Origin of the sequence: Pedobacter sp. Leaf176 (assembly GCF_001424305.1) — a bacterium.
GTDB lineage: Bacteria > Bacteroidota > Bacteroidia > Sphingobacteriales > Sphingobacteriaceae > Pedobacter.
In genome coordinates this window covers 1-115,343 of sequence record NZ_LMPD01000002.1, presented here as the reverse complement: position 1 = coordinate 115,343, position 115,343 = coordinate 1, and the positions used below count along the sequence as shown (strand labels likewise).

76 protein-coding genes, 1 pseudogene and 1 riboswitch (1 of these 78 running past the window's edge) are annotated in these 115,343 nt (G+C 40.4%); of the genes and pseudogenes, 62 read left to right on the top strand and 15 right to left on the bottom strand.

Going from position 1 to position 115,343, the window contains the following annotated elements; all coding sequences use genetic code 11:
* From ASF92_RS05995 to ASF92_RS05985, 3 genes are all read left to right on the top strand, one after another.
* On the top strand, window positions 1–512 hold the end of the coding sequence (locus tag ASF92_RS05995) for a Gfo/Idh/MocA family protein (protein ID WP_056089409.1). 574 nt of this gene lie to the left of the window's left edge; only the last 512 of its 1,086 coding nucleotides appear in the window; its start codon lies off the left edge, out of view; its stop codon occupies window positions 510–512.
* Window positions 513–730: 218 nt separating this feature from the next.
* Window positions 731–2,320, top strand: coding sequence for a sodium/solute symporter (locus ASF92_RS05990; protein ID WP_056089407.1), 1,590 nt, complete (start codon window positions 731–733; stop codon window positions 2,318–2,320).
* A 55-nt stretch (window positions 2,321–2,375) separates the two neighbouring features.
* The gene (locus ASF92_RS05985; RefSeq protein ID WP_056089404.1) at window positions 2,376–4,541 is read left to right on the top strand and encodes an amylo-alpha-1,6-glucosidase; all 2,166 of its coding nucleotides are present in this window, start codon (window positions 2,376–2,378) and stop codon (window positions 4,539–4,541) included.
* Window positions 4,542–4,603: 62 nt separating this feature from the next.
* Here ASF92_RS05985 and ASF92_RS05980 read toward each other — a convergent pair whose 3' ends face one another.
* Window positions 4,604–5,377: an IclR family transcriptional regulator gene (locus ASF92_RS05980; RefSeq protein WP_056089401.1), complete on the bottom strand. Its 774-nt coding sequence runs from the start codon at window positions 5,375–5,377 to the stop codon at window positions 4,604–4,606.
* Between the two features lie 273 nt (window positions 5,378–5,650).
* Between ASF92_RS05980 and ASF92_RS05975 the strand changes: the two genes are divergently transcribed.
* From ASF92_RS05975 to ASF92_RS05895, 17 genes are all read left to right on the top strand, one after another.
* A complete protein-coding gene (locus tag ASF92_RS05975; RefSeq protein WP_056089398.1) occupies window positions 5,651–8,410 on the top strand; it encodes a family 78 glycoside hydrolase catalytic domain in 2,760 nt (919 codons plus the stop codon).
* On the top strand, window positions 8,407–9,513 hold the full coding sequence (locus ASF92_RS05970; protein WP_056089395.1) for a hypothetical protein: 1,107 nt from the start codon (window positions 8,407–8,409) through the stop codon (window positions 9,511–9,513). The genes ASF92_RS05975 and ASF92_RS05970 overlap by 4 nt, the downstream gene beginning before the upstream one ends.
* A 7-nt stretch (window positions 9,514–9,520) precedes the next feature.
* Window positions 9,521–12,046, top strand: a complete 2,526-nt coding sequence (gene galB / locus ASF92_RS05965) for a beta-galactosidase GalB (protein WP_231729751.1) — start codon at window positions 9,521–9,523, stop codon at window positions 12,044–12,046.
* Window positions 12,043–15,405 carry a glycoside hydrolase family 2 TIM barrel-domain containing protein gene (locus tag ASF92_RS05960; protein ID WP_231729750.1) on the top strand — a complete coding sequence of 1,121 codons (3,363 nt, stop codon included), beginning with the start codon at window positions 12,043–12,045 and terminating at the stop codon, window positions 15,403–15,405. Before galB ends, ASF92_RS05960 begins: the two co-directional genes overlap by 4 nt.
* Window positions 15,406–15,523: 118 nt before the next feature.
* Entirely contained in the window at window positions 15,524–16,684 is a 1,161-nt protein-coding gene (locus tag ASF92_RS05955) for an ABC transporter substrate-binding protein (RefSeq protein ID WP_082489472.1), read from the top strand.
* The gene (locus ASF92_RS05950) at window positions 16,681–17,841 is read left to right on the top strand and encodes a CaiB/BaiF CoA-transferase family protein (protein WP_056089391.1); all 1,161 of its coding nucleotides are present in this window, start codon (window positions 16,681–16,683) and stop codon (window positions 17,839–17,841) included. Before ASF92_RS05955 ends, ASF92_RS05950 begins: the two co-directional genes overlap by 4 nt.
* Window positions 17,842–18,043: 202 nt before the next feature.
* A complete protein-coding gene (locus ASF92_RS05945) occupies window positions 18,044–19,207 on the top strand; it encodes a CaiB/BaiF CoA-transferase family protein (protein WP_056089388.1) in 1,164 nt (387 codons plus the stop codon).
* 4 nt (window positions 19,208–19,211) lie between these two features.
* Window positions 19,212–20,438, top strand: coding sequence for an extracellular solute-binding protein (locus ASF92_RS05940; protein WP_056091007.1), 1,227 nt, complete (start codon window positions 19,212–19,214; stop codon window positions 20,436–20,438).
* Window positions 20,435–21,502, top strand: a complete 1,068-nt coding sequence (locus tag ASF92_RS05935; protein WP_056089385.1) for a Gfo/Idh/MocA family protein — start codon at window positions 20,435–20,437, stop codon at window positions 21,500–21,502. Before ASF92_RS05940 ends, ASF92_RS05935 begins: the two co-directional genes overlap by 4 nt.
* 124 nt (window positions 21,503–21,626) lie before the next feature.
* The gene (locus ASF92_RS05930; protein WP_056091006.1) at window positions 21,627–22,067 is read left to right on the top strand and encodes a MaoC/PaaZ C-terminal domain-containing protein; all 441 of its coding nucleotides are present in this window, start codon (window positions 21,627–21,629) and stop codon (window positions 22,065–22,067) included.
* Between the two features lie 155 nt (window positions 22,068–22,222).
* Window positions 22,223–23,515 (top strand): L-fucose:H+ symporter permease, encoded by a 1,293-nt coding sequence (fucP, locus tag ASF92_RS05925; RefSeq protein WP_056089382.1) that lies wholly within the window; start codon window positions 22,223–22,225, stop codon window positions 23,513–23,515.
* A 147-nt stretch (window positions 23,516–23,662) separates the two neighbouring features.
* The gene (locus tag ASF92_RS05920) at window positions 23,663–27,109 is read left to right on the top strand and encodes a glycosyl hydrolase (protein WP_056089379.1); all 3,447 of its coding nucleotides are present in this window, start codon (window positions 23,663–23,665) and stop codon (window positions 27,107–27,109) included.
* Window positions 27,106–29,295 (top strand): glycoside hydrolase family 127 protein, encoded by a 2,190-nt coding sequence (locus ASF92_RS05915; RefSeq protein WP_231729749.1) that lies wholly within the window; start codon window positions 27,106–27,108, stop codon window positions 29,293–29,295. Before ASF92_RS05920 ends, ASF92_RS05915 begins: the two co-directional genes overlap by 4 nt.
* Window positions 29,296–29,310: 15 nt before the next feature.
* Window positions 29,311–30,738: a sialate O-acetylesterase gene (locus tag ASF92_RS05910; protein WP_056089376.1), complete on the top strand. Its 1,428-nt coding sequence runs from the start codon at window positions 29,311–29,313 to the stop codon at window positions 30,736–30,738.
* Between the two features lie 91 nt (window positions 30,739–30,829).
* Window positions 30,830–33,220 carry a DUF5703 domain-containing protein gene (locus ASF92_RS05905; RefSeq protein WP_231729748.1) on the top strand — a complete coding sequence of 797 codons (2,391 nt, stop codon included), beginning with the start codon at window positions 30,830–30,832 and terminating at the stop codon, window positions 33,218–33,220.
* 87 nt (window positions 33,221–33,307) lie between these two features.
* On the top strand, window positions 33,308–34,096 hold the full coding sequence (locus ASF92_RS05900) for an SDR family oxidoreductase (protein ID WP_056089373.1): 789 nt from the start codon (window positions 33,308–33,310) through the stop codon (window positions 34,094–34,096).
* A gap of 118 nt (window positions 34,097–34,214) precedes the next feature.
* Window positions 34,215–35,231, top strand: coding sequence for a zinc-binding alcohol dehydrogenase family protein (locus ASF92_RS05895; protein ID WP_056089370.1), 1,017 nt, complete (start codon window positions 34,215–34,217; stop codon window positions 35,229–35,231).
* 533 nt (window positions 35,232–35,764) lie between these two features.
* Here ASF92_RS05895 and ASF92_RS05890 read toward each other — a convergent pair.
* The 5 genes from ASF92_RS05890 to ASF92_RS05870 all read right to left on the bottom strand — a co-directional run bounded on the left by ASF92_RS05890 (window position 35,765) and on the right by ASF92_RS05870 (window position 42,801).
* Complete coding sequence (locus tag ASF92_RS05890; protein WP_056089367.1) at window positions 35,765–37,465, bottom strand: sodium/solute symporter; 1,701 nt, start codon at window positions 37,463–37,465, stop codon at window positions 35,765–35,767.
* A gap of 30 nt (window positions 37,466–37,495) precedes the next feature.
* On the bottom strand, window positions 37,496–38,986 hold the full coding sequence (gene araA / locus ASF92_RS05885) for an L-arabinose isomerase (RefSeq protein WP_056089365.1): 1,491 nt from the start codon (window positions 38,984–38,986) through the stop codon (window positions 37,496–37,498).
* 158 nt (window positions 38,987–39,144) lie between these two features.
* Window positions 39,145–39,846 carry an L-ribulose-5-phosphate 4-epimerase gene (locus ASF92_RS05880; RefSeq protein WP_056089362.1) on the bottom strand — a complete coding sequence of 234 codons (702 nt, stop codon included), beginning with the start codon at window positions 39,844–39,846 and terminating at the stop codon, window positions 39,145–39,147.
* Window positions 39,843–41,543 (bottom strand): ribulokinase, encoded by a 1,701-nt coding sequence (locus ASF92_RS05875; protein ID WP_056089360.1) that lies wholly within the window; start codon window positions 41,541–41,543, stop codon window positions 39,843–39,845. The genes ASF92_RS05880 and ASF92_RS05875 overlap by 4 nt, the downstream gene beginning before the upstream one ends.
* 226 nt (window positions 41,544–41,769) lie before the next feature.
* A complete protein-coding gene (locus ASF92_RS05870) occupies window positions 41,770–42,801 on the bottom strand; it encodes a GntR family transcriptional regulator (RefSeq protein WP_056090997.1) in 1,032 nt (343 codons plus the stop codon).
* 117 nt (window positions 42,802–42,918) lie between these two features.
* Between ASF92_RS05870 and rhaT the strand changes: the two genes are divergently transcribed.
* From rhaT to ASF92_RS05845, 5 genes are all read left to right on the top strand, one after another.
* A complete protein-coding gene (gene rhaT, locus ASF92_RS05865; RefSeq protein WP_056089356.1) occupies window positions 42,919–44,010 on the top strand; it encodes an L-rhamnose/proton symporter RhaT in 1,092 nt (363 codons plus the stop codon).
* A 25-nt stretch (window positions 44,011–44,035) separates the two neighbouring features.
* Complete coding sequence (locus ASF92_RS05860; protein WP_056089353.1) at window positions 44,036–46,156, top strand: bifunctional rhamnulose-1-phosphate aldolase/short-chain dehydrogenase; 2,121 nt, start codon at window positions 44,036–44,038, stop codon at window positions 46,154–46,156.
* A 150-nt stretch (window positions 46,157–46,306) separates the two neighbouring features.
* Entirely contained in the window at window positions 46,307–47,590 is a 1,284-nt protein-coding gene (locus tag ASF92_RS05855; RefSeq protein WP_056089351.1) for a hypothetical protein, read from the top strand.
* Between the two features lie 14 nt (window positions 47,591–47,604).
* Entirely contained in the window at window positions 47,605–48,990 is a 1,386-nt protein-coding gene (locus ASF92_RS05850; RefSeq protein WP_056089348.1) for an FGGY-family carbohydrate kinase, read from the top strand.
* Window positions 48,991–49,003: 13 nt separating this feature from the next.
* Window positions 49,004–50,149 carry an alpha-hydroxy acid oxidase gene (locus ASF92_RS05845; RefSeq protein ID WP_056089345.1) on the top strand — a complete coding sequence of 382 codons (1,146 nt, stop codon included), beginning with the start codon at window positions 49,004–49,006 and terminating at the stop codon, window positions 50,147–50,149.
* A 134-nt stretch (window positions 50,150–50,283) separates the two neighbouring features.
* On the opposite strand, the gene ASF92_RS05840 is transcribed toward ASF92_RS05845, so the two are convergent.
* Entirely contained in the window at window positions 50,284–51,561 is a 1,278-nt protein-coding gene (locus ASF92_RS05840; protein ID WP_056089341.1) for a peroxiredoxin, read from the bottom strand.
* A 137-nt stretch (window positions 51,562–51,698) separates the two neighbouring features.
* A riboswitch (SAM riboswitch) is annotated at window positions 51,699–51,806 on the top strand.
* A gap of 319 nt (window positions 51,807–52,125) precedes the next feature.
* Here ASF92_RS05840 and ASF92_RS05835 point away from each other — a divergent pair.
* Together ASF92_RS05835 and ASF92_RS05830 are read left to right on the top strand one after the other, a co-directional pair.
* A complete protein-coding gene (locus tag ASF92_RS05835) occupies window positions 52,126–55,293 on the top strand; it encodes a SusC/RagA family TonB-linked outer membrane protein (protein ID WP_056089338.1) in 3,168 nt (1,055 codons plus the stop codon).
* An 11-nt stretch (window positions 55,294–55,304) separates the two neighbouring features.
* Window positions 55,305–56,738, top strand: coding sequence for a SusD/RagB family nutrient-binding outer membrane lipoprotein (locus ASF92_RS05830; RefSeq protein ID WP_056089334.1), 1,434 nt, complete (start codon window positions 55,305–55,307; stop codon window positions 56,736–56,738).
* Window positions 56,739–58,661: 1,923 nt separating this feature from the next.
* On the opposite strand, the gene ASF92_RS05820 is transcribed toward ASF92_RS05830, so the two are convergent.
* The 4 genes from ASF92_RS05820 to ASF92_RS05810 all read right to left on the bottom strand — a co-directional run bounded on the left by ASF92_RS05820 (window position 58,662) and on the right by ASF92_RS05810 (window position 63,215).
* Window positions 58,662–60,746 (bottom strand): AAA family ATPase, encoded by a 2,085-nt coding sequence (locus ASF92_RS05820; protein ID WP_056089329.1) that lies wholly within the window; start codon window positions 60,744–60,746, stop codon window positions 58,662–58,664.
* 96 nt (window positions 60,747–60,842) lie between these two features.
* Complete coding sequence (locus ASF92_RS05815; RefSeq protein WP_056089326.1) at window positions 60,843–61,616, bottom strand: HAD-IIA family hydrolase; 774 nt, start codon at window positions 61,614–61,616, stop codon at window positions 60,843–60,845.
* A 106-nt stretch (window positions 61,617–61,722) separates the two neighbouring features.
* Window positions 61,723–61,890, bottom strand: a complete 168-nt coding sequence (locus ASF92_RS20975) for a hypothetical protein (RefSeq protein WP_157263746.1) — start codon at window positions 61,888–61,890, stop codon at window positions 61,723–61,725.
* Window positions 61,891–62,138: 248 nt separating this feature from the next.
* Complete coding sequence (locus ASF92_RS05810; protein WP_056089323.1) at window positions 62,139–63,215, bottom strand: acyl-CoA desaturase; 1,077 nt, start codon at window positions 63,213–63,215, stop codon at window positions 62,139–62,141.
* Window positions 63,216–63,497: 282 nt separating this feature from the next.
* Here ASF92_RS05810 and ASF92_RS05805 point away from each other — a divergent pair, with 282 nt between their 5' ends.
* The 3 genes from ASF92_RS05805 to ASF92_RS05795 are packed head-to-tail and all read left to right on the top strand — an operon-like array spanning window position 63,498 to window position 67,692.
* Entirely contained in the window at window positions 63,498–65,003 is a 1,506-nt protein-coding gene (locus ASF92_RS05805) for an ankyrin repeat domain-containing protein (RefSeq protein WP_056090995.1), read from the top strand.
* A gap of 2 nt (window positions 65,004–65,005) precedes the next feature.
* Window positions 65,006–65,491 carry a DUF2271 domain-containing protein gene (locus ASF92_RS05800; protein ID WP_056089320.1) on the top strand — a complete coding sequence of 162 codons (486 nt, stop codon included), beginning with the start codon at window positions 65,006–65,008 and terminating at the stop codon, window positions 65,489–65,491.
* Between the two features lie 14 nt (window positions 65,492–65,505).
* Window positions 65,506–67,692, top strand: a complete 2,187-nt coding sequence (locus ASF92_RS05795) for a PepSY domain-containing protein (RefSeq protein WP_056089317.1) — start codon at window positions 65,506–65,508, stop codon at window positions 67,690–67,692.
* Between the two features lie 783 nt (window positions 67,693–68,475).
* Here ASF92_RS05795 and ASF92_RS05780 read toward each other — a convergent pair.
* From ASF92_RS05780 to ASF92_RS05765, 3 genes are all read right to left on the bottom strand, one after another.
* Window positions 68,476–69,407, bottom strand: a 932-nt coding sequence (locus tag ASF92_RS05780; RefSeq protein ID WP_157263780.1) for an FAD:protein FMN transferase, incomplete at its 3' end; no start/stop codon positions are given.
* A 3,244-nt stretch (window positions 69,408–72,651) separates the two neighbouring features.
* Window positions 72,652–74,196 (bottom strand): FAD-dependent oxidoreductase, encoded by a 1,545-nt coding sequence (locus tag ASF92_RS05770; RefSeq protein WP_056089303.1) that lies wholly within the window; start codon window positions 74,194–74,196, stop codon window positions 72,652–72,654.
* Between the two features lie 35 nt (window positions 74,197–74,231).
* A complete protein-coding gene (locus tag ASF92_RS05765; RefSeq protein WP_082489470.1) occupies window positions 74,232–74,870 on the bottom strand; it encodes a ferritin-like domain-containing protein in 639 nt (212 codons plus the stop codon).
* A gap of 207 nt (window positions 74,871–75,077) precedes the next feature.
* Here ASF92_RS05765 and ASF92_RS05760 point away from each other — a divergent pair, with 207 nt between their 5' ends.
* The 23 genes from ASF92_RS05760 (at window position 75,078) to ASF92_RS05650 (ending at window position 101,065) form a co-directional block, all read left to right on the top strand.
* Window positions 75,078–75,512, top strand: coding sequence for a hypothetical protein (locus ASF92_RS05760; protein ID WP_056090992.1), 435 nt, complete (start codon window positions 75,078–75,080; stop codon window positions 75,510–75,512).
* A gap of 115 nt (window positions 75,513–75,627) precedes the next feature.
* On the top strand, window positions 75,628–75,816 hold the full coding sequence (locus ASF92_RS05755) for a hypothetical protein (protein ID WP_056089300.1): 189 nt from the start codon (window positions 75,628–75,630) through the stop codon (window positions 75,814–75,816).
* A 2-nt stretch (window positions 75,817–75,818) separates the two neighbouring features.
* Complete coding sequence (locus tag ASF92_RS05750) at window positions 75,819–76,307, top strand: DUF421 domain-containing protein (protein ID WP_056089298.1); 489 nt, start codon at window positions 75,819–75,821, stop codon at window positions 76,305–76,307.
* Between the two features lie 1,348 nt (window positions 76,308–77,655).
* Window positions 77,656–78,504 carry a LytTR family DNA-binding domain-containing protein gene (locus ASF92_RS05745; RefSeq protein WP_056089294.1) on the top strand — a complete coding sequence of 283 codons (849 nt, stop codon included), beginning with the start codon at window positions 77,656–77,658 and terminating at the stop codon, window positions 78,502–78,504.
* Window positions 78,505–78,508: 4 nt separating this feature from the next.
* Window positions 78,509–79,447 carry a hypothetical protein gene (locus ASF92_RS05740; protein ID WP_056089291.1) on the top strand — a complete coding sequence of 313 codons (939 nt, stop codon included), beginning with the start codon at window positions 78,509–78,511 and terminating at the stop codon, window positions 79,445–79,447.
* A 1-nt stretch (window position 79,448) separates the two neighbouring features.
* On the top strand, window positions 79,449–79,949 hold the full coding sequence (locus ASF92_RS05735) for a hypothetical protein (RefSeq protein WP_056089288.1): 501 nt from the start codon (window positions 79,449–79,451) through the stop codon (window positions 79,947–79,949).
* Window positions 79,950–79,951: 2 nt separating this feature from the next.
* The gene (locus ASF92_RS05730) at window positions 79,952–80,593 is read left to right on the top strand and encodes a toxin-antitoxin system YwqK family antitoxin (RefSeq protein WP_056089286.1); all 642 of its coding nucleotides are present in this window, start codon (window positions 79,952–79,954) and stop codon (window positions 80,591–80,593) included.
* Between the two features lie 6 nt (window positions 80,594–80,599).
* Window positions 80,600–81,553 (top strand): hypothetical protein, encoded by a 954-nt coding sequence (locus ASF92_RS05725; RefSeq protein WP_157263744.1) that lies wholly within the window; start codon window positions 80,600–80,602, stop codon window positions 81,551–81,553.
* A gap of 2 nt (window positions 81,554–81,555) precedes the next feature.
* Entirely contained in the window at window positions 81,556–82,497 is a 942-nt protein-coding gene (locus ASF92_RS05720) for a hypothetical protein (protein ID WP_157263742.1), read from the top strand.
* Window positions 82,498–82,502: 5 nt separating this feature from the next.
* A complete protein-coding gene (locus ASF92_RS05715; RefSeq protein WP_056089278.1) occupies window positions 82,503–83,186 on the top strand; it encodes a hypothetical protein in 684 nt (227 codons plus the stop codon).
* A complete protein-coding gene (locus tag ASF92_RS05710; RefSeq protein ID WP_056089276.1) occupies window positions 83,183–84,337 on the top strand; it encodes a hypothetical protein in 1,155 nt (384 codons plus the stop codon). The genes ASF92_RS05715 and ASF92_RS05710 overlap by 4 nt, the downstream gene beginning before the upstream one ends.
* 4 nt (window positions 84,338–84,341) lie before the next feature.
* Window positions 84,342–85,250, top strand: a complete 909-nt coding sequence (locus ASF92_RS05705; protein WP_056089273.1) for a hypothetical protein — start codon at window positions 84,342–84,344, stop codon at window positions 85,248–85,250.
* Window positions 85,251–85,255: 5 nt separating this feature from the next.
* Window positions 85,256–85,939, top strand: a complete 684-nt coding sequence (locus tag ASF92_RS21185) for a hypothetical protein (RefSeq protein WP_197413242.1) — start codon at window positions 85,256–85,258, stop codon at window positions 85,937–85,939.
* Between the two features lie 180 nt (window positions 85,940–86,119).
* Window positions 86,120–87,052, top strand: a complete 933-nt coding sequence (locus ASF92_RS05695) for a hypothetical protein (protein ID WP_056089267.1) — start codon at window positions 86,120–86,122, stop codon at window positions 87,050–87,052.
* 143 nt (window positions 87,053–87,195) lie between these two features.
* Window positions 87,196–88,389: a hypothetical protein gene (locus tag ASF92_RS05690; protein ID WP_056089265.1), complete on the top strand. Its 1,194-nt coding sequence runs from the start codon at window positions 87,196–87,198 to the stop codon at window positions 88,387–88,389.
* A gap of 53 nt (window positions 88,390–88,442) precedes the next feature.
* Entirely contained in the window at window positions 88,443–89,279 is an 837-nt protein-coding gene (locus ASF92_RS05685; protein ID WP_056089262.1) for a hypothetical protein, read from the top strand.
* Between the two features lie 127 nt (window positions 89,280–89,406).
* Complete coding sequence (locus tag ASF92_RS05680) at window positions 89,407–90,261, top strand: hypothetical protein (RefSeq protein ID WP_056089260.1); 855 nt, start codon at window positions 89,407–89,409, stop codon at window positions 90,259–90,261.
* A gap of 6 nt (window positions 90,262–90,267) precedes the next feature.
* Window positions 90,268–91,500 (top strand): hypothetical protein, encoded by a 1,233-nt coding sequence (locus ASF92_RS05675; RefSeq protein WP_157263740.1) that lies wholly within the window; start codon window positions 90,268–90,270, stop codon window positions 91,498–91,500.
* Window positions 91,488–91,853: a type II secretion system protein gene (locus ASF92_RS05670; RefSeq protein WP_056089255.1), complete on the top strand. Its 366-nt coding sequence runs from the start codon at window positions 91,488–91,490 to the stop codon at window positions 91,851–91,853. The genes ASF92_RS05675 and ASF92_RS05670 overlap by 13 nt, the downstream gene beginning before the upstream one ends.
* On the top strand, window positions 91,837–92,310 hold the full coding sequence (locus tag ASF92_RS05665; RefSeq protein WP_056089253.1) for a hypothetical protein: 474 nt from the start codon (window positions 91,837–91,839) through the stop codon (window positions 92,308–92,310). The genes ASF92_RS05670 and ASF92_RS05665 overlap by 17 nt, the downstream gene beginning before the upstream one ends.
* Window positions 92,311–92,313: 3 nt before the next feature.
* Window positions 92,314–93,453 (top strand): type II secretion system F family protein, encoded by a 1,140-nt coding sequence (locus ASF92_RS05660; protein ID WP_056089250.1) that lies wholly within the window; start codon window positions 92,314–92,316, stop codon window positions 93,451–93,453.
* 766 nt (window positions 93,454–94,219) lie between these two features.
* Entirely contained in the window at window positions 94,220–97,663 is a 3,444-nt protein-coding gene (locus tag ASF92_RS05655; protein WP_157263738.1) for a hypothetical protein, read from the top strand.
* Window positions 97,664–97,669: 6 nt separating this feature from the next.
* A complete protein-coding gene (locus tag ASF92_RS05650; protein WP_056089244.1) occupies window positions 97,670–101,065 on the top strand; it encodes a DUF6443 domain-containing protein in 3,396 nt (1,131 codons plus the stop codon).
* Window positions 101,066–101,611: 546 nt separating this feature from the next.
* On the opposite strand, the gene ASF92_RS21585 is transcribed toward ASF92_RS05650, so the two are convergent.
* Window positions 101,612–101,860 carry a helix-turn-helix transcriptional regulator gene (locus tag ASF92_RS21585; RefSeq protein ID WP_082489469.1) on the bottom strand — a complete coding sequence of 83 codons (249 nt, stop codon included), beginning with the start codon at window positions 101,858–101,860 and terminating at the stop codon, window positions 101,612–101,614.
* A gap of 533 nt (window positions 101,861–102,393) precedes the next feature.
* Between ASF92_RS21585 and ASF92_RS05640 the strand changes: the two genes are divergently transcribed.
* The 9 genes and pseudogenes from ASF92_RS05640 to ASF92_RS21360 form a co-directional block, all read left to right on the top strand.
* On the top strand, window positions 102,394–102,810 hold the full coding sequence (locus tag ASF92_RS05640; RefSeq protein ID WP_056089238.1) for a type IV pilin protein: 417 nt from the start codon (window positions 102,394–102,396) through the stop codon (window positions 102,808–102,810).
* 1 nt (window position 102,811) lies between these two features.
* Window positions 102,812–103,333: a hypothetical protein gene (locus ASF92_RS05635; protein ID WP_056089235.1), complete on the top strand. Its 522-nt coding sequence runs from the start codon at window positions 102,812–102,814 to the stop codon at window positions 103,331–103,333.
* 3 nt (window positions 103,334–103,336) lie between these two features.
* Entirely contained in the window at window positions 103,337–104,761 is a 1,425-nt protein-coding gene (locus ASF92_RS05630; protein WP_056089234.1) for a GspE/PulE family protein, read from the top strand.
* Window positions 104,762–106,720: a type II secretion system protein GspD gene (locus ASF92_RS05625; RefSeq protein ID WP_056089230.1), complete on the top strand. Its 1,959-nt coding sequence runs from the start codon at window positions 104,762–104,764 to the stop codon at window positions 106,718–106,720.
* A gap of 1 nt (window position 106,721) precedes the next feature.
* Complete coding sequence (locus ASF92_RS05620) at window positions 106,722–107,918, top strand: PilN domain-containing protein (RefSeq protein WP_056089228.1); 1,197 nt, start codon at window positions 106,722–106,724, stop codon at window positions 107,916–107,918.
* Entirely contained in the window at window positions 107,919–108,458 is a 540-nt protein-coding gene (locus ASF92_RS05615) for a hypothetical protein (RefSeq protein WP_056089225.1), read from the top strand. It abuts the gene before it with no gap.
* A 25-nt stretch (window positions 108,459–108,483) separates the two neighbouring features.
* Window positions 108,484–111,966 carry a hypothetical protein gene (locus ASF92_RS05610; RefSeq protein WP_056089222.1) on the top strand — a complete coding sequence of 1,161 codons (3,483 nt, stop codon included), beginning with the start codon at window positions 108,484–108,486 and terminating at the stop codon, window positions 111,964–111,966.
* Window positions 111,967–112,092: 126 nt separating this feature from the next.
* Window positions 112,093–114,563: pseudogene (locus tag ASF92_RS21580) on the top strand (DUF6443 domain-containing protein); the annotation flags it as partial.
* Window position 114,564: 1 nt separating this feature from the next.
* Window positions 114,565–115,343 (top strand): RHS repeat domain-containing protein (locus ASF92_RS21360; protein ID WP_369817084.1); only part of this gene is annotated, 779 nt, incomplete at both ends.

Genomic DNA, 115,343 nt, shown 5'->3' with positions numbered 1-115,343 from the left:
TAATGGGTTATGGCATGTTGAGCAGCAACGGCCTTAAAGCCGGATTGAGAAATGTTGATACCATGCATTTTATATTCAAGGCAAAAGATGGCCGTATTGCACGGGTAAGCGGTGCATATACTGGGCCTACACAACCGGCAAGTCGCGATAGTGGAATGAGTTGCATTCTCCGCGGAACAGAAGGAGCAAGCCAGGCCGATTACCACGAATTACGCTATTCTGTCACCACCAAAACCGGTGAAGAAAAAATCATTACCTGGGGTGATGCTACATTGAAGCATTATTTCCGTTTCGAGGGGCAAAGTCATCATGCAGGCGAATATCAGAATTATCTCGATTATTTTGCAGACAGTATTAATAACAAATTCACAGCCTATCCGGATTTAAAAGAGGGAATTGGAACTGTTGCCTTATTGCAGGCGATGGATAAATCCATGGAAATTGGTTTGCCTGTTAAGATTGATGAAATCTTAAAAGCTAACAATATGACAAGAGAATCGATTGGCTTGTAGTATTTGCCATGGAGACAAAGAAAACACGGAATGGATTTGAAATAAGAAAGTAGTCAAGATGGTCGTCATTGGGAGGTACGAAGCAATCCTAAAACCAATCGGACTGCCACCTTATTATGATCCCTTCCTACATTAACCATGAAAGCCTAACTAAGAAACAAGCTCCGTGAATTCCTTGATTCCGTGGCAAAAGATAACCAAACTAACCAAATAAATTAATGGGAAATATTGTAGAACGTTTAACCAATTTAGATTACTTTATCGTCGCCGCTTACCTCGTAATTTTAATTATTATCGGGTACAGGGCAAGTTTCTCGAAGAAGAAAAACGAAGATGAAAACCTGTTCCTGGCCAACAAATCACTTAATTGGTCGAGCATTGGTTTCAATATGTGGGGAACGAATGTTGGTCCATCCATGTTGGTTGCGTTTGCAAGTATTGGTTATTCTACCGGCATTGTGGCGGTTAATTTCGAGTGGTATGCCTTTATCTTCTTATTCTTGCTTGCCATTGTATTTGCCCCAAAATATCTGGCGGCTAAAGTGAGTACCATGCCCGAATTTATGGGCAACCGTTACGGCGATTCAACACAAAATATACTTGCGTGGTATGCCCTGATTAAAATTTTAATTTCATGGCTATCATTGGGTTTGTTTGCAGGTGGTGTTTTGGTGAGGCAGATCTTGGGCGTTCCGATGTGGCAATCGGTTACCGTTTTAGTGGCTTTTGCTGGCCTGTTCGCATTTTTCGGCGGACTTAAAGCTATCGCTAAAGTCAACGTTTTTCAAATGATTTTACTGATCTGCGTTTCATTCGCACTTACCTATTTAGGCCTGGAAAAGGTTGGAGGAATAAGTGCACTATATCAAAAAACACCAAAAAACTTCTGGAACCTCGTTCAGCCTGGAAGCGATCCGCAATATCCGTGGTATGCCATTCTGCTGGGTTATCCGGTTTCTGCTGTAGCTTTCTTCTGCACCGATCAATCGATGGTTCAATCGGTGCTTGGAGCCAAGAATTTAGAACAGGGGCAGTTGGGCGTCAGTTTTATTGGATGGCTTAAGATACTCTCTTTGCCACTTTTCATTGTGACCGGGATTTTGTGTTACGTCTTATATCCCAATCTGGGCAACGCAGATATGGCATACATGACGATGGTTACCAATTTGTTTCCTCCTGGAATGAACGGCCTGGTAATCGTGGTATTAATTGCAGTGCTGGTGGGTACGATCGGATCTTGCCTTAATTCTTTAAGTACTGTTTTCACCATGGATGTGTATGTGAAAAAAATTAACCCCAATGCAACGACAAAAGAAATTATCAAAACCGGCAGGTTGACGGTTGTTGCAGGTTGTGTTTTCGCCATCCTGGTTGCATTAGCAATAGATAATATTCAGGGCTTGAAATTGTTCGATGTTTTTCAGGCCGTTTTAGGTTTCATTGCTCCACCATTGTCTGTCGTGTTTTTATCAACGGTATTTTGGAAAAGAACCACTAGAAAAGCTGTTAATTTCACACTTTCAATTGGGTCAATCATAAGTTTAGGTATAGGCGTTTGTTACCTGTGGATCTTGCCATCGTCTGAATATACATTCTGGCCACATTATCTGGTTTTGTCCTTCCTGATTTTTGCCTTGCTGATGATTTTGTCGATTGTTATTTCTCTTGCAGATCGTTCACCATCTGTTTACATCGTAAATGAATCACATAAGGCAAATATCGAAAAGCCAAGTCGAAGGGTGTGGATATCCTTTGGTGCATTGGCCATTGTCATGGTCATACTTTATATTTTCTTTAACGGACATTAAAAGAAGTCTGAGGTCCGATGATAACAACAACTAATAACACGCAAAAATACATGTTATGAAAACCTTTAAAAAAATAATTATTGTGGGATTTTTGAGCTGTTTTATTATGCCAGCTTTAGCCCAAAAAGCCTCATGGATTTGGTATCCGGGTGATTTTGATATCTACATGAGCAATGTGATGCAGAACCGTAGAACCGAGCGGGGATCGTTTTTTCCAGTCTTTTGGAAAATGGATAGCCACTATGTTCTGGTAGATTTTCATAAAGAATTTAATCTTTCTCAACCAGAAGAAGTTAAGCTTTTTGTAGAAGGAACTTATAATGTGAAGATTGATGGTCAGGCCATTTCCGGTTTCCCTAAAACGATCCAAATCCCGGCAGGGAAGCATAAATTAAGCCTTAAAGTTTACAATCAGGCACATGTTCCGGCGATTTTTGTGCAGGGTAAAACAATTGGCTCAGACGACACATGGCTTTCAACTTTTGAGGATAAAGAATGGATTGATCAAAGCGGAAAGGTTTCAGACAAATCCGGAACGACATTCGTTTCGGCAGGTTCATGGAATTTGAATGATCCCAATCAGTTGCCATCGCAATTTAAATTGCCGGTTAAACCAATGGCCGCAGTTTCGCGAAAGAAAAACGATGGCGGCGAATTGCTCGATTTCGGTCGGGAAACATTTGGTTTCATAAAAGTACACGGGTTGAAAGGCAAGGGCCGTTTAAGTTTATACTATGGCGAATCGCCTGAAGAGGCTTCATCAGAAGAAAAATGCGAAACCTTAGATTATTTAGATATTGATCTCGCCCAAAAGAAAGATTCGGTAATGCCGCTTTCGAAAGCTTTTAGATATGTAAATCGTCAAAGCAGTGGAAATGTAACAGTTGATTCCATCTCCATGCTTTACGAATATGCGCCATTAACCGAAAGAGGAAGTTTTAAATCATCTGATGCCGAACTAAATAAAATTTACGATGTAGCTAAATACACCTTTCACTTAAATACCCGTGAATTTTTTATCGATGGCATTAAACGCGACCGTTGGGTTTGGAGTGGTGATGCTTACCAGAGTTATTTGATGAATTATTATTCGTTTTTTGATGCACCAACTGTAAAAAAAACCTTATGGGCACAACGAGGAAAAGATCCGGTTACGGCCCATATCAATACCATAATGGATTACTCTTTCTATTGGTTTTTAGGGATTTATGATTACTACAAGTTTACAGGCGATCAAAAATTTGTACAGGATATTTATCCTCGTATGCAGTCTTTAATGACCTATATTGATGGAAGAAAAAATAAAGATGGTTTGTTGGAATGGATGCCGGGTGATTGGATTTTTATCGATTGGGCAGATAAACTGAGCAAAGATGGTGAAGTCAGTTTCGAGCAGTTACTGTATGCCCGAAGCTTAGAAACCATGGCTTTGTGCGCCAAACTTGCAAATGATACTGAAGGTGCTGCAAAATACGACAAACAAGCAAAAGAGTTAAAAGCCAAAATATTCGATTTGTATTGGAACCAAAATAAAAACGCGTTGGTTCACAGTAGGATAGATGGTAAGCAAACGGATAATGTAACGCGTTACGCCAATATGTTCGGAATTTTTTTTGATTATTTTACCCCTGAACAAAAGTTAGCCGTGAAAAAAGATGTGCTTTTGAACAATGAAGTCGCAAAGATTACAACGCCTTACATGCGTTTCTATGAGTTGGAGGCATTATGTGCTATGGGCGAACAACCTTATGTTTTAAAAGAAATGAAAAACTATTGGGGTGGAATGTTAAAACTCGGCGCAACATCTTTCTGGGAAGAATATAATCCAGATAAAAAAGGAGCAGCGCATTTAGAAATGTATGGCAGGCCATTTGGAAAAAGCCTTTGCCATGCCTGGGGTGCGAGTCCGATTTACTTGTTGGGTAAATATTATTTAGGTGTAGAGCCAACTGCGCCAGGTTATGAAACCTATACCATTACGCCAAATTTGGGTGGCTTAGAATGGATGGAGGGAAAGGTACCGACTGCTAATGGCGATGTCTCCTTGTACTGCAGTAAAAAAGAAATTAAAATTTCGTCTGCCGTGGGAACAGGAAAATTAAGAATAGGTAGCAAAACCATGCCTGTGGTAAAAGGTGCAGAAGTTAAGGAAGTTTCGAAAGGCGTTTATGAAATAACGATTGAGAAAGGCAGAGATTACAATTTGAAATATTCGGGATAACTTACTGTGTTCGGTCGTTATTTGCTTCCCTGCGGCAGGCAAGCAACGACAATAAGAACAGTTTATACCCCAATTCTTTGCTCAATCTTTTTAACACACTTATTAGCTTCCGCAAGAATGGTATCATTTCCAATCGCCCTATCGTTATTCAAAGCATTTAACATCGAAATGGTTAAACAGGCAATGATACCGTTATTGCCTCCAATTCCGATAGGAACGGAAATGTCGGTTACACCGGAAACGGAATCGCTGTTTTTGAAATACGATCCCTTTTTTTGAATATCTTTTAAAGAGTTAATAAAATCTTCCTGTTGTGGCTTTGAATATTTTTTAAAAACTGCATTATTTTTTAAGGTTACATTGCGTTCACCTTCGGGCATATAAGCCAATAAAACCTTTCCTGATGCCGTTAAAGGTAACGGAAACAAATTTCCCTCTTCAATTGATAACGCAATTGGGCCTGGGCTTTTGGCATGGATAATCACCATAACCTGGTTCATATATAAGATACTCAGGTGGCAAGATTGGCGAATGGTATTGGCCAATTCTTCTAATGGAAATTGAGCTGCTTTGCGCAACTCGTCCATCGGCGAATGCCTGTGCGAAAGGTAAAACAGCTTTAACGAAAGTCTGTACTTTCCAGAAACTTCATCACGTAAAATATAACCACGACTCTCCAAACTCATTAACATCCGGTAAATTTCATTCGGCGTTTTTTCAATGCCAACCGCAATTTCCGTTTGGGATAAGGGAATAGATTGTGCTGATAAATATTCCAATATATCAAGTCCTTTATCTAAGGCAGGTGCTTGATATTTCAATTCCTTTTCGTGCATGCGGGTTTAAATTTGGTCGTAGCTTATTTTAGAATTTCAAACATACAAAATGCTTTTCATTTTACCATTTAGAAAGATTGGATATCAATCTAAAGCATTAAAAGTTTTCATATTTAAAAAAAATATTTATATTTGAATTAAGCGGTAAATATTTGCTTTGGTCATAAATTTTAGCTTTATGGTTGAAGAAAAGAGTAGATTCTTTCAATTGCTATTGTCGCTGATAACCAATTATAAATCTAAATAAAATACCATAAAGGTGTAAATTATTTAATGAGCAAAATATTAGTCTTTTTCTGGCTTTCTTTATTCAGTTTTCCAATTTTTGCACTGGACATTAAGGTTGCTTATTTAAGTTGCGGGTACCGGATTAACCCAATCGGGATCGATTTTGTTTCTCCGAATTTGAGTTGGAAATTACTGTCATCAAAGCACAATGTAATGCAAACTGCCTACCAGTTATTGGTTTCAAGCAGTTTGGTTAATCTGAATAAAAATATCGGCGACGTTTGGGATACAAAAAAAGTGAATTCTGGTCAGTCGATTCAAATACAATATAAAGGTGCTAAACTTATATCAACAAAGACTTATTATTGGAAAGTTCGTGTTTGGGATAGTTTCGGAAATCAATCTGCCTGGAGCGCTAATGCTTTTTGGCAAATGGGTTTGCTTAACCCGGAAGATTGGTTCGGTGCAAAATGGATTGCTTTCGAAAAGCTTGTGGACTCGAACGTGAACACGCTTCCAACGGATGGCAAAAAGGATAAATACTATGCAAACAACATTTTGCCAATGTTTCGTAAAGATTTTTCTGTTGCTAAAGCCATCAAAAAAGCAACGGCTTTTATTTCGGGCTTAGGTCATTTCGAAATGACTCTAAACGGCAATAAAGTTGGCGTTGACTTTTTAGCGCCCGGCTGGACAAAATATGATAAAGAGGCTTTGTATGTTTCGTATAACATTACCAAACAGCTTCGAAAAGGGAATAATGCGATTGGCGTAATGCTTGGAAATGGTTTTTATTATGTTCCTCCAGTTAAAGAACGGTATAGAAAATTAAAGGTTGCATACGGTTATCCGAAAATGATTTGCCGTGTTTTGGTTGAATACACCGACGGTACTTCTGCAAATATCATCAGCAACCAGAGTTGGAAAACGGCTCCCTCACCAGTTACATTTTCAAGTATTTATGGCGGTGAAGATTACAATGCAAATCTCGAACAAAAGGGATGGGATTTAGCCGGATTCGATGACCGGCAATGGAAATCGGCTTTGTTGGTTGATGGACCGAAATTAAATGCACAAAAGGAAGAGCATGTAAAAGTGTTCGATAGTTTTACAGCACAAAATAGTACAGCTGTTGCTAATGGCGAATGGGTCTACGATATGGGTCAAAATTCATCAGCTATTATCGAGTTGAAAGTCCGAGGCAAAAAGGGAGATACCGTTCGAATTACGCCAGCCGAATTAATAAAAGCTGACGGCTCGGTAACGCAGAAAAATATCGGCGGACCATCTTACTTTACTTACGTTTTGAAAGGAGATGGTATAGAAGTCTGGCGGCCAAAGTTTTTTTATACTGGTTTTCGATACCTTCAGGTGAAAGGCGCGGTTCCAACAGGAAATGAAAATGCGCAAAACAAAGCGATAATCGAAAATTTAAAGGCTTTGCACATTCGAAATGCAGCGGAACCAGTTGGCAAATTCGCTTCGTCGAATGAGTTGTTCAATAAAACTTTTAAGCTAATTGACTGGTCTATAAGAAGTAATATGGTTAGTGTTTTTACGGATTGTCCACATCGGGAAAAGCTGGGTTGGTTAGAGCAATTGCATTTAATGGGCAATTCTGTTGGCTACAATTATGACGCTGCACCCTTATTCAAAAAAGCTTTGCAGGACATGAAAAATTCGCAGTTGCCAAACGGCTTAATTCCTGAAATTGCACCAGAATATGTGAAATTTGAATGGGGTGGTGATATGTTTCGCGACTCGCCTGAATGGGGAAGCAGTGGTATTTTGTTGCCATGGTATTTGTATCAATGGTATGGCGATAAGCAGGCGTTGAAGGAATATTATCCGATGATGCAGCGATACATTAATTATTTAGCTACCAAAGCAGACAATCATATTTTGTCTCAAGGTTTAGGCGATTGGTATGATTTGGGGCCGCAATCGCCAGGCGTTTCTCAATTAACACCAATGGGTGTTACAGGAACTGCCATTTACCATTACGACTTGAAAATTTTAGAAAAAATGGCAACGATTTTGGGTAAAAAAGCAGATGCTTCAAGTTATTCAAAATTGGCAGTCAAAGTAAGAAAAGCTTTTAATGATAAATTTTTCGACCCTAAAACCAAGCAATATGCAACGGGTTCGCAAGCTGCTAATGCCATGGCAGTTTATATGGGTTTGGTTGAGGATAAGGATAGAAATGAGGTTGTCGATAATTTGGTTAAGGATATCCGAGATCGGAAAAACAGTTTAACTGCCGGCGACATTGGCTACCGTTATGTTTTACGTGTTTTGGAAGATGCTGGAAAATCAGATGTGATTTTTGATATGAACAGCCGATCTGACGTACCGGGTTACGGAATGCAAATTGCCAAAGGCGCAACCGCTTTAACCGAATCATGGGCGGCACTTCCAACGGTTTCAAATAATCATTTTATGCTTGGGCACTTAATGGAATGGCTTTACAGTGGGGTTGGCGGTATTCGTCAGGCGGAAAATTCAGTTGCTTTTAAGCACGTTGTGATTGAGCCGGAAATAGTTGGCAACTTAACTTCTGCAAATGTAAGCTACTATTCGCCATACGGTGAAATTTCATCTGCCTGGAGAAAAACAGATAAAGAATTTACGCTGGAAGTTAAGGTTCCGGTAAATACAAAAGCAACGGTTTACTTTCCGGCTTTGCCAGAAACAGCTATTGCTGAAGAATACAATGCAACATTTACAGACGCCGGTGTTGAGAACGGGAAAACCAAAGTTTCCATTGGTTCGGGTTATTATAAATTTAATTTAAAGTACAAATGAGAACGATAGGTTTAATCCTTTTACTTTTTGTTTGGGCTATAAAATCGAATGCTCAAAACCTAAATCCGGTTTCGCCTGATGAAATGGAAAAAATTTATAAGGAAGTAAAAACGCCATATAAATATGGCTTGGTTATGGTTCCTGAAGATACAGAACACAAAATGGATTGTCCGACCATATTTAGAAAAGGCAAATACTGGTACATGACTTACCTGATTTTTAGCGGTCGTGGTTACGAAACCTGTTTATCACGAAGTAAGGATTTAATACACTGGGAGAATCAAGGCAAGCTGATGTCGTTCGGAGATACAGGCTTGTGGGATGATAATCAAAAAGCGGGTTACAATGCGTTGTTGGATCTGAAATGGGGTGGAAGCTATGGCGTAAATCAATTTGATGGTAGGTATTGGATGTCGTATTTTGGTGGAAAAGAGAGGGGATATGAGGTAGAACCACTCTCAATAGGAATGGCTTACACAACAAAACATCCATCTGTTGTGCAGGAATGGAATCGCTTGGATAATCCCGTTTTAACTTCCGCTGATGCCGATGTACGTTGGTGGGAAAATCGTAATAAGCTTTTTAAAAGTACAGTAATAGAAGATAAGAAAAGATTAACAGGCCATCGCTTTGTGATGTATTACAATGCTGTCGGCGATTCTTTAGCCAACAATAAAAAAACACGTTGGTACGAGCGAATCGGTATGGCAGTTTCGGATAATATGGTTCATTGGACGCGTTTCAATAAAAATCCTGTGGTGCATCATCCTGCCGGAATTACGGGCGATGCGGTAATCCAAAAAATTGGTGATAACTACGTGATGTTCTATTTTGGTGCTTTCTGGCAAGATAGAAAAGGTTCGTTTAATCGTTTTGCTGTGTCGAAAGATTTAGTAAACTGGACCGATTGGACTGGAGATAATTTGATTGAATCATCGGAGAGATATGATGAGTTGTATGCTCATAAATCTTTTGTGCTAAAATATAAAGGCGTGGTTTACCATTTTTATTGTGCGGTAAACAAACAAGACCAACGCGGAATTGCTGTTGCAACCTCAAAAGATTTAGGCAAAAGTAAAGTAAACTTTGTAAGTGGAAATTAGAATGAAGATGTTGAACAATTTTAGGGTTTTGGTTTTCCTGATAGCGGCGTTGTCAGTGTTTAATCATGATAAGGCAATCGGTTCAGTCATTTCTACTGAAGCGAAGCGGAATGGAAAAACCTTTGTACTTGATTTTGCTGGACAAAAGGATTTCTCCGCTGCGGTCAAAATGACGACTCGCCCAGTAAAACCAACTCCTGTCCCTCGAACCAGAACAAATTTCAATAAAAACTGGAAATTCTTTTTAGGTGACGAACCTGGGGCGAAATCTCCAGCATACAGCGATTTAAAATGGAGAAGACTCACCTTGCCACACGATTGGAGCATTGAAGGGAAATTCGACGAAAAAAATCCCGCGAAACCAGAAGGCGGTGGACTTCCAACTGGAATTGGTTGGTATAGAAAAGAATTTACAGCGCCAGCTGACTTTCAAAACCGATTAATCAGCATCGAATTCGACGGGGTGTATAAGAATAGTGAAGTCTGGATTAATGGTAAATACTTAGGCAAAAGACCTTATGGCTATTCATCATTTTCTTATGAAATAGGCAAATTTTTAAAATCCGGTAAAAACGTCATCGCTGTCAAAGTTGATAATTCAGCACAACCAGATTCCCGCTGGTATTCAGGATCCGGGATATATAGAAATGTGTGGTTAACCTCGACAGCAAAAGTTTCGGTTTCTAACTGGGGAACTTTTGTAACTGCAGATCAATCTGGCAAAGTTAAAATTCAGACGCAGGTTCAGAATAAAACCTTAAAAACACAAACCGTTGCAGTAACGAATACCATTTCTAATGCCGAAGGAAAAGTAATTTCTGCTACTGTACAGCAAGCGCTAAAAATTGATACGTCAGGTTCATTAATCAACGGAATTTTCGAGGTTAAAAATCCCATTTTGTGGTCTGTGAAAAATCCATATCAATATAAACTGGTTACACAAATTGCCCGGAATGGAAAAATAATTGATAAATATGAAACCAGATTCGGCATCCGATCTTTCAATTTTGATGCTGACAAAGGCTTTTCTTTAAACGGCAAACCGATGAAGTTATTAGGCGTTTGCCTGCACCACGATTTAGGTGCCTTAGGTGCGGCGATAAATACGCGAGCAATGGAACGTCAGTTGGAAATTATGAAAGCGATGGGCGTTAATGCCATTCGAACTGCGCATAATCCACCAGCACCAGAGTTTTTAGATTTATGCGATAAAATGGGTTTCCTGGTGATGGATGAGGCCTTTGATATGTGGGCCAAAAAGAAAACCAAAAACGATTACCATTTAAATTTTCGAGAATGGCATAAATGCGATTTGGAGGATATGATAAAACGCGACCGTAATCACCCATCTATTATTCTTTGGAGCATTGGAAATGAAATTCGCGAGCAATTTGACAGTACAGGCATTGCGATTACCAAAGAGCTGGTATCTATTGTTAAAAATTTAGACACTTCTCGTCCGGTAATTTCAGCACTAACAGAAACGGATGCGAAAAAGAACTTTATTTATCAAGCCAATGCACTTGATGTTTACGGACTAAATTACAATCATAAACTTTATAAAGATTTTCCTAAAAACTATCCTGGAGTAAAATTTCTGGCTACAGAAACGACATCTGCTTTAGAAACCCGGGGTTTTTACGATACAGCAGATACCATTCGCCGTTGGCCTAAAGATGGAAAAACTAAATTTACCGAAGGCAATAAGGAATGGTCTGCGTCATCATACGATAATGTTTCGGCCTATTGGGGTTCTACTCATGAAGAAACGTGGAAGGAGGCAAAAAAATACGATCACGTTTCCGGTTTATTCGTATGGACAGGTTTTGATTACCTAGGAGAACCGTTGCCTTATCCATGGCCGGCCAGAAGTTCCTATTTCGGCATTGTGGATTTAGCCGGTTTTCCGAAAGATTCTTATTATATGTACCAAAGTGAATGGACAGACAAACCTGTTCTGCATATCTTACCGCACTGGAATTGGGAAAATGGAAAACCAGTTGAGGTTTGGACATATTACAATCAAGCTGACGAAGTTGAGCTGTACCTCAACGGGAAATCTCTGGGAAAAAAATCAAAACAAAATGATGATTTGCACGTGCTTTGGAAGGTAAATTTCGAACCAGGTACGCTTAAAGCGATTTCCAGAAAAAACGGTAAGGAAGTTTTAGTTCGTGAAGTAAAAACTGCAGGAGCTCCGGCAAAAATTGAGCTGATTGCCGATAGAAAAAATATAAATGCTGATGGTAAAGACTTGTCATTTGTCACTGTTCGCATTTTGGATGTAGCTGGAAATTTGGTTCCGAACGCCGATAATTTGATAGATTTTAAAATAGAAGGTGTAGGATTTATTGCAGGGGTTGATAACGGTTTTCAGGCCAGTTTAGAGCCTTTTAAAGCGAGCTACCGCAAAGCCTTTCATGGTTTGTGCTTAGCCATTATTCAATCTACAGAAAAGGCTGGTTCTATTAAATTTACTGCTACATCACAGGGTTTATCTTCTTCATCAGTCACAATTAATACGGGAAAATGATGGGGACACAAAATTTTTTTACCACTAAGGCACTGAGAACAAAAAGTCTTTTAAAAACTTTTTCTTGCTGTATTTTGTGCCTTTGTGGTTCATTACTGACAAGCAACAAAGCCTCTGCTCAACTCGTTGATAAAACACCTACAGCCGTTCAAAAAGCACCTCAAATCTATAATAAAGAACCGTGGGAAGACCAATTAATTAGCGGCATCAATCGTGATGCTTCCCGTGCCACCGCATATTCTTTCACGAATATTGAAGATGCAAAAAAAGGAAATCGTAATAAGTCGACCAGGATGATTTCACTGAACGGCGACTGGGATTTCTCTTTCGCAATTAAGCCTGATGATGCGCCAAAAGACTTCTATAAATCCCGCGTAAGCGGATGGAAGAAGATCGAAGTGCCGTCAAATTGGGAGATGAAAGGTTACGATAAACCGATTTATAAAAGTGCAGTCTATCCTTTTCGTCCGGTTAATCCTCCAAATCCGCCGATGGACTATAACGGCGTTGGAAGTTATCAGCGAACGTTCTCTATTCCCGAAAATTGGAAAGACATGAACATTACCTTGCATTTTGGTGGCGTTAGTTCTGGTTATAAGGTTTGGGTAAATGGTAAATTTTTAGGCTATGCCGAAGATAGTTTCCTATCCTCTGAGTTTAATATAACACCTTATTTGCAAGCCGGAGAAAATATCCTGTCTGTTCAGGTTATGCGCTGGACTGATGGAAGTTTTCTTGAAGACCAAGACCATTGGCGTTTGAGTGGAATCCATCGCGAGGTAATGCTTCTGGCTGAACCGAAACTTAGAATTGCAGATTTCTTCGTTCAAACCAAATTAGACAAGGATTATAAAGATGCCACTTTAAGCATTCGCCCAAGAATTGAAAACCTGACCGCTAAAGAAGTTAAAGGTTATAAAGTCAAAGCGTCATTGTTTGATAAAGACGGAGCAGCAGTTTTAGATAAGCCACTGGAAAGGAGTGCAGAAAGCATTATCAACGAAATCTGGCCCCGTCTGGATAACGTAAAGTTTGGTCTGCTCGAAAGTAAAATTAAAAATCCTGAAAAGTGGAGTGATGAAGAACCGAATCTCTACACATTGACCATTTCATTGGAAGATAGTTTGGGTAAAATCCTTGAGGTTAAGAGTTGTAAAATCGGATTCAGAAGTATCGAATTTTCTAAAACAAACGGCAAACTTTTAATCAATGGAAAGGAGACTTATTTATACGGAGTTAACCGCCCGGATCATCATCCGACAAAAGGAAAAGCTTTAAGTCGTGAGGACATTTTAGAAGATGTGCAAACCATTAAACGATTTAATTTCAACTGCATTCGCACCAGCCATTATCCGATGGACCCGTATTTTTACGATTTATGTGATGAATTCGGAATTTTAGTAATCGATGAGGCGAACCTGGAAACGCATGGTTTAGGCGGCAAATTAAGCAACGACCCAACATGGACTTCTGCTTATTTAGAGCGTAGCAGCCGAATGGTTATGCGTGATAAAAACCATCCTAGTATTATCATCTGGAGTTTGGGAAATGAATCTGGCAGCGGGCCAAACCATGCGGCAATGTCGGCATGGATTCACGATTTTGATATTACCAGACCAGTACATTATGAACCAGCGATGGGAAATCCGCGTTTGGATGGTTACATGGATCCAAGCAATCCAGCTTATTTAAAGCCTAACGATCATTCGCATCGGTTACAAAACCCGCAAGACCAGCCTTATGTAGATCTCGTGAGCAGGATGTATCCGAGCACTTACACACCTAAAATGTTGGCAGAGCAAAAAAATGACGATAATCGGCCGATTTTCTTTGTGGAGTACGCACACGCGATGGGCAATTCAGTTGGAAACATGAAAGATTTCTGGGATATCTTCCGTTCTACACCAAGAATTATCGGTGGCGCCATTTGGGAATTTAAAGACCAAGGGATTTTACAAACCGATAGTGCCGGTAATAAATTTTACGCTTATGGCGGCGATTTTGGCGAAAAGTATTTCGATAATTTTACTATAAAAGGGGTTGTAAATTCTGATGGAAAACCGAAAGGTGCAATGTTCGAATGCAAACGTGTTTATCAAGGAGCACAAACCGATTTGGCAGTCGGAGCCAAGGCGCTTATCAAAATTACCAACAGATATGCAGTTAAGAATTTGAACGCTTATACGGTTACTTTGATCGTTCGAAAAGATGGTTCCGTTCTAAGACAGAAAGTTTTACCTCCAATAAATTTAGCCGCGGGAAGGGATACTTTATTGAATATTTCGAAATATTTGCCGAGAATGGAATCGAGTTCAGAGTATTTAGCTGATGTCCATTTCACTTTAAGTAAAGATGAACTTTGGGCAAAGAAAGGCTTTGAAGTAGCCTCAAATCAGTTTGCACTAACCGGTTTGGCCGAAGCTAAAATCATTGATAAAATTACCCCTCCAGAATATACAGGGAGCGCAGATTTAGAAATTTATTCTGGACAAAATTTTGAAATAGGAATTAGTAAGAAAAACGGTGCTTTAATTTCCTATAAATGGAAAGGTGAGCAGCAAATTTTCGCCCCGCTGCTACCTCACTTTACCCGTCCGCTTACGGATAATGATAAACGAGGATGGAAATCGAACAAAAAATTGAAGCAATGGTATCAGAATGACTTGGAATTTAAATCAAGTTCGGTAGGGAAATTCGATGGAAAAAATGGATCCGGCTTGCAAATTATAAGTGAATATAGCCTGATTAACGACAGTGCAAAAGTTAGAGTCAGCTATGGAATTTCATCAACAGGTATTATTAAAGTCGATTTTGCTTTAACTGTGAAACTAGGTTTACCGAATATTCCGAAAGTAGGCATGCAAACGGGCATTTTTAGCAATTATGATAACATTTCCTGGTATGGTAAAGGCCCGATGGAAAATTACATCGACAAAAATTATGGCTCTGATGTAGGAATTTACAACGAATCTGTTAACGATTTTATGGAGCATTATGCCGTTCCGCAGGAAAATGGAAACCGTACCGATGTTCGTTGGATGTACTTTTCAAATCCTGCAAAAAAGCGAGGTTTAGTTTTCATCGCAGATAGTCTGCTGAGCATGAGTGCAAGTCCTTACACGGATGAAAATGTTCAGGCGGCGAAACACACAAATAAGTTAAGAGATGCCGGTTATTTAACTGTAAATGTCGATTTAATACAAATGGGCGTTGGTGGAAACGACAGTTGGAGTGATGTTGCCGCACCACTGCCGCAATATCAAATCCCGGCAAAAAATTATAATTACGGCTTTTATCTATTGCCTTTTGAAGGTAAAAAAGAAGAAGTGAACAATAAAGTAAAACGAATAAAATTTTAGTACAACAAGTATAAACGGTTGTTTTGGATACCAAAGGGTTGACGAAATCAATGCAAAAAAGAGATTGATTCGTGCCTTGCAATGACGGCCAGTTTCAAAACATTAAACTTTAGATTAAGTGGAGAAGACAATTAACTTAAAAGGAATAACCTGGAATCATAGTCGCGGGCTTTTGCCTATGGTGGCTACGGCACAGCGTTTTTCCGAATTATACCCGAATGTTAACATCGCCTGGGAGAAAAGGAGTTTGCAGCAGTTTGCCGATTTTTCTATTCAGGAACTGGCAGAAAGATTTGATTTACTAGTAATCGACCATCCCTGGGCTGGTTTTGCAGCGAAAACGAAGTCGATAGTGCCCTTAGATTTTTATCTTTCTGATGATTATCTTACTGATCAGGAGCGAAATTCGGTTGGTCAGTCTTACGAAAGTTATTTCTATGATGAACATTTATGGGCACTTCCGATAGATGCTGCAACCCCTGTTGCGGCTTCCCGACCAGATTTGTTTGCCGATAAAGGTTTGGAACTGCCGAAATCATTCGAGGACTTATTAGCGCTTGCCGATAGGGGATTAGTTGCCTTTGCTGGAATTCCGATCGATGTGCTGATGAACTTTTACACACTCTGTTGCTCTCTTGGCGAAGATCCTTGTCAGGGCGATGACGAAGTAGTGTCGCAGGAAATGGGTGTTAAAGCCTTAGAAATGTATCGCGAATTGGCTTCGAAGATGGATCCGGCAAACTTCAATAGAAATCCAATTCAAGTTTATGAAGCGATGACTTTAACAGATGAAATTGCTTATTGCCCCTTTGCATATGGCTATTCTAATTATTCAAGAAACGGATATGCCCGCAAAACCCTACATTTTCACGATATGATTTCCCTGGATGGAAAAACAAACTTAAGAAGCACTTTAGGTGGGACCGGTTTGGCGATATCTTCCAAGTGTGAGGCGCTTGACGTAGCAGCCAAGTATGTCGAATTTGTGGGTGCTCCAGCCTGTCAATCTACCTTGTTTTTCGAAAACGGCGGCCAGCCAGGGCATTTAGCAGCCTGGAAAAATGAAGAAGTTAACCGCCAAAGTCACAATTATTTTTTTAATACTTTACCGGCTTTACAGCGGGCATTTCTTCGTCCGCGTTATCATGGCTCCATGTTTTTTCAAGATCACGCAGGCGATGTAGTTCGCGATTATTTAATGAACGGTGGAGATGAAATGGGGGTTTTATCAAAGATGAACGAATTGTATCAAAAATCTAAAACTCTGGTATTATCATGAACAGGCCGCTAGAAGGACTTTTAGTTTTAGAGTTTTGCCAGTTTTTGGCAGGACCATCTGCCGGCTTAAAACTAGCAGATTTAGGCGCCCGGGTAATAAAAATCGAACGCCCGAAAACCGGTGATGCCTGTCGCCAGTTATCAATAAAAAATCTTTTCGTTGATGATGATAGCTTGCTTTTTCATACCATTAACCGCAATAAGGAAAGCTATGCAGCCGACCTAAAAAATCCGGATGATTTAGAAAAGTTGCGGAAATTAATCAGCAAAGCTGATGTGATGACGCATAATTTTCGCCCCGGAGTGATGGAGAAAATAGGCTTGGATTATGATCATGTTCAGGCCATCAATCCTAAAATTATTTATGGAGTGGTAACCGGTTATGGAAACGAAGGTCCCTGGAAAAATAAACCAGGTCAGGATTTATTGGTGCAGGCAGTTTCAGGATTAACATTTTTATCGGGCGTTGATACCGATGGACCCGTTCCTTTCGGGCTTTCTGTTTCTGATATTATGTGCGGAAATCATCTCGCTCAAGGCATTTTAGCCGGCTTAATTAAGAGAGCAAAAACCAATAAAAGTGTTTTGGTCGAAGTGAGTTTACTGGAGTCGATTTTAGACGTGCAGTTTGAGGTGATCACCACCTATTTAAACGATGGCGGGAAACTGCCAGACAGAAGTGGGGCAAAGGGGAGCGCTCATGCCTATTTAAGTGCACCTTACGGGATGTATGAAACCAAAGATGGCTATATTGCCATGGCGATGGGAAATCTTCCTAATATTTGTACCATTATTAAATGTGATATTTCCGATTTGTATGTTGAAGCTGGTTCAGCTTTCGAAAATCGGGATAAACTGATTGTTCGTTTAGCCGAAACTTTCAAAAAGGAAGAAACTAAAAACTGGGTTAATCTTTTAGAAAGCCACGGAATTTGGTGCGCAGAGGTGTTGAATTACCAAACGGCTACTGCATTAAATACTTATAAAAGTTTGCAAATTGAACAACAGCTGGATTTGGGTGAAGACCTGAAAATCAAAACGACAGTAAGCCCTATTAGGTTTGATAATGAAAAATTATTTGCCTCGAAGGCGGCGCCCAAATTGGGTTTTAATACGTCGGATATTAATAAAGAATTTGAATTAGAGGAACATACTTAATCAGTTATCATTCTGAAGGCGGTGAAGAATCTGCAGGTTCAGAAATACAACTTAAAATAAAATTAATAAATCGGTCGTCATTTCGACTGGAAGCGAAGCGAAATGGAGAAATCTTCGAACACAGTTGAAAAGATCTTCCCAAACGGTCGAGATGACGACCGCTTTTAGCTCAAAATGACAACATTGATAAATAGACAAAATTATGAGACCGCTTGAAGATTATTTAGTTATCGATTTCAGCCAGTTTCTTTCAGGTCCATCGGCGAGTTTACGGCTGGCGGACATGGGCGCTCGGGTAATCAAAATTGAACGTTTAGGGATTGGCGATATCTGCCGTACCCTCTATACTTCTAACTTGATTATGAACGGAGAATCGTCTGTTTTTCATGCCATCAATAGAAATAAAGAGAGCTTTGAAGTAGATTTAAAGAACGAAGAAGATCGGGATATGGTGCGTGAGCTGCTAAAAAAAGCAGATGTGATGATCCACAATTTTCGCCCCGGTGTAATGGAGCGTTTAGGCTTTGATTATCCTTCAGTTAGTGCCTTAAATCCAACCATTATTTATGGCGAAGTTTCAGGCTATGGAACTGATACCGAATGGAAAAACAAACCTGGTCAGGATTTACTTCTACAATCCGTTACCGGACTCACATTTCTGACAGGAAATGCAGATAGCGGGCCTGTGGCAATGGGTTTATCTATTGTGGACATGTTGGCTGGTGCGCATTTGGTGCAAGGGCTTTTAGCTTGTCTGTATCGCAAAGCGATAAGAAATGAGGGCGGTTTTGTCCAGGTAAGCATGATGGAATCGGCCTACGATTTTCAGTTTGAAACCATTACCACCTTCATGAATGATGGCGGCGCTTTACCAGAACGATCCAAAAGAAACAATGCCAACGCTTATCTCGGTGCACCTTATGGCATCTATCAAACCGAAAATGGCTATCTGGCTTTAGCAATGGGTTCAATTCCTCAGTTAGGTCTGTTATTGGGCTGCGAAAAGCTGGAAGATTACGTGGAATTGAAGGAAGCTTTTGATAAAAGAGACGAAATTAAAGCGGCTTTAGCAGAACATCTGCTTACCGAAACTACTGAAAAATGGCTTTCTATTTTAGAACCAGCAGATATTTGGTGTGCTGACGTATTAAACTGGAATGCATTGATGACTCACGACGGTTTCAAAGTATTAAACATGATTCAGGAAGTGAATATGGAAGATGGTTATAAATATGAAACCACCAGATGCCCAATTCGCATTGACGGTGAACTGTTAATATCCAGCAAAGGTTCTCCAAAATTGGGTCAGGACAACGAGAGGATTATAAAAGAATTCATCACGCAGAAAACGATTGCCAATGCATAACCAAATGGAACGTTTTAAAATAGCTGTCCGGAAATTTGCGCCTTTTGAAGTCGCCATACAGAAATTCTGGGATCAATATTGCGAATTTTCAGGCTGCACCCTACAGTTGGAAATGGTGGTGATGGATTTGCACGAACTCTATGATAAAACCATTTCAAAAAAAGGTTTAGCAAATGGAGATTTTGATATTGCCCACATCAGTACAGATTGGGTTTTAGAAGGTTATTCTCATCAGGATTTTGAAGTGCTTAATCCTTACATCAACAAAAATAAACCTCAAGATTTTCCTAGAGGATGGAGCAAGTCTTTATTAACATTGCAGCGTTTTGGTTGGGAAGTGGTAGGCTTTCCCTTTCACGATGGACCAGAATGTTTCATTTACAGAAAAGACTTATTCGACAGCAATCTTGAGCAAACAAGATTTTTGGCAAAGTACGGGAAGCCATTGGAAGTGCCGAAAACCTGGGAAGACTTCCATCAAATTGCCCAATATTTTAACCGTCCTGATGATAACCTCTACGGAAGCATTTTTGCCTGCTATCCTGACGGGCATAATACGGTATTTGATTTTTGCCTGCAATTGTGGACAAGGGGCGGGAGCCTAACAGATAAAAACGGATTTATCCAGCTTAACGCAGAGGCGGCGATCAGCGGCTTAGATTTCTACCGAAAAATTGTTAATGATAAAACAGCGATCCATCCAAAATCAGCCGAATTCGAATCGGTAGCCGCTGGAACAGCTTTTTCGCAAGGAGAAGCGGCCATGATGATCAACTGGTTTGGTTTTGCAGCGATGTGTGAAGTAGATGCAAACTCTAAGGTGAAAGGAAAAGTTGATGTTGGCTTGTTACCAGCGGCGGAGGGTAAAAATTCTGCTTCGTTAAATGTTTACTGGCTTTACACCATTGCCAAAGGCAGTAAAAATAAGGATCTTGCTTATGATTTTCTTCGCTTTGCTATAGCTCAGGAACAAGATAAACAACTTACGCTGGAAGGCGGAATTGGCTGCAGAATTTCAACCTGGCATGATCCGGAAATTAACGCCATTATTCCTTATTACCACAAACTGGAAATGTTGCACGAGGTGGCAAATATGCTACCACAAAAAGAAAACTGGGCGGCAATAGCCGCTATTATTGATCAAATGGTTTTGCAGGCGGTAAATACTGAAACGCCAAGTGAAGCGCTAATTTTAGAAGCGCAAAGCCAGATAAATAAAATTGATAAATGAGTATTGATATAAAATATAAGCCGCAATTACCATCAACAAAGCAGCCAATTATTATTATTGGTGCCGGTGGCATCGTTGCGGATGCGCATCTTCCAGCCTATAAAATCGCGGGTTTTGAAGTACAAGGCATCGTAAACCGAACCAAAGAGCGGGCTCAGAAATTAGCAGATGCTTTTGGTATTCCAAATGTATACAATTCTGTAGCAGAAGCAGTGGCGGCAGCGCCCGCAAATGCAGTTTATGATCTTACAATCATGCCAGAGCAATACCTTGAAACCCTCAAACAATTGCCAGATGGAAGCGCTGTATTAATTCAAAAACCAATGGGTGATGATTTTGCCCAGGCAAATGAGATTTTAGCACTTTGCCGTTCAAAAAATCTGAAAGCAGCTATTAATTTTCAACTTCGTTTTGCGCCTTTTGTAAGTGCAGCTAGAGATCTGATTGAAAAAGGGCTCATTGGTGAACTTTACGATATGGAAGTTCGGGTAACGATTAAAACGCCATGGGAAATTTTTCCTCATGTAATCATTCATCCGAGGCTTGAAATTCAATACCATAGCATCCATTATGTAGATCTGATCAGATCGTTTTTGGGTAATCCGAACACTGTTTTAGCAAAAACTTTGAGACATCCCGCGAAAAATTTATCATCTTCACGGTCTACAATTTTATTAGACTACGGGGATACGCTCCATGCGGTGATCAATACCAACCACGATCATGATTTTGGACCAAACCACCAGGAGAGTTACATTAAATGGGAGGGTACAAAAGGTGCAATTGTGGCAAAAATTGGCCTGTTAATGGATTATCCTCATGGAGTGCCAGACGTGTTCGAGTATTGTATTGTAGAGGAAGGTAAATCGCCTGAATGGAAAACGGTAAAATTAGAAGGCTCTTGGTTTCCGGAAGCTTTTATTGGAACGATGGCAAATTTGATGAGGTATAACGAGGGTTCGAGTGATGTGTTGTATACCAGTGTTGAGGATGTGATTCAAACGATGGCGGTGGTGGAGAGTGCTTATCAATCGAGCGATATTGGAGGGGTGAAGGTTAAGTAGGCATCTCGTCATTGCAAGGCAGGGGATGAGCGAGCCGAAGCAATCTGCTTTTCAAGAGAGATTGCTTCGTTTCGATGAAAAATCGAAAACTCGCAATGACGGAATTATAATAAAAAATAATAAAATGTATTTCAAATCAATATTCTTTGAAGATTACCAATTGCAAGATAAACGTATAACGCTTGGGCGAACGATCACGGAAACCGATTTCGTGGTTCACGCCGGCCATACCGGGGATTTTTTTCCGCACCATATGGATGCAGAATGGTGCGCTACGCAACCTTTTAAACAAAGAATTGCCCATGGAACAATGATTTTTAGCATCGGAATTGGATTAACTGCTTCAGAAATTAATCCAGAGGCGATGAGCAAAGGCTACGATAAACTGCGGTTTGTAAAACCAGTTTTCATTGGTGATACCATTCATTCAGAAATCACAATTTCTGAAAAGGGCGATAGCAAAAGACCAGAATACGGCACCGTAACTGAACACGTAGAAATAATCAACCAGCATGGAGACGTAGTTTTAGTCTGCGACCATTTGCTTGTAGTAAAGAAAAAATAATTAGTTCATTAGTCAATAGTTCATTGGTTTGAGTGCTGATATTGATAGTCTTAACAAAAAGGCCAAAAACACCAAACGGACAAATATATAGGTTAGACATGCACTAATGAACCAATGACTAATGAACCAATGAACTAACAAATAAACCAAATATAATGAACCACAACACACAGCCAGAAATTGTAACTGAGGGCGATCCTTCATCAAGAAAAAAATACCTGTTGCCTTTTATTTTAGTAGTCAGCCTTTTTTTTCTTTGGGGAATGGCGCACAACTTAGATTCGATATTAATTCCACACTTAAAAAAGGCATGTAACCTGAGCAACAGTCAATCTACATTGATTGATACATCGGTTTTCTTTGCCTACTTTTTAATGGCGATACCCGCAGGTATGATCCTAAAAAAATGGGGCTATAAAGCGACGATGATTTCTGGTTTGTTGGCTTTTGCTTTCGGTGCATTTCTTTTCGTTCCTGCAGCAAATAACCTATCGTATATTACCTTTTTAATTGCGCTATTTATCATAGGATGTGGCTTAACAATGCTCGAAACCTCAGCAAATCCATATGCCGCAGTTTTAGGTAATCCTTCAAAAGCAACAAGCCGATTAAATTTAGCTGCTTCATTTAACGGTTTGGCCGCAATGGTTGCCCCACTTATTGGCGGCTTGTTCATCCTTTCGGGGAAATCGCATACCAAAGAAGAACTCGCAGCAATGACAGAAGCTGGTCGGAACAACTATTTTTTAGAAGAGGCTGCATCTGTTAAAACCCCATACATCACCCTGGGAATTATTTTGCTTGTTATTGCAGTAATATTTTATTTTATTCATTTACCCGAAATCAAAACTAAAAGTATTGATGGCGAAGCCAAAGGGAGCTTTTTCGGCGCATTACGCCATAAACATTTGCGATGGGCCGTTATTGCACAGTTCTTTTACGTAGGCGCCCAGGTTTGCGTAACCAGCTTTTTTATAAGAATGGCGCAGCAAGGTGGTGGATTTGATGAAAAAACAGCTGCATCATATTTAGCCATTTATGGGTTATTATTTACCGTTGGCCGCTTCGCAGGAACAGCTCTTTTACAATTTATAGCATCAAACAAACTGCTGGCAATTTATGCTGTCATTTCTGTTGCATTAAGCATCGTGGCCATTACCGGAAGTGGCGTCGTAATCGTTTATGCATTAGGCGGTTTGGGTTTCTTCATGTCGATCATGTTCCCTACCATTTTCGCCTTGGGAATCGATGGTATAGGAGAGGATACAAAACCTGGTTCGTCATGGCTCATTATGTCAATTGTTGGCGGTGCGATATTACCATTTGGAATGGGTTCCCTCATCGATCATTATGGAGATAATATCCAAATTGGTTACAGTATCCCGTTAGTTTGTTATTTAATTATTCTTTATTTCGGATTAAGAGGTTATAAAATCGCCCATAAATAGATCAGAAAATATTCGCCATTGCCTGCCTCCAATTGAAGGCATGGTACAAAGCAGATTGCAAGGAGCAGCAACAAATCAATTCATTAACACAGCAGCAACGCTTCATTTCGCTTAAAATCGAAAATTGCAACGACAAAAAAAATCAAAATGAAACGAGTGTTTAGTAAAATCTTCCTGTTCTTTTTGTTCTGTACTTTTAGCTTTAAGCTTCATGCACAACAAAACGAAAATGCAAAACCTTGGGTATTTTGGTATTGGGTAAAAGGTGCGGTTTCTAAAGCTGGTATTACCGCCGACTTAGAGGCGCTGAAAGCCAATGGCATTGGGGGTGCTTACTTGATGAGTATTCAAGGTCCGGATAAAACGCCCGTGTATTCACCACCAGCCGTTCAGCTTACACCTGAATGGTGGAAATTGGTCGAGTTCGCCATGAGTGAGGCCAAACGTTTAAACTTAAAACTTGGAATGCATGTGAGTGATGGTTTCGCATTGGCCGGCGGACCATGGATTACACCCGAACTATCCATGCAAAAGGTAGTCTGGTCAAAGTCTGTGGTAGATAACTCAACTGCAAAAATCATTCTGCCTAAGCCTGAATCGAACGAAAACTATTATAAAGATATCGCAGTTTATGCTTATCCATCACCTGTGGGCGAAAACATTTCTACAAGAACGGTTATACCTAAAATCACAGCTAGCAATGGTGCTGATGCCACAGGTTTAATTCAGCCTGGAAATAAGAAAAACTTTGGTTCCAACGAACCGTGTTATATTCAGTATGAGTTTGCAAAACCATTTACTTGCAGAACCGTAACCATTAAAATTAGTGGAAATAATTATCAGGCACAGCGACTTGCAATTGAAGTGAGCGATGATGGAAAAAGCTTTCGATCAATTGGCAGACTGGAAGCACCACGTCATGGTTGGCAAGATACCGACGAAGATGTAACGCATTCTATTAATCCAACAACGGCTAAATTTTTCAGGTTTATCTATGATAAAAAGGATTCGGAACCAGGAGCTGAAGATTTGGATGCCGCTAAATGGAAACCTTCTTTAAAACTGGTAAATCTTGAGTTAAGTTCAGCTGCACAAATTAATCAGTTTGAAGGGAAAAATGGTTCGGTTTGGAGAATTAGCAAGAGAAGTACGGATGAACAAATCGCTAAAGACCTGTGTATCCCATTAAATAAAATCATCAACCTAACGGATAAATTAAATCCAGATGGAACTTTAAACTGGAAAGCACCGAAAGGGGGGTTCCCTGCCGAAGAGTTGAGCTGGACAATTTTGAGAGTTGGGCACACGACTACCGGCCATACCAATGCAACAGCAGGTGGTGGAAAAGGCTTGGAGTGCGATAAGTTTAATCCCGAAGCCGTTAAACTGCAATTCGATAATTGGTACGGTGAAGCGCTAAAACATGGCGGACCAGAAATAGCCAGGAAAGTGTTAAGCGTTTTCCATGTAGATAGTTGGGAATGTGGCAGTCAGAATTGGTCTCCATTATTTAAGGCAGAATTTCAAAAACGCAGAGGTTACAATTTAATGCCATACTTGCCAATTATGACTGGCTTGCCTGTTGAAAGTGCGGCAGTCTCTGAAAATTTTCTTTATGACATTCGTAAAACCATCTCCGAATTGGTGGTAGATCAGTTTTACAAAACCTTGGCAAAATTAGCCAAAGCACAAAGTGTAACTTTTACCGCTGAAAGCATTGCGCCAACGATGATGAGCGATGGATTGTTGCATTACAAAAATGTGGATGTACCGATGGGAGAATTCTGGTTGAACAGCCCGACTCACGATAAGCCAAATGATATGCTGGATGCCATTTCTGGTGCACATATCTACGGGAAAAATATTATTCAGGCCGAAGCTTTTACCACCGTTCGTATGGATTGGAATGAAAATCCTTCGAATATGAAATCCTTACAGGATAGGAATTATGCGCTTGGGATTAACAAATTGGTTTATCACGTTTTTACACACAATCCATGGATGGATAGAAAACCAGGGATGACACTAGATGGTGTAGGTTTATATTTTCAAAGAGACCAAACCTGGTGGAAAGCGGGCAAAGCATGGATAGACTACGCGGAGCGAACACAAAACCTGTTGCAGCAGGGTAAGCCTGTTGTTGATATCGCTGTTTTTACAGGCGAAGAACTACCTCGCCGATCCGTTCTGCCAGATCGGTTATTAGAAATATTACCTGGCATTTTCGGTGCTGATGTAGTGGAATCAGAAAAGAAACGTTTAGCCAATGTTGGCGAACCTTTGCGTCAGATTCCGTCAGGCGTAACGCATTCTGCAAATATCGCGGATCCTGAAAATTGGGTAAATCCGCTACGCGGTTACGCTTACGATAGTTTTAATCCGGATGTTTTGAGTACGGCGAAGGTGGAAAATGGGGAGGTAGTTTTTGAAAGCGGCGCAACATATAAAGTTTTGGTTTTTCCCGGGGCGATGAAAATGAACCCCAACTATCAATACATGAGTTTTGAGATTGTTGAAAAACTATCGGAATTGATTAAAAGTGGAGCTAAAGTGATTTTAGCAGATAAGCCAATGTATCAAATTGGAAAAAAGCAGGTTAAAGTAACTGAATTTGATAAAGTTGTTAATGAAATATGGGGAGGGAATTTCGATTCGTTCAAAAGTGGTGGGAAACCTATCTATATAAAGAAGCTTGGTTTAGGACAAATTTATAGAGCACCCTTTGAGGGAAGTGATTTTAATAGCTTGGGTTTGGAAAAGGATTTGGATATCACTGAAATCCCTACAGGATCAATGTTGTTAAGCTCAACAATTTGGCCAACAAAAAAAGTAGCATTTGTTCATAGAAAAACGACAGAGTCTGACATCTACTTTATATCAAACCAAGAAGCTAAAGAAAGAGCTTTTAATTTTTCTTTTAGAATAAGTGGAAGGGTACCAAAAATCTACAACTCCGTAACCAATGATACAATAGCTTTGAAAAGTTGGTCAATTAGAGATGGAAGAACATACTTGAATTTGCAATTACCAGCAAATGGCTCTGTATTTGTAATTTTTAATGAAAAGACAAGTTTAACTCAACTGCAAGTTGGGCTAAATTCCAATAAGTTTAAAACTAGTCAGGATATTTCTAAATCATGGCAAGTACAATTCGATCCAGCTCTTGGTGGTCCGTTAAAGCCAGTTACATTTAAGGATTTAAGCGACTGGACTAAACATGCTGATAGTTCAATAAAATACTATTCTGGAACGGCCATTTATACAAAAAGTTTCATTTATAAAGGCGATTTAAATAGTGCCTGGATTGATTTAGGTGGATTTTCCTGCATGGCTGTAGTGAAAGTCAATGGAATAGATTGCGGGACCTTATGGACAGCGCCGCATAAACTAAACATTAGTAAAGCAATAAAAAAAGGTGAGAATAAAATCACAATTGAAGTGGTGAATACCTGGGCTAACCGTTTAATAGGGGATAGTAAATTAACTGAAGATAAAAGAATTACGAAAACAACTGCACCTTTCCGTTTGGAGGGTAAACCTTTAAATCCAGCAGGGTTGTTTGGGCCGGTAAATATACAAATTGAAGAAAAATGATAAGGAATTTGTTAGTGATTAAAAAGGATAGCGTTCCGTTGGTTCAGTTTTTTAAGCGTAATTCTACTATCGTCATTTCGAGCGCAGTTGAGAAATCTTTGAACTGTACCATAAAAATAATTCAAAGATTTCTCCATTCCACTTCGTTTCAGTCGAAAAGACGATTTTATTTTGGATTTTTTGGAATGGTAACTTTACTTTTATCTGCATTCACTATGAACGCCCAGGATAAGGCACTTGTTAACACATCAAATAGTAAATATGCCAAGCTGCGAAGTGTTAATATGGCTGATGTAACCTGGACGAAGGGTTTTTGGGCCGATCGGTTTAAGGTTGCTACGAAAACCATGGTGCCGAACATGTGGGCGATTTACAACGATCCGAAAATCAGCCACGCGTTTAAAAACTTCGAAATTGCTGCAGGCTTAGATACAGGTTCACATTCAGGACCATCTTTTCATGATGGGGATTATTACAAAACGCTGGAAGCCGTAGCAAGTTTATATGCGTCGACAAAAAATCCCAAACTCAATGAAATGATGGATAAAGCCATTGTCGTGATTGGAAAATCGCAACGCGAAGATGGTTATATCTACACGAAAGCAATGATTGAGCAGCGTAAAACAGGCTCAAAAAATCAGTTTCAAGATAGATTGAGCTTTGAATCTTATAACATTGGTCACTTGATGACAGCTGGTTGCATTCATTACCGGGCAACAGGTAAAACCACTTTGTTAAATATCGCTAAAAAAGCGACTGACTATTTGTATAATTTCTACAAATCGGCTTCTCCAACACTGGCCAGGAATGCCATTTGTCCATCTCATTATATGGGCGTTATAGAAATGTACAGAACAACTAAAGACCCTCGTTATTTAGAATTGGCAAATCATTTAATCGCCATTAAAGGCAAAATTGATGATGGAACGGATGACAATCAGGATAGAATTCCTTTTTTGCAACAAACCAAGGCAATGGGGCATGCGGTGAGGGCGAACTATTTGTACGCTGGCGTAGCCGATTTATATGCCGAGACTGGAAAAGATTCGCTGTTGAAAACTTTGAATTTAATGTGGGATGATGTGAACCAGCATAAAATGTATATCACAGGTGGCTGTGGTTCACTTTATGATGGCACTTCGCCTGATGGAACCTCCTACAATCCGGCTGATGTTCAAAAGATTCATCAGGCTTTCGGTCGTGATTACCAGTTACCGAATTTTACGGCCCATAACGAAACCTGTGCGAATATCGGCAATGTACTTTGGAATTGGCGAATGCTTCAAATTACGGGCAATGCGAAATATGCGGATGTGATGGAATTGGCTTTGCATAACAGTGTTTTATCAGGCATAAGTTTAGATGGGGAGAACTTTTTGTATACTAATCCATTGGCGCAATCTGATGATCTACCTTTCAAACAACGCTGGTCGAAAGATAGAGTTCCTTACATTGGCTTGTCGAATTGCTGCCCGCCAAATGTAGTGCGAACCATTGCCGAAGTAAGTGATTATGCTTACAGTGTTTCTGATAAAGGATTGTGGTTCAATTTATACGGTGGAAATAGCTTAACGACTAAATTAGCTGATGGAAGTAAGATTTCACTCGTTCAGACTACCAATTATCCATGGGATGGAAATATTAAAATCGCTATTAAAGAAACTGAAAACAAACCATATTCAATTTTCCTTAGAATCCCAGCATGGACTCAAAATGCTCAGATCAGCGTTAATGGAAAGGCAGAAAATGTTAAGACCACTTCCGGAACGTACGCCGAAATAAATCGGGTTTGGAAAAGAGGTGATGTAATAGAATTGAATCTCCCGATGGAGGCTACTTTGATTGAGGCCAATCCTTTAGTGGAAGAAAACAGAAACCAAATTGCAGTAAAACGCGGACCAATTGTTTATTGTCTGGAGTCAACAGATTTACCTGGCAAAAATATCTTTAATGCTTTTATTCCTACCTCAACAAAATTTACTGCGCAACCAATCAATATTGATGGGGCAGAGCTGATGAGTTTGGTTGGTAATGCTAAAATTGTAGAACCAAATAACTGGAAAAACGTATTGTACCGCCCGGTGAATAACAATAGCAGGGATGCTGAAATTAAACTGGTACCTTATTTTGCCTGGGGAAATCGTGGGCATTCAGAAATGTCGGTTTGGTTACCGGTTAGTAAATAAAAAAACTTGATAAAAATGAAACTAAAACTCACCATACTTTTAAACCTCGCTTGCTGCATGATCGCATCAGCAACGGTTAAACCTGCCTCCATCTTTACCGATCACATGGTTTTGCAACAACAAAGTAATGTCGCCATTTGGGGTTGGGCGAAGGCTTCGGCCAAAGTAAAAATTATCACATCCTGGAACAGGAAAAACTACTCAGTAACAGCTGATAAAGATGGGAAGTGGAAAGTAAAAGTGGCTACACCAGCTGCTGGCGGACCATATGAAGTGGAATTAAATGATGGCGAAAAACTGGTTTTAACAGATATTTTAATTGGTGAGGTTTGGTTTTGTGGTGGTCAATCGAACATGGAAATGCCAATGAAAGGCTTTAAAAGTCAGCCAATAATGGGTTCAAACGAAGCCATTCTTAAATCGACGAATAAAAATATCAGGCTTTATACCGTTCCGCGTTCTTCTATTATTGAACGCCAGGAAAACAGCAAGGCATCTCAATGGAAAATGGCTGCACCAGAAACGGTTTCCAACTTCAGCGCAACGGCATTTTATTTTGCATCTTTATTAAGCGATTTACTACAGGTACCTATCGGTGTGATTAATGATAGCTATGGAGGTTCTTCCATTGAAGCCTGGATGTCGCCTGAAGATTTAAAGGCATTTCCAGAGGTTAAAATACCAGCCAAAGGCGATGCGATAAAGGAAGTAAGCCGAACGCCGACAACACTTTACAATGGAATGCTTTATCCTGTCATTGGTTACGGAATCAGGGGTGCAATTTGGTATCAGGGCGAATCTAACTACGAGCGACCAGATCGATATGAAGATTTATTTCCAGCAATGGTTTCTTCCTGGAGAAAAAATTGGGACAACGGAGAATTTCCGTTTTACTATTCACAGATTGCTCCCTATAATTATGAACTGCTTCCACCTTACCACATTGGAGGAAAATTTAACTCTGCATTTTTAAGAGATGCACAGCGAAAATCTTTAGCCAAAATTCCTAATTCAGGGATGGCGGTTTTGATGGATATCGGTGAGGAAAAATCCATTCATCCTGCGAACAAAAAACAAGGTGGCGAACGTTTGGCTTATCTTGCCCTAGCGCAAACTTACGGCATAAAAGGCTTTGGCGCACTAAGTCCAACTTATGAGTCTTTAACCATTGATAAAAATAAAGCGGTAATTAAGTTTCAAAATGTAGCAAACGGCTTGACCGAATTCGGTAAAGAGTTAAGTCTTTTTGAAGTGGCTGGCGCAGATCGTAAATTTTATCCCGCGAAAGCAGCAATTACCGGGAGTAGCGTGAGCATATCAGCAGAACAGGTTAAAACACCTGTCGCCGTTCGTTATGCTTTTAAAGATTTCGTGATAGGGGATTTATTTGGGAATGACGGCCTGGCAGTTTCTTCTTTTCGCACCGATGATTGGGATAATTAACGATACGTTATTGCGAGAGTTAGGGAGCAATCTCATCAAAAAGATTTCTCCACTTCGGTTGAAATGACGACCTATAATTGATTAACAAAGAATGATTTTAACCAAAACGACACTAAGTAAATCAAGTATTCTGGCTAAGAACTTAAGTGTTCTTACACTCCTGATATGGTCAAAACTCTCGGTATTCTGCTTGGATGTTGCCAAGTTTCTAAGTGGGTCAAAAATTTTTATTGCGTTTTTGTGTTTGCCAACCTCTACTGCATTTTCTCAAGAAAAACAACTTGCTAATGTTGTCTGGACTTCCCAAAGTGTTAATTCGTCAGAATCGATGCCGGTTGGCGGAGGAGATATTGGCCTTAATTTATGGGTAGAAAAAGGTGAAGTTTACCTGTATTTATCGCGTAGCGGAACATTTGATGAGAACAACACGCTGTTAAAGCTTGGGCGGGTAAAACTTAAATTCAGTCCCAATCCTTTCGATGGAAAAACTTTCAAACAAGAATTAATTCTAAAAGATGGATATGCTCAAGTTTTCGGCGTTAATGGAAATTTGGACACCCAAATTAAAGTTTGGGTCGATGTTTTTAATCCGATTATTCATTTGGATATTAAATCAAATCAAAACATTAGTACCGAGGCGAGTTTCGAAAGCTGGCGGTTTGAAGATCGCATAACTAAAGGCAAGGAAAACAACCAGAATTCGTATAAATGGGCACCTCAAGGGATTGTAAAGACTTTTAAAGACGAGGTTTCATATAAAAATAATGCCATTCAATTTTATCACCAGAACAAAGCAGAAACCGTTTTCGACGTCGCCGTAAAGCAACAAGGACTTGTTGACAGGAAAGAAGAACTATATAATCCTTTAAATAATTTAATTATTGGAGGAACAATGATGGGAGATAACTTATTGGCCGCTGGGAATTACGAAGGAAAATATTTGAATACGCCTTTTAAGGCTTGGACTTTGAAAAGTAAGAAACCGTCCAGAACGACCAATATTTCCATTATTTTAAATAGTGCAAAAGCCGAATCGATTCAGGAATGGGAAAAGGGTTTAAGTATTAAAAAAGACAATCAAAAAGCAAGTATTAAATGGTGGAATGATTACTGGAAAAGGAGTTTTATAAACATCAGCTCAAGAGATGAAGCAGCCAATCAGTCATCAAAAAACTACCAGTTATTTCGGTATATGTTGGGCTGCAACGCATTTGGAAATTACCCTACCAAGTTTAACGGCGGCTTGTTTACTTATGATCCGCACCTTACAGATACTGCTTTGAAATACACTCCTGATTTCAGAAACTGGGGAGGAGGAACGCACACGGCGCAAAACCAGCGGTTGGTTTACTGGCCCATGTTAAAAAGCGGCGACTTCGAAATGATGAAACCACAGTTCGATTTCTATTCCAATCTACTGAAGAATGCGGAGATTAGGACGCAAGCTTCCTGGGGACATAATGGAGCAAGTTTTACGGAGCAATTAGAGAACTTTGGATTGCCAAATCCGGCAGAATATGGCTGGAAAAGACCTGCTGATTTCAATAAAGGGATGGAATACAATGCCTGGTTAGAATATGAATGGGATACCGTTTTAGAATTTTGTATGATGATTCTGGAAACTGAAAGATATGGTGGGGCAAATATTGAAAAATATCTTCCTTTAATTGAAAGCGCCCTTACATTTTTCAAAGAGCATTATACCTACCTGGCGAAGCAAAGAGGAGCAAAGGCTTTGGACGCCAATGGTCACTTGGTTCTATATCCAGGTTCTGGGGCAGAGACTTATAAAATGGCATACAATTCCACCTCGACAATCGCTGCGCTAAAAACAGTTCTGGAAAGGCTGATTCTTTATCCGAAACTATCTGTCGAGCAGAAATCCCACTGGCAGGAAATGCTAAAAACCATCCCGCCAATAAGTTTCAGGGAGTTTAATGGTCATGCTACGATTTCTCCTGCCAAACTTTGGGAGCGAATTAACAACACCGAAAGTCCGCAATTATACCCGGTTTATCCCTGGGGAATTTATGGAATAGGAAAACCGGGTTTAGATACGGCAATTAATACTTTCAAATATGATACAGACGTTTTAAAATTCCGAAGTCATGTAGGGTGGAAACAGGATAATATTTTTGCAGCGAGATTGGGATTGACAGCAGAAGCTGCAAAGCTGACAACTGCGAAACTGAAAGACTCTGGCAGGCGATTTCCCGCTTTCTGGGGGCCAGGTTTCGATTGGGTTCCAGACCATAACTGGGGCGGTTCGGGGATGATCGGTCTGCAGGAAATGCTAATGCAGACAGATGGAAAAAGCATTTATTTGTTTCCGGCCTGGCCTAAAGATTGGGATGTCCATTTCAAACTTCATGCACCATATAAAACGACGGTTGAAGGGACTTTGAAAGACGGAAAATTAGTAGATTTAAAAGTTTTGCCAGAATCAAGAAAGGCAGATGTAATTAATAAAATGTTAGAGTGAGCGGAGGATTGAATGAGGGAATGTCTTAGCGATTTGCCGATGAACATTTATTTATTCAAAATTCAATCATTCACTAAATAGAAAAATATGGATTTACAGTTAAGAGAAAAAGTGATCGTAATTACTGGTGCTGCAAAAGGTATCGGACGTAGCATTGCAGAAGTTTTTGCAAAGGAAAATGCCATCGCAGTAGTTGTTGGCAGGAAGGCCGACGATAACCAAAAAGTTGTTGATGCAATTGCCGAACAAGGTGGAAAGGCTGCACAATTTGTTGCCGAATTATCCAATCCTGATGATTGTAAGAAAGTTGTTGCTGAAATCATAGCTCAATTTGGAAGAATTGATGGTTTGGTAAACAACGCAGGTGTAAATGATGGCGTGGGTTTAGAAAGTGGCAACTACGAAGATTTTATGGCCTCGTTGCACAAGAACGTAGTTCACTATTATCTAATGGCACATCACGCCTTGCCGGAATTAATTAAAAGCAAAGGGGCTATAGTAAACATTACTTCAAAAACGGCGGAAACTGGTCAGGGAAATACTTCAGCTTATGCTGCAGCAAACGGTGGCCGAAACGCTTTAACCCGCGAATGGGCGGTAGAGCTTTTGAAATACGGAATCCGTGTTAATGCGGTGGTAGTGGCCGAATGTTGGACACCAGCTTATGAGACCTGGATTGAAACTTTACCTGATGCACAAGCTAAATTGGACGAAATTACCGCCAAAATCCCGTTGGAAAATAGAATGACAACCGCAGAAGAAATTGCCAACATGACTGCTTTCCTGATGTCGTCAAAATCGAGCCATACTACGGGACAAATTATTCATGTAGATGGTGGTTATGTTCATTTAGACAGGGCCTTAGCAAACGCGTAACCCAGCCCGTCATTTCGAGCGAAGTGCAACGCAGCCGAGAAATCTATCTCAACAGATCTCTCCATTCCACTATGCTTCAGTCGAGATGACGTTTTTTTTACTCATCACTAAATTAAAAATGAAAACTCTTACTTGTACAACACCCGGTACTTTCGAATATTCTGAAACAGTAAAACCGGAGTTAAAGAAGGACCACGCCATTATTAAAATTAAGCGAATTGGTATTTGTGGCACTGATTTACACGCCTTTGAAGGTACACAGCCATTTTTTAATTATCCTCGGGTTTTGGGGCATGAACTTTCAGGGGAGTTGGTGGAAGCAGATGGCGCTGAAGGTTTTGAAATAGGTGAGGCTGTAACTTTTATTCCTTATTTTAACTGCGGAGAATGCATTGCCTGCCGCATGAACAAGCCAAATTGCTGTGTTAACATGCAGGTTTGTGGCGTACATGTAGATGGTGGCATGCGGGAATATTTGCAGGTACCTTCGAAAACGCTTTTGCACGGCGAAGGTTTGAGTTATGATGAACTTGCGTTGGTGGAGCCTCTCGCAATCGGTGCCCACGGTGTTCGGAGGGCAGCTATTCAACCAGGCGAATTTGTGCTGGTAATTGGAGCTGGTCCGATTGGTTTAGGAACGATGGAATTTGCCCGAATTGCTGGTGCAAATGTGATTGCTTTAGATATCAACGAAGATCGGCTGGCATTTTGTAAGGATAAATTAAAAGTTGCCCACGTGGTTAATGCGCTTGCGCCTGATGTAACTCAACAACTTAGCGATATCACTAACGGCGATATGCCCACAGTAGTAATTGATGCTACGGGAAATCAAAGGGCAATTAATAACGCCATTAATTATATGGCTCACGGAGCACGATTCGTGTTGATAGGCTTGCAAAAAGGAGAGTTGATTTTTAACCATCCGGAATTTCATAAACGCGAATCGACATTAATGAGCAGTAGAAATGCAACCATCGAGGATTTTGAACACGTAATTAAATCGATGAAAGCAGGATTGGTAAATCCTACAAATTACATTACGCATCAGGTTAAATTTGAGGAGGTAAAAAATGAATTTGAAAAATGGCTAGACCCAAAGAATGGCGTGATTAAAGCAATGGTTAGTATTATTTAAAGTTTAAGTTCTAACGGCCATTTTCCATATCGTCTTTTCCGCGGAGAGGGAAATTTTAAAGGGCTACAATAAATATATTAAGTTCCCTATAAAATTGATGACGGTTGTTCTCCATATCGTCTTTCCCGCGCAGGCGGGAAAATTTTAAAGGGCTACAATAAAAATTAAGTTTCCTATAAAATTGATGACGGTTGTTCTCCATGTCGTCTTTCCCGCGCAGGGGGGATTTTAAAGCGCTACGATAAATATATTAAGATTCCTATTAAATTGATGACGGTTGTTCTCTATGTCGTCTTTCCCGTGCAGGCGGGAATCTTAAAGCGCTACAGCAAATTCATTAATATTTCCTATTAAATTGGGATGACGATAGCGCTCCATATCGTCTTTCCCGCGCATGCGGGAATCTTAAAGGGCTATAACAAGCACATTAACATGCCTAACGAAACGTTGATGACAGCCATTTAAAGTCTATAAAAAAAGGGGCAATCTCCGTTACGAGAATTGCCCCTTTTGCTTTAATTCAATTACCGTATCTACCAGAATTTCACGTAAATAAGTGTAATTAAGAGTAATGTAACTACAATTAAAACTAAAGTAGATGGAGCAACTTTGAACATCGATTTATCTAATTCGAATGCTTTAGGGTTCTCTTTTGGACCCAGCAAGCTTAGTCCAACCATTACTATCATCGTAAACAGGAACGATAATCCCATACAAATTAAGAAAGGAATTTCGTAAACACCATCTTTATTTATGTAAGCTGTATACAAGAAGTTTTCGTGTCCAAACCAGGTTGGCGCATAGTTATTGAAAACGACAGAAAGTAAAAATCCGGTTATTAAACCTGCAATTGCCGCAGTACCTGTGGTGCGTTTCCAAAACATACCGAGGAGAAACATGGCAAAAACACCGGGACTAATAAATCCTGTGTACTTCTGTATAAAAGTAAATCCGCCTTCGCCACCTATACCTAATAAATCATCCCAGGTTAAAACAACCGACATTACAATTGCAACGAAAATACTTAACCGTCCAACAACGACCAATTTCTTTTCATCCGCATTTTTATTGATGTATTTTTTATAGATATCTAATGTCCAGATGGTTGAAATACTGTTTGCCTTACCAGCCAATGAGGCAACTATCGCTGCCGTAAGTGCTGCTAATGACAATCCTTTTAATCCGTTAGGTAGAAATGTTAAAACAGCCGAGTATGCATTATCGGCTATAACTGTTCCATTTGGGGCCATTTCATGTTGAAGGGCACCATTTCTATGTAAAACATAAGCTGCGATACCTGGCAACATCACGATAATGGGCATACCCAATTTCAAAAACCCGGCAAATAAAATACCTGTTCTAGCCGTCTTTAGATCGGCACCAAGCGCTCTTTGTGTAATGTACTGATTGCAACCCCAATAATTTAGGTTCACAATCCACTGACCTGCAAAATACATTGCTATACCAGGCAAAGCCAGGTACTTATTTACGTATTCTTGTGATGAATTTGCATTGGGTTTCTCTAAAATCATTTTGAAATGGTCCGGAGAGTCCTTCATCAACATTTTAAAGCCTGCAATAGCGTCTTTCCCTAACCCGAAATGGTCACTCACCATGGTTAGCGCGATATAAGTGGTAACTAAACCGCCTGCTATTAGTACAATAACCTGAATTACATCTGTAAAACCAATTACCTTCATACCGCCAAGCGTGATGATAAGTGAAAATGCAGCTAAGCCAATCACAATATATTTGAAATACATAGGGTCTATCATGCTGCTTATCGCTATGGAACCCAGGTATAAAATAGAAGTCAGGTTTACAAAAATGTATAAGAATAACCAAAATATAGCCATTATTAAACTTACCGTTTCATTATACCTCGTTTGAAGAAACTGAGGCATGGTAAAAATTTTGTTCTTAAGGTAAACCGGAATAAACCAAACGGCTACAACAATCAATGCAATAGCTGCGACCCACTCGTATGCGGCAACGGCCATACCAACCTGGAAACCCTGACCACTCATACCGATAAATTGCTCGGCTGAAATGTTAGAGGCAATTAGTGATGCACCTATCGCCCACCAGGTTAAGGAACCTTCGGCAAGAAAGAAGTCGTGACTTCCTGATGTAGCTTTATTTTTCTTACTACTGTAAATCCAATACCCGTAAGCGGAAATCAAGATGAAGTAAAAGATAAAAACGGTGTAATCGACCGTTGAAAATCTGTTCATAATTTAGTTTAATTTGGTTATTTATTTGTTTTATTTATAAAAAACTTCATTCCATTGAAGCTCGTTTCTAAACTGGTTTATCTTAGTATCTATGCCGATGTTAATATACTCTATACCTGCGATATTTGCAAAATCTGACAGATGTTCCGCTGTTAAATTCTGACTATAAGCCGTATGGTGTGCACCACCAGCATAAATCCATGCTGCACAACCTGTTTTCATATCAGGAAGTGGTTTCCAAAGTACCCTGGCAACGGGTAAATTTGGTAAATCTTGTTCTACTTCAACTGCTTTTACTTCGTTAACCAATAAGCGGAAACGATTGCCCATATCGATTAAAGAAGCATTTAATGCATCACCACCAGCAACATTAAAAACCAAACGCGCCGGGTCTGCCTTTCCACCTATACCTAATGGATGAACTTCCAGGCTTGCTTTTCCTTTTGCCAATGATGCATCAACCTCAAGCATATGTGAACCTAAAACCATGGCGTTTTCCGGATCGAAATGGTACGTGTAATCTTCCATAAAAGCGTTTCCGCCAGCCAAACCCGAGCCCATAACTTTACACGCACGAACTAAAGCTGTGGTTTTCCAGTCACCTTCGCCAGCGAAACCGTAACCATCAGCCATTAAACGTTGTGCAGCAATACCAGGCAACTGAATCATGCCGTGCAAGTCTTCAAATGTATCGGAAAAACCTTTAAAGTTACCTTCTTCTAAGAACTTCCTTAAACCTAGCTCTATTTTTGCAGCCTCGTAAACCGAAGAATGTCTGGCACCACCAGCTTTTAAATCATCTGCTATTTCATATATTGCTTCGTATTCCTTTAATAAATTTTGAATCGACTCCTCATCAACTGCATTAATTACAGCAACTAAATCGCCTATTCCGTAGGTATTTACAGAAAAACCGAATTTCATTTCTGCTTCTACTTTGTCGCCATCTGTTACTGCAACATAGCGCATGTTATCTCCAAATCGGGCAAATTTTGCGCCTTGCCAATCATGCCAGCCTGCGGCTGCACGGCACCAGGTATCTATCTGTGAAGCAACTTCTTCGTCCTGCCAATGTCCGACAACAACTTTTCTGTCTTTACGCATACGTGTTACCATAAAACCGAATTCCCTGTCTCCGTGTGCGCTCTGGTTCAGGTTCATGAAATCCATATCAATCGAACTCCATGGAATATCCCGGTTAAATTGTGTGTGCAAATGTAATAATGGTTTCTGTAACACATTTAAACCTCTAATCCACATTTTCGCGGGAGAGAAGGTATGCATCCAGGTTATAACACCGATACAATTTTCATCTGTATTCGCACTTTGTAAGGTTTCAAAAATTTCATCTGTGTTTTTTACAATTGGTTTGTAAACGACTGAAACAGAAATTTTTTCGTTAGTATTTAATGATTTTGCAACTTCTTCTGCATGTATGGCAACTTGTTTTAAGGTTTCCTCTCCGTACAAATCCTGAGTCCCTGTAATAAACCAAACCTGTAATTTTTTTAAATCAATCATTTTATTGTGGTTAGAAATTTAGCTATTTTATTTATTTATTCGGCAAGCAATTCAATGCTCATCGGTTCCAATAATCTGCTTTCAATTTATCCCGATGAAAAATCGGCATACATAATCAACAGTTTTAGTCAACCTATGCCAGTGCTGATACTTAAACCCTATTTTTGTCCGTAATAGGCATCAGCACCATGTTTGCGCTCGTAATGTTTCTTTATTAAAGAATCTTTTAACCTAGGCGCATTCGAGTTAATTTGCTCGGTTAGTATGGCCATTTGTGCAACTGCTTCTAAAACAGCACTATTGTAAACCGCCTTCTCTGCCGTTTTTCCCCAGGTAAAAGGAGCATGGTTGCCTACTAGAATCATTTCTACTTCTTTATGGCTCAAGCCTAAACTTTCAAAGTGATTCATGATCTGGAAACCTGTTTCATACTCATAATTTCCTTTAATCATATCGTCGTCCATTGGTGGAGCGCAAGGAATATCAACTGTTAGGTGGTCGCCATGTGTAGTTCCGAAAATCGGAATAGCCCTTTGCGCCTGTGCCCAGGCCGTTCCGTAGGTAGAATGTGTGTGTACGATGCCGCCAATATCTTCCCAATGTTTGTAAAGAACTGCATGTGTTTGTGTATCAGAAGATGGACGTAAGTTTCCTTCAACGGTATTTCCATCAAAATCTACAATAACCATTTTTTCCGGAGATAAATCCTCATAAGGAACACCGCTTGGCTTAATGGCAAATACCCCTTTAGCACGATCTGCCGCGCTAACATTTCCGAAGGTGAAAAGAACCAAACCTAACTTTGGCAGCTGCATATTTGCTGCATAAGCCTGCTCTTTTATATCCAGGTAGCTACTCATGATATGTATGGTTTAACATCTTTTTTATTGTACTTTTCAATATAGCGCCCAAGGCCTAAATATTGTTGGTAATGCTGACGGTAAATTTTTATGTTTTTTATTTCAGGCTGGTATTCTTTCTCAAATCCGGTTCCCATTGCTGCCATTGCAGTTTCAATATCCGGATAAATGCCAGCCGCAACAGCTGCAAACATTGCTGCACCTAATGCGCAGGTATGTTCGAAACGATGAATACGGATTGGCATTTCCAAAACATCGGCCATCATTTGCATAATGTATGATGATTTTTTCGCTACACCACCAATGCCAATAATGCCTTTAACAGGTACGCCTTGTTCTTTGAATCTATCTACAATACTTTTCGCTCCGAAACAGGTTGCAGCAGCCAAAGCCCTGAAAAATCTTGGTGCGTCGGTGCCTAAACTCAGTCCGGTAATGGCGCCCTTTAATTCTTGGTTTGCATCAGGGGTTCTTCTGCCGTTTAACCAATCTAAGGCCAATTCAGGGTAGTCGTCAATGGGTAATTCGGAAGCTTGCTTGCTTAGATTTACGATGATTTTATTTTCCAGCTCCTCTTTCAGGGCCTGAGCGGTATGGTCATCAATAAGCGTAGATTCTGAAAGCAAATTGTTAACAGGCCAGCTAATCAGATTTTTAAACCAGGCGTAAACATCCCCGAAAGCAGATTGACCGGCTTCCAAACCTGCCATTCCAGGAATAACGGAGCCGTTAACTTGTCCGCAGATTCCGCTTACCAATTTGCCTTCCATATCTTTATTTGGCGCTACCAGAATATCGCAGGTACTGGTTCCCATCACTTTACTTAAATAATAAGGCTCAATTTGTCCACCAACGGCACCCATATGCGCATCAAAAGCGCCAACACCTATAACCACATCTGTGCTTAAACCTAATTTATCAGCCCATTCGGAACTTAAATTTCCTGCCGAAACATCAGAAGTGTAGGTGTCTTTAAATAGATTTTCACGATAACCTTTTAATAAAGGGTCCAGACTTTCGAAAAATCCTTCAGGAGGTAATCCATCAAATTCTTCCGCCCAGAGGGCTTTATGACCAGCAGCGCAACGGCTGCGTTTCATTTCCTTTACATCGTTTTTGCCGCTTAGTAAAAATGGAATCCAATCGCAATGTTCTACCCAGGAAAATGCATTTTTTCTTACTTGCGTATCCACTCTTAAAATGTGGAGTAATTTGGACCAGAACCATTCAGAAGAATAAATTCCACCAACATATTTTAAATAATTTATAGGGAATTTCGTCGCGTGTTTGTTTATTTCAGCAGCTTCTTTTACAGCGGTATGATCTTTCCATAGCACAAACATTGCGTTCGGATTTTCCGCGAATTCAGGTTTTAATGCCAGCGGCGTACCGGTTTCATCAACAGCTACCGGACTGGATCCTGTTGTATCAATTGAAATTCCTTTAACCAGTACAGCAATGGATTCGCCGCCTGCTTTGTTTATACAATCTTTAATGGTATGGGTTAATCCCTCAATATAATCTAAAGGATGTTGTCTGAATTGATTAAGAGATGGTTTACAATATTGGCCTTTTTGCCATCTTGGATAAAGAAAAACAGAAGAGGCTATTTCCTTTCCATTTGCGGTATCGACAAGAACCGAACGAACAGAATCTGTCCCGTAATCTACGCCAATTACATAGTTTGCTGTGCTCATAACAATAAATAAATGTCTAATTAACGTTTATTTATTCATATATAAAAATTTTTGTTTCATTTTGAGAATTATTAATTTCCACATTAGTTTAAATAGCCAGTTGTATATGACTTAATCTCTAAAAATAAACAATTTTTTAAGTAGATTAATGGTATTGTCGCCATATATTTCTGAAAGCAATCACCCGGAAATTGTAGATAAAAATAGGCGTCTGCTGATTTTTTTCTCAAAGCGATTTCCTTAAATTCAAATAAAAAGGAACGTGTATTTTTTGGCGGATGTTATTTAAGATACAATGTGCTGTTTCAGTACCAAGCATTGCGAAATCAGTAGAAATTGTCGTGATGCCGTTTAGAATTATTCGCTTCAGTGGTGTTTCATTATAGGAAATGACGCCAACATCTTTGCCAACTTCCATTCCCTTCGCTAACAACCTTTCGATAAGCGTAACCAGATCATCTTCCATTAAACTGATGTAAACTTCACCCACGCTTATTTCTTCATCAACTATATTATCTACAACTTTATGATTGAAAGCATATTGCTGGCAAAACCTGTAAAAGCCATCTAAGATTTCTTGCGGGAAATAAGTGTTTTTCGGGAAGATAACTTTTAAAGTTTCATATTTTGACAGTGGTGTTAAGGCTTGTTCGAGTGCATTATAAATATCTTGAGCAAAATTTTCGTAAACAGCAGCATATTCACCGGTAATTCCCGGCAGGAGTTTATCTAAAATGACAAGTTTCTCTCTCGGTATCGCATTAATAACGTCCTGTGCCTTTTCATCGCCTTCAGTAAAATGAGGTATGATTACATAATGTGTGTAACCCTCTTTTTTATTATTAAGAAGGCTTTTGAAAAGCGAAAAGTCGTTGTTGTATACATATAAGTCAATTGCAGCTCTTTCGCCAATAGCTTTTGTAAAAGAATCGTAGATGATTTTTTTGTGCGTACTCAATTTATTAAACAATAAACAGATTTTAAGTTGTCTCGAAAAATCTGTATCGATAACAAAGTAGCCTTTCCCCGGGATAGACTCGATAACGCCAAGTTTTCTGAGCCGGCGATAACCTTTTTCTGCTGTGTCTCTCGATATTTCTAAAACGAAACTTAATTCGTTAATCGAAGGCAACATGCTTCCATTTTGGATTTTTCCTGTTTCAATTGCATATAAAATCGTGTTTACTAGTTGCTTATATTTCGGCGTGGCAGAATATTCATCGATTGTAATATGGTTTATTAAATCTTCGGATTTCAAAACTTTGGAGATATTTTCCTCAAATATAACAAACACATTCGTGATTAGCATGACAGTACATAACAGTTAAGTATATTTCAATTTCTACATTCGAAAACCAAATATAAAACCATTAATATGCAAGCAATTCTAGGCGTAATTTTCCATTTTATCGGCGGTTTTGCCTCCGGTAGCTTCTACATTCCGTATAAAAAAGTTAAAGGTTGGGCATGGGAAAGCTACTGGATCGTTGGCGGTATATTTTCATGGTTAATTGTTCCCCCACTTGCCGCATTTTTAACAATCCCGAACTTTACAGATATCATTGCAGGTACAAGCGGAAGCACTTTAATATTAACTTATTTCTTTGGCATTCTTTGGGGCATCGGCGGTCTAACTTATGGACTGGGTGTTCGTTATTTAGGGGTTTCGTTGGGCAGTAGTATCATCCTGGGCCTTTGTATGGTTCTCGGCTCCGTTTTGCCTTCAATTTATTTCGATTTTTTTCCCCAGGCAGGTAAAGATACGTTTTCGATGTTTATCGAAACCAGCTGGGGTAGAATGGTTCTTTTAGGGCTTTTAGTTTGCGTTTTAGGTATTGTTATCTGCGGTAAGGCAGGTATGATGAAAGAAAAAGAAATTAAATCCGACGTTACCGATCCACACGGAATGGAAGTTAAAACGGAGTATAAATTTGGTTTAGGTTTATTTGTCGGTATTGTATCAGGTGTATTGAGTGCTTGTTTTAATTTCGGTATCGAAGCCGGAAAGCCAATGGCTGATGCCGCCAACGCAATCTGGAAAGCGGCAAATCCATCTGAAACGGGTAATTTTCTTTTCCAGAATAATGTAACTTATGTGGTTGTACTTTGGGGCGGCTTAACTACTAACTTTATCTGGTGTATGGTTCTAAATGCCCGCAATAAAACTTTTGGTGATTACACGAAAGGAAGCACACCATTACTGAAGAATTACATCTTCTCTGCAATCGCAGGTACAACCTGGTTCCTGCAATTTTTCTTCTATGGAATGGGCGAAAGCAAAATGGGTAATGGCGCCAGCTCCTGGATTTTACATATGGCTTTCATAATCCTAATAGCGAATGTTTGGGGTTTGGTTTTAAAAGAATGGAAAGGTGTATCAAAGAAAACATTAACAACCGTTTTGGTCGGTATTTTAACCATAATCGTATCCGTACTTATAGTTGGCTACGGCAATTCAATTAAATAATTTAAAAAGTAAATATTAAATATAGATGTCTGTTAAAGAAACAAATTATAAGTACGTAAGCTACTTATGGGATGAAGAAGAGGCTGCAAAATTAGCCGGAGATGAAGTTGCATTGTTAATCTATCGCTCTAACTTACTGGGTGCAGATCTACGATTAACGAATTATGGCGGCGGTAACACGTCATGTAAATTATTAGAGAAAGACCCTTTAACAGGTTCAGGGACAGAAGTGATGTGGGTTAAGGGATCTGGTGGAGATTTAGGTACTTTGAAGAAAAACGGATTGGCCGCCCTCTATGTAGACAGACTCAGAAGCTTAAAAAATATTTATCGAGGTGTGGAACACGAAGATGAAATGGTTGAGCTATTTAACCATTGTATTTTCGATTTGAGCTCTAAGGCGCCTTCTATTGATACGCCCTTGCATGGATTCTTGCCATTTGCACATATCGACCATCTGCATCCTGATGCAGCGATTGCGATTGCAGCGGCTAAAGACGGGAAAAAAATAACTGAAGAATTATTCGGTGGTACAATTGGCTGGGTTGAATGGAAAAAACCTGGTTTTGAATTGGGGCTGACTTTGAAAAAATGCCTTGATGAAAATCCTGGTATCCGTGGAATTATGTTGGGTTCTCACGGATTATTTACCTGGGGCAATACTGCTTACGAAAGTTATGTAAACACCCTGGATGTTATCGAGATTTGTTCGGATTATCTCTCTAAAAATTATGGAAAAAAGGGTCCTGTTTTTGGCGGACAAAAAATAGAAAGTGCGGCGTCTGATAAACGTAAAAAACAAGCAGCAACTTTAGCGCCTGTTCTGCGTGGTTTATGTTCTTCGAAACAACACATGATCGGTCATTTTACAGATGATGCCCGTGTTTTAGAATTCATTAACTCAAATGATTTATCCAGATTGGCCCCTATGGGTACCAGTTGTCCTGACCACTTCTTGAGAACAAAAATCAGTCCGCTGGTTTTAACCTTGACAGCAGATGCAGATTTATCAGATACAAAAACTTTAAAAGAAACTTTAGAGCCAGCTTTCGAGGCATATAGGGCAATGTATACCGATTATTATGAAACTTGTAAACACCCTAACAGTCCGGCAATACGCGATACGAATCCAGTCGTAATTCTATATCCGGGCATCGGAATGTTTACTTTTTCTAAAGATAAACAAACAGCAAGAGTTGCCGCAGAATTTTACATCAATGCCATTAATGTGATGAAAGGAGCTGAAGCAATTTCTGAATACACTTCGTTGCCACATCAGGAAGCTTTCAATATTGAATATTGGTTATTGGAGGAAGCGAAACTTCAGCGTATGCCAAAACCGAAACCATTGACCGGCAAAATCGCTTTAATTACAGGTAGTGCAGGTGGAATTGGAAAAGCGATTGCTAAGAAATTCGTTTCCGAAGGCGCTGTAGTGATTTTAAACGATATGAATGCTGAACGCTTAGAAGCTGCCGGACAGGAATTCGCTGCCCAGTTTGGTAAAGATTCTTACAGCACGGCAATTTTAAATGTAACCAGTCAGGAAGATATTAACGCTGCTTTTGATTTGGCAGCATTGGCTTTTGGTGGTATTGATATTGTGGTGAACAATGCAGGCTTATCAATTTCGAAAACAATTAGCGACCATACCGAGCAAGACTGGGACTTACTATACGATGTTTTGGTAAAAGGCCAGTTTTTTATTACGCAGGCTGCAACAAATACGATGAAAAAGCAAAGTATTGGCGGCGATATCATTAATATTGTAAGTAAGAATGCATTAGTTAGCGGGCCTAATAATGCTGGTTATGGCAGTGCGAAGGCAGCTCAATTACATTTAAGCCGGTTAAATGCTGCTGAGCTCGGTGGCGATAACATTCGTGTTAACGTTGTAAATCCCGATGCGGTAATCAGTGATAGTAACATCTGGGCTGGTGGCTGGGCGGAAGGCAGAGCTAAAGCTTACGGCGTTACCGTTGCAGAATTGCCTGCTTATTATGCAAAACGCACTTTATTAAATCAAATTATTTTACCAGATGATATTGCAAACGCATGTTTCGCCTTTGTTGGTGGTTTGCTGCAAAAATCGACAGGTAACGTTTTAAATGTTGATGGTGGTGTTGCCATGGCATTTGTACGATAATTAAGATAGTTTAGTAAGTTGTTTCGAAAAGGCCCGTGGCTCATTGCGGGCCGAAATAACTTTTAGTATCATCATCGTATTTTTCACGAGTAAGATAGTATATTAACCGACTACAGTTTGTGTTTACAAACTGGTTTAACCGAATAGAAGATGAACATCGATCAGAACCAAATAGAAAAACATAATGACGCCCTAATAACTTCGCATCATCGAAAGCTAAATTTTTTGAAAGAAGAATGGTCGCATATTGATTTAGAAAGCATAATTCAAAAACTTGTCGATTTTCAAATTGCGATTCCAAGCTGGGCCTTAGGTACGGGCGGAACCCGGTTTGGACGCTTTGCAATAACCGGCGGTGAGCCTAGAACAATTGAAGAAAAAATTGAAGATGTAGGTTTACTTCATGCATTAAATGGTGCAAGTGGTGCCATCTCTTTGCATATTCCGTGGGATATTCCGCAAAATGCTGAAGCATTAAAAACGCTGGCGTCAGGTTACGGATTAAAGTTCGACGCAATGAACTCGAACACTTTTCAAGATCAGGCAGGAAGCCCTCACAGCTATAAATTTGGCTCCTTACAAAATGTAAATAAAGCTGTGCGGAAGCAGGCAATAGAACATAACATTGAAGTGATTAAACAAGGCATTGCATTAGGTTCTGATGCACTAACAGTTTGGCTTGCCGATGGCTCCTGCTTCCCCGGTCAGCTAAATTTCCGCAATGCTTTCGAAAATACATTGGAAAGCTTACAAGAAATTTATGCCGCTTTACCGGAGGACTGGAAAATGTTTGTAGAGTACAAAGCATTCGAACCGAATTTTTATTCAACAACAGTTGGCGATTGGGGACAATCATTGCTTTATGCTTCGAAACTTGGCAGAAAAGCATATACTCTGGTTGATTTAGGTCACCATTTGCCAAATGCCAACATTGAGCAGATTGTAGCACTACTTTTGATGGAAGGGAAGTTAGGCGGTTTCCACTTCAACGATTCCAAATATGGCGACGATGATTTAACGGCCGGAAGCATTAAACCTTACCAGCTTTTCTTAATTTTTAACGAATTAGTAGAGGGTATGGACGCAAAGGGAATGAATCATGTTAAAGATTTAGGCTGGATGATTGACGCTTCTCATAACGTTAAAGATCCATTGGAAGATTTATTACAATCTGTTGAGGCCATCATGATTGCCTATGCACAAGCATTATTGGTTGATAGAAAGGCGTTAAATGCTGCTCAGAATAACAATGATGTCGCGAAAGCACAGGAAATTTTACAAAATACTTTCCGTAGTGATTTTAGAGCGTTGGTTGCCGAAGCAAGACTTAGAGCCAATGCAGCTTTATCGCCGATTAGTTTATACCGTGAGCTTAGCGTACGCGAGAATTTAGTTAAAACCCGTGGCTTGGGTACAGTTGCAACAGGTTTATAATTAAGGAGGAGAACATGCCAAAAACCGTTGCAGCGATATTTGATGTAGGGAAAACGAATAAAAAATTGTTTCTAATTGATGAAAATTACAACATCGTTTATGAGCGGTCGGCTCGATTTGTAGAAACAAAAGATGAAGATGGCGAGCCTTGTGAGAACCTGGAAAGCCTTCGTTCGTCTGTTTTCGATTCCTTAAATCAGGTTATGCAGTTAAAGGAATATGATATTAAAGCCATAAATTTTTCAACTTATGGTGCAAGTTTCGTGTACCTGGATGAAAATGGCGAACCACTTACACCACTCTATAATTACCTTAAAGAATATCCTGAAGATTTAAAAAATGAATTCTATTTAAAATACGGGGGAGAGGCAAAAATTTCTTTAGAAACAGCTTCTCCAGTTTTAGGAAGTTTAAATTCAGGTATGCAGTTGTATCGCCTGAAAAAAGAAAGACCTGAAGTTTTTTCTAAAGTTAAATATGCATTACATTTACCGCAATATTTAAGTTATTTAATTTCGGGAAAAGCGCTTGCAGATATCACCAGTATCGGCTGTCATACTCAATTATGGGATTTCGGTAAAAATGAATACCATAAATGGGTTATTAAAGAAAGCTTGGAACAAAAATTCGGCATATATACGCCCGCAGACTCTGTGGTGCATACCAAATTTGCAGGTCATGATTTTCATGTTGGCGTGGGCTTACATGACAGTTCTGCTGCTTTAATTCCGTATTTGGCTAATTTTTCAGTTCCATTCATATTACTTTCAACCGGAACCTGGTGCATAAGTTTAAATCCGTTTAATCAAGATGTTTTAACGGAGGAAGAACTGAAGCAAGATTGCCTTTGCTACATGCATTTCAAAGGAAAGGCCGTAAAAGCGTCGAGAATTTTTGCCGGGTATGAGCATGAAGTTCAGTTAAAACGTATTGCCGAACATTTCGATAGAGCAGCATACCTGTTTAAACATTTGCAATTCAATCCTGGAATGATATTGCGATTAGCAAATAAAATTCCTGAAAATCAAATTTTACAAAACTCGTTTTCAGAAAAATCAGCTTTTGGTGATAGAGATTTAAATATGTTCCAAACTGCAGAAGAAGCTTACCACCAATTGATTTTTGATTTGGTTAAACAACAAATTTATTCATTGAAATTGGTATTAAATCAAGGTGTTAAACGAATTTTCGTAGATGGCGGATTCGGTAAAAATGCGATTTATATGCATTTGCTTGCTACCTCAATTCCTGATACCGAGGTTTATGCATCTTCAGTTTCCCAGGCAACTGCAATCGGAACAGCGTTGGCTATTCACGACTCCTGGAATCAAAATATGCCACCAAGCGACATCATTCAATTAAAATATTATTCTGCTATTCAACGCAGTATGCAATTCTAAAATAAAACATAAAATGAGCTGGAAATACAATGCCGACTATCCATCGATTGATGATTTAAGAAACAAAGCGAAATCTAAAATACCAGGTTTTGCTTTTGAATACCTGGATGGTGGCTGCAACGAGGATGTAAATTTATTTCGCAATACGGATGACATCAGGGCTTTAGAATTACTGCCATTTTACATCAGGGATTTTAAGGAAACCTCATTAAAAACGAATCTGTTCGGCCATACTTATGATGCACCTTTCGGAATTGCTCCCGTTGGTTTGCAGGGGCTAATCTGGCCAAATGCACCGGAAATATTAGCTAAAGCTGCGTTCGAGCATAATGTGCCGTTTGTTTTAAGTACCGTGAGTACGTCATCAATAGAGCGTATTATGGAAATTACGCAAGGAAATGCCTGGTATCAATTGTATCATCCTGCAGAAAGTGTAATTAAAGACGATATTATTAATAGGGCAGAAGCTGCAGGCTGCAAAGTGCTGGTTATTCTTTGTGATGTTCCTAGTTTTGGATTCCGGCCCCGCGATATTCGTAACGGCTTGGCTATGCCACCGAAAATGTCGCTGAAAAACATGCTTCAAATCTGCGGTAGACCCGAATGGGCCTTGAGAACGCTTTTCCATGGCCAACCGGCATTTGAAACGATGAAGCCCTATATGCCAAAAGGTTTAAATATGAAACAATTGGGACTTTACATGAACAAGACATTTTCGGGCAGGTTGAATACCGAAAGAATCTCAGCAATTCGCGATAAGTGGAAAGGTAAACTGGTTTTAAAAGGTGTAGCAACAGAAGAAGATGCACAAATGGCTGTTCAACTGGGGCTAGATGGTATTATTGTTTCTAACCACGGAGGAAGGCAGCTGGATGCAGGCCAGTCTTCCATCAAGCCATTAATTCAGATTGCACCTAAATTCAAAGATAAATTAACAGTGATGATGGACAGTGGAGTTCGTTCCGGTCCTGATGTTGCCAGAAGCATTGCTGCAGGGGCAGATTTTACTTTCCTTGGTCGTACTTTTATGTACGGCGTTGGTGCTTTAGGAAATGATGGCGGTAATCATACCATTGGTATGCTTAAAACTCAACTTAAGCAGGTCATGGATCAGGTAGGTTGCGAAAGGGTAGAAGATTTGCATAAGCATCTTTCTTAACTCGATTTGAGCATATCTTTAAATCTTTTTATGGAAGTTGTGGCTTAAAGTTTTCTTTGCAACATGCGGTTTCTATTGCAATCACGTTATTAAGGATGTGCAACTCGCACATCCTTAATTTTTTAAAGTACCGGCTATTTCGCCAGCAAGCTATTTATTTCCTCGTTAAACTCCTTCACAAACTCATCGTAATATTTTCCTGTCGCCGGGCCATTATATCCCGTATGTATTTGAGCAACATTTCCGGCTTTATCAATAATAATGGTTGTAGGAAATGATAAAAATGAATTCAACGCTGGTAACGATTCTGCAACGGCTTGCTTGTCTGCTTTACCTGCAATTACCTGGTCGTATTCAATACCGAAGTGATTTCTGAAATTGGTAAGTGCCTTTTTCACGTAGTCGGCATCTGTTTGTCTCTCGTAATGCAGAGCAATTACTTCAACACCACGTTTCTTATTTTCTTTATACCACGGTGCGATAAAGCCAGCTTCGTCAATACAATTCGGGCACCAGCTGCCGGTAATGGTTAATACGACAACTTTGTTTTTATACTTATCATCTCTTAACGAAATCTTTTTTCCATTCACATCCGGAAAAGAGAAATCGAGGGTTTTATAACCCTCTTTTAAATAAGTAAGTTTATATGCGTCGGGCAAAGCAGCATCCTTATTTTTGACTCCTGTAAATGGCTGTGAACCTCTTAGACCTAAAACCTCACCATTTAGCGTTCCGTTTTGATTAAATGTTCCCCTGTAATATGAAGGTGAGGAACCTATAAAACTCGATAACTGAAATTCATTTCCCTCAACAACACCTTCCAGATAACGGGAATCGCCGGTTATCCTTAAAAATGTTCCGGTTAGCTTATTTCCGGTCTGCTTAAACAAACCAACGGTTTTTTCTTCTTTTCCATCCGGAGATTTGAAAACAACATCGTAACTGCCAGAAAAATCTGCTGCTGCGGATTTTCCATTTGTGTTGAAACGGTAGTTTTTCTTTTCTGCAAAAACCTGTGTGGCCCGGGCAGAACCGTTTTGTTTTCTCAAAATTCCATTCAGCTTGTTGTTATCTATACCTAAAGCAAGCTCGTTATCAAACTGATCTAACTTAACAAAAATCGAATCTCCGCTTTGTATAACCGTTCCGCCTTCAAAACGCTCTTCGGCATTGCGGAAAAACATTTTTTTTACACCGGCTTTCTCCGCGATTTCAAAATTGAAAGGTATTTCTAAACCTTCTTTTATTTTAAATACGCCCCGCCAGTTACCTTCTGCAGCAAAGGCAGCTGGTTTTTGACTGTCTTTCTTATTGGTTTTCGTTTCGCTCGATGCCAAACTTGTTTGAGCATAAACGGCTGAGAAATCGAATGCGGCAATCGCCAAAGCAATATATAATAACTTTTTTTTCATTTGTAACAACTTAATCTACTAAATCGGTCGACAAATATACCCATGTATCTTCCAAAGAAAAAATATTTATAAAAAAATCTATAAAAACTATAGAGTAAATATAATAAGTCATATCTTTGCCGAAGTTATTTTAAAATTACTTATCAAGAAAGGTGGAGGGAATGGCCCTTTGAAGCCTTAGCAACCGTCTGGTAAAATAGAAATGGTGCTAATTCCATCCGGCAATTTAGCCGGGTAGTTAAGTCAGTATAATGCTTTTTCTACGATTTATGTGGAGCGATCTGATTTACGAAGTGCTTTCTTTCCGGAAGCTTTTCTGATAAGTTGTTTTCACAAAAAATCAATCACATGGAAAAAACAAACGAGCAAAACTCCCAGAATTTTATTTCTTCATTCACCAGCGGATACTTCCGAATGTGTAATCGCTGTTAACGCCCAGGTGTTTATCAGACTCTTACAGAGCATATAAATCTTAAGTTTTCTTTCGCTTAAAAGGAGGTTTTTAACCGCCATAGAATTCTTATGCTCAAAATTTATTTTATAACTCATCACTAATTAAATTTTATGTTCAAAAAATTCAAACTGCCGATCATCATACTTTTGCTTTTTCTAGCACAGCAGTTATCGGCTCAAAATTCAATCGTAACGGGAACGGTCCGTTCTACGGATGGGGAAGGTATTCCCGGTGTTTCTATCTTAGTGAAAGAAACCAAAAAGGTTGTCGCTACAGATGCAAATGGGGCATTCTCTGTTAACGTAGCAGATAAAAATACGCTTGTTTTTTCTTATATCGGTTTTCAAACCCAGGAAGTTCTTGTCAATAAGAATGCAGGTTCGCTTGTTATTACTCTTCAGGAAAGTGAAAATGCGCTTAATGAAGTTGTGGTAACGGCGCTTGGTATTTCGAGGCAGAGAAAATCATTAGGTTACGCAGTCCAGGAATTAAAAGGCCAGGATATAGCTGAGGCCAAGGAATCAAACCTGGTCAATGCATTGGCTGGTAAAGTTGCCGGTGTTCGGGTTACGAATAGTCAGGGCGATATGGGCTCATCCCGTGTAGTAATTCGCGGTGAAACCTCTATTTCAGGAAATAACCAACCTTTATTTGTTGTGGATGGCGTTCCTGTTGATAACTCTCAATTGAATTCGGGTGGTGCAAGAGATTATGCAAATGCCATTTCAGATATCAATGCAGATAATATCGAATCGATAAGTGTGCTTAAAGGACCAAACGCCGCGGCACTTTACGGTTCAAGAGCTGCTGCAGGCGTAATTCTGATTAAAACCAAAACCGGTAAATCGAAAAAAGGCGTTGGGATTACCCTTAATTCAAATGCGGTTATTGAAACAATTGCAACATTACCGGTTTATCAAAATGCATTCGGTCAAGGTTCTGAAGGTAAATTCAGCTATGTTGATGGAAAAGGAGGCGGTATTAATGATGGTGTTGACGAAAGTTGGGGTCCAAAATTAAACGGACAGTTAATCCCCCAATTTTATTCTAAAGGTGTTGCTGTTCCTTTCGTAGCCAATCCGGATAATGTTCGTGATTTTTTTGAAACCGGATATGCTTTTAATAATGGCATTGCGATAGCCGATGCTTCAGATAAATTTGATTATCGCTTATCATATAATAACCTGAAACAGGTTGGCGTAATTCCAAACTCGGGACAAGGAAAGAATAACTTCTCGTTGAACACAACTTTAAAAATAACGCCCAAATTAAGCGTTACGGCAAATGCAAATTACAATAAGCTTTCATCTGATAATTTACCGGGAACAGGTGGCTCAAGGTCTACAAGTACCATGTTGCAATTTACCTGGTTTGGTCGTCAGGTAGATATCAATCAATTGAAAAATTATTTAGATGAAAATGGTAATACATTCAACTGGAACAACAGCTACTACAGCAATCCATATTGGGTAGCCTATGAGAATACCGTTTCTCAAAATCGCAGCCGCATAATCGGAAGCCTTGGTTTGAATTATAAAATTATCGACGGACTTAACTTCAACTTCCGTTCTGGAACAGATTATTATAACGACAGAAGGAAAATCAGAATTGCTTATGGTACCAACGGAACGCCTTTTGGTTCTTACACGGAAAATGGTTTTACAGTAAATGAGAACAATACCGACGCTACCTTAAATTTAAACAAGCAATTGAATGCTGATTTTACTTTAGAAGCTTTATTGGGAAGCAACATTCGCTCACGCTACATTGAGCAGAACGACCAAAGTGCGCCAAGATTAGCCGTTGCTGGTTTATATTCCCTTAATAATTCCAGAGACCCGTTAATTTCTTCGAATAACTACAGTAGACTTAAATCGTACAGTGTTTATGCTTCCGCACAGGTTGGCTTCAGAAACTATCTTTTCGCTAACATTACGGCCCGTAACGATTGGTCTTCTACACTTGCAGCTCAAAATCGCTCTTATTTTTATCCATCTTTTAATGGCAGTTTGGTATTAACTGAAGCTTTCGATATTAAAGGTGCATTTCTGGATTACGCCAAAATTCGCGGTGGCTGGTCTAAAGTAGGTAAAGATGCCGACCCTTACCGCTCTGTAAATACTTATGTTTTTGGTGCGCCCTTTGGTTCAAGTCCTCAATTAACAACTTCGGCAACAGATTTAAATCCAAATTTAAAGCCGGAAACAACTACATCATCAGAACTGGGTGCCGAGGCCGTTTTCTTCAATAAAAGAGTGCGTTTAGATTTAAGTTTATATAATACGAATAGCTATGACCAGATTTTAAGTGTTGATGTAAGCCCTTCAACGGGTTTCCGCTCAAAGCTTTTAAATGCGGGTAAAATTAATAACAAGGGCATCGAGGTTCAGTTGGGCTTAACGCCGGTTAAAAAACAGTTTACCTGGGATATTGATGTAAATTATGCGGCTAACAGGAGCAAAGTTGTTGAGTTGGATGCTGCCGGTTTATTGCAGAATTATGTAATTGCATCGAATTCTGCACAGGTTATAGCTGCGGTAGGGCAACCCTACGGAACACTTTATGGTAATGCCTATTTAAGAGATGCAAACGGAAGTATTGTCGTAAATGCGACTGGATCACCTCAAACCGACCCGACAAAGAGGGTTTTGGGGAAATATACGCCCGATTGGATAGGAGGGATTTACAACACTTTCAGCTATAAAGGCTTTAGTTTAGGCGTTCTGGTTGATGCTAGTTTCGGTGGTTCAATTTACAATGGAACATATGCTACCGGAACTTATACAGGTGTTTTAGCGTCAACATTACCAGGAAGGGCCGCCGAATACGGGGGGATTTCATACTATTATCCAGGCAATGTTAAAGCAAACGGGACAGTCAGGCTTACCGGTACTGCTCCGGCAGGTGTTGCAGTTTATGATGACGGGATAATTTTTGATGGCGTTACAGCGGATGGTAAGAAGAACGAAAAAATCTTACCTGCGCAGCAATATTATAAATCGTTCAGAACAATTGATGAAGCGAACATTTTCGATGCTTCTTACGTTAAACTTCGCGAAGTAAAATTGAGTTATAACCTGCCATCTAAATGGTTAAAGCCTTTAAATCTGCAAGGCGTTTCGGTATCACTTGTTGGTCGCAACCTTTGGATTATCCACCGAAATGTTGAAGACATTGACCCTGAAGTTGCTTTTAACACGGGCAACGGACAAGGGTTAGAGAGTCTTTCAAATCCGACAACACGCAGCTACGGACTTAATTTGAATATTAAATTTTAATCTTCCAAAAAATGAAAAATTATAAACTATATATACTGGCCATTTTTGCTTTCACAGTTTCCTCGTGCGGTAAGGAATTGGATGAGGTAAACATCAATCCGAATGCAACAGAAAATGCTCAGCCAGATTATCTGCTTACCGGCGCCATAAAAAATACAGCCGATGCTTATTGGAGCACGGCAAATACAATGAACTCGAGTTTGTTGTTCGTTCAACATTGGTCTAAAATTCAATACACTGAAGAAGATCGATTTATTTATTCAAACAGTAGTTTTACCTCACTTTGGTCTACCGGTTATTCGCAAAGCATTACCGCTTTTAATAAAATAATCGAATTGGGAAATGCACAGGCAAATCCAAACTATAAAGGTGTTGCGCTGGTTTTACGTTCCTGGGTATTTTTGTTGCTAACAGATGCTTATGGCGACGTTCCATATTCACAGGCAGGAAAAATAAACGAATTTATTACGCCAGCATACGATAAGCAAAAGGACGTTTATTTCGGTTTGCTGGATGATTTAAAAACTGCGAAGAATACTTTAGATCCTGTCGGAAAAGCAATTGCAGGCGATGTAATTTATAACGGAAATATCGCCCGATGGAAGAAATTTGCTAATTCTTTAAGGCTACGTATTGCTTTAAGAATTGCAGATAAGGAAGCTGCAAAAGCCAAAGCGGTTTTGGATGAAATAAAAGCAGATGGCGATTTGTTTATAAGTGATAATACCGATAATGCGCAACTAAATTATCTGACATCGCCGCAACAAAATCCGGTTAGCGCATTATTCGAAACCAGAGATGATTATCGCATTAGCAAAACGATTGTAGATAAATTGTTTGCGCTTAACGATCCAAGGCTACCAATTTATGCAAGTAAAACTCAAACTGCTACACCTGAAGAATATATTGGTGTTCCGAACGGGTTAACAAACTCCGAAGCCAGTATTTTAGGTTTTGCAAAAACATCTAAGCCTGGGGCATATTTTTTATTGCCACAAGCACCCGCCGTAATTTTTAGTTATTCGGAATTGCTTTTTGATAGGGCAGAAGCTGCAGCACGAGGTTTTACAACGGAAAACGCAGCTGATTTGTATCAGCAAGCAATCAAGGCATCATTAAAACAATACAATATTTCAGATGCTGTGGCTGCAACTTACATTGCTCAGGCATCCGTGCAATATGATGCTGCAAATTATAAGAAATCTATTGGAGAGCAAAAATGGCTGGCGCTTTTTGGTCAGGGTTTAGAAGCCTGGGCAGAGCGAAGGAGATTGGATTATCCTCAACTGAATGCTTCGGTTAACACCGTTTTGAACGGACAGATTCCAGTTAGATTTATATATCCCGGCACAGAACAATCTTTAAACGGCGCAAGCTACAAAAATGCGGTAGCCAGCCAGGGTGCAGATTTATTAACCACGAAACTTTGGTTCGATGCTTTTTAGAGCATTTTATCATGCTCACCTGACAAGGAATCTTAAAGCGGTTGGTTTATCCTGTATGGCGCTTTAGGATTCCCGCCTGCGCGGGAAAGACGGTTTGAGTGGTACGCATGCTTCAAAAACTCGTCATTCCTTGCCTGACAAGAAATCCTAAAGCGGTGGGTTTATCCCGTATGGCGCATTAAGGTTCCCGCCTGCGCGGGAAAGACGGTTTGAGGTGGAAAAGTGTTTGGGGATTAACAGTAAATCTCCGTAACTCGTCATTTCTTGCCTGATAAGGAATCTTAAAGCGGTTGGTTTATTGCTTGAAAGACGGTTTGAGGTGGGAGAGTTTTTGGGAATTAACTGTAAATCTCCGTAACTCGTCATTCCTTGCCTGATAAGGAATCTTAAAGCGGTGGGTTTCTCCTGTTTGGCGCATTAGGGTTCCCGCCTGCGCGGGAAAGACGTTTTGAGGTCGAAGAGTGTTTGGGAATTAACTGTAAATCTCCGTAGTTCGTCATTCCTTGCCTGACAAGGAATCTTAAAGCGTTGGGTTTATCCTGTTTGGCGCATTAAGGTTCCCGCCTGCGCGGGAATGACGTTTTGAGGAGGAAGAGTGTTTGGGAATTAACTGTAAATCTCCGTAACTCGTCATTCCTTGCCTGACAAGGAATCCTAAAGCGGTGGGTTTATTCCGTATGGCGCTTTAGGATTCCCGCCTGCGCGGGAAAGACGGTTTGAGGTGGAAAAGTGTTTGGGAATTAACAGTAAATCTCCGTAACTCGTCATTCCTTGCCTGATAAGGAATCTTAAATGTTGGCTTTAACCCGTATGGCGCATTAGGATTTCCTCCTGCGCAGGAAAGACGGTTTGAGGTGGGAGAGTTTTTGGGAATTAACTGTAAATCTCCGTAACTCGTCATTCCTTGCCTGATAAGGAATCTTAAAGCGGTTGGTTTATCCCTTATGGCGCATTAGGGTTCCCGCCTGCGCGGGAAAGACGGTTTGAGGTGGAAGAGTATTTGGGAATTAACAGTAAATCTCCGTAACTCGTCATTCCTTGCCTGACGAGGAATCCTAAAACGGTGGGTTTCTCCTGTTTGGCGCATTAGGATTCCCGCCTGCGCGGGAAAGACGGTTTGAGGTGGAAAAGTGTTTGGGGATTAACAGTAAATCTCCGTAACTCGTCATTCCTTGCCTGATAAGGAATCTTAAAGCGGTTGGTTTATTGCTTATGGCGCTTTAGGGTTCCCGCCTGCGCGGGAAAGACGGTTTGAGGTGGGAGAGTTTTTGGGAATTAACTGTAAATCTCCGTAACTCGTCATTCCTTGCCTGATAAGGAATCTTAAAGCGGGAAAGACGGTTTGAGGTGGGAGAGTTTTTGGGAATTAACTGTAAATCTCCGTAACTCGTCATTCCTTGCCTGATAAGGAATCTTAAAGCGGTGGGTTTATCCCGTATGGCGCTTTAGGATTCCCGCCTGCGCGGGAAAGACGGTTTGAGGTGGAAGAGTGTTTGGGAATTAACTGTAAATCTCCGTAACTCGTCATTCCTTGCCTGCCAAGGAATCTTAAAGCGGTTGGTTTATCCTGTTTGGCGCATTAGGGTTCCCGCCTGCGCGGGAAAGACGGTTTGAGGTGGAAGAGTGTTTTGGAATTAACTTTAAATCTCCGTAACTCGTCATTCCTTGCCTGACAAGGAACCTAAAGCGGGGGGTTTATCCCGTATCGCGCTTTAAGGTTCCCGCCTTCGCGGGAATGACGGTTTGAGGTGGAAGAGTGTTTGAGATTAACAGTGACTTTCCGTAACTCGTCATTCCTTGCCTGATAAGGTATCTTAAAGCGGTTGGTTTATCCTGTTTGGTGCTTTAGGATTCCCGCCTGAGCGGGAAAGACGGTTTGAATTGGGGTGACGGTTTGAGCGTAGATAGGGCATTGAATTCTTTTTAAAACAGCTCGCTTGTTCCAAGGTAACCATTTACTGATTTTAATATTTCGCTGCCTATTTCTACGGCATTCCCGATGCCAACGCCTTTAATTGCAGCAAGCTGATCGGTTGTTTTAGGTAGCTTGGCTGCAATTAAGAGTATTGCCTGTTCAGAAAGCACATTGTGCTCTGGGACATTCCTTTTTTCACTGATGACTTTTCTTACTCGTAAAAGTTCATTAAATAGCTGAAGGTTCGAAATTTCTTTTTGCTCGATAATTACTTTAGGCTTTCTCCCGGTTTGTACAGGTTCGTATCTACTACCTGCTTTATGATATGCTTTCGTGTATTCGCCAATGTTAAACTTTTCCCATTGTAAATTGAATAAAGATAATTTCAAGGTCAAATCATTGATTAAATCACTTATTCTGTTTAATGTTTTTTCTGCTTTTTCATCGATGTAAACATTCAGCTCATTAAATTTATCCGCTTCGCTTAACACCATTTCCAATTTTGGAATGAAGTACTTGGAAGCCTTGCTTAGCCGGTTGGTGAATTCTACTTCCGCTTTCACCGCTTTGGTTTTTGATAAGCCTGTAAATTCTTTTTTAATAAACCGATCTGCTATGCCAATAACTTCTTCTTCAAGAACTTTGGTAATTTTACTGACAATTTCATGAAAAGCCGTGTTGCCAGGATTGTTGCCGAAGCTCGACTTTTTTAACAGCAACCAGTTTTTCTGGATCGCTGTAAAATCTAGCAAATCGTGAATTAAAGTCCATTCATAGTTTTTAGATGCACGTTCTAAAGCTGCTGCATCTGGTTTTGATACAACAGCTTCATTGGTAAATCTAATTACCCGCTCGTCAGTAATTACGTTATCTGCCGTAATGGGTGCTTTTAAAATTAATCCTTCCAAACTTCTGCAACGGCTTAATGCAACGTATGCTTGTCCATGGGTAAAGGAGGAGCTCACGTCAACAATCGCTTTATCAAATGTTAGCCCCTGGCTTTTATGCACGGTTATCGCCCAGGCCAGTTTAAAGGGGTATTGTGAAAACGATCCTGTGTTTATTTCGGTGATCTTATTATCAGTAGCATTTAAATTGTATTTGATGTTCTGCCATTCCTCAGGTTCAACCGTTAGTTCTGTATGTTCGTCATTGAATTTCACCTTGATGCCGTCGGTTTCAATTCCCGTAATTACAGCTGCTTTGCCATTATAATAAAGCTTTTTCCCTGAAGAATCATTTTTAAGGAACATTACCCTTGCACCAACTTTCAATTCTAAAACCTCATCAACAGGATAAGCATCTTTAGGAAAATCTCCCGTAATTTTAGCGCTGAACTGATGGAGTTTTCCATCCAGCTTTTCCAGGTATTCCTGGTTAATCTGTGTAACCAGATTGTTGTGGGTGGTTAAGGTTATGTAATCTTCCTTTTGGATTTCTGCAAGATCGACTTTGTTTCTCTTATTTAATTCGAGGAGTAAATCTTCTGAAAGGTTGTTTTCCCTTATCCCATTCAAAATTTCAAGGAATGTCGGGTCCGATTGCCTGTACACTTTATCAAGTTGGAAAGTGGTAAGTGAATTAGAACGAATAACCAAACTGTCGAAAAAGTAAGGACTATTATAATAGGTTTTAAGGATGTGCCAGGCGTCATGGGCAATCGGTGAAAGCTGGTATAGATCCCCAATCATTAAAACCTGAACGCCACCAAAAGACAATTGTGAGGATTTGACACTTTTTAGTGCTGCATCAATAAAATCAAGGATATCGGCGCGAACCATACTTATCTCATCAATAATCAACAGTTCAAGACATTTCAATAACTTAATTTTCTCGGAAGAATATTTTACCGGCTCAGCAGACTGGTTTGGAATTATCGGGCCAAAGGGAATCTGAAAAAAAGAATGAAGTGTAACCCCACCTGCATTTATTGCAGCAACAGCGGTAGGGGCTACAATTGCGTAGTTTTTTTTGGTTGTTTCCCGGATATGCCTAAGTAAAGTTGTTTTTCCTGTTCCTGCTTTGCCAGTCAGAAAAATAGATTGATTGGTAGATTTAAGGTAATCGAGAATAAGCTGATGTTCGTGGGCCAAGTTTTCTTCTTAAGATTTGAAACCATCATATGATGTTCCGAATCAAAAATACGACGATTTTTTTAATGTTACTAAAAATGTTAGTATCTATTTTGTTTACCACCAAATTAGCGGAAACTCAATTTCATCGACCGAACTGGCAATTAAATCGGGTTTAAATGCATAGTGACTCAAGCGGTCTTTGGTGGAAATACCAGAAAGAACAAGAATCGTTTTATAACCCATTTGTACACCGCCCTGGATATCGGTTTCCATGGTGTCGCCGATTACGGTGGTTTCTGAGGTTTCAAGGCCTAAAAATTTACGGGCAGATCGCATCATTACCGGACTTGGTTTTCCGGTAACAAAAGCCTTCCTTCCGGTAGCCTCTTCAATCATCGCTGTTGTAGCTGCGATACCCAGATTATTCCATCCCGGTTTTTTCGGCGAGGGATCGCGGTTGGTTGTAATGAATTTTGCACCTGCTAAAATCATATCTACAGCGCGCTGAACCATTTCTAAAGTGAAATTTCTGCCTTCACCAAGTACAACAAATTCAGGATCTGTGTTAACAAGGGTAATTCCATTTTCATGCAAACTACTTAGCAAGCCGCCTTCGCCCAAAACATAAGCGGTGCCATTCGGACTTTGGTCGCTTAGAAATTTTCCTGTTGCCATGGCGCTGGTATAAACATGCTTATCTTCCACTTTTATACCTAAACCCTTTAGCTTACGGCGTACTTCCAAACTTGTCCGCTGACTATTATTTGTCATAAAGGCGAACGGAATATCATTTTTTATAAGGTTGTTAATGAATTTATCTGCGCCAAAAATGAGTTCTTCGCCACTGTAAATTACCCCGTCCATATCAATTAAAAGTCCTTGTTTCATAAAAAAAAAGCTAAATAACGGTAAAGCCAAATATAGGATATAAATAATCGTTATATATATTTAATCATTATGAAATGGTCAATTGTTTTCCCAGGAGACAAGGAGATTATTCGCTGTATTTTCTTTTAACGGAATAAGATTGGTAACACAAATAAAATAGCCAGATTAATAATACAGTGCTGTAAATCAACTCAGGTTCGTAATAATCAGAACCTATAAGGATAATAGCCGTAGAAATCAAAACCGTCAGCAGGAGAAATAGAATATTTTTCATAGATCGGTTGGTTTAATGGTTACTGTATGTCGTAAATATACTAAAAACCTGATAGTTATCCAAATATTAAGTGTTTTGTCGGGATTTTTGAGCTTTTTAATCTAAAACTTATATTTTGTTTAGTATATGATAAATTATAGCGGGTTTGTATGATTATTTTGATAATTAGAGCGTAATAAATGGATTTTTAGCCGATTATTTATAGAAATTTGTTGGCGATATAAGATTTCGTCGTTTAATTATGAAAATTAGCCTCTTCCCATCTTTTTAAGCATGTTGAAATGAGATTGTAAAGCTAAGGGAAAGGTTTTGTTTTCATTATACCTTAGGCCATATTCCAAAGCCGTAGTTTTTACAATCTTTGAAATCCAGCCATAATGGATGTGACATATTTTGGGGAACAGATGATGTTCAATCTGCCGGTTTAATCCACCCAGAAAAAAAGCTGAAAAGCGGCAATCGGTCGCAAAATTAGCTGTCGTATTCATTTGATGTTCAGCCCAGGCTTCCTGCATGTTTCCACTTGCATCAGGAAGCGGGAATTCGGTACCCTCAACAACATGGGCAAGTTGAAATACAAGTCCCATGGTGAAACCTTGTGCCAGGTGTAAGATGATGAATCCGACAATAACCTGGTACCAGGCGATTTCCATCACCATCATTGGCACTGCCAAAAACAAGAAGTAATAAAGCGCTTTATAAAAGAAAAGGTTGAAGTACTCTATTTTAGGATGCTTGTTTGTGTGAGTTCCTACTGCAGCCTGGAAAAATTTTTTGTAATCTTTCCTCAAAACCCACGAAAGAGAAGCGATGCCATAAAGTGGAAAAGCATACCATTGCTGATAACGATGAAAACCTTTTAATTCATCGCCTTCGGATATTCTAATCAAACCTGGAGCAACTTCAATATCTTCATCGTGCCCTGCAATGTTGGTGTAAGTGTGGTGGACAACATTATGGGTGATGCTCCAAACATATGGGTTTGCACCAAGGAAATTAAATATAAAGCCCAATAAGCGGTTTACCTTTTTCGACTCGGAAAAGGAGCCATGTATCGCATCGTGGCAGACGTTAAAACCGACAAAAGCCGCAGTCATGCCCAGCAAAATCGTTAGCAGCGATAAAGAGATTAAATTCAAAGGGCTTAAAAGAACGAATAGATAAAGGCAAATATACGTAGACAGAAAAATGCTTGTTTTTAGCCACATACTAAAGTTTGCGTTAGGCGAAATCTGATTTTCTTGCAGGTGGTTATTAACTCTTTTACGTAGCTCAGAATAAAATGGTCCGGCTGCTGCGCAGGGAAATTTGGCTTTTAACTTCATTGAAATATAGGGTTGAACAAATTTGTTTCACCACTATTTCATTTTAAGCAGCTATGTAACTCATTAATTTAGGGAAAATTCCCTGCAGTTTTTACTTCTGCTAATATAGGTACGAAAAGCGCGGTTTAACGGATTGAGAAATTATATTTTTTTATTCGACATGGCTGATGATAAAAAATCTTTAAAAATAATTCTGTATTAGTTCTTATTTAGACTAATTCTTGTTAATTTTGAATGCTCAATAAAACCGAGCTTAACATCCTCATCACTATAAACAGAAAAATGAAAAAACTCTTATTCTCCATAGCATTGTTATGGTCAGTTTCAGTGCATGCACAAAAGAATACGCTTTTAGAATCTTCATTCTGGCAGTCGAAGCCAAATGTAGACGCAGTTAAAGCAGAAATAGTAAAAGGTGCAAATCCCGCGCAGTTTAATCAATCTAGCTTTGACCCGGTTGTTCTTGCAATCAATGCCGATGCACCAAATGAAAGCATCAAATATCTTTTAGCACAACCTGGAAATGAGGTTTCTAAACTTACACATGATGGGCGTATTTATTTACATTGGGCTGCCTATCGTGGAAATGATGAAATTACCAGCTATCTGATATCGAAGGGATCTAATCTAAATTTGGTAGATAGCCATGGCGCTACACCATTAACTTTTGCGGCTTCAGCCGGTCAGCAGAATACAAAAATATATGAGTTGTTTGCCACGAAAGGGGTTAATCTTAAAACTGAAAAAAATGGTGCAGGAGCAAGCCTGTTGTTGTTGGGTATTGGGAACGATAAAGATTTAAAACTTACAGATTACTTTATATCTAAAGGACTGGACTTGAAGAGTACGGATGCTGAAGGACATAATGCTTTTGGTTATGCAGCAAGATCAGGAAACATAGAGGTTCTGAAAGCACTTATCGCAAAAGGTGTTCCTGTTGATAATGGTGCTATTCTTATGGCAAGCGAAGGTTCCCGCCGAGGCGCAGCGCCTGTGGAAGTTTTCGAATATTTGGAAAGCCTTAAAATAAAACCGACCGCCATTACGAAAGATGGAAGAAATGTTTTGCATGCGCTTGTGCGCAGGGCTGGTCAGAATACTTTGATTGAACATTTCATTGCGGCAGGTGTTGATGTAAATCAGGCTGATGCGGAAGGCAATACCGTATTGATGAATGCGGCAATGTCTAATCGCGATACCTCCGCTTTTGCCATCATTTTACCGAAAGTAAAAAACATTAATCAGTCGAATGCTAAGGGTTTAACCGCATTGGCTATGGCCGTTAACAGTAATGCTCCGGCCGTAGTAAATTTACTGATTTCAAAAGGTGCAGATTTAAAAGCAGTTGATAAAGACGGTAACAACCTGGCCTATTACTTAATTCAGTCTTACAGTCCTGAAACGGGTCGCCCTTCCCCTGCAGGTGCACCATCCAGAGCACAGGATTTCGAACAGAAACTGGTTTTGTTAAAAGCAAAAGGATTCGATATCGCAACGCCACAAAAAAATGGAAATACGTTGTACCACCTGGCTGTAGCTAAAGGCGATATCGCGCTTATAAAACGCTTTCAGGATTTATCAGTTGATGTGAATGCTAAAAATAAAGAAGGTATAACAGCTTTACATAAAGCTGCAATGATTTCTAAAGATGATGCAATGTTAAAATATCTTTTATCAATCGGTGCTAAAAAAGATCCAAAAACAGGTTTCGATGAAAGCGCTTTCGACCTTGCAAGTGAAAATGAATCACTTAAAAAAGGGAATGTTTCACTCAGTTTCTTAAAATAAATATGACTAATTTCTTAAAAATTTCTTTGCTGGTACTATCAATTGCGTTCTTGAAACCGAATCAGGCGAGTGCCCAGGCTGCAAAATATAAATGCATGATCCAGATGACGAATTATATGGGTGAAGGTGCTTATATCGTAATTTCATTAATTGATGCTAAAGGACAATACGAAAAAACGCTTTATGTATTGGGTTCTGATAAAAAATGGTACAATAGTTTAAAAGAGTGGCATAAATTCAATTCGAAGAAACCATCAAACATCAGTGCAATTACCGGCGCTTCATTAACTGGTGGCGATAGAGGTATTTCAATTATCGATATTGAGAAATCAAAAATTAATACAGGTTACAAACTCCGTTTCGAAAGTGCGGTTGAGGACCAGAAATACAATGTTAAGGATCTTGAAATTCCTTTAACAACGGAGTCCTTGGCCGCTAAAACTGATGGGAAAGGATACATCAGATACGTACGCTTTAGCCCTAATTAAGTCTATTTAGGATAATGACGAATCATTTCTGGAGATACAGCCACCTCGCGCTGGCTGTATCTTCTTTTCTTTTTCTTTTACTGGCTTGCATTACCGGAGCCATATTATCTGCAGAGCCGGTCGTGGATAGGTTAAAGCCCTATGCAGCGAAAAACATTGATGCAGTAAATCTGGCTCAGGCCATCCCGGTTTTACGTGAAAGTTATCCTGGGATCACAAAAATCGCTGTAGAAAGCAACCAATTTGTTTTAATTGAAGGCACTGACAAAGCAGGCAACGATGTCAAGGCCTATGTGGAGCCCACAACAGGCAAAATAATTGGCAGGCCGACAAAGAAAAACGAATTTTTTCAATGGGTGACCAGTCTGCACAGGTCTTTATTTCTGCACGAAACCGGGCGGATTTTTATTGGATTGACGGCCTTTTTCCTGATGCTTATCGCCGTTTCCGGCATCATGCTTACGATAAAACGCCAGCGTGGAATCAGTCGCTTCCTGGCTAAAATCCCTAACGATGGCTCCGCACAGTATTACCATACTGTTGGCGGCCGATTATCCTTAATTTTCATTTTGTTAATCGCGGTTAGCGGAACTTATTTATCGTTAAATACTTTAGGGATAATTAAGCCTGTTAAAACGAATGTCGATGTAGATTTCGATAAGATTAAATCCGGGCCTCAAAAGAACATTAAAGATTTCGAGTCATTTAAAAACATCGGTTTATCGCAAGTTCAAACAATAGAATTTCCTTTTTCAGAAGATGTTGAAGATTATTACACCTTAACCCTTAAGGGTCGGGAAGTAGCCATAAACCAGGTTACCGGCGTTATTATTGCCGAAAGTAAATACCCGTTTTCCGCATTAGCAAATAACCTGAGCATGACCATTCACACCGGCCGCGGCAGTGCAATATGGGCGGTTATTTTAGGGATAGCTTCTTTAAGTATTCTGTTTTTCATCTATTCTGGTTTTGTTATCACAATAAAGAGAATATCCAGCCGGATAAAAAATAAATACAAAAAGGAAGAAAGCATTTATATTTTATTGGTTGGCTCGGAAAACGGAACGACAAACCGATATGCTTCAGCAGTTCTGAAACTGTTGATTAAACAAGGTAAAAAGGCGTACATAACCTCTATGAATGATTACGCTGTTTACCCCAAGGCTGAACATTTTTTGATTTTCACTTCTACCTATGGGATAGGAGAGCCGCCGGCAAATGCCAATAAGTTTCTCCCGCTAATTGACGAAATACAGCAAATCAATGCTATCAGTTATTCGGTATTGGGTTTTGGCTCTAAGTCCTATCCGGACTTTTGCAAATTTGCCTTTGATGTGCACAATTATCTGTCGGCAAAAAGTTGGGCCACGCCATTAATTGATGTTCATACGGTTAACGACAGGGCACCAGAAGATTTAACGCTATGGCAGGAATCCTGGTCGCAGCAATCGGGTATTTCATTCGAAGACTTCGCCGGAACCGGTAAAGAAAAACCAAAAAGCTTAAAAACTTTTTCAGTTCAATCTAATACCAGGTTTGAAGATACCTTCCTGATTGAGCTGAAGAGCTGGACTAAACTCAAAGCGAAATCAGGCGATTTACTGGCAATTTATCCGGCAAAAGATCATCGCGAAAGGCTCTACTCCATCGGTGTCGTTAATAAAAAGATACAATTGAGTGTTAAACTTCACGAAAATGGCTTGGGCTCAGGTTTTCTTCATGCTTTAAATGCAACTGATAAACTAAAAGCCAGGGTGGTGAGGAATAACCATTTTCATTTTCCTGTTAAAGCATCCTCGGTTATTATGATTTCCAACGGCACCGGAATTGCACCTTTTTTAGGAATGCTGGATGAAAATAAGGACAAGATTTCTTGCTATTTATATTGCGGATTCAAAAACACATCAGCGTTTGAACCCTTTAACGAGTTTTTAAACACGAAACTCTTAGAAGCGAAACTAATTAAGCTTAACGTAGCGTATTCAAGGGAAGGAAATAAGCAGTATGTTAGTGATTTAGTAAGCATCGATTCCGGCTTAATCGCAAAAAAATTAATCGAATCTTCGGTTATTATGATTTGTGGCTCACTTTCAATGCAAAAAGATATATTGCTGGTATTGCAACGCATCTGCCGGGAAAATACAGATCATCCTTTATCATTTTATCAATCCAGGAATCAAATTTTAACAGATTGTTATTAGTAGGCCTCCATCCGCCTGTCGGCACCTTCCTCCGAAGGAGAAAGGGTTCAGGAGCGGGGTTTAATAATGGACTTATTAATGCGCTTTGGTAACTTAATTTTCGATAAGGCTGAATTGTTTTNACCTTCCTCCGAAGGAGAAAGGGTTCAGGAGCGGGGTTTAATAATGGACTTATTAATGCGCTTTGGTAACTTAATTTTCGATAAGGCTGAATTGTTTTCTGATACCAGGAATTCGCCTGTATCAGTAACCATAAGATAACTATTTCTGCGCTTTCGTGTTTCCGTGGCAAATTTCAAAATGCTATTGAGCCAAAAACTATGGATTAGATTAGCCTCCATCCGCTTGCCGGCACCTTCCTCCGAAGGAGAAAGGGTTCAGGAGCGGGGTTTAATAATGGACTTATTAATGCGCTTTGGTAACTTAATTTTCGATAAGGCTGAATTGTTTTNTTAATAATGGACTTATTAATGCGCTTTGGTAACTTAATTTTCGATAAGGCTGAATTGTTTTTCGATACCAGGAATTCGCCTGTATCAGTAACCATAAGATAACTGTATATGTGCTTTCCGTGTTTCCGTGGCAAATTCAAAATGCTATTGAGCCAAAAACCATGGATTAGATTAGCCTCCATCCGCCTGCCGGCACCTTCCTCCGAAGAAGAAAGGGTTCAGGGGCGGGGTTTAATAATGGACTTATTAATGCGCTTTGGTAACTTAATTTTCGATAAGGCTGAATTGTTTTTCGATACCAGGAATTCGCCTGTATCAGTAACCATAAGANTTAATAATGGACTTATTAATGCGCTTTGGTAACTTAATTTTCGATAAGGCTGAATTGTTTTTCGATACCAGGAATTCGCCTGTATCAGTAACCATAAGATAACTGTAGGCAGGAAATTTTTCAGCTAGTTTCTTTCCATCAACAGCGCCTAAAACCATTACGGATGTGCTTAAACCATTTGCAACTTCCGCGCTCGGTCCCATGATGGTTACACTTATCAAACCTGTAGCCGGATAGCCGTTTTTAGGGTTAATAATATGTGCATAGCGCTTGCCATCAAATTCCACGAATTTCTGGTAACTTCCGGACGTTACAATCGCATTTTGTTTCATGGGCACGATGGCGAAAATGGTATCCTCTTTCATGGGGTTGGTAATTCCGATTTCCCAGTCTTTACCACCGGGGTGTTTTCCCCAGGTACTCATATCGCCAGAAGCATTAACGATACCCGCTGCAATACCTCTAGCCAGCATCATTTCCCTGCATTTATCTGCAGCATAACCTTCGCCCAGAGCACCAAAACCTATTTTCATTCCTTTCAACTTCAAATAGATGGTCGATTTTTCTTTATCAATAATGATGTTTTGATAACCGACTTTCTCTACCGACTTTTTTATAGTTTCCGGCGAAGGCATTTCTTTCAGGGAACCATCAAATTTCCATATTTTATCCATCGCAGCGAAGCTGATGTCGAATGCGCCATTCGTAACTTTTGATAAGTTAACCGCTCTTTCGGTGAGTAAGATTAACTCCCGATCAACTTTTACCGGTTTAATTCCTGCGTTATCATTCACCGCTGAAACCTGAGAATTTGGCTTCCAGTCTGATATTAAATTTTCTATACGGGAAATTTCGGCAATTAGGGTATCAATGTTATCTTCAGCGTTTTCCCTGCTATCTGCAACAATGCTGATGTCAAACCGCCCGCCCATTAAAGTTGTCGTTCTTTTACGCAGAACCTGGGCGCCAGCGCTCAATGAAAACAGAATAAAGCAGATGAAAATATAATCTTTCATAATAACGCAAAGATAATATTATAAATTTTGCAGGGCGCTTTTGTCTCATGTCTCGCTTGTATCATTTGTGTCATTGATCTCATTCCTATTTGTATTATTATGTGTACAAATGGAAATTTCAAAAATCTTTTCTCCTAAAATTTTCGTTTCAAAACGATTCTGCCAAAATTGATTTTGGAAAAAAAAATGATGCTATGGCTTTTTTAACCGTATTTGGAAACGTTTTTTCTCGAAACAAAAAAAAGTTTCCGGAAAAAACGTTTCAGGATTTCGAAACAAATTTTGCCGAAACAAAAAAATGTTTCGAACTTTTTTGTTTCGAAAATGGCGTAGCTTGCCTCACTAGCAAGTCTTAGTAGGCAGGGGAATGTGGACAGGCTGACTTGTGCTCTTCATAATATTAGCTAGCCAAAATCTTATTAAGATGTACTTAGCATCTTCACCATAATCCCCTCACTAGCGCAAGTCTTAGTGGGCAGTGGAATGTGGGCCGGCAGACTTGTCTTCATAATGTTAGCTAGCCAAAATCTTATTAAGATGTACTTAGCATCGTAACCATAATCCAGTTGAAGCAGGATTGATAGCATTGCGTCAGATTATTTGTATACTAGCGCTATAGATTATCAAAGAGGTAAAGGATTGATAAATATTGATCTGTTGATTTAATGAAAGCACAAGTCAGTCCTTCGCTTGGGCCGGGGCTCTAAGACTTGCGCTAGATGGGGGGATACGCGCTACAAGCTCGCCCCATCTAGCGCAAGCGTCCCGCTTGTGCTTCAAACGATTATAGGTTTGGTTTCAAATACTAATTCATATTTGATTAATAGTTAGTTTTTTGAATAAATTATAGTCACAAGCGAGACGCTTGCGCCAGAGTTTGTTAATTTGGGTATGAGCTACAAACTCGCACCAGCTTAGAAGTAAAGGATTGATAGATTGATTTAACGAAAGCACAAGTCGGTCCTTTGCTTAGGCCGGGGCGCTAAGACTTGCGCTAGATGGGGATACGCGCTACAAGCTCGCCCCATCTAGCGCAAGCGTCCCGCTTGTGCCCAAAGTAAATCGACATCATCCATTGAACCATGACCATGTTCGATTTTATAACCTTCACTAAGCAGATAGCTTGTTAACACATCATTGTTATATTTTAATTTAACCTCACTTAAAAGTACAGGTGCCTGGCCTTTTTTTCTGATTAATCCTTAATACAGATTTAGACGCTTGCGCCAGAGTTTGTTAATTTGGGTATGAGCTACAAACTCGCACCAGCTTAGAAGTAAAGGATTGATAGATTGATTTAACGAAAGCACAAGTCGGTCCTTTGCTTAGGCCGGGGGCGCTAAGACTTGCGCTAGATGGGGATACGCGCTACAAGCTCGCCCCATCTAGCGCAAGCGTCCCGCTTGTGCTTCAAACGATTATAGGTTTGGTTTCAAATGCTAATTCATATTTGATTAATAGTTAGTTTTTTGAATATATTATAGTCACAAACGAGACGCTTGCGCCAGAGTTTGTAAAGGATTGATAAATATTGATCTGTTGATTTAACGAAAGCACAAGTCAGTCCTTCGCTTGGGCCGGGGCGCTAAGACTTGCGCTAGATGGTGCTCTAAGACTTGCCAGATGGGGTTATTGAATAAGATTGCCACAGCCGATGAAGGATCGGCTTCGCAATGACGACTTTTGGAGCCCCTCACTAGCGCAAGTCTTAGTAGGCAGGGGAATGTGGGCTTGCTGACTTGTGCCTTAATAATACTTAGCTAGCCAAAATCATATTAAGATGTACTTAGCATCTTCACGATAATCCGGTTGAAGCAGGATTGGTGACAAGCCCGTCAGATTATTTGTATAGTAGCGCTATAGATTATGAAAGAGGTAAAGGGTTGATAGATTGATCTGTTGATTTAATGAAAGCACAAGTCAGTCCTTCGGTTGGGCCGGGGCGCTAAGACTTGTGCTAGTTGGGGATACGCGCTACAAGCTCGCCCCCATCTAGCGCAAGCGTCCCGCTTGTGCTTCAAACGATTATAGGTTTGGTTTCAAATACTAATTCATATTTGATTAATAGTTAGTTTTTTGAATATATTATAGTCACAAGCGAGACGCTTGCGCCAGAGTTTGTTAATTTGGGTATGAGCTACAAACTCGCACCAGCTTAGAAGTAAAGGATTGATAGATTGATTTRACGCTTGCGCCAGAGTTTGTTAATTTGGGTATGAGCTACAAACTCGCACCAGCTTAGAAGTAAAGGATTGATAGATTGATTTAACGAAAGCACAAGTCAGTCCTTCGCCTGGGCCGGGGCTCTAAGACTTGCGCTAGATGGGGATTGCCACAGCCGATGAAGAATCGGCTTCGCAATGACGACTTTTGGAGCCACTGCTAGTCCGAGCCTCACTAGCGCAAGTCTTAGTGGGTAGGGGAATGTGGACTGGCTGACTTGTGCCTTCATAATACTTAGCTAGCCAAAATCATATTAAGATGTAATAGCATCTTCACCATAATCCAGTTGAAGTAGGATTGATAGCATTGCGTCAGATTATTTGTATAGTAGCGCTATAGATTATGAAGGGGGTAAAGGATTGATAGATATTGATCTGTTGATTTAACGAAAGTACAAGTCAGTCCATTGCTTAGGCCGAGGCTCTAAGACTTGCGCTAGATGGGGGGATACGCGCTACAAGCTCGCCCCCATCTAGCGCAAGCGTCCCGCTTGTGCTTCAAACGATAATAGGTTTGGTTTCAAATGCTAATTCATATTTGATTAATAGTTAGTTTTCTGAATATATTATAGTCAAAAGCGAGACGCTTGCGCCAGAGTTTGCTTAAAAGGTAATTAGTTGATTTTTGAATATATTCGTCACAAGCGAGACGCTTGCGCCAGAGTTTGTCAATTTGGGTATGAGCTACAAACTCGCACCAGATTGAGCGGTAAAGGATTGATCTATTGATTTAACGAAAGCACAAGTCGGTCCTTTGCTTAGACCGGGGCTCTAAGACTTGCGCTAGATGGAGTTATTGAATAAGATTGCCACAGCCGATGAAGGATCGGCTTCGCAATGAAGACTTTTGGAGCCACTGCTAGTCCGAGCCCAGCTGTCCGTTTCTTGAGTGTTCGGATTGAGTACCGGCTGACTACGGACATCATGTTATAAGCACTTTAAGCCTTTTTAAAAACTACCTGTTCCAAATCTTTTCTAGGCGGACCGGTCAATACCTTTCCATCGATAGAAAAACGGCCGCCATGGCAGGGGCAGTCCCAGGACTTTTCTTCCGGGTTAAAATTTACTATGCAATGTGCATGTGTACAAACCGGGTTTAATGCAGAAACATGACCATCTTTACCTTTGTAAACGGCAAGTTTTTCACCGTTGAGCTCGACTATTTTTCCTTCATCTTCAGCCAGGGAGGTTAAGGACTCGATGTTTTCGTTGCCAAACCTGTCTGCTACAAAACGATAGGCCACATCTGCATTTTCTTTAATAAATTCGCTGAAACCGGCAACTGGTTTTAACCTCGAAGGATTAAAGAGTTCGGCCAGCGGATTTGATTGTTCCAGAATTAAATCATTAATGATTTTGGCAGCGAGGCTTCCGAGTATCATGCCGTTACCGTTATAGCCGGTGGCAATAAATATGCGGTCCGCATCTCCTGGCAACTGACCGATATATGGAAGACCATCTACCGGAACGTAATATTGCGACGACCATTTATAGGCTATCGACTCGACATTAAAATGTTCCCGGGTATAAGCTTCCAGTTCAGCGAAAGCCGCCTCAGGGTCATCATGCCCGGTTTTATGGTCGGCACCACCGATTATTAAATGTCTTTCTCCATCCACTTCATGGCTGCGGAAATAATGATAAGGCTCTTTTAGGTCGTAGGAAAGGCCATCCGGATAATTTTCATCTTTCAGTTTAACCGCCAGTACATAACTTCTGTAGGGGGCGTTGCGTAAGGATAATAAGTTGACACCAGGAGGGATGTGCGTGGCGTAAACCAGGTTCCTGGCTGTAAAAGTGCCATCAGCACTATAAGCATAGTGCAGCCCGTTTTTCTCTTCGTTTTTTTCAATGAAGGTGTCATTTAAAATGGTTCCGCCAAGCCTGATGAATTCCTGTGCCAGGCCATTCAGGTATTTCAGCGGGTGAAACTGAGCCTGGTCTTTAAAACAGATGCATTTATCAAAACCGATGGGCAGTTGATTGGTCGACGTTTCACTTACATCAAGTCCGGCTTTTTTCGAAGAAGAAAAAATGGAGTCAAGCGTTTTAGTTTCCTCTTCATTTTGAGAAAAAAGGTAACCATCTTTAAATTCAAAATCGGCATCAATACCTAAAACGTCAATGTTATTTTTTATGAAATTGATTGTATCCCTTGCGGCTGCTGCAATTTGCGCCGATGCCTTTTCTCCGAAATCGCTATCAATTTCAGGATAACTGGTATCTAGAAAGGTGTTCAGGTGTGCAGTTGTACCGCCGGTAGTGCCGTAGCCCGGATTGTGCGCCTCAACTAAAAGGCATTTCTGTCCCTGTTGCTGTAATAGTAAGGCGGTTGTTAATCCGGTGATGCCCCCGCCAACTATCAGGGTATCATATGGTGCTGCTGCCTTTTTTTCTTGGGTATAACTGATGGTATCAATGGTATCCTGCCATAGGCTGGTGTGGCTGCCATCGCGATTGGTTTTAGGTTTTAAATCTTCCATGTTTATCAATAAAATTAATGCGTGGTAGGCTGGACTTACTTCAGACCAGCCTGGCTCATTTGTTTTGCGCTGGGTTTTAAGAATAAGGAGTTATCAGCCGCATTAGATTGATTATCCTGTTCTAAAAATGCAGCTTCGTTCACCGAGGCTTCTGCTATTGCTGTCAGGGCTGCGTCCGTTTCCTTTTCATTTTCCAGCGTTATCATTAATAACGCTGCAATGCCTTTAATTTCTATCTTTTCTGCAAAAACGATGAGTGTACCGTAAGTCGCTATTTCGTAATGTTCTATTTTCTGAGCAGCCAGAATAAGCGCTGCATCGCGGAGCATGGATCCTTTATCTGTGTTGGCCATGACGCCATCGGCCTCATTAAGCAGGCCTTCCATTGCATCACATTTTTTTGCCACTGCTTTTTCACCAATTAAGGTGAATACCTGCTCCAGTGTTTCAATATGAAACCTGGTTTCTGCCGCGTGTCTTTCTAAAGCTGCAGCTAGTTCAGGACTTGTTGCAGCCAGCTGAAGTTTAGGTAATGCAAGAGCCAGGTGTTTTTCTGCCCAATAGATATCCTTTAATTCGTCGGTGAAGAATTTAATGAAATCAGTGCGATCCTTTTTGTTCGGCTCTGCCACCTGTTTTGTGGCATCATTATCCGCAGTTTTTGTATTTACCATAATTTCAAATTTGGTCGGTTATAAAACATTCAGACGCCTTATTGGTTTTTCCGATTATTATTTCGCGTATTTTCCTGCAATAAATTGAGTGCGCAACAAAATTTTGCTGCCCAAAAGGATGAGCTTAATTTTATAATAAAGAAAACCTTCTGCCTTTCGCCTGTGTTAAAATTGTGTTCATTAATCAGTCATCATCAATTAAGGGCTATGAAAAATATACAGAATCTTATCGCCGGGTTTGCAGGTGCTTTAAGTCTTACGCTTCTGCATGAAGGCTTAAAAAAACAACTGGACGATGCGCCACGCATTGATTTACTCGGCGAGGAAGCCGTAAATGTTATAATGGATAAAGCAGGGAAACCCATCCACGACGATAAAAAATTATACGCCACAACATTAGCCGGCGACCTGCTGGCCAACACCTTATATTATAGCGCAATTGGTGCTGGAGGTAAATACACCTGGACCAAAGCCATCACCTTAGGCTTAAGCGCCGGTTTAGGTGCCGTTAAATTGGCTCGGCCGCTGGGATTAAACGAAAAAACCGTTGCCAGGAACGATAAGGTGAAAGTACTAACTGTGCTGTATTATCTAAGCGGTGCGTTAGTTACTGCGGGTGTAATTAAAGCGCTAAAGAGATGATTGATTATCAGATCTAAAAAGCATTTGTACCTAACTAATTGCTTGATTGTACAATTGCTGAAATAGATTGAGATAAATTCAAAACAATGAATATTTACAACTAAGTTTAAATAAGATGGAAAACAAAGCAACAAAGAAACAAGAAGACAGTGAAGAGAAAATAGGCGTTATCCCGGCTTCTCAAATCGAAGGAAGCGATGCGGATACCGATAGTTCGGGCGAGGTTTCCATCGAAAATAAAAAAGAACAAATTTCTAAATCAGATGCCGATGCAGATGAGCAAACTGCAGAAAATGATCAGTAACAATGCAAGGCTTTGATGCGCTCATCGGAACATCGGAAGAATTAACTGCCATACAGATGAGCAGCAGGGCGCTCATCATATTTATGCTGGCTTATGCATTGCTTCGTATTTCGGGCAGGCGCTCCTTCAGGTTACATAGCCCACTTGATAATGTTATCACCATACTGCTCGGTGCGGTACTTAGCCGTGCAGTCGTCGGGGCATCGCCTTTTGTGCCGGTTGTTGCAGCGAGTTCAACCATTGTATTGCTGCACCGGGTCCTGGCCTGGGTGACCAGCATTTTTCCTGGAACCGGTCGTCTTTTCAGCGGACAAAAAATCCTGCTTTACAATGATGGCCGGTTTTTAGCGCATAATTTAAAAAAGGGCCTGGTCAATAAAGAGGAAATCATGCACCGGGTCAGAAGCATCCGTCAGTCAAACGATCTTTCGAAAATCGATTCCATTTACATGGAAAAAGATGGTGAAATCACGGTTATCAATAAAGCCTGATAGCATTTGTCAGTTTGCATAAAATGATCTTCATCCTTTGGCAGTATTTTTTTATTGTTCTCATTTCCTTTCTTAAAATTTAAAATCCGTTAGCATCAGGCGGCCGGCGTTGATTATGTAACGAAGGTACGAGCCGGGTTCGAATTTAAATCATAACAGGTACCCAATGTCCGAAAATGTCCGAAAATGTCCGGATTTGTCCGGTTAAATGTAGGTTTGTTCGGGAGTTGTTCGGGGTTTGTTGCAGAAACGGTGCTTTAAAGGCCGTTTTTCCGAAGAAGACTCGAAGGAGAGTCGAACAAGATAGGCATTTACCTCATCCGGAAATAGGCAAGGATCCTATTTGCGGTTTGAAAATAGTTTGTAGCTTTCTCCTTCATGATAAGTTTTGAAACGTTTCAACGAATTGCACTTTCATTCCCCAATGTTAATGAACAGGCGCGCCTTGAAAAACCGTATTTCAGAGCGGGCAAGAAAATATTCGCCACCTATGGTGCTCGGCAGCGTTAAATTTGCCTGAAGCTCAATGAAATTGATCAATCGGTGTTAGCGCTTTTGTACCCCTTGCTATTTCCTGCCAAACAAATGAGGAAAGCAAGGCTGGACACTTTTTAAGCTCGTTCAAATCAGCAAAGATCTGCTCACCGATGCGCTAAGTACCGGCTTTCAAAATATTGCCTTTAAAGCCTAAGGATTTCTAATCAGGTAGTTTGCTGATGTTTATCCTCATGCCATAATTTTCCTTATTGGTGAAATAATGTAGGCCTGCTAAAAATGGACTAAATAAGGACTTTTTTATGCTTTTGTTTGCTCGTGATGAAGTTAAAATAACAATCTTTTTTAAAGTCAAAATAGGGCTAATGTTGTTTCCAGGTTGCTTGGATTCCCATATTTGCTTATCCCTTATTATTCGCGTCTATTTTTTGATTTTTTTATTTTACCACAATGATTCAGACAATTTTTTTTTGAAAAAAGATCGTTCGTCACGTGAAAACGATCGTTTGTCAGCCCAAATCGATCGTTCGTCAAATAGATTTTGCCATTTAATGTTTTCTTTCCAGCTTTAGGCTTGTAAACGTATTTATATATAGCATGAGATATAGTGATAGTACTTAATTTTTAAATGTCATAATAAGACACATTCATCAAGTGAAATAGGCGTCTTGTGTAAAAAAATATTGTATTGTGAAAGTTATAATTAAACTAGGCATCTCTAAACAAATTAATCTATGACGCTCAGAAAGATATCCGGCCAAAAAGTGCCTTTTCTCCGATGCATTCCGCATTTCCATGTTGAATATTATTTGACTCACTTACTTATTCGTTTTTAACAGAAAAGAACCGCTTTATGATTGAGTGCTATGTTATTGGAGAAATCTCCACTGTGGAATTGTTATGCGATTACATTGACAGTTATCCACTTACGAAATTAAAGGGATTTACGTTTAACGCTCCTGAAAGTTTCAGCCCGATATTTTCAATTAAACCTGAAATGATTTTTCTGGACGATGCCTTGCTTAAAAGCTATGAACCCTGGCTTGCACGCATCAGGCAGTTTGCATCAATTATTATTGTGTCAAATAGCGCTTTAAAGGCTTTCGATGCTTTCGAAAACTATGCTCTAGATTACTTGCTAAAACCTTTGCCCTATGAAAGATTCATCATGAGTATCAATAAGTACAATCACCTGGCTGAACTTGCAAGAGGTATGAAATTACCTTTACGGCATAAGATAAAGGATTCGTTTTTTATCAAAGCCGATTCAAAAGGTCTTAAGGAAATCCGTATCAAGTGCGATAAGCTTCTATACATTGAAGCACTCCAGAACTATGTTATCCTGCACATGGAAGAAGGAATCAGTTATACCTGCTATAATACCATGAAAGAGATGGAAGACAGCTTACCTGAATCGGAATTCAGCAGGGTTCATAAGTCCTTTATCATAAACGATGATAAAATTGTTTCCATAGAAGGCAACACAATCACACTCCATGGAATGGATAAAGCCAGAATAATTATTGGAAATGCTTACAAGAAAGCGTTTTTAGAAAAAAAAAATAGAAGCATGATTAAAAAGGACAAACAAACCATACAGCTGTTACGACCACCAAAGATTGCGCTGTCTTTAAGTTTCTTTTGCCTTGTTATACTGGCAGCTATAGAAAAAGGAATACTGGAAACCTGCATAGGCATATAGCATTATGAAAATCAATATTTTAGCTGCATTATTTCTGCTTTTAGCTTTAACCGGATGTAAAGAATTTTTTGAACCCTCCCTGGAGGGCAGAAGAATTTCACTGCTTGCCCCGGCGGATAAGCTGGAAAGCAACGTCTATAAGCAGAGTTTTTGGTGGGAAGGAAATGAAGATGCGTTTGCTTACCGTCTGCAGGTTGTCTCCGGCCGTTTCGATAGTGTGGCGGCACTGGTGCTTGATACACTCATCTATACAGATAAGTTCAGCTACACTTTAGAACCGGGGAAATACCAATGGCGTGTTCGGGGGGAAAACGGTAGCAGCCATACCGACTATTTTCTAAGAAGTTTGATAATTAACCCATCCAGCTTAAACGGGCAAAGCCTCCAGCTAACAGCGCCCGGAAATACTTTTGTGAGCTCGGATGCCACAATTCGTTATGAGTGGCTTAAACTCTTTGGTGCTTCCCGCTACCGCCTGCAGATAGATACCAATGGTTTCACTGATTCAACAAAACTGGTGCTGAATACATTGACAGAGCAATTGAGTTTCACCAACACGTTGAAAAAGCAAGGTCAATATGAATTCAGGGCAAGGGCTGAAAATGATAGCCAGTTGTCCAAATGGTCGGAAGTACGCCACCTGATTTTTGACAACAACCCACCTGATAAAGTCATATTGACTGTTCCTGCAAATAAGCAATTTGTAGCAAAGCCGGTTAAATTGCAATGGAATGCACTTACGGACGCCGAAAAATATGAAGTTTCGGTATTTAAAAGTGATTCGCTCACCCTTTTTGCAGGATATCCATTGCTTAGCATGAGCACCAGCTCAAATTTCGATGCAGGCGATGCAAATGAGCGTATCGTGTGGCGGGTTAGGGCCATAGATAAGGCGGGCAACAAAGGCGCTTTTAGCAGTTTTTTCTCTTTTACCCTCCAGTAAAATGAAAAATAAGAAAATGATCTATCTATTAATTGTCTGTGTGGCAGGCGTATGGGGAATTATTTTTTCTAAAATATATTCCGGGCTTAATACGGAAGAAGATTTTCCGGTTCTCACTGGTAAAAATAAGAAGGTGGATTATTTTAACCTGACCGATCACATCAGCGATACTTTTGATAGGGCAACTCCTTATCGGGATCCTTTTTCGGTTGAGGAGGCAATTCCCGAGGAGAAGGTTAGCCAGGAAATCAGGGCCTATTCAGGTATCGTTCCAGCTATGCCGGTAAGCATAAAACCTGCTGTGAACTGGTCATTAATAAAGTATTCAGGATATATCAATAATCCAATGAGTAAGCAAAAGGTAGCCATCATGTACATCAATGGAAAAGAGGCCATGCTCTCTGAAGGACAAAGTGCCGAAGGGCTTAAGCTTATCCGTTTTGCAGGAGATTCCGTAAAGGTCAGCTATCAGCAGGCCACTAAATATATTTTAATAAAATAGCCATGTTGAAGTGTTTGGTTTTAGGTTTTTTCTGCCTTGCTGCGGGCACAATTAAGGCGCAGTCGGCAAAAGATTTTTTTGATACAGGTGATTATCGGCACACCGTAAATTATCCTGATCATAAGGTTACTTTTTTCACACTTCCGTCTGAAAAATTTATAGGTAGCATGCTGTTGGACAGAAAATATTATTGGTACAGCAATAACCACATCAATACCACCCAGGGTGGCTTTAGCGGAAAATTACTGCATGGATTATACAGCGATTTCTATGAAGGGAAAGGATTAAAAGAGCAGGGAATTTTTAAGCAAGGTCTAAAGCAGGGGAACTGGAAAGCCTGGACAGATAAAGGTACCTTGATCAGTTCAATGGAGTACCTATCGGGGCAATTGAACGGAAAATATTATAAATATGATTTAGATGGTAAAATAGCAGAACAGGGCAATTATAAGGAGGGAAAACTTAACGGTAAGCTCATAACTTACCTCGGCGCAGATAGCACAACGGTACAGTATTACAGGCACAATGTTTTGCAAGCCTCCAAAAACAAAAGAGAGCATATACTGCTAAGGAAATTCTTCGGCTCGAAAAAAGATAAAACGGCAGGCCAAACGGAAAAAAGGAAAGTTAAAACCTCAAATTAATTATTTATGAAGCGGACTAAATTCTCTCTAGTTCTAATTTTTGCAGCCGTGTATAGCGCATCTGCCCAGACCAATACTTTTCCGGCTTCGGGAAATGTAGGGCTAGGAACCAATGCGCCAACGGTTCGGTTGCAAGTTCAAAAGGAATCTTCCGCGCCGGCAATTGTGATTGGGGGTGGCTTTTCGGGATCACCCAGACTACAGGTGTACGGGCTTAGCGAAGACCCTAATGGATGGGCCGGTTTGGGTATGGATATGGGCGGCTACTCCTATGAGCATACAATTTATTTTCCAACGGGACCATCTTCTTATGCCGGAAGGCTAAGTATTGGTAATTATAACGGGAGTCAATACCAATCACGGTTAACTGTTCTGGCTAATGGGAATGTCGGTATCGGGACAACCAATCCTTTAGACCCATTAGATGTTAAAAATATTTTCCGGATTTCGGGATTCAATCGCAACTGGAGAATTATGTCGCACATAGCGGATGGCAATTTATATTTCCGCGATGAAACTGGAATTAATATGGTTATGACCTTGGCTGCCGGGGGGAATGTGGGCATAGGAACAACGGCGCCTACTGAAAGACTCTCCGTAAAAGGTAAAATCCGTGCGCAAGAGGTTAAGGTAGAAACCGCGAACTGGCCTGACTATGTCTTTGACCAGGATTACAAGATTTTAGGATTAGATGAACTGGATGCTTATATCAAACTGTATAAACATTTGCCTGATATGCCTTCGGCGAAAGAGGTTGAATCTAATGGTATCGCACTGGGCGAGATGAATAAACAATTGCTTAAAAAAGTAGAGGAACTTACATTGCATTTGATAGATAAGGATAAATTACTAAAAGCTGAGTCAGCTATGAATATTCAAAATCAGAAAAGAATTGGGAAGACCGAAAAGCAATTAGCTGAATTAAAAGAAATGGTAATCAACCAGTTAATGAAAAAGTAAAAATGAAACAAACTATTTTAATCTCACTCGTAATGTTATTGGGTTATGCTGCAAGTGCACAAAATACATTCCCTGCAACGGGTAATGTAGGTATTGGAACTACGGGTCCTAATTCACTTCTACAGATTAATGTTGCCGAAGACAGTAAACCCGGGAATGTCGTTTCACCTAGCCAGTCTGTATTTAGGATGAGCAGAAGCGGGACAGCTAATTATTCTTATCCGGAGGCAGCTGAATTCCGTATTGGTCATGGTGGCCCGAGCGTATGGGGTTCTAAACTAGAGTTATATGTAAACGGGGCGAGCAATCAAACAAACATTCCAGACCGGCATGCCATGACTTGGCTATATAATGGTAACGTTGGTGTTGGCACTGTTTCGCCACTTAATGGGCTGCATATTTTTAGTTTAAATAATCCGGCAGGTGGATCACTTAGATTAGGGCATAGCGGTGCGGAAGCTGCTGTTCTTTCTTTTGGCTGGAATGGTGTTAATGAAGATGCATTTAAAATTACAAAATATCCCTATAATTCAGATGCTAATCCGACCGATCTTTTCGTGATCAATTCTTCAAACGGTAATGTAGGTGTTGGTACCAATATACCTACTGAAAAACTCTCGGTAAACGGAAAAATCCGTGCGCATGAAATTAAAGTAGAAATGGCCAACTGGCCGGATTATGTCTTTGACCAGGATTATAAGATTTTAGGATTAGATGAACTGGATGCTTATATCAAAGCGAATAAACATTTGCCAGAAATGCCTTCGGCGAAAGAAACTGAAAGTAATGGCATCGCGTTGGGCGAGATGATTAAGCTTCAACAGAAAAAACTGGAAGAATTAACCTTATATATTATTGAACAACACAAATTATTGGCGGAGAGCCAGGCTGCACTAAAGCGACAGCAACTTGAAATTAACGGACTTAAGCGGAGAATTCAATAAATAATATGAAAATAATAACATTTTCACTCTTAGCAGTTGCGTTTGCTTTAACAGCAAAGGGGCAAGATATCTTGACAGGATTAAATGATCCAATTTTGGGCGTTCGCATTAAAGCGAATTTTCCCAACGGAAATGGCCTTTGGGCCAGGGGTTATTATATAGTTAATCAGGATAATAGTTCTAACTTCCTGGGGTTAGGTGTAATGGGTACGATAAACAATGGTATATCAACGATGGATTACGGCTGGATTGGCCAGGATTATCATAAAGTTTTTATGTCCTTTTTGTCTAATGGTAATGTGGGCATCGGTATCACAACACCCGCAGAAAAACTCTCCGTAAATGGCAAAATCCGTGCGCATGAGGTCAAAGTTGAGATGACCAACTGGCCTGATTATGTCTTTGACCAGGATTATAAGATTTTAGGATTGCAGGAACTGGATGCTTATATCAAAGTAAATAAACATTTGCCTGATATGCCTTCAACGAAGGAGGCGGAAGCGAATGGTATAGCACTGGGCGAGATGAATAAGTTGTTGCTTAAGAAAGTAGAGGAGCTTACACTGCATTTGATAGAAAAGGATAAAGCCTTGAAAAAAAGCATAAAGAAAGCAGAGCAACTGGAATCTAACATAAATACTGTATTTAAAAGACTATCCATTATTGAAAAGAAACTAACTAAAAGATGAAAAAAAGATTTTTAATGTTCTTAGTTATTTTTCCAGCTTTAAGCTATGGGCAGACTCAAACTAGAAATGATGCAGGTATTCAAGGAAATGCCGGTGCTACTTCAGGTTTTTTTGAGACAAACAGTCCTGTAAACTATCCTGCGGGAGCCTTTTCCTGGTGGCATCTACTGGATGTAAGGCATTCATATCCGGAAAATAATTTCGCAATGCAGTTTGCCGGTAGCTTTTACGATCAGAACTTATATTTCAGGAAAACAGTCAATAGTCCTACCCAGTCATGGTCGAAAGTTCTACTGGAAACTGGTGGAAAGGTTGGTATTGGTACAGATACACCTAATCAAAAACTTACAGTTATGGGTGGTATAGGTTTTGAACACAATTCATCAGATAAAAAATTGTATTCTCCTATTGATGGGACGCTGGAATGGATGACACATGAAGCTGCATACAAACCTGGCTTTGCTATAAGCCACCAGGGGCAACAACGTGTCTACTTGAGCATAAATGGTGACAGTTATCTGAATGGCGGCAAAGTGGGCATAGGCACTACCGCCCCCCAGGAATTATTAGAGTTAAAATCATCAACACCAGTGCAATCTTTCCATATGCCTGGTGTGGCGAGCTATAAATTGGGTATCAATTCAAACGGAAAGTTTAAGATTGCCGGAATGGACAATTCATTCGGAGGACATGCGGGTAGCTTTGAAGGAAGTAACGTGCAGTTGTTGGTAATGGATAGAAATGGAAACGTTTCTATTGGAACCGAGAGTACACCTGAAAAACTCTCCGTAAAAGGCAAAATCCGTGCGCATGAAATTAAGGTAGAAATGGCAAACTGGCCTGATTATGTCTTTGAGCATGATTATAAGATTTTAGGATTGAATGAGCTTGATGCTTATATCAAAGCGAATAAACATTTGCCAGAAATGCCTTCGGCAAAGGAGGCGGAAGCGAATGGTATAGCACTGGGCGAGTTGGTGAAGTTGCAACAGAAAAAGATAGAGGAACTCACGCTGCACTTAATTGAGAAGGATAAACAAATCGTAAAGGAGACTGAAGTCAATGTGCTACAAGGAAATAAAATATCAGCTATGCAGAAGGAATTTTTGCAATTAAAGCAATTGATTCTGAAAACAAAAAAAAAGAAATAATCTGATGAGAAAACAATTATCCATTTATCTAGTGATTTCATTTTTATTTGTCCATAATATTTACGGACAAGAAACTTTAGAAACCGTTAGCTCGAGGGGGAATGTGGCGTCAAGATCATTACAAATCGGAAGTGGTTATGTGAATGCCAATACAACCAAACTTTTCATTAACAATTCATTGGGAAAAAACTGGGCACTCAGTTCCGGTGCCAACCAGGTCAATGAAAGTGGCTTTCATATCTACAACTGGACAGATAACAATATTTCGCCCTTATTCTCGATATGGGATAACGGATACGTGGGTGTTGGTATCACCCATCCATCAGAAAAGTTCCAGGTAAACGGCAATATAAAATGGGGAGGGGTTAACAATTATATGTATTCCGGACAGGATTTAACCGGCGTGTATTTTGAACAAATCAGCAATGTAGCCAGTCAGAATAAAATCAGATTTCAGGCTTCTAGAAGTGGTGACGCGGCAAACTACGCCCAATTATTTGTAGACGCCACAAATGGATTTTCTTTCATAACTACTGGTAATGCAAATGGCAATGTAGGCATTGGCACGGCCACGCCGTCAGAAAAACTCTCCGTAAACGGTAAAATCCGTGCTCAGGAAGTTAAAGTGGAAATGGCAAACTGGCCGGATTATGTCTTTGAGCAGGATTATAAGATTTTAGGATTACAGGAATTGGATGCTTATATCAAAGTGAATAAGCATTTGCCAGATATGCCTTCGGCGAAGGAGGCGGAAGCGAATGGAATTCCATTGGGTGAAATGAATAAGTTGCTGCTAAAGAAAGTGGAAGAACTTACGCTGCACTTAATTGAGCAGGATAAACAATTCACAACACAACAGGAAGAATTAAAAGCAATTAAAAGCATACTTCAAAAATTAACAGAAAAAAAATAACGTTGATGAAAAAAATACTATTTGTTCTATGCTTTATATTTCCATGTTTAGCTTTTGCACAAGTGACGACAATCGCTAACGATTACAAAACCATTTTTATAGGAGATAATGGAGTCGGCGATTATGCCAAAAATCTGATTTTACTTCATGAATGTAACGCTTCAGCATTTAATTATGCAGTTGGAACAATTACCGCTTTACGGGGCAAGAATGGCGCGTACAATCGGATTAATGTTGCAAAAATCAGCTCTTCTTCATCGAATTTTTCGACTTCAGCTGCGCTAGCGACAGAAGATGACTTTGGCAGCTGGAAACTCAAAACCTGTACATACAATGGTAAAACCTATCTGGCTTTAGAGGTTCCTTACAGAGCTGCTTTTCACAATGCAGGTTATCAGTTTACAGGCTGGGTGCAATCTACCGGTGAAGCTATGGCTTCTGTGAACTTTAGTGTTAATAATGTACCGGTGAATACATCAGTTTTATCCAACATCCAGGATTTTGAGGCCAATATGACAGAACACCATTTTGTAAACAGTTTTGCAGTGATGGGCAAAGTAGGAATAGGAACATTTAATCCTACCGAAAAACTCTCCGTTAACGGCAAAATCCGTGCGCATGAAATTAAAGTGGAAATGGCGAACTGGCCGGATTATGTCTTTGAGCAGGATTATAAGATTTTAAAGTGAGGGGATTTCCGTTGGCGATATGATAAAACTACAGCAGAAAAAGATTGAAGAGCTTACGCTACACCTGATTGAAAAGGATAAAGCCTTGAAAAAAAGCATAAAGAAAGCAGGGCAACTGGAATCAGATATGAATAGTGTATTTAAGAGACTATTCCTTATTGAAAAGAAACTAACAAAATTATGAGAAAAAAAATTCTAGTACTCTTAATCGCATTTCCGGCTTTAAGTTATGGGCAAACCCAATCGAGAAGCGATGCCGGATTACAGGGGAATGCTGGCGCTACTTCAGGTTTTTTTGAAACAAACAGTCCGGTAAATTATCCTTTTGGTGCCACGGCCTGGTGGCACCTGCTGGATGTAAGGCATTCGAATACCGTCGTTAATTATGCAATGCAATTTTCAGGAAGTTTCTTCGACCAAAACTTATATTTCAGGAAAACAAATAATAGTGCTGCGCAATCCTGGTCGAGGATTTTATTAGAAACAGATGGAAAGGTTGGTGTTAATACCGTTAATCCGACCGGCTCACTTCAGGTAAATGGAAACACCAATGGTGGTCAGCTCGTCATCTCCAGAGATCATTTGGGTGGTGGAGAAGGTCCCGGCATGGTATTTAAAAATGTAATAAATAACAGCGTCCAGGAACAGATTGGGGGAATTGAGGCCAAGTTGCTTAGCGGTGCCGTAGGACAGGTCGCTGGATTCCTTAATTTTTTTACGGTTATCAATTCAACAAAAATTAATGCGATGACACTTTCGGCTGGCGGAAATGTAGGCATCGGCACTGATAACCCAACCGAAAAACTCTCGGTAAACGGTAAAATCCGCGCGCATGAAATTAAAGTAGAAATGGCTAATTGGCCGGATTATGTCTTTGAGCAGGATTATAAGATTTTAGGATTGCAGGAACTGGATGCTTATATAAAAGTGAATAAGCATTTGCCGGATATGCCTTCGGCGAAGGAGGCTGAGTTAAATGGAATTGAGCTGGGTGGAATGAATAAGCTCTCGCTGAAAAAGGTAGAGGAGCTGACGCTGCATTTAATAGAGAAAGATACTCAAATAAAAAAAGTGCTGCAAAGATTGGAAGCGCTTGAGGCAGGAAAGAAATAAGATCGCCCCCACATGTGTTTTTTTAAATTGAATTATTAATAAGTCTTTGGGTAGGGCAGTCAGGATGGTTTAAAGATAGGAAATTAAGATGCTCAGTCGGCTTTAAGCAGGGTTCGAACGAACGAAGGATAAATATTATAAATATGAAAAAAATTTTCATCATGCTGCTTTTATCGAAAGCATGTACTCTCTTTGCCCAGGATTCTAATATCCTTATTGGGCTGGATAACCCAGCTCATGGCATAACTTCAAAGATCAATATTCCAGGATACACGGGAGGCTACTCCAGGGGCTATTCCTTTACCAATGAAGACCTTTCGATCCCGTTTATAAGTTTTGGCGTATCGGGGTCGGTGCTTAATGGTAAAAGTACGATGAATTACGGCTTTATAGGCAGCAGCCTCGGCAACCCATTTATGTCTTTCTCTCCAAACGGCAACATCGGAATTGGAACAACAACCAATCCTTACAAGCTCAACATCAACGGACCGGCGATGGTTAACGGCGCTATAATCAGTTCGGTTAACAACGCAATAGGTGGGGTTCTGGAGTTGAAAAATCCTTTCAAAACAGCAAATACAGCGTCGAGCACCTGGAGGGTGTATAACATGGGTGGCAACTACGGGAACAGCCTCCAGTTCTGGGCTTATAGCGACCTAAGTTGTGAGAATGGGGGACTTTGTGCCAACCGGTTTACTTTAATGGACAATGGTAATGTAGGTATTGGTTCATTTAACCCAACCGGAGCATTGGAAATTATGAGATTGTCTAGCTATGGGGATGAAAAAGGAGCCCTGAAAATCAAAAGCACAGCGGCAGACCAGTTCGTTTATTTCAGTTACCTGGATGCATTTAATTCCGGGTCTATACAGGCTATTAAACCCGGTGTAGGTGCACAAAATCTATTGTTAAATGCTCAGGGAGGAAATATCGGCATTGGAACAACTAATCCCACTGAAAAGCTTGCCGTGAACGGAAATGTTAGAGCTAAAGAAATAAAAGTAGAAACCGTGAACTGGCCTGATTATGTCTTTGACCAGGATTATAAGATTTTAGGATTACAGGAGCTGGATGCTTATATCAGAGTAAATAAACATTTGCCGGATATGCCTTCGGCGAAGGAAGCTGAGTTAAATGGAATTGAACTGGGTGAAATGAATAAGCTCTTGCTAAAAAAGGTAGAGGAGCTGACGCTGCATTTGATAGAAAAAGATAAGGCCCTGGTTGAAACCCAAAAAAAAGTGATTCAATTGACAGAAGCACAACAAAAATCTGCTTTGATAGAGACGATCATATTTAAACGTCTGGCTGAAGTGGAGAAAGCATTAAAGCGTTAAACCTCATTACGGCTAATTATTTGAAAGGCAAAAAGTAATGTAATCAAAAGTATATGAAAAACAAATTTTTAATCTTATCAGGATTGTTCTTTCCAATTTTCATTCAGGCTCAAACCAATACTTTTCCTGCCAATGGAAACGTAGGGATAGGGACGCAGAGTCCATTAGCCTCCCTGGACGTTCGCGATGGACATATCCTGGTAAAGAATTTAGCTAATGAGACTAATGAATCCGTTACAATGATAGATCACTCATTAGGTTTTGGCCCATATAAAAACTTCGGTACTTCTTTGAGGACCTTTACTGAAAATGCTGGCAGTAATAGCTATGCATTACAATTTTTTACCCAAGGTTCTCACATAACAGGACAAACAGAAAAGTTGAGAATAAGTGGTAATGGTAACCTGGGCATTGGGACCACAAATCCGACAGAAAGGCTACAGGTAAATGGCAATATAAAATGGGGAATAAATAGTAACTACATGTATTCCGGCCACGATGGTATCGGCGTTTATTTTGAGCAAATCAGTAATGTTGCCGATGAGAATAAAATCAGATTTCAGACTTCGAGAAGTGGTGACGCCGCAAACTATGCCCAATTATTCATAGATGCTACAAATGGATTTTCTTTCAGAACTTTAGGCAATGCGAATGGCAATGTTGGAATTGGTACTGGTACACCAACAGAAAAACTCTCCGTTAACGGCAAAATCCGTGCGCATGAAATTAAAGTGGAAATGGCGAACTGGCCGGATTATGTCTTTGAGCAGGATTATAAGATTTTTTGCCGGATATGCCTTCGGCTAAAGATGCTGAAGCCAATGGTATTGAACTGGGTGATGTGGTTAAAAAGTTACTTAAGAACCAGGAAGAGCTTACGCTTCATTTAATTGAAAAAGATAAGGCACTGAGATCGGAATCAGCAATGAATATTGAAAATCAAAAAAAAATTGAGAAGACCGAAAAGGAGTTGGCTGTATTAAAGAAAATGGTAAAACAGTTAATTAAAAAATAGAAATGAAACAAACTATTTTAATATCACTCGTAACATTATTGGGTTATTCTGCAAATGCACAAAATGCATTTCCGGCATCGGGTAATGTAGGTATTGGCACCGATGTGCCTAACCAAAAACTCACTGTGAAAGGAGGAATCGGATTTGAATATAACTCACAAGATAAAAAACTATATGCTCCTATAGATGGTGTATTAGAATGGATGACCCATGATGGCGCTGGGCAGCATGGTTTCGCCGTAAGCCATCAAGGGTTTAATAGGGTTTTTTTGAATACAAATGGAATGAGTTTTTTTACAGGAGGAAATGTGGGAATTGGTACTGAAATACCAGACCAAAAGCTTACTGTAAAAGGGGGAATTGGATTTGAACATAACTCACAAGATAAAAAACTTTATTCTTCTGTAGATGGTGTTTTGGAATGGATGACAAATGATGGAGCCATTCAACATGGTTTCGCGGTTAGTCATAGCGGGCAGCAACGCATTTTTCTAAACACGAATGGCGCCAGTTTTTTTAATGGAGGAAATGTTGGAATTGGTACTAATACACCAGCAGAAAAACTCTCGGTAAACGGTAAGATCCGCGCACATGAAATTAAAGTGGAAGCGGCTAACTGGCCGGATTATGTCTTCGGCCAGGATTATAAGATTTTAGGATTGAATGAACTGGATGCTTATATCAAAATAAATAAACATTTGCCGGATATGCCATCATCAAAGGAAGCTGAAGCTAATGGTATTGAACTGGGTGAGATGAATAAGCTGCTTCTGAAAAAAATTGAAGAATTAACCCTCTATTTAATTGTCCAGAGCAAGGAAATCGAAGCACTGAAAGCAAAAATAAATAAACCCTAACCTATAATGCTGAAAGCAGGAGCCTTGTATTTTTCTATTGTTATGGCATTTTTTATCGCGGTACTATCTGCCTCATTAATCATGCTTGCGGCGCATTACCGAAGTGCTTACTTAAAGGAACTCCGCTTTAACCGTTTGCTGCTCAATTTAGATTCGGGTATTAGCCTTGTGCTTTTCGGGGATGATTTTTCCGGTAGAAAACTTTTTGACCTGTTTGAAGAAAATGCAGATAGCGTGGCATTGGAAAAAGCAAACTGGGGAATTTATGACTATTCGCTTGTGAAATCTTTTATTTCAGGAGATACCTTAAAAAGGGCTTTTCTCATTGGTAAATCTGATGAGTCTGAATTGACTTCAGTTTACCTGAGTGATGAAGACCGCCCACTTTCCGTGAGTGGCGATACCAGGATTACAGGAGACGCAGTTTTGCCCAAATCAGGGGTTAAGCAATCTTATGTAGAAGGAAGACCTTATTCAGGAACTAAACTGGTATATGGCGCTATAAAGGAAAGTAAAAGAACTTTGCCGGCACTGGATGAGCCAATGTTAAAAAGGCTTTCTTCAGGCTTAGACAAAGAGCTGCAAGGCATGCCCTGGCTGGGGCGGGAAGACGTCTCCGGCTCTTTTTTTGATTCCGTTAAAGTGTACAGGCTAAAACCAGGTGCGGTTATTAGACAGTCGCTTTCAGGAAATGTCGCCCTTTATTCGGACACCACCTTGGTTATTAGCGCGGAGGCTAATTTGGACGGCATACAGGTTTATGCCCCTTTTATCAGGGTCGATGATGGCTTCAAGGGTGCTTGCCAGCTTTTTGCCAGGGATTCTATTGTTGTTGGCAAGGGTACTACATTTAATTACCCATCCTGCTTAGGCGTGATTCGGACCCAAAGTTCGGGCGATGAAGTAAAAATAAGCTGCGGCGACCGATTGGATTTTAATGGTGTACTATTCAGCTATGAGGCCAAGCGTTCGGGACTGCAAACCACTATATCATTAGGAAAGGATACCAGGGTTAACGGTGAAATATATGCCACAGGCCTTGTTAAAATGGAAAAAGGGCTGAAAGTAAATGGAAAAATAGCCTGCAACCGCTTTTTAATGCAAACCCCGCAAACTTTGTACGAAAACTTTTTGGTGGATGTAGATTTTAACCGAAAAGCCAGGAGTAAATATTACCTCTCCTCCGGGATTTTTAAAGAAAACGCCGGAAAAAATAAAATATTAAAATGGCTGAATTAAAGAAAGGCAAGCTGGAAGCTTCAACGCTCATAGAGGTACTTATCGCCATGGTTATCATTATGGTGCTATTTGCTTTAGCCATCGGCCTTTTCAATAATGTGCTTTCGGGCGGTGTATCTCTTAAAAAGCTAAGTGTGCAAAATGAATTAAATGTACTGGCAAAGGAGGTGGAAGCGAAGGGCTACATAGAAAAAGAAGTATTGTTGGTAGACAGTGTAATTTATAATTTTTCCCGGCAGGAAACTGCTCATCCAGGCCTATCCAGGCTTGAAATAAAAGCCTTCCGCCGGGCAGAATTATTAGGCAGCCTAAAAATATTGTACCGCGAAAAAGAAAATGAGGAAAAAAATTAAGGCCTATACCCTGATGGAAGTAACGATAGCGATGCTGCTTTCCGCAATTTGCATCTCCATTTGCTATTCAGCCTATGGGATCATCGGCAGCTATTACCGTACTTTCCAGCTTAAAAATGAAACCGCAGATGCAGCCTTATCCTTAAGGCACGTATTGGAAAAGGATTTTTTAAAAAGTAAGCTCGTGCTTTCTACGGATTCTGGATTAATGATGCAGCAGGACAGCAGTACCATTCTATATACTTTTCGTGAAAAAGCCATCTTGCGGGAACTGCCCGAATTACACACCGACACTTTCAAGATAAGCTATTCGGGGCTGCAGTTCTTTTTCGAAGGCGAAATCCTGGAACAAAAAGATACGGTTGACAGAATGGACTTGGAAATTCTTTTAGATAAAGCAGCCGTTGCTAAGATTCGCGTAGAAAAAAAATACAGTGCAGAAAACCTTTTTCATTAAATTATGGCCTCCGTAGACATTTCAAACTTCAATAAGAAAAAGACGGTTCCTGAAACAGTGGCCGGGCCGGGGCTGTTCGATATGCTGAATAGGGATGTTTCCTTCGGTGACGGGCAGTTACCGGATAAAAAAAAGGAAGCCTTTTACAATGAGCTTGGCACTTTAATACGCTCCGGTATAGATATTAAAACGTCTTTAGAGCTTACTTCGAGTTCTTACACCAAAGCCAAAGACATCGCGCTTTTCGCTGCTATTCAAAAAGAAGTCGTCGCCGGGAAATCATTTTCGGAAACGCTGGAGAAAAATGATAAGTTCAGCCGTTATGAATTTTATAGTGTCCGAATCGGGGAAGAAACAGGCAGGTTAGGCGAGGTGCTCGAAGAGCTTGCAAAATATTTTAAAAGCAAAATTAGCCAGCGAAGGAAGATTGTCGGCGCCATTACCTATCCGGCGCTGGTTTTAAGTACCTCTTTTGCAGCCATATTTTTTATGATAAAGTTTGTGGTACCGATGTTTGCCGACGTATTTAAACGTTTCGGCGGTAAACTCCCTTACATTACTTCGCTCATTGTTAGTTTTTCGAACTGGTTCGACCGTTACATTTACCTGCTGCTGTTTATTCTTTTTGGATTGGTTGGCCTTTATTTTTTCTCCCGGAAAGAAGCCTGGTTTAAGAAATATAGTGCCTTGCTCTTATTGCGCATTCCGCTGGTTGGGGATATCGTCAAAAAGATTTACCTGGCCCGGTTCGCAAATACCATGCGCCTGTTAACAGGAACCAATACACCGCTCTTACAAGCGTTAGGCATGGTCAAGCAGATGATTACTTTTTACCCGATAGAGCAATCCCTCATCCGGGCGGAAAAGGATATCCTAACCGGGAGCAGTTTGTCTTCAACGTTGGCTAAAGACGATTTCTATCCACTGAAATTTATACAGATGATAAAAATAGCGGAAGAAGTAAACAAACTGGAATATTTCTTTGAGCAACTTTCCTCACAGTATACCGAAGAGGTGGAATATAAAACCAATGCGATAAGTGGCTTATTAGAGCCATTAATCATCATCTTTTTAGGGCTTGCTGTCGGGCTTATACTGATTGCGATGTACCTGCCAATGTTCCAGATGAGCAATACGATTTGATGGGCTGAGGTTCAGCTATTCCTTCTTTTTTTAATGGAGTAAGTGCGTAGAAAGACGTTGTATCAAATGTAAAATCTAGCAGTTGAGGTCAAATTTATTTCTTTTTCCGTTTCTGATGGCCATCGGATTTAGCGCTGCCTACCGCAAGGAATCTTAAAGCGCTCCGCAATAGCATAAGTATTCCCGATTAACCCGATAAAACGGGTTCGGATGACGACTTTTCCAAATGTGATTAGCCCGTCGAAACCGTGTAAATCTTTTTGATACCGCCCCTTTTTCTTGTTGGAAATCAATTGCTTTTATCGTTTTTTTAAAAAGGCAAATTTCGTTCATCACGCGAAAACGATCGTTCGTCAAGCGATATCGATCGTTCGTCAAATAGATTCTTTAAATACTGGCTTTCCAAATACATTCGAATAAAAGTATAGAAAATAATACCCATTCTCTTGTTCAAAGGTTTTATTGGCAAGCACAGCATACTTGTCTTTCCTGTCCAGGGGTATATTAAAATTGGTGCAGGGTGAATTATGTATTGACCTGAATTAACTGAGTTGAAAACCTATATGAAACAACTTGACTCTTGTAGGAGATGTAATCAACTAAAGAGGTAGAATTAATTAGCATTACATTTTAGGGCTATACAAATAAGGTATTACTTAAAACATAGAAGAGCTTGAGCTTTATCTGATTGAGGAGAATAAAAAACACTGAAACAGTTGACGCATTAGAATCCGCAAGAAAAAATTAAACTAGATCAAATAATGGTATGAAACTTAGATTTACATTAGTCGCTTTTTTAATGGGTATTTATAAGCAAGATTTTTACAGACACAATAAGTTGGAAATAAGTAAGTGGATAATTCTATTACTTGTTTTTGGTAATTGCTTGAAGATCTTTGGACAAAATACTCCGCAAAGTAAATTGGTATCTATCCCACCTACCCCCCAGGCCTCTTCTCTTTTTAAATTTTTAGAAGTTCCGGTAAGTGAAAATACCGGTATTCCAAATATTACCGTCCCACTTTATTCAATTGAATTTAAGAACTGTTCCTTTCCAATAACACTTAAATATCATTCTTCTGGACTTAAAGTTGAAGAACAATCTGGGAATATAGGTCTTGGTTGGGCATTAGAGGCAGGTGGGACGATATCCAGTACCGTTTACGATCTCCCGGATTTTGGTGTAAACTCCCCGTATGGTACATTTCCACAAAACAGGGAAATGAATCCACAAAAGATCTTAACAGGTACTGGTGTTTATGAAGAAAATGCAGATTACACCCAAATGATGTCCTTGATGGGCAATCCAATAAATCATGGAGCTAGTACATCACAAGGGCAAAAATCAGATCTTCAACCTGATATTTTTTATTATTCAATGTTTGATCGGGCTGGCAAGTTTTTTTTTACCCAGAATGGAACTGCCCGCCCTATGCCACATAATGGATTGTTAATCGAAAAGACCTCTACTGGGTATAGAATAAAGGATGAAAAGGGTGTGGTTTATCTTTATGAAGAACCGGAGAATATATATACTTCTTCAACAAATTATTCTAATCATCAGGAAATGGGGTCAGGATCAACTTCAAGCCTTTCGGTTAGCTATCATCTTACTAATATTACCACGCCACTTAATGAAGTAATAAACATTTCATATATAACTCAAAACTATTCTTATGCTAATGTTCCATCTTATACCAGATATAGGACTTTGCCCGGACAACAGAATTGTGTAGGTATTGAGGGTGAGTCCCGAACTGAAACCACTACACAGATCACCGGAAAGTTTATCAATGAAATAACCTCAAATAAAGGACATCGGATTAAATTTGTTTATTCAGATTGCCAACGTCTAGACATGCCTGGTACCTATGCCTTGAAACAGTTAGAGGTTTACATAAATGGAGTGTCTAATACCATAGAGCTTATTCATGGATATTTTGGCCTCGATAGCTATGATTGTAATACACAGATAGATCCATTAAGTGTTAGGTTACAGCTAAAAAAAATAAAAGAGCAGCCTAAAGGTGATTATAGCTTTGATTATTTTGGGGGTAATGCTGGTTTTCCTAATCGATTTTCGACCCAGTCAGATCATTGGGGCTATTACAATGGAACCGGTTCAACTTTTCCTGCTGACCAAGAATTTGGATTTACAATTGGAGGTGATAAAAGCCCCTCTTTGGAAAATACTAGAAAAGGTATATTGGAAAAAATTACCTATCCTACAGGTGGAACAACTGTTTTTGAACATGAATTGAACCAATATCTGGATACCGTGGCAACAGGAACTTCGACAGTACAGAATGGAAGTGGTATATATTTTGAAGAATACTCGCCACAACCGGTTTCGCGCACAGTTAATTTTACAATTCCATTGAATGTTAATCCCAACAGTATTTATGTAACTTATAATTGTACTGATGGAACATACGATCCTCAGTTTTCGGTTTTATTACATAACGGAAATAATCAGTATAGCCGTGCATTTTCAGGCACAGGATCAACACCAGAATATATTACTCTATCTCCGGGTAACTATGCAATAGATCTTTACCAGTCCGGGAACTTTGAGGAGGGAAATTTCAGGATTTTTTGGACAGAAACCGTAGGTGCAAATCCTGTAGTTATGAACGTAAACGCGGGTGGTTTGCGGATTAAAACTATAAAAGATTATGATGCTTTATCCATTCAACCTGCTCATATAAGCAGATACACCTATAATCAGAGTGCTAACGCTGCATATTCAAGTGGTAAGGTTTTTAATAAACCGCTATACCGTTACATCTATAATAAACACAGCTATACAATCAATTCAGATAATACATCATTGCTTGATGAGACCACATGTAGCTATTATTTGCAAACATCCAAGAGTAAACTGCCTTTAACCGGCTTACAATTTAACAATACAATATATACAGAAGTGCAAAAATATACTGAAGGCCCTGATAACAATGGGTACACAAACAATACATATTCTTTTGCTTATGACTTAAAGCCCTATAATGGTTATCCATTTACACCGCCCACAAGTTATGAATGGATGAGTGGTTATCTTTTGAAATCAGAAACATTTAAAAAAATACCCGGAAGCTACTGTTTAATTAAGAGACTAACCAACAATTATAATTTTAATTATACACCACCAGATATTTATCAAAACTATCAGGAAAGTGGGGCACACTATACACTACCAATTAAACCGAATGAATATCATGCATTAGGTTTAAATATTATCGTTGACAGACCTGAATATGTATTAAATAGTGCGGGAGGTTCAAGAGTTTATCCCGCCAGATTTATTATACAATCATTCAAGTTGATCTCATCTTGGGTATATCTTCAAAATAATACGGAAGAACTTTTCGAAAACTGCTCTTCACCAATCCTTAACTCTACATTAAATTATTATGATAATCCGATTCATGCTCAGTTAAGTCGTACGGTTTCAACATCAAGCAATGGAAATAGTTCGGGAAAGATATTCACGTATGCACATGATTATCCTTCTGTAGGAAATTTTATCGACGATATGAAGGCTAATAATTTAGTTACTCTACCAATAGAGCGTGTTTCCTATGAAATTAATGCTGAAAATCAATTCAGTATCCTTTCTGGTGAAATTGTAGAATATAAATTAGGTGGAAAGGGTTTGATAGATAATCTATATAGTCTGGAAACAGATAAAAAAATCAATTTACCAGATTTTAAGTTCTCAAATGCACCTAATGGAACATTGCCTTCCGTTTCCAATCCGGCCAGTTTTCTTAAAGATAGTCGATATGTTCATAAGACCAACATTTTTAGATATGATGATAAAGGTAACGTTCTTCAACTAAGCGCCAATGCATTTCCCCACAGATCATATCTTTACAGCTATAACAAACATTATCCTGTTGCCGAGATAAAGAACGCCGATTATGCAACTATAGAAGGTATTTTAGGGGTAAGTGCCATTGAAAATTTTGGTAACCAGCTGAATCCGGACAAGGCCGCGGTTGATGCTTTCTTAGCGCCACTTAAAGCAAACCTGCCGAACGCTTTTATCACCAGTTACACCTATAAGCCATTGGTTGGGATGACTTCTCAGACGGATGCAAAAGGCATGACGACTTATTATGAGTATGATGCTTTTGGCAGATTACAATATGTAAAAGATCAGAACCAGAACATTGTTAAAAGCAATAACTACCACTATAAGAACTAACGCCTCATGAAAAAGATCTTAGTAAAAACAACTTTACTTATTGCCTCGGTATGCGCATTAATAAGTGTCAATGCGCAGCAGCACATTACTTTAAATACCTACAGCGGACAAAGTGAAATCAAGGCTTCGGGCAGTGTGACGCTAACAGACGGTTTTTATGCCCCGGCAGGCAGTAATTTAAGGATATATACTGGCGCGAGTTATGCGAATTGTTTTGCGGCTACATTTACACCGAGCGCCAACCAGAACTATGTTCTCAGTACGGTTTTTAAGGTAGCTGGTGTAAATGCGTCGAATGTTAACAATGGCAGAAGTGTCTGCGAGGTAAACCAGGTGATACAATATATCGATGGACTGGGCAGGCCTTTGCAAACGGTAAACGTACAGGCCAGTCCTTCGGGAAATGACATCATCCAGCCTGTGGCTTATGATAATTTTGGGCGGGAGAAATTTAAATACCTGCCTTATTCAGAAGGAGGCAACAACGGCCTATATCGCACCAATGCGCTGAGCGGCGGACAAAATACTTTTTATAATAGCCAGCCGGCATCAAGCGGCATCACCAATACAGCAAGCCCTTTTGCAGAAACAGTTTTCGAAGCTTCTCCTTTAAACAGGATGGAACAACAAGGCGCTCCCGGAGATGCCTGGCAAATCTCAAATGGCCATACCGTAAAGCTGGACTATGGCACCAATCAAAGCGAAGTAAAGCTCTGGACTGTAAGTGCTACCGGTGCTTATTCAAATGGCAATTATCTAGCGGGGAAACTTTACAAAGCCACTTCAAAAGATGAGAACTGGACCACAGGGGATGGCCTGGCCGGTACGACAGATGAATATAAAGACATTGAAGGAAGAATCGTTTTAAAGCGGGTTTGGGAAACAGCGAGTAAAAGCTTAAGTACTTATTATGTTTACGATGATTTGGGTAATTTAAGGTATGTGCTGCCACCGGCAGTAAACGACAATGGTCAGGCTGCGCTGAGCAGTTTCAATGAAGGGGATGTGGCATTCAATGCATTCATTTATGCCTACCATTATGATGGCAGAAATAGGTTAATTGAAAAAAAGCTTCCCGGAAAAGGTTGGGAGGAGCTGGTTTATAACCCGCTTGACCGGGTGGTGCTTACCCGTGATGAGGTACAGAAGAACAATGGCCAATGGCTGTTTACCAAATACGATGCGCTGGGCAGGACTGTAATTACAGGTTTATACCAAGATGGCACTGCCCGTTCAGCTTTACAGGCGGCGGTGAACAGCCATGGCAGTTACTGGGAAGTGCGGCCACAAGGCGGCGATTACAGCAACAATGCCTTTCCGCAGACGATTGCCTATTACCACAGCATCAGCTATTATGATGATTACAGTTTTCCGGGCAACAGTTTCGGTGCACCCGTTGGTGCAGGGCAGGTTTCAGGCAACCGGACCAAAGGCTTGCTCACGGGCAGTAAGATAACCACGTTGGGTACTGGTACCATGCTGCTCACGGTAAACTATTATGATGAGGAGGGTCGCGTATTACAGAGCAAATCGGAGCATCAGTTGAATGGAACGGATGTTACCACCAACTCTTACAGTTTTTCGGGCGAGCTGACCAGCAGCACCAGGGTGCATGGCGCAAATGGCGCGAGCACGACCATTGCCACCCGTTATGAATATGACCATACCGGCCGGAAACTGGCTACCTTTGAAAGCATCAACGGCCAGAACGAAGTTACCTTAAGCCACCTGGAATACAACGAAATCGGGCAGCTGAAAACCAAGAAGTTGCACAACGATATGCAAAATACCGGCTTTGCCTATAATGAACGTGGCTGGCTGAAAAGCAGCACAAGCAATGAGTTTAGTATTCAGCTGAACTACCAGGATGGCAGCATCCCACAGTGGAATGGTAATATCGCGAACCAGCACTGGGGCAGCGCAAATAGTTTTCCAAATGTTTATACCTATAATTATGATAAGCTGAACCGGTTGAAAAGCGGGGTGAGCAGCAGTATGAGTGAAGTACTTACCTACGATGAAATGGGTAACATTAAAACCCTTGCCCGAGATGGAGGGACTGCGAACTTTTACCATTACTTTGGCAACCAGTTGCATTATGCAGAAATGGTTACCAATACCTATGGTTACGATGCAAATGGCAACGCAACGACCGATGGTAGAAACGGTATGAGTTTAACCTACAATTACCTAAACCTGCCGGTAACAGCAAATAAGCCCGGAACAAGTTTAAGTTATACTTATGATGCAACTGGAAAAAAACTGGCTAAAAACAGTAATGGCAGCATCCGAAATTACATTAACGGAATAGAATATAATGGCAATACGATTGATGTTATCCATACCGAGGAAGGGTTGGCGCAGAACAATGGCGGTACTTATACATACAGATATAATTTAAGTGACCATCTAGGAAATGTGCGTTATACTTTCGATATTTATGGCGGAGGAGTAAGAAGGCTACAGTCGGATGACTATTATGCTTTTGGTAAAAGAAGGTCAGTTTCGCCTGTAAATACGGATAATAAATATTTGTATAATGGCAAGGAAGTACAGGATGAGTTAGGCGAACAATATGATTACGGCGCTAGGTTTTATGACCCGGTTATTGGAAGGTGGAATGTGGTGGATAAGGAAGCAGAGAAGTATGAAAGGCACAGTCCGTATACTTATGTTCTAAACAGACCAACAGTTGCTGTTGACCCTGATGGAAAAAGAGTTTATTTTGTTGGGGGAGCAAATAATGACCAAGATGGATGGAATTATATCGAAAGGTGGAGGAATTCATTTAATAGTCACGGCATAAATGATTTCCGTAGGGTTAATATGTCTAATGGAAAAGCGGGAGATGTTGCCTTTACAGCAAAATATAGAAATTCTGGTTACGAAAATGTTATGGCTAGTGTTGGTGGAGGAAGATTTGTTGGTTCAACTGGAGAAACTAGGCCTGTCCAAAACGAAACCATTAATAAAACGGTAGCTGCTTACCAAGAAGATATAAAAAAGAGTCCATTAAAGGAGGGAGAGCAGTTTAATCTTGCTGGTTATTCTTATGGCAGTGTATTACAAGCTCAAGTAGCACTGAAATTAGCTAATTCTGGGCAGGTAATTGACAATCTTATATTGATTGGCAGCCCAATTGGTGACAATTCTGATTTATACAAGGAACTTTCCGGTAACAAGAATATTAAAAATATCTTGCGATATGATTTAAAAGGAGATGCTTTAAGTAATCCGCAAGATGTTTATGATTTTATCAAAGGAGGGTTACAAGGTTCACCAAGTCCAGTTGGGAGTGGTGATAATGCTCATCATTTTGATGCAGCAAGGCCAGGGGCTGCTGCAAACAAATTAATTGACACAATCGTTCAATGGTTAAAGGATAAAGGGGTAAAAAATTAATATGAATTTCAAGTATCTAATAATATTTATAGTAGCATTCACGGTTTTGTTTTTAATTGTGATAATTGCCTCTAGCTTTTTTATGTTTTCATTTGGTCCTTCGGAATCGAGTTTATATACTAAAGTCCTTGGCTTTTTTATGCGTTATCCATTTAATTATGATCAAGGTGGTACAACAGGAAAACAGTCCTTTCTGATCCTCATTTTGAATGGGATGTCTTGGGGAGCATTTTTTTACTTAGTGACTCGTGGAATACAAAGGATTAGGAGGAAATAATTAAAATGGTAAACGGCATATTGGCATGGCCAAGTTTGCTAATTAGTCAATAGGCTGCATAAACGTATATGCAGCCTATTATTGTTTAGTGTCTGCAAGTTGTGTTTTTGTACGTACATCCCGCCTTCGGCAGGTCTGTCTAGAAAAACTTGCTTGCCTTCGCTTCGGCCGAAGGAAGAAAACCCTGCGCAACTTAGGGTTTTACTGCAATGGCAGGCATTTAAAGGGCAAAGGCTTTTTTGTTTTGTTATAGGCCAGTGCCATATCGATCAGGTAATATATACCTTGTCCTTTTCTTCGCTGGGCAGGGCTTCAATATCTTCCATTCTGCGGACTAAGCCTTTATCCATGATGATATGATCGGAATGCCCGATCAGGTAATCTACGGTAACGCTCAGGGCATCTGCGATCTTGGCGGCCACATCAATAGATGGGGTAATCTCCCCGCGTTCATATCTTCCGATAATTGGCGCAGATGTGCCGATCTTTTTAGCAAGGTCATCCTGTGACCATTTCAGCTGCCCCCCCTGGTCTTAGCGTCTCGCTAAGACCAATATTTAAGTTACATAATTAGCCCATCTGTCCGTAGTCTTAAGTGATTCGAGTTGAGCGGAGCGTAATCTGAACGGATAAAATTAGTCACAAGCGGGACGCTCGCGCCAGAATTGGGCAAAGCCTAATGTCTCGTCCTGAAATAAGTTTACCTAATTGTAAACAATATGGAGAGATATTCAAAAAATATGCAAGAGTAAATGGCAGAGCCGGTATAATATGGAATTCAAGATGAAGATCTGTAATGAATACCTAAACGGGAATGATGGCATACGTTTCCTTGAGAAAAAAATGGCTTTAACATGAGCATCTCAACTTATTCTTTAAGTTGTTTTTTATAAATCACTATTTTTCGTTCGTCACGTGAAAACGATCGATCGTCATGCGAAAACGATCGTTCGTCAAATAGATTTCTTTCTTTTTTGATTATTTGGCAGCTTTAGCTGAATTAAGCGGGTGAACGATTGTTTTTGCCGGTTTACCCTAAAGATTTTGTGCCATGAGCAAACTGCTGAATAAAAAAATTGATGCCTATACCTTAACCGAGATCCTGATTGTACTGGTGATTATCGGGATACTGGTGCTGTTGGCATTACCGAACCTGATGCCTTTGATTACCAAGGCCAAAACAACAGAGGCTAAACTTCAGCTCGAACACCTGGCGAAACTGGAGCAGAGTTACTTCTACGAACATTCCCGCTATAGCAATGATTTAGCGGAGCTTGGTTTTATCCAGGAGAAACTTTCATCTGACGGTCAGGACGGGAAAGCCAATTATAAAATAGAGGTAACAGGCGCAAGCAACAATACGTTTTCGGCCAAAGCAACTGCAGTCGCGGATTTTGACGGCGATGGCGTTTATAATGTGTGGCAAATTGACCAGGATAAGAATTTAAAGGAAGTAACTCCTGATTAAAATGCTAGTAATTTTTGGATTGATGTTAGTGGTGCTCGCGATTATTGCATGGGAAGATTATAAATTCCGGGCAGTACACTGGTGGCTGTTTGTATTGCTGTTTTCCGGCCTCGGACTGGTTACGTTTCTGAATTTTGGTTTCAGGATTTCCATGGAAAGGACCATGCAAAATTCAGTCTTTGTTGTCTTGCAGGTTTTGTCTTTAAGCATTTATTTTTCATTGAAGAAGGGAAAAAGAGTGAATATTTTTAAAGGCTATTTCGGGCTGGGCGATTTATGTTTTCTAATGGCGATGAGCATATACCTGCCGCTTTTGAGTTATGTGCTTTTTTATGTCGGGAGTTTACTATTGGTGATTTTGGTAACTGTTTTCAGGAATGCTTTTTTAAAGCAAAATAGCTTGAAAATACCGCTTGCGGGTTACCAGGCGATTTGCCTGCTTATGCTAATGATTTTGGATTACGGCCATCCAGGTATAAACATTTGCTCAGAAAATTTATTGCGGAATTATTTTATCGGATAGGATATGGAGTTTTCGGCAGATATATTACACCAGGTACCCGCTGAACTGGCTTTGCAGTATAGGGTTATTCCAAATGGAAAGGAGAATGGTACACTAGGCTTGTACTGTGGCGATGATGTTTCCTTGCCCGAATTACAGGAAGAACTCGAAGTGGTACTGGATAAAAAAATAGCGCTCCATACTTTGGAGAAGGAAGAAATCAGCCGCCTGCTCTCTACACATTACCTGAGCCATTCTTCCGGGGCAGCTTCATCCGGTGATGGCATGGCCTCGATTTCTGCCGGGGAGGATTTTTTAAATACCCTGATAGAAGAAGCCCGCAGGCTGAAAAGTAGTGATATTCATATCGAAACTTTTGAAAAGAATTCCAGGGTTCGCATCCGCATCGATGGGATGATGATTGAGCGTTACCGGGTAGCGAAAGAAGATTATCCGGCTTTAGTTAACAAGATTAAAATCATGGCCAGCCTGGATATTGCTGAGAAGCGCTTGCCACAGGATGGCCGGATACAGTTCCGTTCCCCTTCGCAGGGCGCATTTGATATCCGGGTGTCGGTGTTGCCCACTTTGCATGGCGAAAAGATAGTGCTTCGCTTACTCAGCAACAGCAGTACAGACATCGAACTCAGTACCCTTGGCTTGTCCCAGGAGGACATGTTTAATTATATGCAAGGCGTGCAAAGGCCAAACGGCATTATCCTGATTAGCGGGCCAACGGGTTCAGGAAAAACAACAACCCTTTATGCCACGCTAAAGCTATTGAATAAAACAACCCGAAACATATTAACAATCGAAGACCCGATTGAATATACACTTGAAGGCATTAACCAGGTACAGCTAAAAGAAAGCATCGGGTTGGGTTTTGCTTCGGCGCTGCGCACCTTTTTAAGGCAGGATCCTGACGTGATAATGGTGGGGGAAATCCGTGACCCTGAAACAGCTAATATGGCCATCCGGGCGGCGCTGACCGGTCACTTGGTGCTTTCTACCATCCATACCAACTCCGCCTGGGGAACGGTTTCCAGGTTAATTGACATGGGCATACCCGGTTTTTTAGTTGCCAATACTTTAAACACGACAATTGCCCAGCGTTTGGTTCGTTTACTATGCCCGGCATGCAAGAAAAAGGCTGATTTCGACGGTTCCGGATATCCAAGGCAGTTTAAGGCACCGGTGGTTTTGGAAACGCAGTTTTTACCTTCAGGTTGCCCGGAATGTTATTTTACCGGATATAAGGGACGAAAAGCGGTATACGAAGTGATACCCGTAGATGCCGATTTGGCGCATGAAATTAAACAGGGAAATATGTCGGTAGAACCGTTGCTCAAATCACGTAACATTAAAACCCTTTCCGAAAATGTTTTTATGCTTTTTTCGGAAGGTAAAACCTCACTGGAAGAAATTTTTCCATTACTCTTAGCTGTATAAATGAAAAACAGATACCTATTATTTTTGATAATTTTTTGCTGCCTGACAATACTGAACTTTTGTCCTGTTACTGTCTTCGGGCAGAACCTGGTTCAGCAGGAGCGGCTACGCCAGGTAGAAGAGCGGCTGAAAAGCGTCTCTGTTATGGTTCCTGGGTTAAACCAGAAAGTGCAAATGGCGATGTCGGGGGCTACTGCCCAGGAATTCCTGCGGGCACTGGCGCAGGCCAATAACCTCAACATCAATGTTGACCCAACACTTAACTTTAAAGTGTTTAATAACTTTAGAAATGAGTCTGCACTTAATATCCTGCTTTTCATGGCCAAAGAGTACGACCTGGACATTAACATCATTGGTTCAATTATGTCAGTCACTAAAGCAGCTGTGCCTAAAACAGTGGTATTACCCCGTGACATCAGCGTAACCTATAATGCTGCAAATGATTACCTGAGTTTTGAACTCAACAATGATTCCCTGAGTGAAGTGGCCAGAAAAATCAGCCGTTTGTCGATGAAAAACGTTGTGGTTCCTGTTAATTTGCTTTCAAAAAAAGTAACTGGCTTTATTGCTGCGGCACCATTTGAAACGGCGCTGGAAAAGATGGCTTACGCCAATGAACTTAAATTCGTAAAAACCAATGACCATGTATACCTCTTCCAGCCACTGTTAGAAGGAGAAGAATTATACATCAGCGGAGATAAGGAAACGTCGGTTAAAAGAGTTAACAAGCCTGTTGCCGCCGGCGCATCGGGTGGTGCAGGCGGGGCATTTAATTTGTCTTCCAAAAAAGATGCGCAAGGCAATAAGCTTATCTCCATAGATGCCCTCAATTCGCCTATTCTCGATTTGGTAAAGTCAGCATCTGTTGAAGCAAATATCAATTATTTTATTTATTCTGACATCAAAGGAAGTGTAACCACGCACCTGAACGGCATTAGCTATGACAACTTTCTAACCGCTTTACTACAGGGAACAGAATATACTTACAAAAGGGATGGTGGTATTTACCTCATTGGCGACCGGAAACTGGAAGGCTTACGTTCTAACCGCATTATTCAACTTCAACACCGTTCGCTCGATACCATACAGATGATGATTCCTGCAGAATGGAAAAAAGGTGTAGAGATAAAGGAATTCAGGGAACAAAATACCATCCTGCTTTCAGGTTCGGCGCCCCAGATAAATGAAATCGAAAACTACATTAAACAGATTGATAAGGTTGTGCCTATGGTACTCATAGAGGTTACCCTGGTCGATATCCGTAAAGGAAAAGCCGTTAAGACGGGGATTTCAGCAGGCGTATCGGATAGCATTAAAACAGGTGGAACCGTATTACCGGGACTGGATTATACTTTTGGCGCAAATTCGATAAACAGTTTTCTCTCCCGGCTTGGCAGCAATAACTCCATCAACCTGGGCCGGGTTACACCAAACTTTTATGTAAGGCTTAGCGCCCTTGAAAATAACAGCAACGTGGAAATCCGTTCCGTACCAAAACTGTCTACCTTAAACGGCCATTCCGCGAATTTAAGTATTGGGAGTTCCCGTTATTATAGCCAGAGTACCCAGAATATTGTACCCTCACTTAACGCGCAGACGGTAGTGACCCAGACCTTTACCGAAGTGAATGCCAACCTGGAAATTAACATCAAACCGGTTGTTTCGGGCGATGACCAGGTGACGCTGAATATCTCTGTAAACATTTCGGATTTTATTGGTACGCCACCACTCAATGCGCCGCCTCCAAAATCGACAAGTAAGTTCAGTTCTATCATCCGGGCGAAGAATGAGGATATGATTGTTCTTGGCGGCCTGGAACGCACCGAAAGCAATGAATCAGGTTCCGGTATCCCTGTTTTATCCAGGATTCCAATATTGAAATGGCTTTTCAGCAGCCGCGAAAAATCGAACAACAAGGTGGTGACACTGGTATTCATCAAGCCGGTAATTCTTTATTAATATGATAGGGGATGATGGAATAAATACCGTTCTCGGACTGGAGCTGATTTTACTAGGGGAGCAGCATTATGAGGCTCGGTATTGCCTGCTTAAAAAAAAAGGGAGCACAATCGACATAGAAATCAAAAAGACAATTCAGGGGACACTGGTGAAGGTATTGGAAGTGCTACCGAAAAATTTCCCGGTATCCATCGTTTTTAGTGGCAAAGGAATTTTGTACAAAATGGTGGATGCCGGCCCGGATGCTCAGCAGGAGCAGCTCGCCATTTCCGCATTTCCCGGGGTTCAGCTTAAAGACTTTTATAAACAGGTTTTAGAAGGAGATAAACACGCAGTAGTACACCTGGCACGTAAAATGACCATTGATCCGCTACTAGAAACTTTTGGCAAGGCGGGTTTTAAGGTTTTTGCCTGCTCGCTGGGTGCATCTGTATCATCACAAATCTGGACTTTGCTCAATGCATATGATACCTTATTGAGTTTCGGTGGCCATCAGTTCACGCTGTCGGAAAGTAAAAAACTCCTGTCTTATCGTTACCAGCAGGACGAAAAGAATAAGTTTCCCTTAAAAATTGCCGATCAGGCAATAGATGAGATTTATGTGCTTAGTTATGCTGCGGCTTTTCAGCTCATCCTGCACGACAAATTAACTTTGGTATTAGCGGATGTGGATTCTGTTAATCTTCGATTCGTCGATTTATCTCAAAATGTCGGGCTAAAGAAAAAGGCCTTCCTGTTTTTAACCGGCTTGTTTGTGAGTCTGCTAGCCAGCTTTTTGGTTTTTTCACACTACAATACTGAAAATGCGGGCTTAGCTGGAAAGGCCGGTGCGCAGGCCGCTTCTGCAGGTCAGGTTGATCTGCTTAAAAAAAGCATCGCGGAAGACGAAGCCTTACTGAATAAAATGCACTGGCACGGCGGCTATAATTATGGCTTCATCCTCAATGAAATCGCCAGGAGCTGCCCTGTTGCTTTGTCTTTAACCGAGGTATCTGTGAATGGCGTAGGTAAAAGGGGAACTGAATCTGAGGTACAACCTGAGATAAAGATTTCCGGACAAACCGGAAACCTGACCGCCGTAAACAACTGGCTTTTTATGCTTAAAGAAAAGAAGTGGGTTAAATCGGTAAAGCTGCTTGGTTTTAACCAGGATAATGAATCTGAAGATTACCAGTTTAACTTACTAATTGCCTATTAAATGCTCAAAAATCTCGACTATAAAAAAAAAAACAGTCTGTTAATCGCTGCAATGCTAGTGCTGGGTTACCTGGCCTGGAACTTTTCTTTCCGCCAGGCGGTTTCAGCTTTCCGGTTAAACAGCAGTTTAAAGAAAGAGCAGGCCGGATCGGGGGAAATGGACAGCGCTTTTCCGGCGATAAGCCGAAAGCATAATTTCTATACCTCAGTTATCAAAAGCTACCATATCAAATCTGAGGATTATGAAGGACACTTATGGCAATCCCTTTCCGGAATGGCAATGGGCAAGGGATTGGAGATAAATTTTTCCCCTGAGTTAACTGCCCAAACGGACACCACGCTGACCAAGCTTCATATTTTAAAACAGTATTATCATTTTAAGGGGAACTACCCCCAAATGGCCAGGTTACTGGATTCCATAAGTAAAACGAATGGCATCGGCAGGACGTCCGGATTTGAAATCAAACGGGATAAAAAGCAGGGTACTGAACCGGATGGAAAGCTGACCATGAAGCTGGAATTATCAGGAATACTGCATTAAGACCGGGCCTGAATAGACAGATAATTTGAAGATTTTAAATGTTCCGGATTTCGTTCGTCACGCGAAAACGATCGTTCGTCAAGCGATACCGATCGATCGTCAAAAAGATTTCGGCAAGTCCTCCTTGCAGAGGATATTAGCCAACAGAATACTGGAATCATCAATTACAATAAAAAATTTTAACGCTAATTATACCCATATGCTTAACATCAGGAATATTATTTTCGGCGGTAGTTACATGCTGCTCATGCTTATCCATTTCTGCGCCTCTGCCCAGACTGCTTCACTAACGCCAAGTTTAGAAAACGTCATCCCGCCAGCCCCAAATGCAGCTGCACTCAACAAGTTTGGTAACATGCCAATCGGGCAATCAACAGGCATCCCATCTGTGAGTGTGCCAATATACGCATGGGCAGGCAAAAATTTTGGGAAACAAATAAACATTTCTTTGAATTATCACCTGGGTGGTATAAAAGTAGATGAAACAGCATCAAACGTAGGTCTTGGCTGGGCATTGAATGCGGGAGGTGTTGTATCAAGAACGGTAAGAGGAGTTTATGACGAACTTCCAGGCGACGGTTTCCTCTATAAACAAATGCCTGTTAATAATAATGAAGGTAATAATTATGGCTTAATTGCCAATAACGAAAGGACTTTTTACCGAATGAATGCAGGACTGGTGGATACCCAGAATGATATTTTTAACTATAGCTTCAATGGGCAGAGTGGCCGCTTCGTTCTGGGTAAGAATGGAGATATTCTTTTTCTTGAGCAGACAAAAATTAAAGTTGAGAAATTCACAGACATCATCAATGGAAAGCCTTTGTTTTCTAAATTCATTATAACAGATGAATATGGCTATAAGTATGTATTTGAAGATTACGAACTTTCCGTAAGGGTAAATGGCAGTGGCTGGAACAGCTCATATACCTCATCCTGGTATTTAAGCAAGATTTATAATCCAACCAATAATGATTCTATTGACTTCAGCTATGATAACGTATCATTCAGAAATGAATATGGCGTATCTGCTACCGATGCAATTCCTTTATATAATGATGGTGTTGGGTTTCCTGCAAGTATGGGCGGAGGTTCTTCGGTTGATGTTTTTGGTAAGCGTTTGAGGAAAATTACTTTTCCGGATGGGAATGCTGCCGACTTTTACTACCAATCGGCCATGCGCCAGGATTTATATGGCGATTACCTGTTACAAAAGGTAAAAATGAGTAAAGGAGACGCCAGCTTCGGATACCTGCTAAGCCATGATTATTCTTTAGCGGGCAGGGCGACGCTGTTAAGTGTAATACCAATTGGAGGAGCCTCTGAAATACAGGATAAACCTTATACTTTTGAATATTTCAACGGAGCAGTCTTGCCCCCAAAGTTCAGTGTTCAGCAAGATCATTGGGGTTATTATAACTTTAACCAGGGTTCATTTATTCCGAAAGAATACCTTATTGCGCCAAACGGGCAATATGGCAATTTCAGGGAATTCCAAGGCGGAAACAGGGATACCGATCCAACCAGGGTAAAAGCTGGCTCTATGGTTAAAATGAGCTATCCAACCGGAGGGAGTACCGTTTTTGACATGGAAGCCAACAGAGCGAAAGACAATTGGCTGGAACAAAATGAAACAGTTACGACAACCCTGCCGCCTTACAGTTATCAGAATACGACGATATCCGTAAGTAGCGACAACTATCCTTCCGGAACACAAACATTTTTATTTCAGGGAGAAAATAGTACCTCAACTAATTTTGATATTACCATTAATCCACTTGGTGGAAGCTGTAGTTCCGGATGCTCGATTACTTTTGAAATTTATAACGCTTCTAATGGTTTGATTTCCACTCAGCAGATAAATTTTACAGACCCGAGTCCTGATCCTTATCACATCACAAAATCTTTTTCACTTTCCGGTCTCGTCAAAAACCAAACCTATACTATAAAAGCTTATACGGCCAACTTATCGGGATATAATGATTATGCACAAATCAACTGGAGAGAAACCAATGCAGGGGGCACATCTACAATTACTTTAACCCACGTTCAGGAATTTGTTGGAGGTTTAAGGGCAAAAAAGGTATCTGATTTTACCGACAACAGCACTCAGCTGGCACAGGTTAAAGAATATGAATACCTCAATGAGGACGGTACTTCATCTGGCGCTCTCGGATTCAAACCGGTATACAGCTATATGGTTAAGTATGAGTACGAAGAAGACCCCGAGATATTCCATGAACCATCTTACCAGGGCAATTTTAATTATAATTATATAATACGGACTTCATCAAGCATAAATGATATTGCATACGCCAACGGAAGCCCGGTGACCTATAAGAGAGTTGTTGAAAAAACAACGTCCAACGGAAACTCAATCGGCAAAACCGTACGAAATTTCACCTCATTTCAGGATTATGCGCCTATTGTTCAAGACATATTTCCATCTGTTCCCACTGAATATGCGAGCTGGTCTTACGGTCTTTTAAAAAAGGAAGAAATCTATAATGCTTCCAACCAGTTATTGAAAAAGACTGAAAACACTTATGCCTTTGGCGTAGATGATTATTACAACCAGGCTGGACGTGTTGAAAATTTCAGATCCATCAGTATCGCACCGGTGAAGTTCATGTGGGTTGATACAGCGCTAACCATTCCGCACATTGTACCAACTGCAGATCCGCATTATTTTCTGATGAGCAGCTTTACGCCCTTTGCAGGCAGGGCTGAACTTACCGAGAGCGTAACTACAGATTTTCATCCGGGTCAGGCAGACCTAGTAACAACAACCAGCAATACCTACGACCAATCGGAATTTTACCTTAAGGAAAGCAAAATTGTAAACAGCAAGAATGAAGAGCGTAAAACAGTAATCGAATATACGAAGGATAGGGCCATCTCCGGTCCAAATGCCGCTGTCTTTTCAGTAATGTATTCCCGGAATATGATTAAAAATATTGTCGGTGAAAGGCAGTTTTTAAACAATGACCAGATAATTTATCAACGGAAAGATTTTGCAGACTGGGGAGGGAATGTATACGCGCCCAGCATAATCTATAGCCAAAGGCTGAGCGAAACAGAAGAAGCCAGAATCCGCTTCCTGAATTATGATTCTCACGGCACAGGGGTTTCTGTAAAGCAGGAGGGTGGTGCTCCCATGTGTTACATCTGGGGTTATGGCGGAGATTACCTGGTTGCCAAGGTATCCAATGCTGACTATGCTGCGGTTCTTGCTGTACTCGGAGGTACTCAGGCTGTGGAAGATTTCAGAAATGATAAAAATCCATCAGATGCTGCAGTGGAGACTATTGGAAATACCCTTAGAGCCAATCTGCCATCTGCCCAGGTCGAGTCTTTTACATACAATACCCTGCTCGGTATGACCAGCCACACTGATATGAAGGGATTGAAAAACAGCTATGAGTATGATGTTTTCGGCCGCTTGCGATATGTGAAAGACCAGAACCAAAACATTGTTAAAAGCAACATCTACCACTATAAAAACTAAAGCCAAATGAATAGTCATCCAGCAATTGCGACACTAGTTAGTGAGTTGCTGGTCACAAAATTTATATAATTAATTTTTTTCGCTTCTGGCGAAACGAAAAATACTATACAATCTAAAATTAAGCGCATGATACTCTGTAATAAAGCCATTAAATTTTTAGTCCTTTTCCTGCTGTTTGTACCCTTGCTCTCCATGTCTCAGGTAGCGTTGCCGCCCGATGGGATGTTTTACCTGAGCAGCGATTTGGGCCCGTATTTTTCGGACGAAGTACCTACGTATACCAACAAAACCATGTATGTTGCTCCGGGCCAGAGTACCGGGCCGGCGGCAACATTCCAGACCATGGGTGTAAGGAACCAGGGAAGCGGTAGCCGGTATAGTGATAGAAATGCCTGGTATGAGGTTCCTGGCAGAATAGCCGGCAGTCTGGAAACCTTGAGCTTTGTACCCAATATCAGCGATGTAGGAACTACCATAAACGTTCGTCAGTATGTAACTTTTTCCGGCCGTAAACCCAATGATCACACCACTACGCCTTATGACCATTTCCAATACAACACCTTTACCATAACGGTCGAAGCACCGGAATTTGTGGGGGCGGCTCAACTGCAGACTATAGGCTCAGGAACCACTATTGTGCCAATTTCCAGCTTCTTTAACGCTTCGGTAAGTGGTGTTTCCTTTACTTTAGATGGTGTTCCCGCCACGACGATTGATCCGCAGACATTAAGCGCTGGCAACCATGTGATTACTGCAACAAAGAATTACGCTAACGGAACCTATACCGGGGAGGTAAGTTTCACCGTAACCAGGCAAGGTACCGATCCAAACTGTCTAACCGCGTCCTTTGTGGCAAGTAATAACCAGAATTACATCCTGTCGAAGATTTTCAAAGTAGCCGGCGTAGATACCGCTAACATTAATAGTACCTGCGAGGTAAACCAGGTGATACAATATATTGATGGTTTGGGCAGACCCTTGCAAACGGTCAACATCAAGGCCAGTCCTTCGGGCAGCGACATCATCCAGCCTGTGGCTTATGATAATTTCGGCCGGGAGGTAAAAAAATACCTGCCTTACACAGAAGCGGGTAATAGCGGTTCCTACCGGAGCAATGCTTTGAGCGGAGCGCAGGCTTCTTTTTACAACAGTCAGCCTGCTTTAAGCAGCATTCCCAATACCGCAAGCCCTTTCGCTGAAACGGTTTTTGAACCAAGTCCTTTAAACCGGGTAACCGAACAGGGTGCTCCCGGCAATACCTGGCAGGTTGGAAACGGCCATACGCTGAAAATGGAATACGGCACCAACCAGAACGAAGTTAAACTCTGGAAGGTAACTGCCACTGGTGCCAATTCAGACAGTAGCTATGCCGCAGGTAAGCTCTACAAAACCACCTCCAAAGATGAGAACTGGAGCCCAGGGGATAGTCTGGCCGGTACGACAGATGAATACAAAGACTTTGAAGGCCGGGTCGTTTTAAAAAGGGTTTGGGAAACGAATGCCAAAAGCTTGAGTACTTATTATATTTATGATGACCTGGGTAACCTGCGTTATGTATTGCCCCCGGCGGTAAACGAGCATGGTAAATATCCTCTGGACAGTTTTAATGAAACAGACCATGTATTTGTTTCGTTTATCTATGGCTATCATTATGATGGACGTAACCGGCTTCAGCAAAAAAAGGTTCCTGGAAAAAGCTGGGAATGGCTATTTTACAATAAGCTTGACCAGTTGGTTTTCACGCAGGACGGGAATCAGCGGGCACAGACTCCCCAACTGCTTACTTTCAATAAATACGATGCCTTGGGCCGGTTGGTGATAACGGGCTATATAGAGGCGCCGGGAACTTCAGCGGACACCAGTGTTGCGCAGGTGGATAGGGGAGCTCTGCAGATTGGGTCACAAGCACTGGAAGCGGAAACCGTGCTTTGGGAAACGCGGGATAATGGAAATACAGAAACAGGGTATAACGATTTGTCTTTACCACAGTCTGCAAATAATGGCGTACAACTGACCAGGAATTTCCGCATCATCAATTATTATGATGATTATGATTTCAACGGCAATGTTTATGGCGGTCCCTCGGCCAGCCAGCCTGGTAGTACCAAAACCAAAGGCCTGCTCACCGGTACAAAGACTGCAATAGAAGGTACAAATTATTTTATACTCACGGTTTATTATTATGATGAGGAAGGCCGGGTGATCCAGGAAAAGAAAAAAACGGATAGTTTAGCAACTCAGGTTACGGAAAACACCTATAATTTTTCCGGGGAACTGATTTCAAGCCTGCGCAGCTATGTTGCATACAATGCAACAGCCTCTATTGCGAACCGTTATGAATATGATCTTCAGGGCAGAAAAATAAAGAGTTTCTCTAAAATAAATGGGCAGCCGGAGGTTACCTTAAGCAAACTGGATTACAATGAGCTGGGGCAGTTAAAAACAAAGAACCTGCATAGTGTAAATGGATTGCCTTTTGCGCAGCATACAGATTTCCGTTACAATGAGCGGGGCTGGCTGAAAAGCAGCACGAGCAACGAGTTCAGTATGGAACTTAAATACGAGGATGCAACGCACCCGCAGTTCAACGGGAACATNTACAATGAGCGGGGCTGGCTGAAAAGCAGCACGAGCAACGAGTTCAGTATGGAACTTAAATACGAGGATGCAACGCACCCGCAGTTCAACGGGAACATCTCCGTCCAGTCCTGGGGCTCAGGACTAAGCCTACCTAATGCGTTTAATTATGAATACGACAAGCTTAACCGCCTAAGCAAAGCGGCGAGTACTGGAATTATAATGAGTGAGGAGCTGAACTACGATGAAATGGGTAATATAACCGGTTTGAACAGGGACAATTCCGGTATTAAATTGTATAACTACGAGGGAAACAAATTGCTGTCGGTGAACAGCCTGACGGGGCAGTATAACTATGATATTAACGGCAATGTAGTTAAAGATGGCCGTAATGGGATGGATTTGACGTACAACAGCCTTAACCTTCCAGTAACAGCTACTGATGGCACGAGGTACCTGAACTACGTTTACGATGCAACAGGCAAGAAACTAGCCAGGTATACCAATGGCAATCTGCGCAGTTATTTTGATGGCATTGAGGGTGATGAAGATCATATTGATATCATCCATACGGAAGAAGGGGTAGCCAGGAACAACAGTGGTAGCTACAGTTATGAATACAATTTGAGTGATCACCTGGGCAATGTAAGGGCAACTTTCTACCAGAACCCCGCTAACCAGCAAATAGAGGTGATTCAAAGGGATGACTACTATGCTTTTGGTTTAAGAAAGATGAATTCGCCAAATTCAAATACAAATAAGTACCTTTATAATGGCAAGGAGTTGCAGGAGGAGCTAGG

What these genes read in the sequence shown, in the direction of transcription:
- ASF92_RS05990 (WP_056089407.1), top strand. Translation starts at nt 731, where the DNA reads ATGGGAAATATTGTAGAACGTTTAACCAATTTAGATTACTTTATCGTC.
- ASF92_RS05985 (WP_056089404.1), top strand. Translation starts at nt 2,376, where the DNA reads ATGAAAACCTTTAAAAAAATAATTATTGTGGGATTTTTGAGCTGTTTT.
- ASF92_RS05980 (WP_056089401.1), bottom strand. Translation starts at nt 5,377, where the DNA reads ATGCACGAAAAGGAATTGAAATATCAAGCACCTGCCTTAGATAAAGGA.
- ASF92_RS05975 (WP_056089398.1), top strand. Translation starts at nt 5,651, where the DNA reads ATGAGCAAAATATTAGTCTTTTTCTGGCTTTCTTTATTCAGTTTTCCA.
- ASF92_RS05970 (WP_056089395.1), top strand. Translation starts at nt 8,407, where the DNA reads ATGAGAACGATAGGTTTAATCCTTTTACTTTTTGTTTGGGCTATAAAA.
- galB (WP_231729751.1), top strand. Translation starts at nt 9,521, where the DNA reads ATGTTGAACAATTTTAGGGTTTTGGTTTTCCTGATAGCGGCGTTGTCA.
- ASF92_RS05960 (WP_231729750.1), top strand. Translation starts at nt 12,043, where the DNA reads ATGATGGGGACACAAAATTTTTTTACCACTAAGGCACTGAGAACAAAA.
- ASF92_RS05950 (WP_056089391.1), top strand. Translation starts at nt 16,681, where the DNA reads ATGAACAGGCCGCTAGAAGGACTTTTAGTTTTAGAGTTTTGCCAGTTT.
- ASF92_RS05945 (WP_056089388.1), top strand. Translation starts at nt 18,044, where the DNA reads ATGAGACCGCTTGAAGATTATTTAGTTATCGATTTCAGCCAGTTTCTT.
- ASF92_RS05940 (WP_056091007.1), top strand. Translation starts at nt 19,212, where the DNA reads ATGGAACGTTTTAAAATAGCTGTCCGGAAATTTGCGCCTTTTGAAGTC.
- ASF92_RS05935 (WP_056089385.1), top strand. Translation starts at nt 20,435, where the DNA reads ATGAGTATTGATATAAAATATAAGCCGCAATTACCATCAACAAAGCAG.
- ASF92_RS05930 (WP_056091006.1), top strand. Translation starts at nt 21,627, where the DNA reads ATGTATTTCAAATCAATATTCTTTGAAGATTACCAATTGCAAGATAAA.
- fucP (WP_056089382.1), top strand. Translation starts at nt 22,223, where the DNA reads ATGAACCACAACACACAGCCAGAAATTGTAACTGAGGGCGATCCTTCA.
- ASF92_RS05920 (WP_056089379.1), top strand. Translation starts at nt 23,663, where the DNA reads ATGAAACGAGTGTTTAGTAAAATCTTCCTGTTCTTTTTGTTCTGTACT.
- ASF92_RS05915 (WP_231729749.1), top strand. Translation starts at nt 27,106, where the DNA reads ATGATAAGGAATTTGTTAGTGATTAAAAAGGATAGCGTTCCGTTGGTT.
- ASF92_RS05910 (WP_056089376.1), top strand. Translation starts at nt 29,311, where the DNA reads ATGAAACTAAAACTCACCATACTTTTAAACCTCGCTTGCTGCATGATC.
- ASF92_RS05905 (WP_231729748.1), top strand. Translation starts at nt 30,830, where the DNA reads ATGATTTTAACCAAAACGACACTAAGTAAATCAAGTATTCTGGCTAAG.
- ASF92_RS05900 (WP_056089373.1), top strand. Translation starts at nt 33,308, where the DNA reads ATGGATTTACAGTTAAGAGAAAAAGTGATCGTAATTACTGGTGCTGCA.
- ASF92_RS05895 (WP_056089370.1), top strand. Translation starts at nt 34,215, where the DNA reads ATGAAAACTCTTACTTGTACAACACCCGGTACTTTCGAATATTCTGAA.
- ASF92_RS05890 (WP_056089367.1), bottom strand. Translation starts at nt 37,465, where the DNA reads ATGAACAGATTTTCAACGGTCGATTACACCGTTTTTATCTTTTACTTC.
- araA (WP_056089365.1), bottom strand. Translation starts at nt 38,986, where the DNA reads ATGATTGATTTAAAAAAATTACAGGTTTGGTTTATTACAGGGACTCAG.
- ASF92_RS05880 (WP_056089362.1), bottom strand. Translation starts at nt 39,846, where the DNA reads ATGAGTAGCTACCTGGATATAAAAGAGCAGGCTTATGCAGCAAATATG.
- ASF92_RS05875 (WP_056089360.1), bottom strand. Translation starts at nt 41,543, where the DNA reads ATGAGCACAGCAAACTATGTAATTGGCGTAGATTACGGGACAGATTCT.
- rhaT (WP_056089356.1), top strand. Translation starts at nt 42,919, where the DNA reads ATGCAAGCAATTCTAGGCGTAATTTTCCATTTTATCGGCGGTTTTGCC.
- ASF92_RS05860 (WP_056089353.1), top strand. Translation starts at nt 44,036, where the DNA reads ATGTCTGTTAAAGAAACAAATTATAAGTACGTAAGCTACTTATGGGAT.
- ASF92_RS05855 (WP_056089351.1), top strand. Translation starts at nt 46,307, where the DNA reads ATGAACATCGATCAGAACCAAATAGAAAAACATAATGACGCCCTAATA.
- ASF92_RS05850 (WP_056089348.1), top strand. Translation starts at nt 47,605, where the DNA reads ATGCCAAAAACCGTTGCAGCGATATTTGATGTAGGGAAAACGAATAAA.
- ASF92_RS05845 (WP_056089345.1), top strand. Translation starts at nt 49,004, where the DNA reads ATGAGCTGGAAATACAATGCCGACTATCCATCGATTGATGATTTAAGA.
- ASF92_RS05840 (WP_056089341.1), bottom strand. Translation starts at nt 51,561, where the DNA reads ATGAAAAAAAAGTTATTATATATTGCTTTGGCGATTGCCGCATTCGAT.
- ASF92_RS05835 (WP_056089338.1), top strand. Translation starts at nt 52,126, where the DNA reads ATGTTCAAAAAATTCAAACTGCCGATCATCATACTTTTGCTTTTTCTA.
- ASF92_RS05830 (WP_056089334.1), top strand. Translation starts at nt 55,305, where the DNA reads ATGAAAAATTATAAACTATATATACTGGCCATTTTTGCTTTCACAGTT.
- ASF92_RS05815 (WP_056089326.1), bottom strand. Translation starts at nt 61,616, where the DNA reads ATGAAACAAGGACTTTTAATTGATATGGACGGGGTAATTTACAGTGGC.
- ASF92_RS20975 (WP_157263746.1), bottom strand. Translation starts at nt 61,890, where the DNA reads ATGAAAAATATTCTATTTCTCCTGCTGACGGTTTTGATTTCTACGGCT.
- ASF92_RS05810 (WP_056089323.1), bottom strand. Translation starts at nt 63,215, where the DNA reads ATGAAGTTAAAAGCCAAATTTCCCTGCGCAGCAGCCGGACCATTTTAT.
- ASF92_RS05805 (WP_056090995.1), top strand. Translation starts at nt 63,498, where the DNA reads ATGAAAAAACTCTTATTCTCCATAGCATTGTTATGGTCAGTTTCAGTG.
- ASF92_RS05800 (WP_056089320.1), top strand. Translation starts at nt 65,006, where the DNA reads ATGACTAATTTCTTAAAAATTTCTTTGCTGGTACTATCAATTGCGTTC.
- ASF92_RS05795 (WP_056089317.1), top strand. Translation starts at nt 65,506, where the DNA reads ATGACGAATCATTTCTGGAGATACAGCCACCTCGCGCTGGCTGTATCT.
- ASF92_RS05770 (WP_056089303.1), bottom strand. Translation starts at nt 74,196, where the DNA reads ATGGAAGATTTAAAACCTAAAACCAATCGCGATGGCAGCCACACCAGC.
- ASF92_RS05765 (WP_082489470.1), bottom strand. Translation starts at nt 74,870, where the DNA reads ATGGTAAATACAAAAACTGCGGATAATGATGCCACAAAACAGGTGGCA.
- ASF92_RS05760 (WP_056090992.1), top strand. Translation starts at nt 75,078, where the DNA reads ATGAAAAATATACAGAATCTTATCGCCGGGTTTGCAGGTGCTTTAAGT.
- ASF92_RS05755 (WP_056089300.1), top strand. Translation starts at nt 75,628, where the DNA reads ATGGAAAACAAAGCAACAAAGAAACAAGAAGACAGTGAAGAGAAAATA.
- ASF92_RS05750 (WP_056089298.1), top strand. Translation starts at nt 75,819, where the DNA reads ATGCAAGGCTTTGATGCGCTCATCGGAACATCGGAAGAATTAACTGCC.
- ASF92_RS05745 (WP_056089294.1), top strand. Translation starts at nt 77,656, where the DNA reads ATGATTGAGTGCTATGTTATTGGAGAAATCTCCACTGTGGAATTGTTA.
- ASF92_RS05740 (WP_056089291.1), top strand. Translation starts at nt 78,509, where the DNA reads ATGAAAATCAATATTTTAGCTGCATTATTTCTGCTTTTAGCTTTAACC.
- ASF92_RS05735 (WP_056089288.1), top strand. Translation starts at nt 79,449, where the DNA reads ATGAAAAATAAGAAAATGATCTATCTATTAATTGTCTGTGTGGCAGGC.
- ASF92_RS05730 (WP_056089286.1), top strand. Translation starts at nt 79,952, where the DNA reads ATGTTGAAGTGTTTGGTTTTAGGTTTTTTCTGCCTTGCTGCGGGCACA.
- ASF92_RS05725 (WP_157263744.1), top strand. Translation starts at nt 80,600, where the DNA reads ATGAAGCGGACTAAATTCTCTCTAGTTCTAATTTTTGCAGCCGTGTAT.
- ASF92_RS05720 (WP_157263742.1), top strand. Translation starts at nt 81,556, where the DNA reads ATGAAACAAACTATTTTAATCTCACTCGTAATGTTATTGGGTTATGCT.
- ASF92_RS05715 (WP_056089278.1), top strand. Translation starts at nt 82,503, where the DNA reads ATGAAAATAATAACATTTTCACTCTTAGCAGTTGCGTTTGCTTTAACA.
- ASF92_RS05710 (WP_056089276.1), top strand. Translation starts at nt 83,183, where the DNA reads ATGAAAAAAAGATTTTTAATGTTCTTAGTTATTTTTCCAGCTTTAAGC.
- ASF92_RS05705 (WP_056089273.1), top strand. Translation starts at nt 84,342, where the DNA reads ATGAGAAAACAATTATCCATTTATCTAGTGATTTCATTTTTATTTGTC.
- ASF92_RS21185 (WP_197413242.1), top strand. Translation starts at nt 85,256, where the DNA reads ATGAAAAAAATACTATTTGTTCTATGCTTTATATTTCCATGTTTAGCT.
- ASF92_RS05695 (WP_056089267.1), top strand. Translation starts at nt 86,120, where the DNA reads ATGAGAAAAAAAATTCTAGTACTCTTAATCGCATTTCCGGCTTTAAGT.
- ASF92_RS05690 (WP_056089265.1), top strand. Translation starts at nt 87,196, where the DNA reads ATGAAAAAAATTTTCATCATGCTGCTTTTATCGAAAGCATGTACTCTC.
- ASF92_RS05685 (WP_056089262.1), top strand. Translation starts at nt 88,443, where the DNA reads ATGAAAAACAAATTTTTAATCTTATCAGGATTGTTCTTTCCAATTTTC.
- ASF92_RS05680 (WP_056089260.1), top strand. Translation starts at nt 89,407, where the DNA reads ATGAAACAAACTATTTTAATATCACTCGTAACATTATTGGGTTATTCT.
- ASF92_RS05675 (WP_157263740.1), top strand. Translation starts at nt 90,268, where the DNA reads ATGCTGAAAGCAGGAGCCTTGTATTTTTCTATTGTTATGGCATTTTTT.
- ASF92_RS05670 (WP_056089255.1), top strand. Translation starts at nt 91,488, where the DNA reads ATGGCTGAATTAAAGAAAGGCAAGCTGGAAGCTTCAACGCTCATAGAG.
- ASF92_RS05665 (WP_056089253.1), top strand. Translation starts at nt 91,837, where the DNA reads ATGAGGAAAAAAATTAAGGCCTATACCCTGATGGAAGTAACGATAGCG.
- ASF92_RS05660 (WP_056089250.1), top strand. Translation starts at nt 92,314, where the DNA reads ATGGCCTCCGTAGACATTTCAAACTTCAATAAGAAAAAGACGGTTCCT.
- ASF92_RS05655 (WP_157263738.1), top strand. Translation starts at nt 94,220, where the DNA reads ATGAAACTTAGATTTACATTAGTCGCTTTTTTAATGGGTATTTATAAG.
- ASF92_RS05650 (WP_056089244.1), top strand. Translation starts at nt 97,670, where the DNA reads ATGAAAAAGATCTTAGTAAAAACAACTTTACTTATTGCCTCGGTATGC.
- ASF92_RS05640 (WP_056089238.1), top strand. Translation starts at nt 102,394, where the DNA reads ATGAGCAAACTGCTGAATAAAAAAATTGATGCCTATACCTTAACCGAG.
- ASF92_RS05635 (WP_056089235.1), top strand. Translation starts at nt 102,812, where the DNA reads ATGCTAGTAATTTTTGGATTGATGTTAGTGGTGCTCGCGATTATTGCA.
- ASF92_RS05630 (WP_056089234.1), top strand. Translation starts at nt 103,337, where the DNA reads ATGGAGTTTTCGGCAGATATATTACACCAGGTACCCGCTGAACTGGCT.
- ASF92_RS05625 (WP_056089230.1), top strand. Translation starts at nt 104,762, where the DNA reads ATGAAAAACAGATACCTATTATTTTTGATAATTTTTTGCTGCCTGACA.
- ASF92_RS05620 (WP_056089228.1), top strand. Translation starts at nt 106,722, where the DNA reads ATGATAGGGGATGATGGAATAAATACCGTTCTCGGACTGGAGCTGATT.
- ASF92_RS05615 (WP_056089225.1), top strand. Translation starts at nt 107,919, where the DNA reads ATGCTCAAAAATCTCGACTATAAAAAAAAAAACAGTCTGTTAATCGCT.